At 51.8% G+C, this 114,079-nt stretch carries 120 protein-coding genes, 1 pseudogene and 1 riboswitch (2 of these 122 running past the window's edge); of the genes and pseudogenes, 78 read left to right on the top strand and 43 right to left on the bottom strand.

Annotated elements, in window-relative coordinates:
• From BLP47_RS01230 to BLP47_RS01195, 8 genes are all read left to right on the top strand, one after another.
• Window positions 1-660, top strand: the end of a protein-coding gene (locus tag BLP47_RS01230; RefSeq protein WP_091849614.1) for a CCA tRNA nucleotidyltransferase. 759 nt of this gene lie to the left of the window's left edge; 660 of the gene's 1,419 nt are visible here — the last part of the coding sequence; its start codon lies beyond the left edge, outside the window; the stop codon is at window positions 658-660.
• A 93-nt stretch (window positions 661-753) separates the two neighbouring features.
• Window positions 754-1,149, top strand: a complete 396-nt coding sequence (gene rpsF, locus BLP47_RS01225; protein WP_091849612.1) for a 30S ribosomal protein S6 — start codon at window positions 754-756, stop codon at window positions 1,147-1,149.
• Window positions 1,149-1,643 carry a single-stranded DNA-binding protein gene (ssb, locus tag BLP47_RS01220; RefSeq protein ID WP_091849610.1) on the top strand — a complete coding sequence of 165 codons (495 nt, stop codon included), beginning with the start codon at window positions 1,149-1,151 and terminating at the stop codon, window positions 1,641-1,643. The genes rpsF and ssb overlap by 1 nt, the downstream gene beginning before the upstream one ends.
• Window positions 1,644-1,665: 22 nt before the next feature.
• Window positions 1,666-1,923: a 30S ribosomal protein S18 gene (gene rpsR, locus BLP47_RS01215; protein WP_091849608.1), complete on the top strand. Its 258-nt coding sequence runs from the start codon at window positions 1,666-1,668 to the stop codon at window positions 1,921-1,923.
• A gap of 12 nt (window positions 1,924-1,935) precedes the next feature.
• On the top strand, window positions 1,936-2,388 hold the full coding sequence (gene rplI, locus BLP47_RS01210; RefSeq protein WP_091849606.1) for a 50S ribosomal protein L9: 453 nt from the start codon (window positions 1,936-1,938) through the stop codon (window positions 2,386-2,388).
• Between the two features lie 315 nt (window positions 2,389-2,703).
• The gene (dnaB, locus tag BLP47_RS01205) at window positions 2,704-4,041 is read left to right on the top strand and encodes a replicative DNA helicase (RefSeq protein ID WP_249883407.1); all 1,338 of its coding nucleotides are present in this window, start codon (window positions 2,704-2,706) and stop codon (window positions 4,039-4,041) included.
• 5 nt (window positions 4,042-4,046) lie between these two features.
• Window positions 4,047-4,562 carry a hypothetical protein gene (locus BLP47_RS01200; protein ID WP_091849602.1) on the top strand — a complete coding sequence of 172 codons (516 nt, stop codon included), beginning with the start codon at window positions 4,047-4,049 and terminating at the stop codon, window positions 4,560-4,562.
• A gap of 9 nt (window positions 4,563-4,571) precedes the next feature.
• The gene (locus BLP47_RS01195) at window positions 4,572-4,784 is read left to right on the top strand and encodes a hypothetical protein (RefSeq protein ID WP_157671319.1); all 213 of its coding nucleotides are present in this window, start codon (window positions 4,572-4,574) and stop codon (window positions 4,782-4,784) included.
• On the opposite strand, the gene purB is transcribed toward BLP47_RS01195, so the two are convergent.
• A complete protein-coding gene (gene purB, locus BLP47_RS01190; protein ID WP_091849598.1) occupies window positions 4,781-6,172 on the bottom strand; it encodes an adenylosuccinate lyase in 1,392 nt (463 codons plus the stop codon). The two genes, BLP47_RS01195 and purB, sit on opposite strands and share 4 nt — an antisense overlap.
• Before the next feature lie 250 nt (window positions 6,173-6,422).
• Between purB and BLP47_RS01180 the strand changes: the two genes are divergently transcribed.
• Entirely contained in the window at window positions 6,423-7,661 is a 1,239-nt protein-coding gene (locus tag BLP47_RS01180) for a hypothetical protein (RefSeq protein ID WP_091849594.1), read from the top strand.
• On the opposite strand, the gene BLP47_RS01175 is transcribed toward BLP47_RS01180, so the two are convergent.
• The gene (locus BLP47_RS01175; protein ID WP_091849592.1) at window positions 7,658-8,083 is read right to left on the bottom strand and encodes a phage holin family protein; all 426 of its coding nucleotides are present in this window, start codon (window positions 8,081-8,083) and stop codon (window positions 7,658-7,660) included. The genes BLP47_RS01180 and BLP47_RS01175 overlap by 4 nt on opposite strands.
• A gap of 61 nt (window positions 8,084-8,144) precedes the next feature.
• Here BLP47_RS01175 and BLP47_RS01170 point away from each other — a divergent pair, with 61 nt between their 5' ends.
• From BLP47_RS01170 to BLP47_RS01095, 16 genes are all read left to right on the top strand, one after another.
• Window positions 8,145-9,239 (top strand): thiamine pyrophosphate-dependent dehydrogenase E1 component subunit alpha, encoded by a 1,095-nt coding sequence (locus BLP47_RS01170; RefSeq protein WP_091849590.1) that lies wholly within the window; start codon window positions 8,145-8,147, stop codon window positions 9,237-9,239.
• Window positions 9,232-10,215 carry an alpha-ketoacid dehydrogenase subunit beta gene (locus BLP47_RS01165; RefSeq protein WP_091849588.1) on the top strand — a complete coding sequence of 328 codons (984 nt, stop codon included), beginning with the start codon at window positions 9,232-9,234 and terminating at the stop codon, window positions 10,213-10,215. The genes BLP47_RS01170 and BLP47_RS01165 overlap by 8 nt, the downstream gene beginning before the upstream one ends.
• Before the next feature lie 9 nt (window positions 10,216-10,224).
• Window positions 10,225-11,571, top strand: coding sequence for a dihydrolipoamide acetyltransferase family protein (locus BLP47_RS01160; protein ID WP_091849586.1), 1,347 nt, complete (start codon window positions 10,225-10,227; stop codon window positions 11,569-11,571).
• A 40-nt stretch (window positions 11,572-11,611) separates the two neighbouring features.
• Window positions 11,612-12,547 carry a metal ABC transporter solute-binding protein, Zn/Mn family gene (locus tag BLP47_RS01155; RefSeq protein WP_091849584.1) on the top strand — a complete coding sequence of 312 codons (936 nt, stop codon included), beginning with the start codon at window positions 11,612-11,614 and terminating at the stop codon, window positions 12,545-12,547.
• A gap of 96 nt (window positions 12,548-12,643) precedes the next feature.
• Window positions 12,644-13,588, top strand: coding sequence for a metal ABC transporter solute-binding protein, Zn/Mn family (locus BLP47_RS01150; RefSeq protein ID WP_091849582.1), 945 nt, complete (start codon window positions 12,644-12,646; stop codon window positions 13,586-13,588).
• Window positions 13,589-14,383 (top strand): metal ABC transporter ATP-binding protein, encoded by a 795-nt coding sequence (locus tag BLP47_RS01145; RefSeq protein ID WP_091849580.1) that lies wholly within the window; start codon window positions 13,589-13,591, stop codon window positions 14,381-14,383.
• Window positions 14,384-15,229, top strand: a complete 846-nt coding sequence (locus BLP47_RS01140) for a metal ABC transporter permease (protein WP_091849578.1) — start codon at window positions 14,384-14,386, stop codon at window positions 15,227-15,229.
• Window positions 15,226-15,618: a Fur family transcriptional regulator gene (locus tag BLP47_RS01135; RefSeq protein WP_091849576.1), complete on the top strand. Its 393-nt coding sequence runs from the start codon at window positions 15,226-15,228 to the stop codon at window positions 15,616-15,618. The genes BLP47_RS01140 and BLP47_RS01135 overlap by 4 nt, the downstream gene beginning before the upstream one ends.
• 120 nt (window positions 15,619-15,738) lie before the next feature.
• Window positions 15,739-15,975 (top strand): 50S ribosomal protein L28, encoded by a 237-nt coding sequence (gene rpmB / locus BLP47_RS01130; protein WP_091849574.1) that lies wholly within the window; start codon window positions 15,739-15,741, stop codon window positions 15,973-15,975.
• A gap of 10 nt (window positions 15,976-15,985) precedes the next feature.
• On the top strand, window positions 15,986-16,153 hold the full coding sequence (gene rpmG / locus BLP47_RS01125) for a 50S ribosomal protein L33 (protein ID WP_091849572.1): 168 nt from the start codon (window positions 15,986-15,988) through the stop codon (window positions 16,151-16,153).
• Between the two features lie 2 nt (window positions 16,154-16,155).
• Window positions 16,156-16,461, top strand: coding sequence for a 30S ribosomal protein S14 (gene rpsN / locus BLP47_RS01120; RefSeq protein ID WP_091849570.1), 306 nt, complete (start codon window positions 16,156-16,158; stop codon window positions 16,459-16,461).
• Between the two features lie 267 nt (window positions 16,462-16,728).
• Window positions 16,729-17,001: an HU family DNA-binding protein gene (locus BLP47_RS01115; RefSeq protein WP_091849568.1), complete on the top strand. Its 273-nt coding sequence runs from the start codon at window positions 16,729-16,731 to the stop codon at window positions 16,999-17,001.
• A 74-nt stretch (window positions 17,002-17,075) separates the two neighbouring features.
• Window positions 17,076-17,540, top strand: coding sequence for an isoprenylcysteine carboxylmethyltransferase family protein (locus tag BLP47_RS01110; RefSeq protein WP_091849567.1), 465 nt, complete (start codon window positions 17,076-17,078; stop codon window positions 17,538-17,540).
• Entirely contained in the window at window positions 17,537-19,498 is a 1,962-nt protein-coding gene (locus BLP47_RS01105; protein ID WP_091849565.1) for a cytochrome c oxidase assembly protein, read from the top strand. The genes BLP47_RS01110 and BLP47_RS01105 overlap by 4 nt, the downstream gene beginning before the upstream one ends.
• A complete protein-coding gene (locus BLP47_RS01100) occupies window positions 19,495-20,874 on the top strand; it encodes an ATP-dependent RecD-like DNA helicase (protein WP_091849563.1) in 1,380 nt (459 codons plus the stop codon). The genes BLP47_RS01105 and BLP47_RS01100 overlap by 4 nt, the downstream gene beginning before the upstream one ends.
• 158 nt (window positions 20,875-21,032) lie before the next feature.
• Entirely contained in the window at window positions 21,033-21,722 is a 690-nt protein-coding gene (locus tag BLP47_RS01095) for a glucosamine-6-phosphate deaminase (RefSeq protein WP_091849561.1), read from the top strand.
• Here BLP47_RS01095 and BLP47_RS08400 read toward each other — a convergent pair.
• A complete protein-coding gene (locus tag BLP47_RS08400) occupies window positions 21,715-22,821 on the bottom strand; it encodes a DUF2834 domain-containing protein (RefSeq protein WP_157671317.1) in 1,107 nt (368 codons plus the stop codon). The two genes, BLP47_RS01095 and BLP47_RS08400, sit on opposite strands and share 8 nt — an antisense overlap.
• 61 nt (window positions 22,822-22,882) lie before the next feature.
• On the opposite strand from BLP47_RS08400, the gene dcd reads away from it, so the two are divergent.
• Window positions 22,883-23,476 carry a dCTP deaminase gene (dcd, locus tag BLP47_RS01085; RefSeq protein ID WP_091849559.1) on the top strand — a complete coding sequence of 198 codons (594 nt, stop codon included), beginning with the start codon at window positions 22,883-22,885 and terminating at the stop codon, window positions 23,474-23,476.
• On the opposite strand, the gene BLP47_RS01080 is transcribed toward dcd, so the two are convergent.
• The 4 genes from BLP47_RS01080 to BLP47_RS01065 all read right to left on the bottom strand — a co-directional run bounded on the left by BLP47_RS01080 (window position 23,469) and on the right by BLP47_RS01065 (window position 26,918).
• Window positions 23,469-24,179: a M48 family metalloprotease gene (locus tag BLP47_RS01080; protein WP_091849557.1), complete on the bottom strand. Its 711-nt coding sequence runs from the start codon at window positions 24,177-24,179 to the stop codon at window positions 23,469-23,471. The two genes, dcd and BLP47_RS01080, sit on opposite strands and share 8 nt — an antisense overlap.
• 15 nt (window positions 24,180-24,194) lie before the next feature.
• Entirely contained in the window at window positions 24,195-24,548 is a 354-nt protein-coding gene (locus BLP47_RS01075) for a BlaI/MecI/CopY family transcriptional regulator (protein ID WP_091849555.1), read from the bottom strand.
• Between the two features lie 79 nt (window positions 24,549-24,627).
• Window positions 24,628-25,953 carry an MFS transporter gene (locus BLP47_RS01070; RefSeq protein ID WP_091849554.1) on the bottom strand — a complete coding sequence of 442 codons (1,326 nt, stop codon included), beginning with the start codon at window positions 25,951-25,953 and terminating at the stop codon, window positions 24,628-24,630.
• A gap of 26 nt (window positions 25,954-25,979) precedes the next feature.
• Window positions 25,980-26,918, bottom strand: a complete 939-nt coding sequence (locus tag BLP47_RS01065) for an asparaginase (RefSeq protein WP_091849552.1) — start codon at window positions 26,916-26,918, stop codon at window positions 25,980-25,982.
• A gap of 148 nt (window positions 26,919-27,066) precedes the next feature.
• Between BLP47_RS01065 and dnaK the strand changes: the two genes are divergently transcribed.
• The 5 genes from dnaK to BLP47_RS01040 are packed head-to-tail and all read left to right on the top strand — an operon-like array spanning window position 27,067 to window position 32,993.
• Window positions 27,067-28,923 carry a molecular chaperone DnaK gene (gene dnaK, locus BLP47_RS01060; RefSeq protein WP_091849550.1) on the top strand — a complete coding sequence of 619 codons (1,857 nt, stop codon included), beginning with the start codon at window positions 27,067-27,069 and terminating at the stop codon, window positions 28,921-28,923.
• On the top strand, window positions 28,923-29,462 hold the full coding sequence (locus BLP47_RS01055; protein ID WP_091849548.1) for a nucleotide exchange factor GrpE: 540 nt from the start codon (window positions 28,923-28,925) through the stop codon (window positions 29,460-29,462). The genes dnaK and BLP47_RS01055 overlap by 1 nt, the downstream gene beginning before the upstream one ends.
• Before the next feature lie 21 nt (window positions 29,463-29,483).
• Window positions 29,484-30,407, top strand: coding sequence for a DnaJ C-terminal domain-containing protein (locus BLP47_RS01050; protein ID WP_091849546.1), 924 nt, complete (start codon window positions 29,484-29,486; stop codon window positions 30,405-30,407).
• 40 nt (window positions 30,408-30,447) lie between these two features.
• Entirely contained in the window at window positions 30,448-30,858 is a 411-nt protein-coding gene (locus BLP47_RS01045; protein ID WP_091849544.1) for a heat shock protein transcriptional repressor HspR, read from the top strand.
• Window positions 30,858-32,993 (top strand): ATP-dependent Clp protease ATP-binding subunit, encoded by a 2,136-nt coding sequence (locus BLP47_RS01040; protein WP_091849542.1) that lies wholly within the window; start codon window positions 30,858-30,860, stop codon window positions 32,991-32,993. The genes BLP47_RS01045 and BLP47_RS01040 overlap by 1 nt, the downstream gene beginning before the upstream one ends.
• A 10-nt stretch (window positions 32,994-33,003) precedes the next feature.
• On the opposite strand, the gene BLP47_RS01035 is transcribed toward BLP47_RS01040, so the two are convergent.
• Entirely contained in the window at window positions 33,004-33,783 is a 780-nt protein-coding gene (locus tag BLP47_RS01035) for an exodeoxyribonuclease III (protein WP_091849541.1), read from the bottom strand.
• Window positions 33,784-33,798: 15 nt separating this feature from the next.
• On the opposite strand from BLP47_RS01035, the gene pyrE reads away from it, so the two are divergent.
• From pyrE to BLP47_RS01015, 4 genes are all read left to right on the top strand, one after another.
• Complete coding sequence (gene pyrE / locus BLP47_RS01030) at window positions 33,799-34,359, top strand: orotate phosphoribosyltransferase (RefSeq protein ID WP_091849539.1); 561 nt, start codon at window positions 33,799-33,801, stop codon at window positions 34,357-34,359.
• Between the two features lie 11 nt (window positions 34,360-34,370).
• A complete protein-coding gene (locus BLP47_RS01025; protein ID WP_091849537.1) occupies window positions 34,371-35,594 on the top strand; it encodes an MFS transporter in 1,224 nt (407 codons plus the stop codon).
• Window positions 35,595-35,678: 84 nt separating this feature from the next.
• Window positions 35,679-35,975, top strand: a complete 297-nt coding sequence (locus BLP47_RS01020; RefSeq protein WP_157671314.1) for a type II toxin-antitoxin system Phd/YefM family antitoxin — start codon at window positions 35,679-35,681, stop codon at window positions 35,973-35,975.
• On the top strand, window positions 35,963-36,364 hold the full coding sequence (locus BLP47_RS01015; protein WP_091849533.1) for a type II toxin-antitoxin system VapC family toxin: 402 nt from the start codon (window positions 35,963-35,965) through the stop codon (window positions 36,362-36,364). The genes BLP47_RS01020 and BLP47_RS01015 overlap by 13 nt, the downstream gene beginning before the upstream one ends.
• Here BLP47_RS01015 and BLP47_RS01010 read toward each other — a convergent pair.
• Window positions 36,361-37,131, bottom strand: a complete 771-nt coding sequence (locus BLP47_RS01010) for an HAD-IIA family hydrolase (protein ID WP_091849531.1) — start codon at window positions 37,129-37,131, stop codon at window positions 36,361-36,363. The genes BLP47_RS01015 and BLP47_RS01010 overlap by 4 nt on opposite strands.
• 29 nt (window positions 37,132-37,160) lie before the next feature.
• Between BLP47_RS01010 and BLP47_RS01005 the strand changes: the two genes are divergently transcribed.
• Window positions 37,161-37,826, top strand: coding sequence for a TrmH family RNA methyltransferase (locus BLP47_RS01005; RefSeq protein WP_091849529.1), 666 nt, complete (start codon window positions 37,161-37,163; stop codon window positions 37,824-37,826).
• Between the two features lie 55 nt (window positions 37,827-37,881).
• Entirely contained in the window at window positions 37,882-39,168 is a 1,287-nt protein-coding gene (locus tag BLP47_RS01000) for an adenylosuccinate synthase (protein ID WP_091849527.1), read from the top strand.
• Window positions 39,169-39,189: 21 nt separating this feature from the next.
• Here the strand turns inward: BLP47_RS01000 and BLP47_RS00995 are convergent, their stop codons facing one another.
• Complete coding sequence (locus BLP47_RS00995; RefSeq protein ID WP_091849525.1) at window positions 39,190-39,636, bottom strand: hypothetical protein; 447 nt, start codon at window positions 39,634-39,636, stop codon at window positions 39,190-39,192.
• A gap of 45 nt (window positions 39,637-39,681) precedes the next feature.
• Window positions 39,682-40,185 (bottom strand): HIRAN domain-containing protein, encoded by a 504-nt coding sequence (locus tag BLP47_RS00990; protein ID WP_091849523.1) that lies wholly within the window; start codon window positions 40,183-40,185, stop codon window positions 39,682-39,684.
• A gap of 52 nt (window positions 40,186-40,237) precedes the next feature.
• Here BLP47_RS00990 and BLP47_RS00985 point away from each other — a divergent pair, with 52 nt between their 5' ends.
• Window positions 40,238-40,816, top strand: a complete 579-nt coding sequence (locus BLP47_RS00985) for a hypothetical protein (protein ID WP_157671311.1) — start codon at window positions 40,238-40,240, stop codon at window positions 40,814-40,816.
• On the opposite strand, the gene BLP47_RS00980 is transcribed toward BLP47_RS00985, so the two are convergent.
• The 8 genes from BLP47_RS00980 to BLP47_RS00945 all read right to left on the bottom strand — a co-directional run bounded on the left by BLP47_RS00980 (window position 40,813) and on the right by BLP47_RS00945 (window position 48,849).
• Complete coding sequence (locus BLP47_RS00980; protein WP_091849519.1) at window positions 40,813-42,471, bottom strand: ABC transporter ATP-binding protein; 1,659 nt, start codon at window positions 42,469-42,471, stop codon at window positions 40,813-40,815. The two genes, BLP47_RS00985 and BLP47_RS00980, sit on opposite strands and share 4 nt — an antisense overlap.
• Window positions 42,461-43,387: an ABC transporter permease gene (locus BLP47_RS00975; RefSeq protein ID WP_249883357.1), complete on the bottom strand. Its 927-nt coding sequence runs from the start codon at window positions 43,385-43,387 to the stop codon at window positions 42,461-42,463. Before BLP47_RS00975 ends, BLP47_RS00980 begins: the two co-directional genes overlap by 11 nt.
• Window positions 43,387-44,427, bottom strand: a complete 1,041-nt coding sequence (locus BLP47_RS00970) for an ABC transporter permease (RefSeq protein ID WP_091849517.1) — start codon at window positions 44,425-44,427, stop codon at window positions 43,387-43,389. Before BLP47_RS00970 ends, BLP47_RS00975 begins: the two co-directional genes overlap by 1 nt.
• Window positions 44,428-44,508: 81 nt before the next feature.
• Complete coding sequence (locus tag BLP47_RS00965; RefSeq protein WP_091852771.1) at window positions 44,509-46,137, bottom strand: ABC transporter substrate-binding protein; 1,629 nt, start codon at window positions 46,135-46,137, stop codon at window positions 44,509-44,511.
• A gap of 129 nt (window positions 46,138-46,266) precedes the next feature.
• A complete protein-coding gene (locus BLP47_RS00960; protein ID WP_249883355.1) occupies window positions 46,267-46,650 on the bottom strand; it encodes a (deoxy)nucleoside triphosphate pyrophosphohydrolase in 384 nt (127 codons plus the stop codon).
• 9 nt (window positions 46,651-46,659) lie between these two features.
• Window positions 46,660-47,139: a glutathione peroxidase gene (locus BLP47_RS00955; RefSeq protein WP_091849514.1), complete on the bottom strand. Its 480-nt coding sequence runs from the start codon at window positions 47,137-47,139 to the stop codon at window positions 46,660-46,662.
• Window positions 47,140-47,226: 87 nt separating this feature from the next.
• Window positions 47,227-47,868, bottom strand: a complete 642-nt coding sequence (locus BLP47_RS00950) for a Pr6Pr family membrane protein (RefSeq protein ID WP_091849511.1) — start codon at window positions 47,866-47,868, stop codon at window positions 47,227-47,229.
• Between the two features lie 9 nt (window positions 47,869-47,877).
• Window positions 47,878-48,849 carry an alpha/beta fold hydrolase gene (locus BLP47_RS00945; protein WP_091849509.1) on the bottom strand — a complete coding sequence of 324 codons (972 nt, stop codon included), beginning with the start codon at window positions 48,847-48,849 and terminating at the stop codon, window positions 47,878-47,880.
• A 156-nt stretch (window positions 48,850-49,005) separates the two neighbouring features.
• On the opposite strand from BLP47_RS00945, the gene BLP47_RS00940 reads away from it, so the two are divergent.
• From BLP47_RS00940 to BLP47_RS00930, 3 genes and pseudogenes are all read left to right on the top strand, one after another.
• Window positions 49,006-50,049, top strand: coding sequence for an NAD(P)-dependent alcohol dehydrogenase (locus BLP47_RS00940; RefSeq protein ID WP_091849507.1), 1,044 nt, complete (start codon window positions 49,006-49,008; stop codon window positions 50,047-50,049).
• A 396-nt stretch (window positions 50,050-50,445) separates the two neighbouring features.
• A complete protein-coding gene (locus BLP47_RS00935) occupies window positions 50,446-51,162 on the top strand; it encodes a hypothetical protein (RefSeq protein WP_091849505.1) in 717 nt (238 codons plus the stop codon).
• 92 nt (window positions 51,163-51,254) lie between these two features.
• Window positions 51,255-51,679: pseudogene (locus tag BLP47_RS00930) on the top strand (TIM barrel protein); the annotation flags it as partial.
• A gap of 5 nt (window positions 51,680-51,684) precedes the next feature.
• On the opposite strand, the gene BLP47_RS08620 reads toward BLP47_RS00930, so the two are convergent.
• From BLP47_RS08620 to melA, 5 genes are all read right to left on the bottom strand, one after another.
• Complete coding sequence (locus BLP47_RS08620; RefSeq protein ID WP_157671308.1) at window positions 51,685-51,876, bottom strand: D-arabinono-1,4-lactone oxidase; 192 nt, start codon at window positions 51,874-51,876, stop codon at window positions 51,685-51,687.
• A gap of 962 nt (window positions 51,877-52,838) precedes the next feature.
• A complete protein-coding gene (locus tag BLP47_RS00915) occupies window positions 52,839-53,675 on the bottom strand; it encodes a carbohydrate ABC transporter permease (protein WP_091849499.1) in 837 nt (278 codons plus the stop codon).
• Complete coding sequence (locus tag BLP47_RS00910; protein WP_249883354.1) at window positions 53,672-54,595, bottom strand: carbohydrate ABC transporter permease; 924 nt, start codon at window positions 54,593-54,595, stop codon at window positions 53,672-53,674. The genes BLP47_RS00915 and BLP47_RS00910 overlap by 4 nt, the downstream gene beginning before the upstream one ends.
• Before the next feature lie 73 nt (window positions 54,596-54,668).
• Window positions 54,669-55,991: an ABC transporter substrate-binding protein gene (locus tag BLP47_RS00905; RefSeq protein WP_091849495.1), complete on the bottom strand. Its 1,323-nt coding sequence runs from the start codon at window positions 55,989-55,991 to the stop codon at window positions 54,669-54,671.
• Window positions 55,992-56,169: 178 nt separating this feature from the next.
• Window positions 56,170-57,552, bottom strand: coding sequence for an alpha-galactosidase (gene melA, locus BLP47_RS00900; protein ID WP_091849493.1), 1,383 nt, complete (start codon window positions 57,550-57,552; stop codon window positions 56,170-56,172).
• Window positions 57,553-57,643: 91 nt separating this feature from the next.
• Here melA and BLP47_RS00895 point away from each other — a divergent pair, with 91 nt between their 5' ends.
• The 14 genes from BLP47_RS00895 to BLP47_RS00830 all read left to right on the top strand — a co-directional run bounded on the left by BLP47_RS00895 (window position 57,644) and on the right by BLP47_RS00830 (window position 70,779).
• On the top strand, window positions 57,644-58,513 hold the full coding sequence (locus BLP47_RS00895) for a helix-turn-helix domain-containing protein (protein WP_091849491.1): 870 nt from the start codon (window positions 57,644-57,646) through the stop codon (window positions 58,511-58,513).
• Window positions 58,514-58,558: 45 nt separating this feature from the next.
• Complete coding sequence (locus BLP47_RS00890) at window positions 58,559-58,798, top strand: alpha-L-arabinofuranosidase C-terminal domain-containing protein (protein ID WP_371325797.1); 240 nt, start codon at window positions 58,559-58,561, stop codon at window positions 58,796-58,798.
• Window positions 58,799-58,940: 142 nt separating this feature from the next.
• Entirely contained in the window at window positions 58,941-59,891 is a 951-nt protein-coding gene (locus BLP47_RS00885) for an aldo/keto reductase (protein ID WP_091849487.1), read from the top strand.
• A gap of 102 nt (window positions 59,892-59,993) precedes the next feature.
• Window positions 59,994-61,511 (top strand): L-arabinose isomerase, encoded by a 1,518-nt coding sequence (araA, locus tag BLP47_RS00880; RefSeq protein WP_197672381.1) that lies wholly within the window; start codon window positions 59,994-59,996, stop codon window positions 61,509-61,511.
• Between the two features lie 27 nt (window positions 61,512-61,538).
• Window positions 61,539-61,904, top strand: a complete 366-nt coding sequence (locus BLP47_RS00875) for a hypothetical protein (protein WP_091849485.1) — start codon at window positions 61,539-61,541, stop codon at window positions 61,902-61,904.
• On the top strand, window positions 61,901-62,329 hold the full coding sequence (locus BLP47_RS00870) for a hypothetical protein (protein WP_091849483.1): 429 nt from the start codon (window positions 61,901-61,903) through the stop codon (window positions 62,327-62,329). The genes BLP47_RS00875 and BLP47_RS00870 overlap by 4 nt, the downstream gene beginning before the upstream one ends.
• A complete protein-coding gene (locus BLP47_RS00865; protein ID WP_172807161.1) occupies window positions 62,322-63,332 on the top strand; it encodes a LacI family DNA-binding transcriptional regulator in 1,011 nt (336 codons plus the stop codon). The genes BLP47_RS00870 and BLP47_RS00865 overlap by 8 nt, the downstream gene beginning before the upstream one ends.
• A gap of 30 nt (window positions 63,333-63,362) precedes the next feature.
• Window positions 63,363-64,064, top strand: coding sequence for an L-ribulose-5-phosphate 4-epimerase (locus BLP47_RS00860; protein WP_091849479.1), 702 nt, complete (start codon window positions 63,363-63,365; stop codon window positions 64,062-64,064).
• Complete coding sequence (locus BLP47_RS00855) at window positions 64,061-65,653, top strand: xylulokinase (RefSeq protein ID WP_091849477.1); 1,593 nt, start codon at window positions 64,061-64,063, stop codon at window positions 65,651-65,653. The genes BLP47_RS00860 and BLP47_RS00855 overlap by 4 nt, the downstream gene beginning before the upstream one ends.
• A gap of 282 nt (window positions 65,654-65,935) precedes the next feature.
• Window positions 65,936-67,066 (top strand): multiple monosaccharide ABC transporter substrate-binding protein, encoded by a 1,131-nt coding sequence (gene chvE / locus BLP47_RS00850; RefSeq protein ID WP_249883351.1) that lies wholly within the window; start codon window positions 65,936-65,938, stop codon window positions 67,064-67,066.
• Between the two features lie 100 nt (window positions 67,067-67,166).
• Window positions 67,167-68,702 carry a multiple monosaccharide ABC transporter ATP-binding protein gene (gene mmsA / locus BLP47_RS00845; RefSeq protein WP_091849475.1) on the top strand — a complete coding sequence of 512 codons (1,536 nt, stop codon included), beginning with the start codon at window positions 67,167-67,169 and terminating at the stop codon, window positions 68,700-68,702.
• On the top strand, window positions 68,702-69,952 hold the full coding sequence (gene mmsB, locus BLP47_RS00840; RefSeq protein WP_091849473.1) for a multiple monosaccharide ABC transporter permease: 1,251 nt from the start codon (window positions 68,702-68,704) through the stop codon (window positions 69,950-69,952). Before mmsA ends, mmsB begins: the two co-directional genes overlap by 1 nt.
• A 153-nt stretch (window positions 69,953-70,105) precedes the next feature.
• The gene (locus BLP47_RS00835) at window positions 70,106-70,378 is read left to right on the top strand and encodes a type II toxin-antitoxin system Phd/YefM family antitoxin (RefSeq protein ID WP_197672380.1); all 273 of its coding nucleotides are present in this window, start codon (window positions 70,106-70,108) and stop codon (window positions 70,376-70,378) included.
• A complete protein-coding gene (locus BLP47_RS00830) occupies window positions 70,375-70,779 on the top strand; it encodes a type II toxin-antitoxin system VapC family toxin (RefSeq protein WP_091849469.1) in 405 nt (134 codons plus the stop codon). Before BLP47_RS00835 ends, BLP47_RS00830 begins: the two co-directional genes overlap by 4 nt.
• 21 nt (window positions 70,780-70,800) lie before the next feature.
• On the opposite strand, the gene BLP47_RS00825 is transcribed toward BLP47_RS00830, so the two are convergent.
• The 5 genes from BLP47_RS00825 to BLP47_RS00805 form a co-directional block, all read right to left on the bottom strand.
• Complete coding sequence (locus BLP47_RS00825; RefSeq protein ID WP_091849467.1) at window positions 70,801-71,814, bottom strand: alpha/beta hydrolase; 1,014 nt, start codon at window positions 71,812-71,814, stop codon at window positions 70,801-70,803.
• Window positions 71,815-71,965: 151 nt separating this feature from the next.
• Window positions 71,966-72,787, bottom strand: coding sequence for a class II fructose-bisphosphate aldolase (locus BLP47_RS00820; RefSeq protein WP_091849465.1), 822 nt, complete (start codon window positions 72,785-72,787; stop codon window positions 71,966-71,968).
• Window positions 72,784-73,686: a 1-phosphofructokinase family hexose kinase gene (locus tag BLP47_RS00815; RefSeq protein WP_157671305.1), complete on the bottom strand. Its 903-nt coding sequence runs from the start codon at window positions 73,684-73,686 to the stop codon at window positions 72,784-72,786. Before BLP47_RS00815 ends, BLP47_RS00820 begins: the two co-directional genes overlap by 4 nt.
• Entirely contained in the window at window positions 73,683-74,576 is an 894-nt protein-coding gene (locus BLP47_RS00810) for an ROK family protein (RefSeq protein ID WP_157671302.1), read from the bottom strand. Before BLP47_RS00810 ends, BLP47_RS00815 begins: the two co-directional genes overlap by 4 nt.
• Before the next feature lie 20 nt (window positions 74,577-74,596).
• Window positions 74,597-75,475: an SIS domain-containing protein gene (locus BLP47_RS00805; protein ID WP_091849461.1), complete on the bottom strand. Its 879-nt coding sequence runs from the start codon at window positions 75,473-75,475 to the stop codon at window positions 74,597-74,599.
• Between the two features lie 328 nt (window positions 75,476-75,803).
• On the opposite strand from BLP47_RS00805, the gene BLP47_RS00800 reads away from it, so the two are divergent.
• From BLP47_RS00800 to BLP47_RS00750, 11 genes are all read left to right on the top strand, one after another.
• Window positions 75,804-77,078: an extracellular solute-binding protein gene (locus tag BLP47_RS00800; RefSeq protein WP_091849459.1), complete on the top strand. Its 1,275-nt coding sequence runs from the start codon at window positions 75,804-75,806 to the stop codon at window positions 77,076-77,078.
• 97 nt (window positions 77,079-77,175) lie between these two features.
• A complete protein-coding gene (locus BLP47_RS00795; protein WP_091849457.1) occupies window positions 77,176-78,060 on the top strand; it encodes a carbohydrate ABC transporter permease in 885 nt (294 codons plus the stop codon).
• 4 nt (window positions 78,061-78,064) lie between these two features.
• A complete protein-coding gene (locus BLP47_RS00790; protein WP_091849454.1) occupies window positions 78,065-78,886 on the top strand; it encodes a carbohydrate ABC transporter permease in 822 nt (273 codons plus the stop codon).
• A 13-nt stretch (window positions 78,887-78,899) separates the two neighbouring features.
• Window positions 78,900-79,688: a DeoR/GlpR family DNA-binding transcription regulator gene (locus BLP47_RS00785; RefSeq protein ID WP_091849452.1), complete on the top strand. Its 789-nt coding sequence runs from the start codon at window positions 78,900-78,902 to the stop codon at window positions 79,686-79,688.
• Window positions 79,681-80,742 (top strand): N-acetylglucosamine-6-phosphate deacetylase, encoded by a 1,062-nt coding sequence (locus BLP47_RS00780; protein WP_091849450.1) that lies wholly within the window; start codon window positions 79,681-79,683, stop codon window positions 80,740-80,742. Before BLP47_RS00785 ends, BLP47_RS00780 begins: the two co-directional genes overlap by 8 nt.
• Window positions 80,743-80,835: 93 nt before the next feature.
• A complete protein-coding gene (locus BLP47_RS08390; RefSeq protein WP_157671299.1) occupies window positions 80,836-81,288 on the top strand; it encodes a hypothetical protein in 453 nt (150 codons plus the stop codon).
• Between the two features lie 10 nt (window positions 81,289-81,298).
• Entirely contained in the window at window positions 81,299-81,661 is a 363-nt protein-coding gene (locus BLP47_RS00770) for a helix-turn-helix domain-containing protein (RefSeq protein WP_157671296.1), read from the top strand.
• Between the two features lie 221 nt (window positions 81,662-81,882).
• Window positions 81,883-82,470, top strand: a complete 588-nt coding sequence (locus BLP47_RS00765; RefSeq protein ID WP_091849444.1) for a DUF3800 domain-containing protein — start codon at window positions 81,883-81,885, stop codon at window positions 82,468-82,470.
• 184 nt (window positions 82,471-82,654) lie between these two features.
• On the top strand, window positions 82,655-83,065 hold the full coding sequence (locus BLP47_RS00760) for an NfeD family protein (RefSeq protein ID WP_091849442.1): 411 nt from the start codon (window positions 82,655-82,657) through the stop codon (window positions 83,063-83,065).
• A 2-nt stretch (window positions 83,066-83,067) separates the two neighbouring features.
• Window positions 83,068-83,991 (top strand): SPFH domain-containing protein, encoded by a 924-nt coding sequence (locus tag BLP47_RS00755; RefSeq protein ID WP_091849440.1) that lies wholly within the window; start codon window positions 83,068-83,070, stop codon window positions 83,989-83,991.
• A gap of 327 nt (window positions 83,992-84,318) precedes the next feature.
• A complete protein-coding gene (locus BLP47_RS00750; RefSeq protein WP_091849438.1) occupies window positions 84,319-84,705 on the top strand; it encodes a helix-turn-helix transcriptional regulator in 387 nt (128 codons plus the stop codon).
• Window positions 84,706-85,161: 456 nt separating this feature from the next.
• Here the strand turns inward: BLP47_RS00750 and BLP47_RS00740 are convergent, their stop codons facing one another.
• Both BLP47_RS00740 and BLP47_RS00735 read right to left on the bottom strand, forming a co-directional pair.
• Window positions 85,162-85,647: a GNAT family N-acetyltransferase gene (locus BLP47_RS00740; RefSeq protein WP_091849435.1), complete on the bottom strand. Its 486-nt coding sequence runs from the start codon at window positions 85,645-85,647 to the stop codon at window positions 85,162-85,164.
• The gene (locus BLP47_RS00735; protein ID WP_157671293.1) at window positions 85,635-85,913 is read right to left on the bottom strand and encodes a DUF1778 domain-containing protein; all 279 of its coding nucleotides are present in this window, start codon (window positions 85,911-85,913) and stop codon (window positions 85,635-85,637) included. The genes BLP47_RS00740 and BLP47_RS00735 overlap by 13 nt, the downstream gene beginning before the upstream one ends.
• Before the next feature lie 177 nt (window positions 85,914-86,090).
• Here BLP47_RS00735 and BLP47_RS00730 point away from each other — a divergent pair, with 177 nt between their 5' ends.
• The 4 genes from BLP47_RS00730 (at window position 86,091) to BLP47_RS00720 (ending at window position 88,282) form a co-directional block, all read left to right on the top strand.
• On the top strand, window positions 86,091-86,300 hold the full coding sequence (locus tag BLP47_RS00730; RefSeq protein ID WP_091849431.1) for a hypothetical protein: 210 nt from the start codon (window positions 86,091-86,093) through the stop codon (window positions 86,298-86,300).
• A 67-nt stretch (window positions 86,301-86,367) separates the two neighbouring features.
• On the top strand, window positions 86,368-86,568 hold the full coding sequence (locus BLP47_RS08385; protein ID WP_157671290.1) for a hypothetical protein: 201 nt from the start codon (window positions 86,368-86,370) through the stop codon (window positions 86,566-86,568).
• A gap of 69 nt (window positions 86,569-86,637) precedes the next feature.
• The gene (locus BLP47_RS00725) at window positions 86,638-87,531 is read left to right on the top strand and encodes an HNH endonuclease family protein (RefSeq protein ID WP_091849429.1); all 894 of its coding nucleotides are present in this window, start codon (window positions 86,638-86,640) and stop codon (window positions 87,529-87,531) included.
• Window positions 87,532-87,535: 4 nt separating this feature from the next.
• The gene (locus BLP47_RS00720; RefSeq protein ID WP_091849425.1) at window positions 87,536-88,282 is read left to right on the top strand and encodes a trypsin-like peptidase domain-containing protein; all 747 of its coding nucleotides are present in this window, start codon (window positions 87,536-87,538) and stop codon (window positions 88,280-88,282) included.
• Window positions 88,283-88,386: 104 nt separating this feature from the next.
• Here the strand turns inward: BLP47_RS00720 and BLP47_RS00715 are convergent, their stop codons facing one another.
• Window positions 88,387-89,607: a type II toxin-antitoxin system HipA family toxin gene (locus BLP47_RS00715; protein ID WP_091849423.1), complete on the bottom strand. Its 1,221-nt coding sequence runs from the start codon at window positions 89,605-89,607 to the stop codon at window positions 88,387-88,389.
• Complete coding sequence (locus BLP47_RS00710) at window positions 89,588-89,830, bottom strand: helix-turn-helix transcriptional regulator (protein ID WP_091849421.1); 243 nt, start codon at window positions 89,828-89,830, stop codon at window positions 89,588-89,590. Before BLP47_RS00710 ends, BLP47_RS00715 begins: the two co-directional genes overlap by 20 nt.
• 262 nt (window positions 89,831-90,092) lie before the next feature.
• A riboswitch (SAM riboswitch) is annotated at window positions 90,093-90,207 on the top strand.
• 26 nt (window positions 90,208-90,233) lie between these two features.
• Here BLP47_RS00710 and BLP47_RS08380 point away from each other — a divergent pair.
• From BLP47_RS08380 to BLP47_RS00690, 5 genes are read left to right on the top strand one after another with little or no spacing between them, the layout of a single operon-like run.
• Window positions 90,234-90,656 (top strand): hypothetical protein, encoded by a 423-nt coding sequence (locus BLP47_RS08380; RefSeq protein WP_157671287.1) that lies wholly within the window; start codon window positions 90,234-90,236, stop codon window positions 90,654-90,656.
• 49 nt (window positions 90,657-90,705) lie between these two features.
• On the top strand, window positions 90,706-93,594 hold the full coding sequence (locus BLP47_RS00705) for an SNF2-related protein (protein WP_091849419.1): 2,889 nt from the start codon (window positions 90,706-90,708) through the stop codon (window positions 93,592-93,594).
• A 30-nt stretch (window positions 93,595-93,624) separates the two neighbouring features.
• On the top strand, window positions 93,625-95,544 hold the full coding sequence (locus BLP47_RS00700) for a site-specific DNA-methyltransferase (RefSeq protein ID WP_091849407.1): 1,920 nt from the start codon (window positions 93,625-93,627) through the stop codon (window positions 95,542-95,544).
• Complete coding sequence (locus BLP47_RS00695; protein ID WP_197672379.1) at window positions 95,544-98,525, top strand: DEAD/DEAH box helicase family protein; 2,982 nt, start codon at window positions 95,544-95,546, stop codon at window positions 98,523-98,525. The genes BLP47_RS00700 and BLP47_RS00695 overlap by 1 nt, the downstream gene beginning before the upstream one ends.
• Window positions 98,525-100,156 (top strand): hypothetical protein, encoded by a 1,632-nt coding sequence (locus tag BLP47_RS00690; protein ID WP_157671284.1) that lies wholly within the window; start codon window positions 98,525-98,527, stop codon window positions 100,154-100,156. The genes BLP47_RS00695 and BLP47_RS00690 overlap by 1 nt, the downstream gene beginning before the upstream one ends.
• Before the next feature lie 1,089 nt (window positions 100,157-101,245).
• Here the strand turns inward: BLP47_RS00690 and BLP47_RS00685 are convergent.
• The 9 genes from BLP47_RS00685 to BLP47_RS00645 form a co-directional block, all read right to left on the bottom strand.
• Window positions 101,246-102,025, bottom strand: coding sequence for a sulfite exporter TauE/SafE family protein (locus tag BLP47_RS00685; protein ID WP_091849398.1), 780 nt, complete (start codon window positions 102,023-102,025; stop codon window positions 101,246-101,248).
• Window positions 102,025-103,578 (bottom strand): gamma-glutamyltransferase family protein, encoded by a 1,554-nt coding sequence (locus tag BLP47_RS00680; RefSeq protein ID WP_157671277.1) that lies wholly within the window; start codon window positions 103,576-103,578, stop codon window positions 102,025-102,027. The genes BLP47_RS00685 and BLP47_RS00680 overlap by 1 nt, the downstream gene beginning before the upstream one ends.
• A gap of 3 nt (window positions 103,579-103,581) precedes the next feature.
• Complete coding sequence (locus BLP47_RS00675; RefSeq protein WP_305781681.1) at window positions 103,582-104,349, bottom strand: amino acid ABC transporter ATP-binding protein; 768 nt, start codon at window positions 104,347-104,349, stop codon at window positions 103,582-103,584.
• Window positions 104,342-105,139, bottom strand: coding sequence for an amino acid ABC transporter permease (locus tag BLP47_RS00670; RefSeq protein ID WP_091849394.1), 798 nt, complete (start codon window positions 105,137-105,139; stop codon window positions 104,342-104,344). Before BLP47_RS00670 ends, BLP47_RS00675 begins: the two co-directional genes overlap by 8 nt.
• Window positions 105,140-105,252: 113 nt before the next feature.
• Window positions 105,253-106,071: an amino acid ABC transporter permease gene (locus tag BLP47_RS00665; RefSeq protein ID WP_091849388.1), complete on the bottom strand. Its 819-nt coding sequence runs from the start codon at window positions 106,069-106,071 to the stop codon at window positions 105,253-105,255.
• The gene (locus BLP47_RS00660; RefSeq protein WP_172807160.1) at window positions 106,072-106,953 is read right to left on the bottom strand and encodes a transporter substrate-binding domain-containing protein; all 882 of its coding nucleotides are present in this window, start codon (window positions 106,951-106,953) and stop codon (window positions 106,072-106,074) included. It abuts the gene before it with no gap.
• A 63-nt stretch (window positions 106,954-107,016) separates the two neighbouring features.
• Window positions 107,017-107,781 carry an SDR family NAD(P)-dependent oxidoreductase gene (locus BLP47_RS00655; RefSeq protein WP_091849384.1) on the bottom strand — a complete coding sequence of 255 codons (765 nt, stop codon included), beginning with the start codon at window positions 107,779-107,781 and terminating at the stop codon, window positions 107,017-107,019.
• Window positions 107,778-109,262, bottom strand: a complete 1,485-nt coding sequence (locus tag BLP47_RS00650) for an FGGY-family carbohydrate kinase (protein WP_091849383.1) — start codon at window positions 109,260-109,262, stop codon at window positions 107,778-107,780. Before BLP47_RS00650 ends, BLP47_RS00655 begins: the two co-directional genes overlap by 4 nt.
• The gene (locus tag BLP47_RS00645) at window positions 109,259-110,047 is read right to left on the bottom strand and encodes a DeoR/GlpR family DNA-binding transcription regulator (RefSeq protein WP_091849380.1); all 789 of its coding nucleotides are present in this window, start codon (window positions 110,045-110,047) and stop codon (window positions 109,259-109,261) included. The genes BLP47_RS00650 and BLP47_RS00645 overlap by 4 nt, the downstream gene beginning before the upstream one ends.
• A 142-nt stretch (window positions 110,048-110,189) precedes the next feature.
• Between BLP47_RS00645 and BLP47_RS00640 the strand changes: the two genes are divergently transcribed.
• Window positions 110,190-111,011, top strand: coding sequence for a BtpA/SgcQ family protein (locus BLP47_RS00640; protein WP_091852756.1), 822 nt, complete (start codon window positions 110,190-110,192; stop codon window positions 111,009-111,011).
• Between the two features lie 880 nt (window positions 111,012-111,891).
• On the opposite strand, the gene BLP47_RS00630 is transcribed toward BLP47_RS00640, so the two are convergent.
• Window positions 111,892-112,812: an HNH endonuclease gene (locus BLP47_RS00630; RefSeq protein WP_091849377.1), complete on the bottom strand. Its 921-nt coding sequence runs from the start codon at window positions 112,810-112,812 to the stop codon at window positions 111,892-111,894.
• Between the two features lie 429 nt (window positions 112,813-113,241).
• On the opposite strand from BLP47_RS00630, the gene BLP47_RS00625 reads away from it, so the two are divergent.
• Window positions 113,242-113,742, top strand: coding sequence for a hypothetical protein (locus BLP47_RS00625; protein ID WP_091849376.1), 501 nt, complete (start codon window positions 113,242-113,244; stop codon window positions 113,740-113,742).
• Window positions 113,743-113,979: 237 nt separating this feature from the next.
• Window positions 113,980-114,079 carry the 5' end (the start) of an N-formylglutamate amidohydrolase gene (locus tag BLP47_RS00620; RefSeq protein ID WP_091849375.1) on the top strand. 188 nt of this gene lie beyond the right edge of the window, so 100 of the gene's 288 nt are visible here — the first part of the coding sequence; the start codon lies at window positions 113,980-113,982; the stop codon falls past the right edge of the window.

Below are 114,079 nucleotides of genomic sequence, written 5' to 3'. Positions count from 1 at the left end.
CACCACCACCATAAGGACGTTTACCAGCACACCCTGACCGTGTTATCGCAGGCCATTGATTATGAAAAGGACTATGGGCTGGAGAAGAACCTGGTGCTGCGTTTGGCCGCCCTGTTTCACGATATCGGAAAGCCGGCCACCAGAAGGCTTGAGCTAGGCGGTGCTGTGACCTTCTACCATCACGATGTGGTGGGGGCCAAGCTTGCCAAAAAGCGTTTGACTGATTTGCGCTTCGATAACGACACCATCAAGGCAGTCGCGAGACTGGTCGAACTGCACCTAAGGTTCTTTGGCTATAGCGACCAGCAGTGGAGCGACTCGGCGGTTAGAAGATACGTCAGGGATGCCGGCCAGGAGCTTTTACAGCTGCACGCACTGACCCGCGCAGATGTCACCACCCGCAATCAAAAAAAGTCAGATCGCCTAGCGCACGCCTATGACGATTTAGAGGAGCGCATCAAGGTTTTGGCTCAGCAGGAGCAACTCGATGCGATGCGGCCAGATCTCGACGGTGCTCAGATCATGCAGATTCTTAACATCGGGCCTGGCCCCGATGTCGGCAAGGCCTACAACTTTTTAATGGAGCTTCGGCTGGATGAAGGCTCTCTGGGCTTTGATGAAGCTAAAAAACGCTTGCTGGTCTGGCAACAAAGCCAGTAAGGTAGTGAGGTTGCCCTAGGCAATGCTCTATGCAATTACCCTCCTGTTATGGAAATACCATGACCGTTTTAGACCGAAGGAGGTGGGTTAACTATGCATAATTACGAGCTGATGGTCATTCTGGACCCTCAACTAGATGAGCGAACAGTTGCCCCAAGCATCGACAAGTTCCTCAATGTCATTACAACAAGTAAAGGCACTGTGGACAAGGTTGATATCTGGGGACGCCGTCGCATGACATATCCAATTCAGAAGCACGCCGAAGGCATCTACGTTGTTATCAACGTGACCGCTGACTCAGCTGCTGTGAAGGAGCTCGAGCGTCAGCTAAGGCTGAACGAAGCAGTGCTTCGCACCAAGGTGCTCAGGATCGAAGATGCAGTATTCAGCATCAACCCAATTGAGTTTGTGCCAGAAGAGAAGGAAAAGCGTCCACCTCGTGGCGGTCCTCGCTCCGGCGGCAAGCGTCCCTCAGGCCCTAGAAGCTAATGGCAGGCGAGGTTAGCGTAACCATCGTCGGTAACCTAGCCGACGACCCGGAGCTTCGCTACACCCAGGGGGGAATAGCCGTTGTTTCAGTTCGCGTCGGTTCGACCCCGCGCACATTCAATAAAGCCACCAACGAATGGGTGGACGGCGAAACCGTATGGGTTCGCTGCACCGCTTGGCGCGAGGTTGCAGAAAACGTCGCTCAGAGCTTGGCTAAGGGAACCCGCGTGGTTGTCACTGGTCGGCTCAAGCCACCATCTGCCTATCAGACCGCTCAGGGTGAAGCTAGGGCATCGCTCGAACTCGAGATTGAAGAGATCGGCGCTTCGCTTCGCTACGCAACCGCAGCTGTAACCCGTCGTGCCCGCGAGGGCAGCGCTGCCGTGGACTCCCCTTGGGGTGGCCAGTCGGCTCCAGCAGTAACGAAATCTTCCAATGGCGCAGACGCCTGGGCAAACCCAGTCGACGCTGCAGCTGACGAAGCCCCGTTCTAAAGATTAAAGGAAAGAGAAAAAAATGGCAGGAAAGTCAGCAGACGCTCGCAAGCCGCGGATTAACTCAAAATTCGCCAAGCTAGCCCCGGCTAAGACCATCAAAATTGAGGTCATCGATTACAAAGACGTGGCTACGCTGCGTAAGTTCGTTTCCGACCGCGGCAAGATCCGCGCCCGTCGAATCACCGGTGCTACGGTGCAAGACCAGCGCAAGATTGCCTTGGCTATTAAAAATGCACGTGAGATGGCGCTTTTGCCATACTCCGGCTCTGGGCGCTAAGGAGAAACCCCCATGTCAAAGCTAATTCTGACCAATGAGGTCTCCGGACTTGGTTCCGCAGGCGATGTTGTAGAAGTTAAAAATGGCTACGCTCGCAACTTTTTGATTCCAAACGGCCTCGCGGTTTCTTGGAGCAAGGGTGGCGAGAAGCAGATCACATCGATTCGTTCGGCACGCGATGCACGCGCAATCGCATCCGAAGACGAAGCGAAGGAGCTCAAGGCAAAGCTTGAGGAAAATCCAATTCGCATCCTTGCAAACGCTGGAACGGGCGGTCGCCTGTTCGGCACCGTGAAGACCACCGATTTGGTTGACGCGGTTGCCCTTGCCGGCATCGGTGCAATCGATAAGCGCAAGGTTGAATTCACCAGTGCAATCCGCAACTTGGGTGACTACGAGGCGTCGGTTCGCTTGACCGCCGAAATAGTTGCTCGAGTCAAGCTTTTGGTTGTTGCTGCAAAGTAAGTTGATTCATTAAAGTAACGGCTCGCCTAGAGGCGGGCCGTTACTTTTTTGGCAAAAAACCTTCGGTTATCCACAACCCTAAGGTTTAGGTTTAGAGTTTTCTACATTTTTTTATCCACAGGCAAAACACCCGTCAATGCGGCACTTTAGGAAAAGTTATCCACAGGGACTAACAGGTTATCCACATCTTTTTCCACTTTACATCGGCGTGTTTCCACAGGGTTATCCACAGGCTCGAAAAGTGCGAGTTGATACATCAATGTAAGTACCCCAAGCTATACAAGTCTTGTCGAATCGAAGGAGTCCAAAGTGGCGATGCTTTCACCGGTCCCAGCCTCTGATCCAAGAGTCGCACCGCACAACTTAGAAGCGGAGCAGTCCACTTTGGGCGGCATGCTTTTGAGCCAAGAAGCGGTAGCCGAAGTCTTCGAGGTAGTCTCGGGGGCGGACTTCTACGCTCCAAAGCATGAATTAATCTACAACGCAGTTCTGAGCCTGTTTGGCAAAGGTGAACCAACCGATGTGATTGCGGTAACTGACGAACTCAATAAGTCCGGTGGGCTGGTGAAAGCCGGCGGAGCCGACTACCTTCACTCACTCACAAGCTATGTTCCGACCGCGGCAAACGCCAGCTACTACGCCAAGATCGTTTCCGATAAGGCAATTCTTCGCCGGCTAATCGATGCTGGAACCAGAATCGCGCAGTCCGGCTACGAGAGCCAGGGCGAGGTTGAAGATCTTGTGAACCAAGCCCAGGCCGAGGTCTATAAAGTTTCAAGCCTTTCCTCTCGCGAGGACTACGTGGGTCTGAGTGATTCCATCGAAGCTGCCATTCGGGAAATTGAGACTGCCCAAAAACGCGGTGGCGAAATGACCGGTGTTCCAACCGGCTTTACTGATCTGGATGCCTATACCCACGGCCTGCACCCGGGGCAGCTTGTGATTGTTGCTGCCAGGCCAGCGGTCGGTAAATCTACTTTTGCTCTGGATGTGGCCCGTAACGCGGCCATTAAGCACAATCAGGCCACGATCTTCTTTTCTTTGGAGATGGGCCGCGCCGAAATTGCGATGCGCATGCTCAGCGCCGAGTCTTCGATTTATCTGCAATACATGCGCAAGGGAACGGTCTCCGAAGGAGACTGGACCAAACTTGCCGCAGTCCGCGGCAGAATAAACGATGCGCCGCTTTACATCGATGACAGTCCAAACATGTCATTGGTTGAGATCCGCGCTAAGTGCCGAAGGCTGGCCCAGCAGGTGGATCTGAAGATGGTGGTCATCGATTACATTCAGCTAATGTCCTCGGGCAAAAAAGTCGAATCAAGGCAGCAAGAGGTTTCTGAGTTCTCAAGAGCCCTCAAGCTTTTGGCTAAGGAGCTCGGATTGCCGGTTGTTGCGCTCTCACAGCTCAATCGCCAGGCAGAGCAGGCCAAAGATAAGCGCCCAGAACTATCTCACCTTAGGGAATCCGGTTCTTTGGAGCAGGACGCCGATGTCGTGATTCTTTTGCACCGAGAGGGAATCTATGAAAAAGATCACCCGCGAGCTGGCGAAGCGGACCTTATACTTGCCAAACAGCGAAATGGCCCGACTGGAACTGTAACGGTTGCTTTCCACGGTCAGTACTCTCGCTTCGTAAATATGCCAAGCTAGGAATCGTGCGCAATCAACAACTCTTTAGGTCATTCCTGAGCTTCGCCTTAGGAATTTTTATTACGTTTAGCCAATCCCACTCCGCTCAGATTGGCCTAGCAGCACTTGCAGGCTATGGCTTAGCGCTGGGTATCGTTGGCGCAGTGATCGCAATGTTCAAAAGAAGCGGCCTCAACCCGCTGCAAGAGTTACCGATGGCCGTGTTGGCAACTCTGATTGGGTTATTCGCACTGCTCGCGAGCCTCAATGAGGAGGCCGCCTACCCGGCTTTTATTTCGCTGGTCACAGCTTGGGGTCTCATCTCTGGCGCTTTCGAGCTTTATCAAACAAGAAGGCTCGGATTCAAGACCCCAAAAGGTAACGAGGCTTTCATCAGTGCGATTTTTGCGTTGCTGCTCGGTGCACTGTTTCTATCGGTGGAACTCGATGTGGTCAGCGCCGTGGGTTTCTTTGGCGCGTATCTAACTCTCAGCGGAGTTCACCTTGGCATCTCGGCTTTTGCTCCCGATAAAGCGAAGTAGGCTTTGAAGGTGAAGCGTTTTGCAAATCTAAAGGCCTACATGGCTCTATCGGCAATAGCCGGGGTATTCGTGGGCCTAATTGTTCTTTTTGGAACTCGGTTTGTAGAGACCGCAATAATCTGGGGCCTAGCGACTTTTATTTTCAGCCTGATCCTAGTAGCCACTTTAGATCTTACTTTTAAGCCCGATGACAGTGACCCAAATAAGCCGAAGCTTAGTTAGCTTCGAATTCTTTTCGTGAGCTCTTCGGCCAAGCCGACATAGCGCTCTGGCCGCAAAACCAACAATCTTTCCTTGGTCTCTTGGGAGACGGCTAACGAGTTCACAAATACCAACAACTCTTCTTCACCGACTTTTTTGCCTCTGGTGAGCTCTTTTAGAAGCGCGTAAGGGTCGGAGATATCACTCTCACCACGAGCCACATCCGCCCTGATTGCGGTCTGGATTGCTTCACCGAGAACTTCCCAGTTCTCTAAAAGATCACCAAGAAGGACCGCCTCATTCAGGGCCAATTCATCCAAACCGCGGTCCAGGTTGTCCAAGGCCAACAGTGAATGCCCGAATCCAACACCGATGTTTCGCTGAGCGCTGGAATCTGTCAGGTCGCGCTGCAACCGCGAGGTGACTAGCGTTGCCGATAGCGAATCCAGAATCGCGTTGGAAATCTCCAGGTTGGCCTCGGCGTTCTCAAAGCGAATCGGATTGACCTTATGCGGCATGGTGGAGGACCCAGTGGCACCGGCCACCGGAATCTGCTTGAAATAGTTCAGCGAAATGTAGGTCCAAAAGTCAGTTGCCAGATTGTGCAGGATGCGGTTGAAATGGGCCATTGTTCCGTAAAGCTCAGCCTGCCAGTCGTGAGATTCGATTTGGGTGGTGAGCGGGTTCCAGCTCAGGCCAAGACTCTCGACAAAACCCTGAGATTCTTCCAACCACTCAACATCTGGAGCAGCAGCGATGTGAGCGGCAAAGGTCCCGGTGGCTCCGGAAAATTTGCCCAGGTATTCCTGTTGAGAAATACGCTTTAGCTGCCGATTCAGCCTTGAAACAAAAACGGCAATCTCTTTGCCCATGGTGGTGGGGGTTGCGGGTTGCCCATGAGTTCTTGAGAGCATCGGGACACCTGCATGGCTTAGGGCGAGTTTGGTGAGTTTTTCTACCAGAACGTTCGCCTTGGGTAGCCAAACCTCATTAATCGCTGATTTGACGGTAATTGCATAGGCCAGATTGTTAATGTCTTCCGAGGTGCAAGCAAAGTGAACGAGCTCACTCAGGTCCTGGCGTTGCATGTCTTTGAGTTGCTCGCGAATGAAGTACTCCACCGCTTTCACGTCGTGCCGGGTTACCGCTTCAAGCTCTGCCAGTTTGGCAATTGAGGTATCGCCAAATTCAGCACCGGCAATGGCCCTTAGAGCGAAGGCCTCTTTAGTTGAAATTTCGCTGCCTGAACCGAGAAGGTTGCGGCTTGCGAGCCAAAGCAGCCACTCAATCTCGACTTCAAGTCGGGCACGGTTTAGTCCGGCTTCGCTTAGGTGATTCCCGAGATCCTTGACCTGGCTTTGGTAGCGGCCGTCAAGCGGGCTGATTGGTTGGGCTGAAAGATTGCTCACCACCCCATTTTGCCCTATCCACAGCCTTTTTTGATCATAGGATCTCCACAACTATTAGTTTTGGCTCTAATCCCGCCCCTGCTCTCTGGTTTGGTAGCGGAATGCAATTGCTCTTTCATCTTGAAAATTCGCTGCAACTTTTGAACACCGCCCAGCCAGACCCGAAGTTTTTTTCGGGAGACGCAGCCAGGCAGTTGGAACTTCGACTAAGCGTTTTGCGTGGTGAAGTCCTGAATCTGAAGTCCGACCTATGGCTTTAGAAATATATGGCGGGGACCCGAGGGTCGTGGCGACCCGAGAGGAATTATTTCGAATTGCAATGGCCCTTAGAAATAGCGCCAGCGAGCTCAACGCTGCGATTTTCTCTCCGCCAGACATGCTCCTAGGTTTTCTGCCAAACCCGGTGCCAAACATCCAACTGGCTATCAGTGCCCCGAGGATTTGTTCGGAGCTTGAATCGCTTGCCAGTAACTGCGACATCGTTGCGGAGAACTACTTTTCTACCGAGGCCAGGGTCAGCCACATCTTTCAGGATCTAATAGACCCGCTGCGCCTACTGACACCTGTTCTCTCGATTCAAAGCCCAATAACGAACATGTTCACCGACCAGGTTGCGCCATTAGTTGGGGCGATGGCCGTGGTTGGGCTTTTGGCCGGCCCCTCAATCGGTTCCAGTAGTTTGCTCGGCGGGGCCATTCAGTTAGCACCGTTAATGGCTGCGCGCCCGACGGTGCAGTCTTTTTTGGCGGGCGGCCAGCTAGGCGTCAAGAGTCTTGGAATTCCGGTGGATGCGACTGGTAGTGCAACCTTGCTTCGCACTGCAGTTGCTTTGCCGCCCCGCAATCTGGCCGATTTGGCGACCAGATTGCACAACTCATATTCCAGCCCGAGCTCGGCAATCAGGATTGAGAGTTACCCGCTTTCTAGTGGCAAGCAATTCGTGGTTTATGTCCCAGGTACCCAATCTCTTTTGTTGGGCGGCACTAATCCACTAAACATTCGATCCAACTTCACCGCGATGGGCGGGGTTTTTGAGGCTCCGAGCGAACAGGCTGTCAAAGACGCCATTGCCAAGGCTGGAGCTGGCAGCGGGGACAGGGTTTTACTGGTCGGTCACTCTCAGGGCGCGCTAATCGCTGGAAATATCGCGAGCAGCCCCCAGGAGTTCGAGGTCTCAGGCCTGGTGTCTTTCGCCGGGCCGATCGGGCACCTAAAGCTCGATGTGCCGGTGATCGCCATTCAGCACTCTGCCGATCCGGTTCCGCTATTGAGTGGAAGGGCGAATCCGCTGACTCAAAACTGGGTGACTGCTAGCTCGAGCGCTGAATTCGAGGATTTAATTGCTGCCCACCGACTTGATGGCTACATAGCAACCGCAACCGAATTAGATCAGAGCCAAGACATTGGCTTGAATCGCGTGAAGAACGCCCTTTGGCCCGATTCAAAGGGTTCTGGAACAGAGTACGTCTATGGAGTCAAGAGAGATTAGCGAATGTTTACCAACTTGAGTAGCGCCCGAGCGATAAAGCTCGCAATTGACATCACGATGGCTGCCAAGATGGCCCAGCCGAGTGATGCAATCTCTAAACCCTCAGATGTGAAACCTTCGATAGTGAAGATTTCTTGGGCAAATAATGTGCTCAGCCAAGCTACGAATAAAAGCAAGGCCCCATTTATTACAAAGGCGATTAGCCCAAAGGTAATGATGTACAAAGGGAATGCCAGAACCTTGATTACCGGGGCGATGATTGCGTTGACTAAACCAAAAATCGCGCCGATTGCTAAGAAAGATGCAATCGTGTTCCACAAACCATCCCCGCCATAGGGGGTGAGTGTGATGGCCGGGACCAGTTGTGTGGCGGCCCAAAGACCCAAGGCATTGACAATCGTGCTAACCAGAAAACGCAACATAGTCAAAATTCTCTCAGTATCGGGCTAAATTAGGTGGGTGACTCATGAGAACTCTCAACCAATGCTCCAGCTTTTAGCACCGGATGGCACTTATGGCGTGCCACAGGAATACGCCGAATATGGCGAAATTATCGCAAACCTCTCCGAATTTGAGCTAACTCGCCTTTACCGCGATATGGCAAGGATGCGGAGGTTCGACACCGAGGCAACGGCTCTGCAGCGCCAGGGGCAGCTCGGGCTCTGGGTGCCGGCGATTGGCCAAGAGGCGGCTCAAATTGGTTCCGGATATGCCTTAGCTAAAAACGACCACATTTTTCCAAGCTATCGCGAGCACGGGGTGGCAATAACTCACGGGGTTGAGTTGATGTCGATTCTGAAGCTCATGCGAGGAGTGAATCATGGTGGTTGGGATCCTGAAGAGACTCGTTTCCACCAATACGCAATTGTGCTGGGCTCGCAGGTATTGCATGCCGTGGGGTATGCCATGGGCATAAAGCTTGACGGCAAGGTGGGCAGTGATGATCCCGAGAATGACCTAGCGGTCATTTCATATTTTGGTGATGGCGCAACCGCTGAGGGCGATGTCTCGGAATCTTTGCTATTTGCAGCAATCAACGATGCTCCAATAATTTTCTTCATTCAAAATAACCAGTGGGCCATTTCTTCAAATGTTGCCGACCAAACCAGAGTGCCGCTTTATAAGCGTGGCGTGGGTTTTGGAGTTGAGGGGATGCAGGTGGACGGCAACGATGTGTTGGCCTGTTATGCCGCGACCAAGATTCACATGGATAACGCCAGAGGCGGCAAGGGCCCCTTTTTGATTGAAGCAATGACTTATCGAATTGGTGCCCACACCACAAGCGATGATCCCACCAAGTATCGCGATGAACTAGAGGTGGAGAGCTGGCGAGCTAAAGACCCGCTTGCTCGTTTTGAGATATTCCTTCGCCGCCAGGGGATTGGCGATGATTTTTTTGAAGAGGTAGTTAGGGCCGGTGACGAGCTAGCGGCAGACATCAGGTCTCAGACCTTCGCTCTTAAAACCCCCGGTCTTGAGAATATCTTTGACCACGTTTACACAGAACCACACCCCGAGATTGATCGCCAAAAAGCCTGGCTTTTGGCCTACGAGAAGCAGATGGGTGCCCATGAGTAGCTATCAGGACATGCCAATTGCCAAGGCTTTAAATGCGGGCATTCACGCCGCCATGGCGAAGGATGAAAAAGTATTGATGTTTGGCCAAGACGTCGCCCAGTTGGGCGGGGTTTTTAGGGTTACCGAGGGGCTGCTCAAAGACTTTGGCTCTTCGAGAATATTCAACTCTCCGATTGCCGAATCCGGCATCGTTGGAACCGCCATTGGTCTTGCAATGCGAGGTTATCGGCCGGTCACTGAGATTCAGTTTGATGGCTTTGTGTTCCCGGCCTTTAATCAGATCACCAGCCAGCTGGCGAAGCTCACCTCTAGATCGGAGGGCTTTCTAAAGATGCCGGTGGTCATTCGAATTCCTTACGGTGGGGGCATTGGCGCAGTAGAACACCACTCGGAGAGCCCGGAGGCTTATTTTGCTCACACCGCAGGCCTCAGGGTAATCACCCCTTCGAATTCAAACGATGCCTACTGGATGATTCAACAGGCAATCGAATCTAACGACCCGGTGATTGTTTTTGAACCCAAACGCAGGTATTGGCAAAAGGGTCCCGTCAACTTAGACACGCCTCCAATGTCTATGCACAGCGCCCGAATTTTGCGTGAGGGCAACCAGGTGACGCTTTTGAGTTACGGCCCGATGGTTCCAACCGCGATTCAAGCCGCTGAGTTGGCAGCCCAGGAGGGTATTAGCCTCGAGGTTATTGATCTGAGGTCGCTGAGTCCGATTGACTACCCAACCATTTTGGCCTCGGTGCAAAAGACCGGCAGAGCAATCATTGCCGCCGAGGCGCCGACCAACATCAGCGTTTCTGCTGAGGTTGCAGCGCGCATCCAGGAGAATGCTTTCTACCACCTCGAGGCTCCAGTAATTCGAGTTGGTAGTTTCGACACCCCCTACCCACCAGCCAAACTAGAAGAGGCCTACCTGCCAGATGCAGACCGGATTCTAGAAGCTGTTGATAGGGTTCTGGCTTACTAGGGAGATCGAATGAGCATTGCAAAATTCCCACTTCCCGATGTCGGTGAGGGTCTAACCGAGGCCGAACTGGTGTCCTGGAAGGTTCAGGTCGGTGACATAGTCACCGTGAACCAAACGATTTGCGAGATTGAGACTGCCAAGTCGATTGTCGAATTACCCTGCCCTTTTGCGGGCGAAGTCACTGAGCTATTAGTTCAGGAGGGCGAGACCGTTGAGGTTGGGAACCCAATTATTGCGGTGCGAGTGGCTGCAGGTTCTGTCATCCCTGGTGTCGACGAGCCAGAAGGCAATAACCCAGTAGTGAATAGCCCAGTAGTGAATAGCCAAGTGTTGGATACTCCAACTGCAAATACCGGCGCGGAGTATCAGCTCCCAAACCTGGTGGGCTATGGCGACCCGGGCGAGGTTAGTTCGAGGCGTTCTAGAGCGGTTAGGGGATTACCCCCGATTGCTACGGCAACCCCGGTGGCGATGGTGAGTCAAATCGCGACCAGCGATTCGGTTATGGCTAAGCCTCCAATTAGAAAGCTTGCTAAAGAACTCGGGGTGGATATCTCCTTGGTTACCGGAACCGGTTTGCGCGGTGAGGTGACTCGTGAAGATATCGTGGGATCTGCTAGCCAGGCAGGTGTCTTTAAGAATCTAACCACCCCGAATCAGCCAAGCCAGCGCGAGGAGCGGATCCCGGTCAAGGGTGTTCGTAAGGCAATTGCCACCGCCATGGTGCGTTCGGCTTTCACCGCCCCGCACGTGAGCATCTTCGTTGATGTTGATGCCACCAGGACAATGGAATATGTTCGCCGGCTGAAAAACTCGGTCGACTTTGCGGGCATCAAGGTGACCCCACTTTTGATTATGGCCAAGGCGATCATCTGGGCCGTGAGGCGCAACCAGATGGTGAACTCTACTTGGACCGATGAGGAAATCATCGTGCACTATTTTGTGAACCTGGGGATCGCTGCGGCGACGCCCAGGGGTCTGATTGTTCCGAACATTAAAGACGCCGATGCCATGAGCATGATTCAGCTTGCCCAGGCAATCGAACAGCTCGCCACAACTGCACGCGAGGGCAAGACCACCCCGGAAGACATGCGTGAGGGAACAATCACAATCACTAACATCGGTGTCTTTGGTGTTGACACCGGCACCCCGATTCTGAATCCCGGTGAAGTCGGAATTATCGCCCTGGGTTCTATTCGAAAGAAGCCCTGGGTCGTGGACGATGAGATTGTCGTTCGACAGATCACCACTATTGGAGCAACCTTTGATCACCGCGTGGTCGATGGAGACGTGGCATCGAGGTTTGTTCAAGACATCGCGAGCGTAATAGAGGAACCAGCCCTATTGCTTGACTAATGCAATTGACAATCATTTTCATTAGTGCTAACTTTTCGTTATGAATAAAAATACTTTTAGGTTCCTGGGCGCATTTATTGCCGCCAGCACCGCACTCGCTCTTTCCGGTTGTGCTCCCCAGAGTGAGGAGGTTGTTGATGCTAAGCCGAGCATTGTTGCCACCACTAACATTTGGGCTGATATCACAAGTCAGATAGCCGGCGACTTCTTCGATGTGACCGCATTAATATCAGACCCGGCTATTGATCCGCACTCTTATGAGGCCAGTGCCAGAGATCAGCTAGCAATCAAAGAGGCAGAGCTCTTTGTCATTAATGGCGGAGGCTATGACGAGTTTGCAGAGGTCTTGGCCAGTAGTGCCGGCACCGAGGTATTCAATGCCTATGAGATTCACGAGGCCCAAGAGGGTTCCGATTCGGGTGAAACTCATGCCGAAGGCGAAACTCATGCAGCCCATGGCGATCACGATGGCTCAGACCACACCTGGTATGACCTGCATCTTGTTGAATACGTCTCAGGGATGATCGCAATCAAGCTCGGCGAATTGCAACCCGAAAATGCTGCGATTTTTAGTGCAAACGCAGAGGCCTTTGGAGCTGAAATTGAGCTTCTTGAGGTCAAGAGAGACGCTTTGACTAGCTCCGAGGTTCACTATTTTGAAGCTCACCCGCTTGCGGCTTTGTTATTCAAAGATCTCGGATTTAAGAATTTGACCCCGGAGGGCTTCGCCGAGACTGAAGAAGCCGGTCTCGAGCCATCGGCAAGGGTTCTTGCGGATTCCAGGGAGCTAATTGCTTCGGGGGATATTCAGTTTTTGGCCGTGAACGAGCAAGCCACATCGCCAACTCTTGATGCCTTGAAACAGCTGGCTGCAGAATCCGGCGTGCCAGTGTTGGAATTCGATGAACTCCTGCCTGAAGGTTCCACCTACCAGCAGTGGATGGGAAGCATCTTGGACTCAATCGCTGGGATCTAATAACCCAAGAGGGTTTTTTGGTCGGCCACCGCCAAAAGCGGATGGCCGACTGCTTCTTTTAGATAATCATTTTCAATAAGGAGTAATGTCTAGTCAATGAAGCGTTGGCAAGTATTAACGGCCGTTGGAATTTTTGTTGCACTAATTGCAGGACTGACCCTTGGCCCGGTTATTTTTAGCAGAGACTCCCCTTCGGCGACCACCAACCCGTCACCGAGCCCGACTTTGACTAGGGACGGCGACACCGGCGTTATCAAGGTTGTCGCCTCGACCAACGTTTGGGCCAACATCATCGAGCTTGTTGGGGGCGAATGGGTTGAGGTCACCACGATTATTGATTCGGTAGCAAAAGACCCCCACTCCTACGAGGCTTCTGCAAGAGATCAGCTGGCTATCAACGATGCGGAGCTTGTGGTCTATAACGGAGGCGGTTACGACGATTTCATGTTGACTTTGATTTCTGCCGCCCCGGAAACCAAGACGGTTCTGCCTCTGATTGATCCGGCTGATTCGAATGAATCGGACAACGAACACATTTGGTACGACCTTGGGAGAGTGGAGAAAGCGGCTGAAGATTTGGCTGCCGTGATAACCGAACTTCGACCAGAGGCATTTGCCCAAATAAATACGAACTATGACTTTTTTGTCAGGGAGCTGTCAAACCTGGAGATCAGGGTTGAAGCCCTGCGGGATAGGGCCCTAGGGCTTGGTGTAATCGCCCCCGAGGGCGTGGCAAACCGAATGCTGCAAAATGCTGGGTTCATAAACATGACTCCTGTGGCGTTGGCAAGGGCCGTTGAGGAAGAGCGCGAGGTTCCATTAACCGCGCTTAGCGAAAGTAAGGAACTCCTCGAGGGCAAAGTGGCCATACTTTTGGTCACCAACTCCCAAGTATCGGACCAGATTTCTAAAGAGCTGAGCCAGGTGGCACAGGCATCGGGCGCCTCGGTTGTTGATTTTAGTGAGTTGCTGCCTGTGGATTTGGATTATTTGGACTGGATGGCTCAGGTCATCGACCAACTTCAAGAGGCAATCTACTAAATGGCCAATATTCTAGAAATCAAAGATGCTGGTTTGAAATTTGGCGAAAGATCGATTTGGAATCACTTGAGTTTGGATGTAAAGCAGGGTGAATTCATAGCGGTGATCGGTGCTAACGGCTCCGGTAAGTCGATGCTCTTGAAGGCCATCCTGGGCCAGCAGCAACTCACCAGTGGCAGCGTAAAGTTTTTGGGCAAGCCCTCAGGCCATGGCAATACTCAGATCGGCTACATCCCGCAGCACAGGGTGGTGGACTCCGGTCTGCCTCTCAAGGTGGTGGATGCGGTTCGATTTGGTTTAGATGGTCACGTCTTCGGGTTACCGCTGCCCTCAAAGCAAAAAAGAGAACTCGCACTCAAAGCCCTAAGAGCTGTTGAGGCCAGCCACTTGGCCGAAAGTCCGGTTGGCCTTCTTTCAGGGGGCGAAATGCAGCGAGTCAGGGTCGCCCAGGCAATCATCTCTGGGCCAAAACTCATTCTGGCCGATGAGCCGCTGAGTGCGCTGGATTTAAATCACCAGGAGATTGTTAGTGCGCTAATTGATAAAAAGCGCAAGGAGCACGGGGCTGCCGTTTTATTTGTCACTCACGACGTGAATCCGATTATCGATTATGTAGATCGGGTTTTGTATCTAGCGCAAGGCCGCTATTCAATTGGAACTCCGGATGAGGTTTTGCAATCAGATGTCCTATCAGAGCTCTATGGCACCGAGATCGATGTGGTTAGAAACCAGGGCCGAGTCGTGGTGCTTGGAGCCCATGACCATAACCACCACGAGGATGAGGAGTGGACCTAAATGGATTTTCCAATCCTCTTTGACTTCAATGACTACGACCGGTTATTGCCGCTAGTCACAAACTCTCTAATTGCCGGAGCGCTTTTGGCTCTGATTGGCGGTTTAGTTGGGGTTTTTGTAATGACCCGGGAGCTTTCCTTCGCGGTTCACGGAATATCCGAGTTGTCCTTTGCCGGGGCGGCAATCTTTTTGCTAATTGGGCTCGATGTGGTGACCGGCTCAATAGTTGGCTCTTTGGCGGCAGCGGCAATCCTCGCCTTTTTAGGCGATAAGGCTAAAGACCGCAACTCGATAGTTGCGGTGCTGATGCCATTTGGGCTCGGGATTGGTATTTTGGCCTTATCGCTTTACCCTGGCCGATCCGCAAATAAGTTTGGATTGCTAACTGGCCAAATCGTCGCAGTCGATGACCCAAAGCTTTTTTGGATGGCTGGAATTGCAACCGCGGTGGTTGTGACGCTACTTGTGATTTGGCGCCCACTGACCTTTGCGTCTTTGGATGTTGAGGTGGCCGCGGCGAGGGGGATTAACGTCAAACTGCTGGGCATTGGATTTGTTATGTTGCTGGGCCTTGCGGTCGCGGCTGCGGTTCAGATTGTTGGAGCTCTATTGGTACTGGCAATTTTGGTCACACCAGCAGCGGCTGCGTTGAGGTTGAGTTCGAGCCAGATCTGGGTTCCAGTTTTGAGCGTTGGTTTCGCAGCAATCTCAATGCTCGGGGGTATCTTCTTAGCGCTGGGCGCTGGATTGCCAATCAGCCCTTATGTCACCACGATATCGTTCACGATCTACCTGATATCTAGGGGATTGGGAGTTATTAAGTCAAAAAGGCGGGTGTCAGCTTGACTCTAAAGCGAGCCACTTGGCAAAAAACCGCGGTGAAAGAGCAGTTGGATTTATTCGGAGGCTTTGTCTCCGCCCAAGAGTTGCACCAAGAGATTCTGAACAATGGCAAGAAGTTGGGCCTAACAACGGTCTACCGCGCCTTGACCGAGCTGGTTTTAGGTGGAGAGGCGGATGCGCTCAATGCCGAGGATGGCGAAACCAAATATCGCAATTGCACGCCCAAGCACCACCACCATCTGATTTGTCGAAAATGCGGGCACACCGAAGAGTTTGAATTACCTGATTTTGAACTCGCAACCGAGCGAATCGCTGGGTCTCACGGCTTCAAAGACGTGAGCCACAGCATTGAACTATTTGGGATTTGTGGCAACTGTGGCGTGGCTGGTTGATTTTTCTCAATCAAGACTTGCTATTGAACCTACAAACCTCCTAAAATAGTGGAGTTGTTAGGGGCTTTGCCCCATCAATCCCCAACTTATGCTTCGGGCAAACGCGCCCTAGGAGGAAAAATGGCTGCTTACTGCCAGGTCACACAGACCACGCCGCAGTTCGGTCACAAGGTTTCGCACGCTCAGAACAAAACTAAGCGTCGATTTGACCCGAACATTCAAAAAAAGACCTACTTCGTCCCATCGCTGGGCCGCAAGGTTACTTTGCAACTATCAGCCCGTGGCATCAAGATAATTGATGTTCGTGGAATTGATTCCGTTATCTCCGAGCTTCTAGCTCGCGGCGAAAAGATCTAGGAAGACCAAGATGGCCAAGGATAAGGACATTCGTCCAATCATTAAGTTGAAGTCAACTGCCGGGACCGGTTACACATATGTAACCAAAAAGAACCGCCGCAACGACCCAGATCGCATCACTTTGAAAAAATACGACCCAGTTGTGCGCAAGCACGTTGAATTCCGTGAGGAGCGCTAGAGATGGCTAAGAAATCCAAGATTGCTCGTAACGAGCAGCGCAAGGTAATCGTCGAGCGCTACGCCGTTCAGCGCCTCGAGCTAAAGAAGGCTTTAGTCGATCCAACTTCCACCGTTGAGCAAAGAGAAGCAGCCCGTTTGGGATTGCAGAAGCTGCCTCGCGACGCCTCTCCAGTTAGAGTTCGCAGCCGCGACATGATTGACGGCCGACCACGTGGAGTGCTTTCTAAGTTTGGCATCAGCCGTGTGCGCTTTCGCAAGATGGCTCACGAAGGTGAATTGCCGGGCATCACTAAATCCAGCTGGTAAATAAGTTTTATCTAACCCCCGCGCAGCAAAGGCCCTGAGGCCTTGATGGGCGGGGGTTAGTTTTTAACTAGACCTTTTTGAAGCTTGGGTAGAATTTTGGGCCCTACGAGCAATTCGAAAAGCCTAAAAGTCCCCAACAGCCCTATGAATAAAGGGATAGGTACCTAAAAAATCACTTTCAACACGCCGAGCCGTTACTCATCCATCGCACCTGAGGGCTATAAGTTAATTATGACAACACTGTCTTTAGACGTCCAGGAGGACATTATGAACAAGAGCGAGCTCGTAGCAGCCGTTGCAAAGCACACTGGCGAGTCACAGGCCGCCGTCGGTCGCGTTATCGACGCGATGTTTGACACCATCGGTGCAGCCATCAAAGCTGATGACAAGGTCACCATTCCTGGTTACCTAACCGTGTCAAAGGGCCACCGTGCAGCGCGCACCGGCCGCAACCCACAGACCGGCGCCACCATCCAGATTGCAGCAGCTGCAACCGTCAAGGTATCTGCAGGCAGCAAGCTAAAGGCTGTAGTTAAGTAACTCAAACAAAACTCGAAGACGGCGACTGGGCAACCAGCGCCGTTTTTGGTTTAATCAGAAGCTAAAGTTAAGGGATGACCGATCGCTATAGAGCAAACTTTTATGTTTTGCTGCAGTTTGTCCTGATCGCCCTATTGTTTCTTGCTCCTCGCATGGATCAGCCCTACGGGGCCCTCAGTCCGGTTCTGTCTGTCATCGGGTTAATCTTTTTTGTCATCGGTGCGGCTTTGTTGTTGATTAGTTTTTTGCGGCTGGGTCGCTCGCTGACCGCTTCTCCAATTCCTAAAAACGATGGTGAGTTGGTAACCACGGGTTTATACGCCCGAGTCAGACACCCGATATATTTCGCGCTGCTGGTCTTGAGCATGGGTGTGGTGCTTGATGCTGGATGGTGGCCTCAGTTAATAGTCGTTGTGATGCTCTACACGCTCTTGCGAATCAAGACTGAGTTTGAGGAAACTCTTTTGAGCAGAAAATACCGAGGCTATAAGGCTTACGCCCAAAAGACCCCGAGATTCTTCCCGAGGCTAACCAGGTGACAGCAAAAACCACCAAGCGCATCCTCAGGTCGGTAACAACCCTTGCCATTGGCGCAATCTTTGCATTAGTCATTGGCTTGATTATTGGCGGCGGGGCGAGCCCGCTGATTTTCTCTGACCCTGGCCCAGTGGTTCGATTCGGGGCACCGGTTGCGAAGTTGATTATGAACCTTTCGATGGCTACTGCGGTTGGTTCACTGGTTCTTTCGGCCTTTGCCGGCAACGCGCTCGAAAGAGCTCGATTGGCGGAACTCGCAGCCTGGTCGGCAGCTATCTGGTTGGGCTCCGGGGCAGTGAACTTTGTCTTCACCTTTCTATCGGCTTCCGGCAGCGAACTTTCTTTTGGGTCGGAATTCTCCGACAGCCTCTGGCTTTTTGCTACCCAGATTGAGCTTGGCACTTTATTGGCGCTCAATCTGGGGTTTGCGCTGTTGCTAAGCCTCTCCGCCTTGGCCTTTAAATCCCAGCTTGGCGGTGCAATAAATGCGGCCATAGCTCTTGCGGGTCTTTATCCTCTGGCAGAGTCGGGGCACGCTTCTGCTGATGCAGGGCACGCTCTGGCTGTGAACTCGATGTTGATGCACCTGGTTGGTATATCGGTCTGGGTGGGCGGTTTGGTGGCGTTATTTGCCGTGTTTGGGGACGATGCCAAGCGAGCGAAGGTTTTGACAAGTCGCTACTCGACTTTGGCACTATTCGCCTTCATAGTGGTCTCTATTTCGGGCCTCACATCGGGGTTTATCAGGCTTTACAGCTTTGCAGACTTGTTTTCAAACTATGGCCTTTTGCTCATGGGCAAAGCTGGCTTGTTGATTGTCCTTGGAGTCATGGGCGCTTTGCATCGCAAGTCTCTGATTGACAAGATGTCTAATGGTTCTGGCTTTATAAGACTCGCAAGCTTTGAAATCTTTATTATGGGCCTTGCAATTGGGTTAGGGACGGCACTCGCCAAGACCGCCCCTCCGGTGAGCGGGGTCGAATTTGTGCCACCGACTCCCGCCGAATTGCTAAGTGGTGACCCGCTGCCAACCGAACTGACTCAAATGAGTTGGTTCACGGTTTGGGATATCGACGTCTTATGGGCAACCATTAGCGTGCTTGGAATCTTGGTCTACCTCAATGGGGTCAGAATTCTTAGAGCTCGAGGCGACTCCTGGTCGATTGGGCGCACAGGTTCGTGGATAGGCGGGATGTTGGTGCTGTTCTATGTCACCAACGGCGCCCCAAATGCATATCAGGAATACCTATTCAGCGTTCACATGGTTGGCCACATGGTTCTATCAATGCTGGTGCCGGTTTTGTTGGTGCCCGGGGCGCCTGTGACGCTATTAGCAAGAGCTCAAAAACCTAGGACCGATGACACCAGGGGTTTGCGTGAATGGGTGCTTTGGGCGGTTCATACTCCTTTTGCCTGGTTTGTATCTAATCCGATATTTGCGGCGCTAAATTTTGCACTGTCTCTGGTTATTTTCTATTACACGCCCTTATTTCGGTGGTCAACCGAGGAGCACATCGGTCACCAGTGGATGCTGGTGCACTTTTTGATCACCGGTTACTTGTTCGTGCAGGCCATAATCGGGGTTGACCCGCAGCCGCACAAGACCAATTTTCCAGTGAAGCTGATGGTGTTGATTGGCACAATGGCTTTCCATGCCTTTTTTGGACTCGGGCTTATGAATGAGCAGAGTCTGCTACTTGCCGATTGGTTTGGGGCAATGGGCAGACCATGGGGACCGGACCCGCTTGCTGATCAAGCAATTGGTGGGGCTTTCGCTTGGGGGGTGGGAGAGATTCCAACCATCATCATTACCCTGATTGCCGTAACTCAATGGTCCAAATCGGATGCCAGAGAGCGTAAGCGGCTGGATCGCGCATCAGACCGCACCGGCAACCAGGATGTCACCGACTACAACGACATGTTTGAGAAGTTGAACAAAATTGAGGATCGTAGAAAATGATCATCGAACTAAGCGATGAGCAGCGCGCGCTTTTTGAATACATCGAGGACTCCCGGAGCCAGGTATTTGTCACCGGTAAGGCTGGCACTGGGAAATCTACCCTCTTATCGCACCTAACCTCAAACACGAAAAAGTCCTTCGCCGTCTGCGCTCCGACCGGAGTCGCTGCCCTAAATGTTGGCGGAGTGACCATTCACTCGCTCTTCACTTTTCCTTTTGGATTATTGGGTGAGGTAGATCTTGGGCGACACATGTCAAAGCGCACAAGAGAGGTCCTAAAGGCCTTGGACATGCTCGTGATTGATGAGATTTCAATGGTCTCCGCGGACATGATGGATGCGATTGACCGGTCTCTGAGAATTGCCAGAGGCAAGCGCAAAGAGGCCTTTGGCGGTGCTCAGGTGGTGATGTTTGGTGACCCCTATCAGCTAGCACCAGTGCCGCCAAACGACCCGGTTGAGCGCGGCTACATGGCAGAGAACTACCAATCCGGTTGGTTTTTTGATGCCCACGTTTGGCGCGAATCAGATCTTGAGCGCTTCGAGTTGGGTGAAATCTTTAGGCAATCGGACGACTCGTTCAAGGAGATTCTGAACGCAATTCGAGACGGATCAGTGACCCACGAGATGCTCTCGAGGCTCAACGAGGCCGGTAATCGCTTCCCAAATCACCCGGATGTGATCAGGCTTGCGACAATCAACGCCACGGTCGACTCCGTGAACCGACAACGCATGAGTCTGATTGGTTCCGAGCCCAAGAAATTCAAGGCCACCTTCACCGCAGATGCCGCAAAGATATTTGGCCGCGCACTCCCAGCCGAAACCGAGCTCGAGCTCAAGGTTGGAGCCCAGGTGATGTTCATCAAAAACGATGATTCTTCTGGAATGAAGACCCCAACCGGTGGCTCGGTTAGGCGCTGGGTGAATGGCACAATCGGCAAGGTGGTCGCGCTGACCAAAATCGGCACGGTTTTAGTCGAGGTTGATGGCGAGAACCTAGAGGTTGGTCCCGCTACCTGGGAAAAGGTTCGCTACGAAATTGAGGAGAAGTTCGACGAGGCCTCGGGCAAGGTCAAGGAAACCCTCGTGCCAATCACCCTGGCAGAGTTCAAGCAGATACCACTACGGCTTGCCTGGGCTGTAACCATCCACAAGTCCCAGGGCCAAACCTACGATGAGGTCCAGATCGATATGGGCCGTGGCGCATTTTCTCCGGGCCAGACCTATGTTGCCCTGTCGCGGGTTCGCTCGCTAGAAGGGCTATATCTCAATCGAGCCATTGAGATCAGAGACGTGCTGGTTGATCAGGATGTTATTCGGTTTATGTCCGGTTCGATGCCAGATGCTTTTAGCTCAGAGTTACTGCCGCCGTTCTAACTAATCGCCCACTAATCAGGTAGACCACTTGGGTGAGCCAGGAAGCCAGTTTGCTAGGCTACCTATGTCACTGGACCTAATTATTGAATCAGGGTTGGTGGTTTAGGTTCGTGAAATGCCAAATGGCTTTCCAGGGCACCGAATGGAGCATTTAGGGCATGAAACTCGAGACTTTAGACACGGCCCAAGAGGCCTGTTCGGCAGCAGCTGACTACATATCTGAGAATTTTCCACAAAATGGAGTCCTGGGTGTTGCCACTGGTGGCACCCAGGTGCCGCTCTACCAAGAACTTGCCAAAAGGCCCCCATTGAGTGTCAAAAAGGCCTTTGCTCTGGATGAGTATGTTGGCCTATCCCAGGATGACCCGAGGTCTTTTTATAGCTACTTGGTGAAACTGGTCCAAGAGCCACTTGCTTTTGCAGCTGGCACCATTCGGGTTCCGCTTGGCATAGCGGTGGATCTTGAAAAAGAAGCTACTGCATTCGAATCAGAGATCCTAAAAGAGCAGGTTGATTTGCAGATTCTGGGTGTTGGAACAAACGGTCACATTGCCTTTAATGAGCCGGGCTCAGACCCCTTATCAAAGACCAGGGTGGTAAAGCTGAGTCAAGAAACCCGAGTAGCCAATAAGGCAGACTTTGGAGACCTGGCTCCGGAGGCTGCAATCAGTCAGGGAATAGCCACCATTTTTAGAGCCAAGAAGCTGGTTTTGATCGCCACCGGAGCATCCAAGGCTCACGCGCTTTCGATGCTGCTGGCTGGAGTTGAAAACTCCGAATACCCGGTGACCTACCTCGCAAACCACCCCGACCTAGTTGTCTTTGCCGATAAGGCTGCAGCTAGCTAGCTAGCCACCAGTTCAAAGCATCGCCAACCCTTTTAGACCAGTACTTTTCGTGGTGTCCCGTGTTCGGGTAGGTGGCGGAAACTAGGCTACCTGGCGCCTCAAAACCCTTGGCCTCGAGTGCTTTGGTTGCGGATTCGTGAAAAGGTCCGTAATTGGCGTCTAGATCCAAGGTACCGCGATCGGTCCAAACGCGGTGGTTGGTGCCCTCGGGCAGCATTCCAATTAGTTCCTTGACGGCAGTTTGGCCGCCAAATAGCCAGTGGGTTGAAAAGCAGATTGCGGTGCCGTAGAGATTTGGCCGGTGTGCCATGGCGTAGAGGGAAATTAGTCCGCCCATTGAAGCTCCCATGATGGCGGTTCGCTTGGGGTTGTGGCTGATTCCGTATTTATCCAGCGCAAAAGGCAATATCGCGTCTGAAACCAGCGAGACGTAGGCGTCTCCAAAGCTTTGGGTTCCGGTGGTCTTGTATTCATCGGGGTAGGTATCCCAAATATCCTGGTGATTATCAGAGATTGATTGTGGGGAGAGCTCTCTGATTCGAGTCTCATCACTCAGGCCCCAGACCGAGATAACAAGCGGTTGTGGGCCCTCTAGTTCGTCTTTGATTGCGCTCAAAACCTCCCAGGTTTTGCCGTTATAAGAGTCTTTTTCATCAAAAACATTTCGGCCATCGTGCATTATTAATACCGGAGTCTCGGGGTTTAGGTCCCTTGGAACCCAGATATCTACCCTGTGTTCATCAAACTCGAATCGCTCCAACTTGCCCTTGGCAAGCCTCAGTTCCAGAAGCCTTTTTTCTCTGAATGCCATAAATAAAGGGAATGTGAAGGCCATGGCTGTCACTCCCGATAAAACCAGATAAATCCAAACCCTTTTCATGCCGAGTCTTTTGGCCTCGACCAGCATGAATGTCACCACTGCTACGCCAACCAAAAGTAAGTCGATTGACAATACCCAATCCACCGCGGAACCAAACCAAGCGGTGATGTAGTTCTGGCCGCCCACCGAGGCGATGCCATTGAGAACCCAGGCTGTGATGAGCCCCAGGATGGCGGTGACCAGGTAGATGCGAAAGCGGATTGTATATTTTTTTAGCATCTAGGAATCATCCCATGAGCCAGAGCTCAAAAGCCAACCCTGAGCGACTAACCTTTTAGCCATGCTGCTATCCGATAGAGACATCAAAGCCCAAATCGAGCAAGGTCGAATCGGCCTTGAGCCACTGGACATGGACCTAATTCAGCCAAGCAGCATGGACGTGCGCTTAGATCGATTCTTTAGGTTGTTCGATAACCATAAATACCCTTTTATCGACCCTCGCGAAGAACAAGATGACCTAACCCGGTTGGTCCAGGTGGAAAAAGACGAGTGCTTTATTTTGCACCCAGGCGAATTTGTACTGGGATCTACCTTTGAGTTTGTGACTTTGCCGGATGACATTGCAGCTCGACTGGAGGGCAAGAGTTCGCTCGGAAGACTTGGGCTCCTAACCCACTCAACCGCTGGTTTTGTGGACCCCGGTTTCACCGGACACGTGACTCTCGAGCTTTCTAACACGGCAACCTTGCCGATCAAGCTTTGGCCGGGAATGAAGATCGGGCAGTTGTGCTTTTTCCAGCTTTCTAGTCCGACCGAAAACCCCTACGGTTCATCGAAATATGGCTCTCGGTATCAGGGGCAGCGCGGGCCAACGGCTTCGCGCAGCCATCTGAATTTCCATATCACCGATGTGGGCACTGAGCCGCTCAATTAGTAAATAACCCTCGGGCCTCGTAAAGGTCCCTTGAGTAAACCTTTTTAAGCGCGTACTTATCGGCGCTTAGCTCACACAAACGCTCCACCTCAAACTTCAAGGCCCTGGAGGCTGCGAACCAGGGCAAAAGGCTGTAGATCAAATAGGCGAACCGCTTTACCGACTCGTGGTTGAGTTTGATGTGGCCCATCTCGTGGCGCAATATCGCATCCAGCTGTCTTTGTGGCAGCCTAAATGCTGCCTTGGAAAGGTAAATCTTTTTATTTCTTGAGACTGCAAAATACCCCGGTATGTCTAGCTCCATAACCTGAATTCCGCGATGCGTCATCACTTCGCGTGATACCAGGTTTGCAAGAACGTCAATGTCCTTGGCCGCCCGAAACATCGGTGAAAGTCTCTGATTCACAAGCGCTAGAAGAACACCCGCTAAGGCTAATAAAAGCCATGGCGCGAAGCTTGCGATGATAGTAAAGCCGAGGTCCGCCGATTCACTCAGGCGAAGCCAGGTCTCAAAAATCGACCAAGTTGCTAACCCAAACGCACCAACAGTTGCCAAAATCGCTGCCATCAGAGAAAAGAACCACAACGCCATACCAATATCTGGGTGAGAATCGAACCTGCCTGCGAAAAATAGGGGTGCGGAGACCGTGACGAGCATGACTAACTCAATAAGAAGAATCAGAATTAGAAAATTGGACTCCATTTAGGAAGATTAGCCTTAGTTGAGAGCCTTTTTGAGTGAGGCAATTTGGGCTGGGGATAAGCCAGAGGCAAAGTGGGAAAAAACAAGGGCCGGGTTAGCACTTTGATCAAATGCGCCGAGCAGCATTGCTGCGGTGTGCTCTTCGCGCGACTTCACGCTTTTAAAGACAAATGTCCTGCCGGTGAGCTTTTCTCTAAAGACCATGCCCTTATCGCCCAAGCGTGACAAGACCGTCAACACTGTTGTGATTGCCAGTTGATCATCGCCCATAAGCGCCAAGATTTGTTGAGAGCTGAGACCATCGGGCCTATCCCACAGGCACCCCATGATCTGGCTCTCCAGCTCACCCTGTTTGCGCTTATCGGACATGTCTCAAATTCTACAGTTTGTAGAGCCAGATTCTGTAACATAGGCGTTTTCGTGACCCAAAGCCCTCGTCGCTTTTTAGCTAGTCACTGATGATTTGTGGGGTGGGGCTCACTCTGGACATCAAGATTGTGCCAACCACTAAAACCAACATCAGGCCCAGGATTCCATAGACGGTGGCTTGAGCGTTAGCGATCCCCAACGCTAAGGCTGCTGATATCGAGGTGGTCCAGAGCAGCGGACTCAAGAAGCTCACCGCACGACCTGTGGTCATGTAGAGGCCAAAGACCTCACCCTCTCGACCCTCTGGCGTAAATCGGGCCACGAAAGACCTTGAGGCGGCTTGTGCGGGCCCAACAAACAGCGTGAGCGCTAAGCCGCCAACCCAATAGGTGATGGGGCCAAGGTCGGCGAACACGAATACCCCAAAGCCGAAGGTGATCAAGCCGATGAGCGAGATCATGATTGTTCGTTTAGCACCAATCTTGTCATCCATGATCCCGCCAATCATGGCGCCGATTCCGGCCATTATGTTCGCTCCGATGCCGAAGATAATCACTTCGGCAAGCTCAAATCCGAATGCCAAAGCCCCAAGTGCTCCACCAAAAGCAAATACTCCGGCTAAACCGTCTCGATAGATGGCGCTGGAAATAAGGAACTTAAAGGTCTCGGGGGCTTGGCGCCTCAGGGATTTCAGCTGACTCCAGAGCTTGAAGTAGCTATCGATAATGCTTTCTTTGGTTCGGTTTTCCTTTGCCTTGACTTCTTTCACACTCACAAACAGCGGAATGGAGAACACCAGCAGCCAAATAGCGCTGAACAGGAATACGGCACGAATGTTTGTCGAGTCTGTCAACGGAATTCCAAACCAGGGATTCTCGGTTTGAATAAAACCAACCAACGAAATTACCAACAGCACGATGCCGCCGAGATAGCCCAGTCCCCAAGCAAAACCCGAGACCCGGCCAATGTTCTTTTCGGTGGAGACCTGTCTGAGCATTGCGTAGTAGTTGATGAAGGCGATTTCTTGAATAAAGCCGCCAAAGGCGAAGATTGCCAAGCCAATCCAAAGCATTGAGGGTGTTGGGGTAATAAAGAACAACAAGGCCATGACGCCAGCAAGAATGAAGGTGTTCATCATGAGCCAAAACTTGCGCCTGCCAGCTTCATCGGATCTTCTGCCAAATACCGGTGCAGCGAGTGCAACCATAACCCCGGCTATGGTGGTGGCCAGCCCTAAAGCCCGAGAGGTATCTTCGGGGGAACCAAACGCGGTTGAGGTGATGTAGATCGGAAAGATGAAGGTGGAGAAAATTGTCGGGAAGGGCTGCTCCGCCCAGTCCCATAAGGCCCAGGCAAAGGTGCCCTTGCGTTTTGACTTAGGAACAGCAACATCGGCGTTGATCATGCAAATAGTTTAGGGAGCAAGCGGTGCTAAAGGTCAAGAACCAGGCCGCCGGTTTTTGAATCCCCACCCATTACCTTGGGCGCTGTTTTTTCGAAGATATCCTGAAACACGGATGCGGAGATCAGCTTTCGGTTTACCAAGAGCTTGGCGGCGACAGCGGGGGCCGCCCTGTGTGAACCATCGGCTATCTTCACCGCGACACTGTGGCCCGAATCGGTGATAGCTATGAACACGCCCTCAGCGCCGATCTTGGCCATAATGCCGTGCTCTAAAAAGACGGCGTCCGGAGACTCATAATCGCCAATTACCCAGGGGTTTGACTTTGCAGCATTCATCAGCACCAGGTCGGCTTGGGCAAAGTTGGCCATTGCTTTGGCCAAGCCATGGGTGGAGATTGCGAATAACGGCGCCCCACAACCGTCTTGAGTAGAAACCGAAACCTTTTCTCCGGCCCAAAGTTCCAGCTTGTGAAGAATCTGCTGCTGAAGCGGGTGATCAAGCTCGAGATAGTCATGGGTGCTCCAGCCGCTTAGCTGTGCCGTTGCTAAAAAACCTGCGTGCTTGCCCGAGCAGTTCATTTGTGACCTGGTCTTTTTGACAACTCGGGATCTTGCCTCCGGGTTTCCTGGAAATGCCACCGGGCATAAAAGGCTGGATTCATCCATGCCGGCTCGAACTAAAACACTATTCACCAGATCAACATGGGCCTCGGTTCCAGCATGCGAGGCCATCGTGATTACTAGTTCCTCGCCCGTTAGCCTCAGGCCAAGCTCTTGCATCACAAAGGCCTGAATTGGTTTGATTGCGGATCTTGGGTAGATGGGTTTTGAAACATCCCCCAAAGAATCAATTAGCTTGCCTGTTTTATCAACCAGTGCGGCCACCCCCAGGTGGAAGGATTCGTTCAGTCCGGCCCGGGCTAGTCGGGCTAGCGGTGCAAGGTCTTCGAATTCGAGTTGGGCCATGGCTAGAACCCTAGCGCCTAAAAAACTTGAGCCTAGGTGACTCAAGTTTGGGAATGAAAACTTGACAACTTGGTTTTACTACATAAGACTTGAGCGCAGGTGACTCAACTTAGGTCGCAATTCATTTATAAATTAGAAGGAGATCCAAATGGGCAGAGCAGTGGGCATTGACCTAGGGACCACCAACAGCGCGGTTACAGTGCTTGAGGCCGGCGAACCAAAGGTTATTTCAAACGCAGAGGGCTTCAGAACCACACCATCGGTTGTGGCATTCACTAAAGACGGCAACATCTTGGTCGGCGAGACCGCCAAGCGCCAGGCCGTGACCAACGTTGACCGCACCGTTTCTTCAGTCAAGCGCCACATGGGCACCGACTGGAAGTTCAAGGTCGAAGACAAGAATTACACCCCGCAGGAAATCTCAGCGCGGATTTTGATGAAGCTAAAGCGCGATGCCGAGACATATCTTGGGGAGAGCGTGACCGACGCGGTTATTACCGTTCCGGCCTACTTCAATGACGCTGAGCGCCAAGCAACCAAAGAGGCCGGCGAGATCGCCGGCCTGAATGTTCTTCGCATCATCAACGAGCCAACCGCAGCTGCTCTTTCCTATGGGCTCGATAAGGGCAAAGAAGACGAGCTGATTTTGGTGTTTGACCTAGGTGGTGGAACATTCGATGTTTCGCTTCTCGAAGTTGGTAAAGACGATGACTTCTCAACCATTCAGGTCCGTTCAACCTCCGGAGACAACCGCCTCGGTGGCGATGACTGGGACCAGAGACTGGTTGACCACCTGGTCAAAAAGTTCAAGGAGACCACCGGTGTCGATGTCTCTAAAGACAAGATTGCTCTGCAGCGCCTCAAAGAGGCATCCGAGCAGGCGAAGAAGGAACTGAGTCAGTCAACCTCAGCTTCGATTCAGCTGCCATATCTTTCGCTAACCGAGTCGGGCCCAGCGAACCTAGACGAAAACATCACTCGCGCGCAGTTTGAGGCATTGACCGCCGATCTATTGGAGCGCACCCGCAAGCCATTCTTGGATGTAATCAAGGAGGCCGGCGTCAAAGTCGCCGACATCGCCCACGTGGTAATGGTCGGTGGCTCTACCCGCATGCCAGCTGTCACCGCATTGGTGACCAGCTTGCTTGGCGGCAAGAGCCCGAACCAGGGTGTGAACCCCGACGAGGTGGTTTCGGTGGGTGCAGCACTGCAGGCCGGAGTAATTCGTGGTGAGCGCAAGGACGTACTGCTGATCGATGTGACCCCACTAGCACTTGGCATTGAAACCAAGGGTGGCATCATGACCAAGTTGATCGACAGAAACACTGCGATTCCAACCAAGCGGTCAGAGACCTTCACAACCGCAGACGATAATCAGGCCAGTGTTTCGATTCAGGTATTCCAGGGCGAGCGCGAGTTCACTCGGGATAACAAGTCACTAGGAAACTTCGAACTAACCGGCATTGCTCCAGCACCGAGGGGTGTCCCGCAGGTTGAGGTCACTTTCGACATCGATGCCAACGGAATTGTGCACGTGTCCGCGAAGGATAAGGGCACCGGCAAAGAGCAGTCAATGACCATCACCGGCGGCTCTTCGCTATCCAAAGAAGAGATTGAGCGCATGGTGAAGGATGCTGAAGAAAACGCAGCCGAAGACAAGGTGCGTCGTGAAGAGGCAGAGACCCGCAACCAAGCCGAACAACTGGTTTACTCAACCGAGAAGCTAATCAAGGACAACCAGGACAAGCTGCCAGAAGAGGTCAAGACCGAGGTTCAGGCCGATGTCGATGAGCTTAAGACAGCGCTCGCCGGCGATGACTTCGCTTCAGTGAAGGCCGCTCACGACAAACTGGTTATCTCTCAGCAAAAGCTAGGTGAGGCAATCTATGCCGCACAGCCGGCCGAAGGCGAACCAGAATCCGAGGCAGCCCAAGAGGAAGATGTCGTTGACGCCGAAGTGGTCGACGAAGATGAGTCTGAAGACGACACCAAGGACAAGAAATAATGTCCCAGGAAAACATCAACGATCCTCAGCACAACCAGGGCGATCCAAACGAAGAAATGAAGGAAGAGGGCTCGCCAGTCGAGCCCTCGACCGAATTATTCGACACTCAAAAAGACGCCGTTGACCGAGAGCTAGAAATATTCCAGGATATGCAACGCCTACAGGCCGACTTTGTGAACTATCGCACACGCGTGGAGCGTGACCGTGGAGTTGAGCGTCAGGCGGCAGTGGCCGAAGCAATCAGGGCCTTCTTGCCCGCCTTCGATGATTTGACTCGAGCCGAAACTCACGGCGATTTAGTTGAAGGCAGCCCAATGGCAGCCATTTTCCAAAAGCTAAAAACAGCTGGCGATAAGTTTGGCTTAAAGCGTTTTGGAGAGAAGGGCGAGAAGTTTGACCCGGAACGCCACGATGCATTGATCCAAACCCCCAACTCCGAAGTTTCAGAACCAACAATTGCAGACGTGATTGAACACGGCTACCTGTTGGGCGAGCGCATGATTCGCCCAGCTAAGGTCGCAGTGTTCGTAAGCGAATAATTTCCTAAGAGGGTGAGCTAAGTGGCGTCACAAGACTGGATTGAAAAAAATTTCTACAAGATTCTCGGAGTGTCTAAGGACGTCTCGGCTACTGATCTGAAAAAGGCCTATCGCAAGTTAGCCAAAGAAAACCACCCCGACTTGCACCCGGGGGATGCGAAGGCAGAAGCTCGGTTTAAAGACATCTCCGAGGCGTTTGATGTTCTTTCAGACGCTTCGGAGCGCAAGGAATACGATGCGGTCCGAGCCATGGGTGGCGGCGCTCGCTTCCAAGCCGGCGGCCGCGGCGGCCAAGGCGGCGGCTTTGAGGATGTCTTTGGCAATCTATTTGGCGGTGGCGGCGGTTTTTCCCAAGGCGGCTTTCCAGGTGGTTTTGGTGGCTTTGGCGGACCCCAGCGCGGAGCAGACCTAACCACAACCCAAACCATCGATTTCATCGATTCGATTCACGGCTCCACCGTGAAGCTCAGAATCGGGAGCGATCCGATTACCCTGAAAGTTCCTGCTGGAATTTTGGATAATCAAAAACTAAAGCTCAAGGGCAAGGGTCAGCAGTCACCAAATGGTGGTGCTGCCGGAGATTTGGTTGTAACGATTCGCGTGAAAGCTCATCCGGTATTCATCAGAGACGGCGATAACCTGAGGGTCACAGTCCCGGTTACATTTTCCGAGGCAGTTCTAGGGGCAACTATTCAGGTGCCAACCCTGGGGGGCGAGCCGGTAAAACTTAAGGTTACCCCCGGCACTCCAAATGGCCGAACCTTGAGGGTCAAAGGCAAGGGTGTTCAACTAGCGAATCACCAGGGGGATTTATTGGCCACGGTGGATATAGCTGTGCCCGCGCATATTTCAGAAAAAGCAAAAGGTTTTCTAGAGCAGTTCGAAGCCGAACTGCCTCAAGAAAACCCAAGGACGGATTTAATCACCAGGGCAGGCCTGCTCTAAACAGAAAGCCAATTGAGCGCTCTAAACGAAAGGAACCATCATGGAGCTCAGTGAAACCACTCCGCTTTTTGTGATTTCGGTTGCCGCGGAGCTGGCCCAGATGCATCCCCAGACCCTCAGGCAATATGACCGGCTTGGTTTGGTTTGTCCCACCCGAACCGAGGGTAAATCGCGTCGCTACACGATGCGTGACGTTGCAAGGCTCCGTGAGATTGCCCGGCTATCCCAAGAGGGGGTGTCTCTTGAGGGAATCCGCAGGGTTCTGGAGTTAGTCAATGAAAATTCCGAACTCAATCAGAGAGTTCGAGACCTAGAGCGTGAGCTCGCCGATCAAATTATGAGCCAGCCAGGCAAGAGGGTGTTTGCCGCTGGCGATCAAGGGGTAATAAGGCTCAACCCCGGCCAGCGCCCAGAGCGCTCCGGGTCGATCGTGCTTTGGAGGAGAAAATAATGCCTGAACAACAAGAACAAAAAACCGCCCTCGAAAGCTTTGGAGTAGACCTGACTGCAATAGCAAGATCGGGCAAGCTCGACCCGGTGATTGGCCGCGACGCTGAGATTCGCCGCGTGAGCCAAGTGCTTTCTCGCAGAACCAAGAACAACCCGGTTTTGATTGGTGAGCCCGGAGTGGGTAAGACCGCTGTGGTGGAGGGTCTGGCGCAGCGAATTGTGGCGGGAGATGTTCCAGAGAGCCTCAAGGGCAAGACTCTAATTAGCTTGGATTTAGGTGCCATGGTCGCCGGCTCTAAGTTTCGCGGCGAGTTTGAAGAGCGACTAAAGGCCGTTTTGAAAGAGATTCAAGACGCCCAAGGCCAAATAATTACCTTTATCGACGAGTTGCATAATCTGGTTGGTGCAGGCGCTGCAGATGGTGCAATGGACGCCTCAAACATGCTCAAGCCGATGCTCGCAAGGGGTGAGCTTCGGCTGATTGGAGCAACGACTCTGGATGAGTATCGAACCAGAATTGAAAAAGACAGCGCCCTGGAACGTCGCTTCCAGCAGGTGTTCGTTGGGGAACCAACGGTTGATGACACGGTGGCGATTCTTCGTGGCCTAAAAGAGCGCTATGAAGCCCACCACAAAGTAACCATTGCCGACAGTGCACTGATTGCAGCAGCCCAGCTTTCCAACCGCTACATCACCGGCAGGCAATTGCCCGATAAGGCAATCGACCTGATGGATGAAGCAGCCTCCAGGCTTCGAATGGAGATTGACTCTGCGCCGGTTGAAATAGACGAGCTCAGGCGCCAGGTCGACCGGCTCAAGCTAGAAGAATTGGCCTTGAAAAAAGAGAAAGACGAAGCTTCCAAGCAAAGACTCGAGAAACTTCAAGAGGACCTCGCCGAAAAACAAGAAAGACTCAACGACCTAAACGCTCGCTGGGAAAAAGAACGTGCCGAACTCAACAAAATCGGCGATCTAAAAACGAAGCTCGATGCTTTACGAATCGCAGCTGAGAAGGCTCAGCGCGAGGGAAACCTAGAGCAGGCTTCAAAGCTGCTCTATGGCGAGATTCCAGGTTTAGAGAAGCAGCTCTTTGAGGCGGAGCGTGCCGAAAATGAAACCAAGTCGGAAGACCGAATGGTCGGTGATCAGGTTTCCGAGGATGAGATAGCGGCCGTAGTTTCTGCATGGACCGGTATTCCAACCGGCAGGTTACTGGCTGGCGAGAGTCAAAAGCTTCTGCACTTAGAGCGTGAGTTGGGCAAACGACTAATTGGCCAGGAGGCGGCTGTGAAAACCGTAAGTGATGCGGTGCGCCGAACCAAGGCCGGCATCTCGGACCCCGATAGACCAACCGGGTCTTTCCTATTTTTGGGCCCCACCGGTGTCGGCAAGACCGAGTTGGCAAAGAGCTTGGCGCATTTTTTATTTGACGATGAAAAATCGATGGTTCGCATTGACATGAGCGAATACGGCGAAAAACACAGCGTCAGCCGACTAATTGGTGCCCCTCCGGGCTATGTCGGTTATGGCGAAGGCGGTCAGCTCACCGAAGCTGTTAGGCGCAGGCCCTATTCGGTTGTGCTATTCGACGAGGTCGAAAAGGCTCACCCGGAGGTCTTTGATGTTCTATTGCAGGTGCTGGATGATGGCCGACTCACAGATGGCCAAGGAAGGACTGTTGACTTTAGAAACGTAATTCTGATCATGACCTCGAACCTAGGGTCGCAGTTCTTGATTGATCAAGAACTAAGCCAAGTTCAAAAACGCCAGGCGGTAATGAGCACGGTGAGAAGCGCCTTCAAGCCGGAGTTTTTGAATCGCCTCGATGACATTGTCATCTTTGACTCACTGACTATCGAGCAGCTCGGGTTCATCGTTGATCTGAGTGTTGACAAGCTCGTGGAGCGGCTAGAGCCAAAGCGACTATCACTGGGTGTTACCCCGGCCGCAAGGCGCTGGTTAGCTGAGCACGGTTATGACCCAATCTATGGAGCAAGGCCATTACGCCGACTCATGCAACGCGAGATTGATGACAGGTTGGCAAACCTTTTGCTATCGGGCTCAGCAATCGATGGGAGCGTCGTGAAGGTAGATGTCGATTCTTCGGGCGAGCACCTTGCAGTAAGCGCGCAATGATTGGGCTGTCTTAGTCGGAAAGCTCGATAACCACTGGAACATGGTCGCTTGGACCTTCTCCTTTTCGCTCTTCGCGCTCAATTGAGGCACTTTGAATTCGATTTGTGAGAGTTTCTGAGGTGAGCACAAAGTCGATCCTCATGCCGTTGTTTTTGGGGAAGCAGAGCTCTTTATAGTCCCAGTAGGTATAGGAGCCGGGGAGTAATTCGCGGACCTTATCGGTGAGGCCAATCTGCTCAAAGGCCTCGAATGCTTGGCGCTCCGGCTCAGAAATGTGGGTTTCAAACATCGAAAGGTCGTAGACATCGCTGTCCAAGGGTGCCACGTTGAAATCCCCTAGTAACGTGATTTCTAAATCGGGATCCATTTCGAGCTGTTCAGCCGTGGTGGCAGCTAGTCGGTCCAGAAACTCCAACTTATATTGCATGTGGGGGTCATCCAGTGCTCTGCCGTTTGGCACATAGACCGACCATATTCTCACGCCGTTAAAGGTTGCACCAATGGCCCTAGCTTCAACCACGTCCTTGAAGCTCGGCTGTTGAGCGAATTCCATTTCGATGTCTTGTGGGTCAAGGTGAGCCTTATACGCAAATGCCACCCCGTTCCACTGGTTTAGACCGTGAGCAATGACTTTATAGCCAATCGCCTCGAACTCGGCGTAGGGGAATTGCTCCGGCTTGCACTTGATTTCCTGCATGCCCAAGACATCAACGCCGGTGCGCTCCAAAAAGGCAACTACTCGGTTGACTCTTGCTCTTATCGAGTTCACGTTCCAGGTGGCAATCAGCATCCCTAAACTCTAACCATGACTTTTGCATCCGAATCTAAACCGCGTCTTTTAGAGCTAATAAAGGACCTTGCCGTAGTGCACGGCAAGGTGACCTTATCTTCTGGTCTTGAAGCCGACTATTACGTTGATTTGCGCAGGGCCACCCTGCACCACGAAGCGGCTCCTCTGATTGGCAATGTGATGCTTGATTTACTTGAGCAAAACGGCTTGAGTAATGTGGAATGCGTTGGAGGCCTGACCATGGGCGCAGACCCGGTGGCAACCGCGATGCTGCACCAGGGCGCCGCCCGAGGTCTAGCACTTGATGCATTTGTGGTTCGCAAGCAAGCCAAGGCCCACGGTATGGGTCGCCAGGTTGAAGGTCCAAGTGTTTCGGGCAAAAAGGTAGTGGTTTTGGAGGACACCTCAACCACCGGGGGATCACCGCTAACCGCAGCCGAAGCGCTGGTTCAAGCTGGTGCAACCGTGGTCGCAATTGCAACGGTGGTTGATCGTGACACCGGGGCAAGGCAGGCAATTGAAAATGCTGGTTATCCTTATCTCACAGCGATCACTTTGGGTGACCTGGGGTTATAGAAGAGGTAAAAGTGCAGCGCAGGTTAGCGCCCTTTATATTCACCCAGTTAGCTTCAGTATCGAGCGTTATCTCTGGAGCAATGGTGTTCATTGCAATCCCTTGGATTGCTCTTGAAATCACCGGCTCAGCTGGTTTGGCGGGGCTGGTGGTGGCGGTTAGCGCTATACCCGGCTTGCTATTTGCACCAGTGCTCGGCTCAATTATCGATAAGTTCGGCAGAAAAAGAATGGCCATTTGGGCCGAACTGCTGACGTTTCTAACATCAATCATGATTCCCATTGCCGCTGGTTTCTGGGAGCTATCGCTGCCGATCTTGATAGTGGTTGGCATTTTGCGCGCGATGGTTCACCCTGGCGCCTCAACCGCTCGGAAGTCGATAGTTCCAGATGTGGCGGCTGCGGGCAAGATGACTCTGGATCGAGCAAACTCAATCCACGAGGCCGTCTTTGCATCTGGGTTTGCAATCGGGCCGGCGCTCGCCTCTTTCTGCATCGCCTTTATTGGTTCGGCAAATACCTTTTGGGTGGTGGCGGGCTTCGGCTTTCTATCAGCCATCTTTGCCTCGTTTATTAGGGTGGTAGAGCAGCACGAGCCAAACGATTCGGGTGAAGACGAGCCGTTCCATATTTACGCGATGCAGGGCATCAAGATTCTTTTTGCAACCCCGGCAGTCCTTCTTCTAATGAGTGCGATTCTCACTCTGGCTTTGATTTACCTGCCAACCGAGATGGTGCTATTGCCAGCGGCCTACACAAAACTTGAAGACCCCACAGCGCTCGGCATAATAATTTCGGCAATGGCCGGGGCTGCGGTATTCGGAGCACTGTTCTTCGAGCAAATCCATAAGCGCGTCAGCTACGGCAACATATTGCGAATCGGAATTCTCGGCGTAGCAATCGCGATGATCCCAATGAGTCAACTGCCTAGTTTGCCTTGGATGATTGGCTTTGGAATCTTGCTTGGAGGGGCATGGGGGCCGCTATTACCTCTTCTCAATACCGTTATTCAAAAACAGATCCCGGCTAATAAGCGCGGTCGAGTGTTCGCCCTAGAGATGGCGATTTGGTCCGGTGGGCCGATGATTTCGATGGCGATTGTCGGGGTGGCAGCCGACGCTTTTGGCGTGAAGGCGGTCTATTTCGTCTTGGGCGTCTGCGTGCTGATTTCCGCGGCACTAGTTTCAAGTAATAAATACATCAAGCAGCTGGATTCCGAGGTTATCCACAGCTCTTGATTTCAACTCCCGAAAGGGTTCAAATTCGTTCATCATTTGGTCATGTTATTGATTGAACAGAATAAATCAGATAATCTGATACATATGAAAAAGGAAATGTCTGCCACCGAGGTGGCAAGGAATTTCAGTGCCGTGCTCGATTCGGTTGAGGCTGGTGCTGAAATTGAAATTACTCGGGGTAAAAAGGTGATCGCCAGAATCACTCCGGAGAAAAAGGTTCCAAACGGAGCAGCCCTGCTGGCCTTTATGAATAAATGGCAGGCTGAGCACGAGCCGATGGATGACGAAACCTATGCGCTTTACCAAGAGATATTGGCCGAAAGACGTGCGCCTCATAACCTAATTGGTGACCCGGAGCACAAAGACCCATGGGCAGAGTAGTTCCGGATAGCTCTGTTTGGATAAGCCTGAATCGCCAGGGCCTAGTAAGTCTCATCGACATCAATGAAGCAGATGATTATTATTTGCCAGCCGTGGTCTATGCGGAGATAATAACGCCGGCCCTGGATAGCTCCAGAAGCCTAGAGCAAAGACAATTCACGCGAGATTTTTCGACAGCCGTATTGGGACTGGCTGAGTTTGTGCCAATCAACCAAAAAATAGGCGAGATTTACGCAGAGTTGGCTCTTTTTTGCCGACGCTCTGGAAAACCGCGAGGTGCTAATGATTTGTGGATAGCTGCAACCAGCATTTTTCTTGATGCAGAGCTTTTGACATTGGATCAAAAAGCCGGCTTTGAGTCACTCCCGGGCCTTAAGGTGCGCTTTTAGATTAGGTTCGCCACCGAATCCATAATCTCCGTGGGTCTAAAGGGGTACTTGGCGATTTCCGCATCATCTGAGATACCGGTTCTAACCAGAATCGTGTAAAGGCCCGCTTCGATCCCCGCCACCACGTCAGTATCCATGCGGTCACCTATCATTCCGGTGGACTTGGAGTGGGCATCGATCTTGCGCATCGCAGAGCGGAACATCATCGGGTTTGGTTTGCCAACAATATATGGAGCTTTGCCGGTGGCTGCAGTTATCAACGCTGCCACCGAACCGGTGGCTGGAATTGGTCCATCAGCGGAAGGCCCGGTCACATCGGGGTTGGTGGCGATGAATCTCGCACCTTTATTGATCAGTCGGACTGCCTTGGTGAGAGAGTCAAAGCTGAGGTTTCTGGTTTCACCCAAAACCATGTAGTCGGGGTTCACTTCGGTCATCACATAACCGATTTCATGCATCGCAGTAGTTAGACCAGACTCGCCAATCACAAAAGCACTGCCATTGGGTTTTTGGCTCTTAATGAAATCCGCGGTTGCTAGTGCTGAAGTGTAGATGCGCTCCTCAGGAACATCGAGGCCACCGGCTTGCAGCCTTGCGGCTAGGTCCCTTGGGGTGTAGATCGAGTTATTGGTTAGTACCAGAAAAGGAGTGCCCTCTTGAGTCCACTTTTGAATCAATTCTGGGGCGCCAGGAATCGCTCTACCTTCGTGCCAAAGCACCCCGTCCATGTCGGTGAGCCAGCTGAGAATATGAGATCGGTCAGTCATACCCAAAGCCTAGCTCTAGGCTTTGGAGAGTGAGTGAAGAGAATCCAACCGGTACCCATGAGCAATCAACCTGGGGGGTCGGCCCGTGGCAGGGTGAACTGCCTGATTCCTCCCACCCCGATTTTGAGAAGTTCGACCCCGAACTTTTGGCGAACGGGGACACCAGAAACGTGATTGACCATTATCGCTATTGGTCCATGGCTGCAATCGTCGCCGAGCTTGATACTCACCGCCACCCTTATCACGTGGCAATTGAGAACTGGCAACACGATTTGAACATCGGTTCGATAGTGCGAACTGCCAATGCCTTTTTGTCCAAGGAGGTCCACATCGTCGGCAACAGGCGCTGGAATCGACGCGGTGCAATGGTCACCGATCGCTATCAGCACGTGAGGCACATCCCCACAATTGAGGATTTTGTGCAGTGGGCAAAGACCGGAGCAGCCGATGGTGGCAAACTTCCAATAATCGCAATCGACAACGTGCCGGGCTGCAAGCAAATTGAAAACGTGGAACTACCCAAAGAATGCGTTTTCCTATTTGGTCAAGAAGGCCCCGGACTTTCTCAAGAGGCTCTAGATGCTGCGGATATGGTTTTGGAGATTACGCAGTTTGGTTCTACAAGATCAATTAATGCCTCGGCAGCCGCTGCAATAACCATGCACACCTGGGTTATGCAGCACGTTTTTGGGTAGACTCTAAAAGGGCCGTTAGCCCAAAGATCCCCGCAGTTTTAGGAAAGGGATAAGCATGCCCGCAGTAGTTCTAGTTGGTGCCCAGTGGGGCGATGAAGGCAAAGGCAAGGCCACAGACCTTCTTGGCGACAGAGTCGATTACGTAGTTCGCTACCAGGGTGGCAATAACGCTGGCCACACCGTAGTAATTGGTGATAAAAAGTTCGCACTTCACCTTTTGCCCTCCGGCATCTTGACCCCAAAAGTTGTGCCAGTTATTGGCAATGGCGTCGTGATTGACCTCGAGGTTCTCTTCCGCGAGATTGACGGCCTGAACGACAAGGGCGTAGACACCTCGAAGCTGATTATTTCTTCTAATGCCCACATCATCACCCCCTATCACGTCACAATCGACAAGGTCTCGGAGCGCTTTTTAGGTAAGCGGGCGATTGGTACCACTGGCCGCGGCATTGGCCCCACCTACGGCGACAAAATGGGCAGACTCGGTATCCGAGTCCAGGACCTATTCGACCCGAGCATTTTGTTGCAAAAGGTTGAAGCGGCGCTGGTTCAGAAAAATGACATCTTGGTCAAGCTCTATAACCGCGCAGCGGTTAAGCCTGAAGAGGTTGTCGAACACCTGCTTTCTTTCGCTGAGCGCCTTAGGCCAATGGTCAAGGACACCTCATTGGTCTTGAATAATGCTTTGACTGATGGCAAAACTGTACTGCTGGAGGGCGGCCAAGGAACCCTCTTGGATGTCGACCACGGAACCTACCCATTTGTGACTTCTTCTAACCCAACCGCCGGTGGTGCAACCACCGGTTCGGGAATCGGGCCAACCAAGATCACCGGTGTCATTGGAATTCTCAAGGCCTACACCACCAGGGTTGGCTCAGGCCCTTTCCCAACCGAGCTGTTTGATGACATGGGCGAATTCCTAAGGACCGTTGGGCACGAGGTTGGTGTTACCACCGGGCGCAACCGCCGTTGCGGTTGGTTCGATGCTCCCATTGCCAAATATGCCACCCGGATCAATGGCCTAACCGACATCTTTTTGACCAAGTTGGATGTCCTAACCGGTCTAAAAGAAATTCCGGTTTGTGTTGCCTATGATGTTGACGGTGTTCGCACCGAGGAAATCCCGGTGTCTCAAACCGATTTCCACCATGCCAAGCCAATCTATGAAATGTTCCCCGGCTGGACCGAGGACATTACCGGTGTCACAACGTTTGAGGGCCTCCCAAGGACAGCCCAAGAATATGTTTTGGCGCTAGAAAAGATGAGCGGAACCAGAATCAGCGCTATTGGCGTCGGACCTGATCGCAATGCGACCATCGTCCGTCATGACATGTTGGGCTAGTCTCAGGGTCTAGGTTTTTTGTCAGGACTTCAGTAGTGGGTTGAACCCATCATTTGTAAGGTCGTAAAGTCCAGCCTTTTCACTGATTTCGATTAGTTGCTTGAACGCCACTTCCCTCTTGTCTCTCAATTGGTCCTCAAGTACCAATAAATCAGAGAAGCGAATTCGCCTGTGGCTCCCGGTCGACTTAATGGGCGTTTGGAATTCCTCAAGCAGTTTTATTAATGTTGGGCGGGATACTCCAATAAATTCGGCTGCCTGTTGCGAAGTTAGAAGGGCGGTCTCTGAAGTGACAGTGATTTCATTTCCAGCAATGACCTCCTGGGCAATTTTCAAAAGCGCTGAATTGAAAGCTTCCCCAAGATCTAGGACTTCGCCGTCAAGAGTGATGCCTAAATTGGAAGAGCTGCTTATTCGAAGTGCGGGGGTTAGTTTGAGGTTGGGGTTTGAACTAAGTTTTAGGCGCATGTGCACATAATAATCGCAAGAAACGAAATTCGCAAGAATCGCAAATCAGAGAACCAATTTATCTCTCGTGAGCGGCCTAATCACATCAAGTGTTAGTGAGCTTTTGCTACCAAACTCATCCCAGTAAAACCTTGCGCTGCACCTAGCGCGACCATTGAATTGCTCGAGCTCTTTGCCAAAGCCATGAGCCTCTTCGCGCGGTATGTAGCCCACTGTGGCCTGACCGGTTTCGATGCGCACCGCATTTGGGTCGTGGATGTTGTTGGGTTCGGTTTCAAGAATCACCCATATCTCATCCTTACCAGGATGTTTGTCTCTGAGCCAGCCACCAAAGTTATCGAGCATCTCTTTATAGGCAAACTCACCTCTGACCTCTTGAGAGTAACTTCCATCACCCCTAAGAGTGGGAAGACTATTCACGTATTTGTCGTAGCGAGCTTGTTCTTGAGCAATCGACCTGGATGCTTTTTGGCCAGCCTTTTTCAGCTTCTTTTTCTGGCTTCTGGAGATAAAGAACCACAGCAGAAGTCCAAAGATAATGAATTCCACAATTCCCCCTCTTTTCACAACAAAAGCTACCTCGAGTGACAGACAATTAGACGTGACCGATTCAATTCCCACCCCAGAAGAGCTGGAGAAGATCCCCTACCCGGATGAGGCTTTTAATACCTGGGGAGCGGCTTCGGTGGGGATTGACCCCTTGGCCGCGAGCTTCACATCCTTGCCCTATCAGCCGGTAAGACCCCACGTTCCCTTCTACCGCTTCGTGGCGTTCCCAGATATTTTAGATTTGCGCAAAGCCGGCTATGAGATGGAGCGCTTCGTTCCGCTCTTTGATCGACTGGAGGATGTGAGGTATCGAGAGGCGCTGCAGCTCAGCGAGATGCTGCACTACCCATCCCCAGCTCTTATTTGGAATCCAAAGCGAGCCCGGCACCTAGAGCTTGAGGTTAGAGCTCAACTTCATGAGCATGGCCTGGGGGACATCCCACCGCTACTAAGAAGGTTTCTAGCTAAGGCGTTTCCAGGAGACACCATTAGTTATTTGAGCGTGGATTTAATAACCGTTTTCTTTTGGGCATCTCTTGCCGAGTTGGCTGATGATTTGGCTTGGAGAAACCCAAACCTAGAGGCCAAAGCTGAGTACCTCAGGTTCCCGCTTCGAACCATCTGGAACTAGTTGTTCCGCAAGGACCTCAGTAGTTCGCGGTGTTCGCGCTGGAGATCAGGGTCAGGAACCGGGTGAGAGGCCAAAAGTCGCTTCGTGTAATCGGCAGTTGGGTTGGTTAGCACCCTTACCGCAGATCCTGATTCAACTAGGTTGCCCTGATGCATCACAAGGACTCGCTCAGCAACCTGGCTTACCACCGCTAGGTCATGGGTAATGAATAGCGCTGCAAACCCTAGCTCCTGTTGCAACTGGGCAAAGAGCTCCAACACTTTTGCCTGCACCGAGACATCCAGCGCGCTGGTCGGTTCATCGGCAATCACAAGCTTGGGTTCAAGAGCCAGCGCCCTGGCTAAAGAAGCCCGCTGGCGCTGACCGCCGGAGAGTTCGTGCGGGAAGCGATCGGCAAACTCTTTAGGCAATTGAACAGCATCCAGTAGCTCTGCAACTCGCTCTTGGAGTTGTTTTTCAGACAGCGATTTGCGGTGGATGGCTAGCGGTTCTCTGATGCACTCACCGACTTTCAGTAGGGGGTTAAAGCTCGAGGCTGGATCCTGAAAAACGAAGCCGATTTGTTCGCGTAGTGGACGAAACTTATGTTCTTTGAAGCCGACCATTTGGTGGCCTAAAACCTCGAGTGAGCCGCTTGTGGCCCTGGTTAGCCCCGCAATTGCTCGACCCAAAGTGGTCTTACCGCTACCGGATTCTCCGACCAAGCCGACTACTTCGCCAGCCGCAATCTCAAAGTTAACGGCTTTGACCGCCTTGAAGGCGGGAGTGTTTAGTCGACCCGGGTACTCGATGACTAGGTCTTTGGCACTAACCATGAGCTCGGTTGATAACTCAGGCATCTCTCGTTCTGTGGTTCTGATGCGCGGCACGGCTGCTAGGAGCTTTTTTGTGTAATCGGCTACCGGGTTATTAAACACCTGTCTAATCTCGCCCTGTTCGACAATCTCGCCGTCTAGCATCACCGCCACGCGATCCGCTAAATCCGCCACGACACCCATGTTGTGGGTGATTAAAAGAATCGATGCGCCAAGCTCATCACGGCAAATTCTCAGCAGGTCCAAGATCTCGGCTTGGACGGTGACATCAAGTGCCGTTGTTGGCTCGTCGGCAATAATCAACTTGGGCTCTAGGGCCAAAGCTGACGCAATAACGATGCGCTGTTTTTGACCACCAGAGAACTGGTGGGGAAAATAATCAATTCGCTTTTTGGCGTCGGGGATACCGACCTTCTCGAGCATCTCGATGGCTTTTGCTCGAGCCTGTTTCTTGCTCATTCTTTTGCCATCGACCTTGTGGGCCCTGAGCCCCTCGGCAATCTGCCAGCCCACAGGAAACACTGGGTTCAGCGCAGTTGAGGGCTCCTGGAAAACCATCGCGGCAGAGGTGCCGCGGGCCATGCGGAGCTCTTTAGGGCTCAAGGCGATCATATTCTGCCCATTCAGCATTACCGCACCGGTAGCAAAGGCGGTTTCTGGGAGCATGCGAAGAATCGATTTTGAGGTGACCGACTTACCAGAGCCAGATTCGCCAACGATCGCCAGAATCTCTCCCGGCGAGACGCTAAGGCTGATGCCCTTGAGAGCCGTGACCATGCCTTGGTCGGTGGCAAAGCTCACCTTCAGATCTTCAATTTTCAGAAGCTCATCATTCGGCATGAGTGTCACCAACCTTTCTTGCACGCAGTCGAGGGTCAGCCAAGTCGTTCAGGCTCTCGCCGACCAGCGTGTTACCCATCACCACTAAGACGATCGCCACACCTGGGAATATCGCTGTCCACCAGATGCCAGCAGAAACATCGCTCACCGCTCGGTTTAGGTCATAGCCCCACTCGGCGCCCATTGTTGGGTCGATGCCAAAACCCAAGAACCCCAAACCAGCCAGGGTCAAAATTGCCTCGGATGCATTCAGGGTGAAAATAAGAGGCAGGGTTCTGGTGGTGTTTCTAAATATATGTTTTGCCAAAATGCGCGCATTGGAAGCGCCCAATACCCTGGCCGATTCAACAAAGGCCTCTTGTTTCACCCGAAGGGTCTCGGCCCGCACCGCACGGAAGTACTGCGGGATGAATAAAACCGTGATCGAAGCGGCGGCCGCCAGGATTCCGGTAAATAGACCCGAGCGCCCTCCTGAGATCACGATCGAAAGCGCAATTGCCAAAAGTAGGGACGGGAAGGCGTAAACCGCATCGGCCACCAAAACCATTACCCGGTCAATCCAACCACCAAAGTAGCCAGAGATTAGGCCCAAAATTACCCCGATAAATATCGAAAGCACGACCGCCAGCACGATCACCAGGACCGCGGTTTGGGTTCCCCAAATAACCCTAGAGAACACATCGTAACCGCCAACGGTGGTCCCAAATAGGTGCAAGCTATTAGGCGCCTGCTGGGCGCCGAAGTAGTCGCCGTTCTCGAATTGCAGCTGCGCGAAACCGTAGGGGGCTAGTAAGGGAGCAAGGGCAGCAATTATTAGGAATGTGGTCACAATCGCAAGGCCGATAATCAGCATTAGCCGCTGCACGCCAAAGCTCATTCTGAGCTGCTTGAAAGGGGTGATATCCCAGATCTTCATCAGAACTTCACCCGGGGATCCACTAGGGCGACTATAACGTCGACCAAAAAGTTAGTCAGCGCGACAATTATTGCCAACAAGGCGACGATGCCCTGCACCGCGACATAGTCGCGAGCATTTAGATATTGGGCGAGCTGGAACCCCAAACCCTTCCACTCGAAGGTGGTTTCCGTGAGCACTGCCCCTGAGAGCAACACCGCAATCTGCATTCCAATCACAGTGATGATTGGAATCAGAGCGGGCCTTAGCGCATGGGTGGTGGTGAGTCTTGTTTCAGATACTCCGCGAGAGCGAGCAGCATCAACATATTCGGTGTTCAGCGTTCCAATCATGTTGGTGCGGACAAGTCTCAAGAAGATGCCGGCAGTCAAAAGCCCCAGAGCCAGGCCCGGCAATACCGCGTGCCGAAGCACGTCTGCTATGTACTCGGGTTCACCGAGGCGAATTGCGTCGACTAGATACAACCCGGTCGGGTTGTCCATCAAAGTGAAGGCCAATTCGGTGTTTATACTCGAGCGGCCATTGACCGGCAAGATCGGCCACGCCACAGCAAAGACCAGCTTTAGTAAAAGGCCAACAAAGAATACGGGGGTGGCATAGGCCAAAATTGCAAAGAATCTGAGGCCGGCATCGGTTGCGGTATCGCGCCTTTTAGCGGCGATCATGCCAAGTGGCACGCCGACCACAATTGCCACAAAGATCGCATAGATGGCCAGTTCCAAAGTTGCCATGCCGTAGGTGCCCAATAAAGCAGTAATAGGTTGGTTCGTGGTCAGAGTCGAACCAAAGTCACCACGCAAAATCTGGCCGATGTATTCAAAATACTGAACCAGAATCGGGCGGTCATAACCGGCCGCGGTGATTCTTATTGCGAGTTCTTCGGAGGTTAATTTGCCACCAAGGGCGGCGGTGATCGGGTCACCAATTGCACGCATCACAACAAACACCATTGTGACCAAAATTAAAATAGTTGGGAAAATCAGGGTGAATCGAACCGCTAGATACTTCAGCAGGCTGCTACTGCCGGTTTTCTTGCTCATCGCACCCCTAGATAGGTTTTGATTCTAATGAATAGGGGCCGGGCACGCTGTGCCCAGCCCCTATTCTGATTTATTAGCTAATTACTTGGTGACTGTGCCAAAGCGCATCTTGAATGAAGCATCCAAGATAACGCCGTTGACGTCTTTACCAGCAACTGCAACCTGAGCACCGTAAAGCAGTGGCAAGGTCGATAGGTCATCAGCAACTAGGTTCTGAATTTCTTCGATCTTTGCAGCACGCTCAGCTTTGTCCAAAGTGACAATCTGGTCACGAAGAAGAGTGTTTACAGCTTCGTTGTTGTAGTTGTTGTTTAGGAAACCGCCCTCCAAAAAGAAGGGGTTTAGGTAGTTCTCTGGGTCTGAGTAGTCAGGGAACCAGCCGAGCTGGTGAGCTGGGTAGACATCGGCACTTCGCTCTTGAGCATAGGTAACCCACTCGGTTGACTGCAGGGTCACCTTGAATAAGCCGGTTGCTTCGAGCTGGCTCTTGATTAGTGCGTACTCGTCTCCCGAAGATGGACCGTAGTGATCCGGGCTCCACTGGATGTTTAGCGCAACTGGAGTCGCAACCCCGGCGTCAGCCAAGATCTTTGCGGCGGCGTCAGCATCTGGAGTCGCACCGTAAAGGTCCTTTAGGGACTCGTTGGCACCAGGAAGCCCTGGTGGCACGTAGGACCAAAGTGGCAGGTAAGTGCCCTTATAGACCTGGGTGGAGATTGCTTCGCGGTCAACTAGGTGAGCTGCAGCCTTGCGAACTGCAGTTGCCTTTGCGACATCAGCTTCTGCGGTGGTTGCACCATATGGCTGAATGTTGAAGTTGAAAACGATGTAGCGGATTTCGCCACCTGGACCGGTGATTACATTGACGTTTTCGTTGGTTGAGAGGTCTTCAACATCGGTTGCCGATAGCGAGCGGGTAGCCAAGTCGATGTTGCCTTCTTGGATATCCAGTTTCATGTTCGAAGAATCAGCGTAGAACTTTAGGTTTACTGTCTGGTTCTCAGCAGCGCCCAAGACACCCTGGTAACCCTCATACTTGGTGAACTGAATTAGCTCGTTGAACTTATAGGCGGTGATTACGTACTGGCCGGCAAAGGCGTTACCAGCCACGATTTCATCGTCAGTGGTCAATGCAGTTGCGGAGAAAACTTCTTCGTCAACAATCGGAGCAGCAGGTGAGGAAAGAACTGCGGGGAAAACCTGGTCGTTCTCGCTAATTAGGTTGAAGACAACGGTTGTTGCGTCCGGCGCGTCAACGCTCTCTAGGTTGGCCAAAAGGTAGGAAGGGCCGTTTTCATCGGCAATCGCAACCTGACGGTCAAAGGTGAACTTAACATCAGAAGAGGTTAGATCGTTGCCGTTAGCAAACTTCAAACCAGGCTTTAAGGTCACGGTGTACTGCTTAGGTGAAGTGAACTCAGCGCTTAGAGCAATGTCTGGCACCATGTCCGCGTTACCAGGGGTTGAGTTCAATAGGAACGGGAAGACCTGGTTCATGACCAAGAATGAGCCGTTGTCGTAGGAGCCAGCTGGGTCAAGTGCAGTGACCTTATCGGTGGTTCCAACGGTGATTGAGATCGGGCTTGCAGCCCCATCGGTTGTGTTGCTAGCGGATGGTTCGGTTTCTGAGGCTGCACAACCGGATAAAACCAGAAGTGCGGTGCTCAGAGTGGCTACCGAAACCAGAAGCTTGTGAGACTTGTTGCTCATATAGATCTCCTTGATTAGGAAAAAGGGAAGTACCCCAATTTTGCACGGATTGCCACCCAATATTAGACCGAATTTCTAAACCGGGTACCAATAGTTAGCTAACGGAGACCTCCGGGTCAATAATGCCGGCTAGCAAAAAGGCATAAGCAGTTTTCTGAGAGCCGGCAAATCGGCTTCTGCCCAATCAAGTTTGGAGAGTTCTTTTTCACTAACCCAGGCAAGCTCTGAGTGGTCTGTTGAAAAAAGTGGCTTGTCTCCCAAAAGTTCCGCCGCAAAACAAATCAATTTGATGTCGCCGGTGACACTGGAATCAAAGAGTCGCAGAATTTTGATGTCCACGTTTAGTTCTTCTTTAATTTCGCGAATTAGTGCCAGCTCTAACGACTCCCCCTCTTCGGCTTTGCCGCCGGGGAACTCCCACTTATCGGGGGTGTATTTCCAACTGCCGCGCTTGGCACAAAAAAAGTTGCCGTCCTCATCTTGAATGATGGCGGCAACTACATTTATAGGCATAGCCAAAGATTACTCGGGTAGGTTCGCCTCAATCAGGGCAACGATCGCCTCGTCGTCCGGCTTGGTGGTTGGCCTGAAGCGGTGGATTTCGCCATTTGGCAAGATTATGAACTTCTCGAAATTCCACATCACTGGCCCTGCGAGCCCGTGAGAATCCTTGGTTTTCACCAAAGACTTATAAAGTTCGTGGCGCTTGCGGCCATTAACCTCGGCCTTTTGGGTCATTGGGAAGCTAACCCCCCAGGTGGTGGAGCAATATTCTGCAATTGCGTCATCATCCTTGAGTTCCTGTTTAAAAGAACCTGAAGGGACCCCCAGCACGGTGAAACCACGTGCTTGGTACTTTTGCTGGAGCTCTTCGAGAGTCTCATACTGCGGGCTAAGGCCGCAGCGTGATGCCACGTTTACCACCATGACAACCTTGCCGGCGTAGTCCTGGAAGCTCTTTTCAGAGCCATCTAGCATTGTGAGTTTCGTAGTTAGTTCCATATGTCTAAACAACCGCCTCAATTGGGAAATAATTTCGCGAATGAAGACAAATCCTAAGCCTGGGCTGAGGGTGAATGTTTGTCAGATTTAGTGACCGGTTATTTTTTGGATGAGGCGCCGAAGTGCCAGCAGGGTGTAGCCAAGGCCCAGTCCAAAGATTGCAAAGCCAATTATGTAAATTGCAACCCCGCCAACCCCTACTTCACCGGGGTTCAGGAACCAATAGGGCCACACGTCATCGATGGAACCGCGGATCATTGAGTAGGTGACCCAGATCAGTGGAAAAATCAAAAGCCATGGCGCCTTTGAGAGGCTTGTCTTTGGCCCCTTGACGGATAAAAGATAGTCAAGGGTGACCAGAATTGGTCCATAGGTGTGAATTATGAGGTTCGGTAATACCGGCCAGTCGTAACCAACATCTAGCGGACTTCCCGAAGCATCACCTAAAAATAGGTGATACCCGGCACTAATTACGATCATCGCCACGGTTGCTCCGAGGCGAATCACGTTCACCCGAGTAGTTTCTCTTTTGTGGCTCAATAGCAGTGCTCCAGAAATCAAAAGCACAACCCCGGCATAGATTGTTGAGTCGATGCTCAAGTAGGTGAAGTATTCGAGGGGGCGAAATAAATTATTTGCTATTCGATCCGCAATCTGCCAAACCACTGAGCCTAAAAGGGCAATTCCCAAAAGCAATCTAAACGATCCAAAAAAGGATTTATAAGTCATTCACAAACCCTATTTGGATTGCTCAAGAAAACCGATTAGGGCGTTCAGGAATTCTTTGGGTTTTTCTTCATTTGGTAGGTGACCGGCATTTGGAATAATTGTGAGATCAGCGCTTGGCATTTCTCCAGAGAGACGAATCGAGTTATCGGTGGCGACAATCTGATCGTTGTCGCCTGTAATCACAAGAGTCCGAACCTTGAATTCAGAAAGGCGCTCGGTGAGACTCAGGGCCTTGTCGGCTTTATTAAACTCCCAGAATCCTCGTTCCCAGCCCTTTACCCTAAGTGGTGCCGTGTAGTTATCCCTGGTCTCTTGAGTTATTTGGGTCTTGTCGTTATAGCTCTGGTCTAAAACTGAGAGCCCGCTCTCGGCAATCGAAGAAACCAATAGCGGCCCAACGTGGTTCAGCTGCGGAATCTTGAAAAGAATATTGAGCCAATCTGGCGCTCCGCCGGTTTCATAAACCGCAGGTGCCTCAAGAACCAAAGCTGTGACGGTGTTTGGGTGGTCTAATGCATAGCCCAAGGCCAGTGCTCCGCCGGCACTGTGGCCAATAATCACGACCTTCTTACCCTGGCCGAATTTATCGATTAGTGAATCAATCACAGCGAGCTGCCCAGCTGAGGAATAGGGATTGACGCCTTCCCAGCTGGTAGGGCGATCGGTGAAACCAAAGGCTGCACGGTCGTAGGCAATCACGTGACCGAATTCGCCGAGCGGTTCAAGGATCGGCTTCCAGGTCAAGGAGCTAGCTCCGAAACCGTGCAGCAAAAGAATCAGCCGGTCAGAATCCGGGCTACCCGACTCCACGTAATGGACCTCGTGGCTCAGGACCTCAACAAACTTTGATTCCGCTCCCCAGGACAGCTCGGCCGCGGCCTTATTGTCCAGAGTTCCCGAGGTTCCAACCGGGAGCAGAAACGGCCCCACCAGCACAATTGCCAGGAGGGAGCCGAGAATTATTTTGCTACGTTTTTTCATTCTTTAGAAACTTTAGACAGGTATTTGCCAATACCGCTAGCGATAAATCAGATATCTTTGCCCCAAACCAGGTCGACCATCCCGCTTTGGTCACAGCTCTTGGCTTCGGCTAGCTGAAACTGAGCTAGCCTTTAGGGACACCTCAAGGAGCAATCAATGCCAAATACCCGTTCGCTTATTTCTAAGACCCCTTCAGCAAAATTTGAAAAGGGCGATATGCCACTGAGGGCAATGGCTCCCGATCGCGTGGCGATCAGCATCAAGTTTTCCGGTATTTGCCACTCCGATATCCACCAGGTGCGCGATGAATGGTCAGAGGGCATCTTCCCAATGGTGCCGGGTCACGAGATTGTTGGTGAGGTGACCGAGGTTGGCTCGGCAGTAACCAAGTTCAAGGTGGGCGACCGAGTTGGCGTTGGAACCTTTGTGGATTCTTGCGGCACCTGTTACCCGTGTATCGCGGGCAGGGAGAACTATTGCCGGACCGGCAATACCCAGACATATAACGGCAAGCACTACGACGGTGAAGTCGCCTACGGTGGATATGCCAAGGACATCGTTGTGAAAGAACACTTTGTTCTAAAAGTGCCAACCAACATCGATTTTGCAGCCTCAGCACCACTTTTATGCGCCGGTGTCACCGTTTACGAGCCCTTGAAGCACTGGAAAGCCGGACCGGGCATGAAGGTCGCAATCTTGGGCCTCGGTGGTCTGGGTCATATGGCAGTGAAGTTTGCCGTTGCAATGGGGGCCGAGACCTACGTCCTTGGCCACTCACCAAATAAGGCGCAGGATGCCAAGGACATGGGCGCTCTTGAGTATCTGATCACCGTGGACGCCATGGAAACCCACAAAGACTTCTTCGACATCATCCTGAATACCACCAGTGCCGACCTAGATGTCGATGCCCTTTTGGCAATGCTGATGGTTGGCGGTTCTTTGGTGAACGTTGGTTTGCCGGGCACAGACCAGAGCTATAACCCATTCAGTCTTGTGACTGGCTTGAAGTCAATCGCAGGTGCAAACACCGGCAGTATTCACGGCACCCAAGAGATGCTTGATTTTTGTGGCGAGCACAACATCGTTTCAATCATCGAGATGGTCGATGCCACAGACCCTGCTGCCATCGACGCGGCCTATGAGCGCGTTGTTGGCAGTGATGTTAAGTATCGCTTTGTGATTGATGCGGCCACTATCTAGCAGTTTCCAAGCAATGGCTTAAAAGCTAATCACGCCTCTAGGCGTTTTCCAGCTGGCTAGACGAAAGCCTTTGAGAATTTTTCGAGCGTTGTGATTATTGAGTACGAATGATTTTCTAATCAGGAGGGGCCTAATTACCCGATCTCTTTCTAGGTGATTGCTCAGGTGGGACCAATTTACGCCAAGGAAAAATTGAATCATATGCTCCAATGGGTATCCAAAGTCTGATTTATTAGTCTTCATTGAGGATGTGCTGAGATGGAAAGCTTCAAGATATCTGCCGGTAGCTCCAGTGCGACCATAAACATTGCTGGTTCTGCACTTCGGTCGCTAGTTTTAGTGAGCCATTCTGTAATTCCAGAACCCGCGGCATAACCACACCCCTACCACGGGGTAATGCTAGCCCCGTGGCCTAATCGAATCGCGGGCGGGGCTTACACATTTGAAGGTGTCGAATATCAGGCAAAGATCAATGAGCCCCTTGGCAATGCCCTTCACGGATTGTTGTTTGATTTACCAGCCAATGTTCTATCTCAGGAAACTGACCGGCTGACCCTCGTCAGCGCTGTGGAGCCTAGACCTAGTTTTCCTTGGAATCTAGAGGTGCAGATCACCTTTTCTATTTCTGAAGCTGGTCTTGAGGTGGAAACAGTAGCGACCAACACTGGACAAGGCTCGGCGCCTATTGGACTAGGTACTCACCCGTTCTTTGTTTTTGATTCAACATCGACACTTGAGGTCCGTGCCAAAGCCGGAGCAATTCACGGCCCGGACATGATTCCATTGAAAGAAGTGCCCGCAACCGAGCTTGGTTTTGGTGAGGGAATCCGCACCCCAATAGAGTCTCTTCCGCTAGATCTGCAGTTTTCTGGTATCGCTGAGGGAGCGGCTGTTTTGAGGACTCAAGACTTCAGCATTGAGGTTTGGCAAAAGCGAGCTGATTGGCTCATGGTTTATACGACCGAATCATTTAATTGGGCTGATGGTCGGGTGCGTGCGGTTGCCATAGAGCCTCAAACCTGCGCAGCTGACGCCTTCAACACTGGAGCCGGACTAAAGGTGCTTTCGCCAGGTGAAAGTTTCAGCTACGTCTGGGGAGTAAGAAACATCTAAAAGCCTGCTGACGCGGATTGATTGGACCCAAAAATTGAAACTACGATTCAGGAAAGAAAAACAAACTCAATTCTTTTTCCAAAGGAGTGATCATGGGCAATTACGAGGCGACAGCTAAGGACAAATTCACATTTGGTCTCTGGACTGTTGGATGGACCGGGGCTGATCCGTTTGGATCACCGACCAGGGGCGAACTAGATGTGGTCGAGGCGGTGCCTACGGCCAGACTTTTCATGATGACGATCTTTTCCCACTCGACGCGGATGATAAATCCCGCGACCTTCAAATAGCGAGACTCACCGGCTCTTGCGAAGAGACCGGCATGAAAGTGCCGACGATAACCACAAATTTGTTCTCCCACCGGGTATTCAAAGACGGCGGTTTCACCAGCAATGACCGTGATGTCAGACTCTTTGCGCTGCGCAAAGTGCTTCGCAACATCGACCTGGCCGCTCAAATGAAAGCAGAAACCTTTGTGATGTGGGGGGGCGCTAGGCGCTGCAAAACAGGCAGCGAACTTAGTTATCTCCTGAACTCTAAGCTTCGGAGGTATTCACTGCTGAATTTGCCGGCTGGGTCCAGCGAATCGAAGACGGCTCGAGCCTGAACGTGCTTTGGGTGACTGATTGCAGGCTGCTCTTGATCAAAGTGGTGAACCCTACCCCAGTGTGGAATTGGTTCAAACAGGGCAAGGGCCCCCTCGAATAAATTCACTGCTTTCGAAACAGATTCTAAATCTCACTCCCAGCACTTGGCGTGGCTTCAAGTCTGAAGCGGGGGAGTCGATCAAGCCAGGATCCGGCAACGCCACCTTGCCCAGTCAGGTTTCCTCCAACTCCCGGGGCCAACTCCTCAAGGGAATTGTTTTGGGCAGTTATTTCATAAGGGTTGGTTTTGGCGAATAAATCACAGATTTAGTTCTTTACCCATGTCTGGTTAATTTTGGCTCAATTTATTAGAAGAGCTTCTGAGATACCCCCTGGGATCTCTTGGGCCACGACATTTGCGGGACCATCTTCAATGTTTCCGCCCAAATTTCTCATTGCTCACTACTTTCTGCCCCTTGGCAAAAAGCTGGAAATTCAGCAATTCCAATCTCAAAATAAGAACCCAGGACAGTGCTCAGAACTTGACATCATGACACGAATCTGTGTTTTTGCAATGTGTGGTCAATCAGTTGTTAGGAAATTAGTCAAAAATCCCCACGGCTCCTTAAGGATTTCTACGGTGTCGCCGAAGCGGTCATTTTTGGCTCGTTGCTCCAACACCCAGCCCGAGGCACTAGTGAGTCCCTGGCACAACTCGTAAGCGTCGTTATCCTAATTATTACCAGACCAGCTGGAGCTTCTTTGCTGCAGGCCATCCTCCCCCTACTCTAAATCTCATCGCGCTTGTCAACGACTAAAGGGCTCCCAAGCGGAGACTCTTTTTTATCAATTGGTCTTCCTGACCTGGAGGGCTTCAGTCTAATTAGTGCAGAGAACCTATTCGATTCGGACACTCAAGGAGCAACCACCCTTTCCGACCCTGAACGGGTTGGGATGAAGCAAAATGCCTCTGTAATTCGAGTTGAAAGTGATCTGCAGATCAATTTACCTCCGGTGTCTTGGACTGCAGTAGCTCTTGGTAGTGCACTCTGACCCCGCGATTGTTTGCGACGGCCAATTGAATCCGTCCTACTTGACGGCGCCACCAGTGATTCCAGAGATAACTCGCCTCTGGGCGAAGATGAAGACAATCAACAATGGAAGACTCGAAATCACCACATAAGCGAAAATCAAATTCCAGTTGTTTTGATACAGATTACTGCTTGCTACTTGAAAGAGGTTCAGCTGGAGCGTCGTCGTATCTCCGCCGCTAATTACAAAGAATGAATAGAAGACGTCGTTCCAAATGTAGAGACACACGAGAATCGTCGCGGTCGCGATAACAGGCTTCAATAAAGGGAAGATCACTTGGAAGAAGGTGCGGAACGGACCTGCGCCATCTATGCGTGCTGCCTCCTCCAATTCCACGGGGATTGTTCGCACAAAGCCCGTCATGAAAAAGATCACGATCGACATGTACATGCCCATGTAAACCATGATCATGCCGCCAGGCGTGCCAGCGAGACCCAGTTGACGAAGCAAGAGCACAACTGTCACGATCGCCGGCGGCAGGATGACCCCGCTGATCGCAACTGAGTACGCGATTGCCACCCAGCGGCTGGTTCGTCGGGCAAGAATCCACGATGCAAGCGATCCAAACAGAATCACGCCAATAACGGAAGGCACCATAACGAGCAAGCTACCAAACAGACCCTCCCAGACCTCTCCTTGGCTGAAGGCCTGAGCATAGTTCTCGAGTAAATACCACTCGGTTGGTAGAGAAAGATTCGGAATGTTGGCATCGCTTTGCGACTTTGCTGAAGTGACAAGAGCGAGCCATACCGGCAGGCCGACCGCGACTAAGCACAACAACAAAACTGCGGTCGGATGCCCGTAACGCGTCCAGGCGTGAGTGCGATTTTTCAAATTACGCGCTCCCTTCTTCGCAGCCAGGTCACAATCGGGAACGCGAGGATGAGCACGATGAAAAACAAGACGAGGCTCATCGTCGTCGCTTGGGCGAACAAGCCCTGGCCAAAGACCCTGAAAATGTAGAGATTCACGACTTCGGTGGTTTGCGCTGGCCCGCCTTCAGTTGTCGCTAGAACGGTGTCGAATGCGTTGAGCGATCCGAGCAGCGCCGTCGCAAAGTTAAAGGTCACGGCTGGCGCGAGCAACGGGAATTTAATCGAGAAGAACGTCTTCCATGGCCCTGCACCATCCATGCGTGCCGCTTCAAGAACGTCTTCGGAGATCGTCTTGAGGCCAGCGAGATAGATGATCATAGCGAGGCCAGCCCATTTCCAGGAGTTGACAAACGCCACAACGACAATGCTCCACGTGGTGTCGCCAAGCCAAGGGATATCAATCTCATGGCCGCTGAAGAAACTCAAGATGCCGTTCAATGCACCGTTGGGTTTGAGCAACGCCTGGAAGATGTATCCAACGGCGAGTGCGGACATGAGCACTGGTATGAAGAAAATCACCCGACCGAACCGGTTGACTCGTGTGTCTCGCTCAAACATAAGGGCGAGACCGAGACCGAACAGATTCTGCATGATTCCGACAAGGGCCGCGTAAATCAGGGTAACGCGCACAGCCGAGGACAACGTGCCGTCCGCGATGAGCGACTCAAAATTCTTAGTACCGACGAAGGCGACGTCGCTTTTGAACGCCGACCAGTCGGTGAAGGCATACACGAAGTTGAAGATGGTCGGCAGGAAGAAGAACAGCACGAGCACAACAAACGCAGGAAGCAGGAAGGCTATCGGGTGGGACCTCTCGGCACGCTTGCCCGAGCTCTTCCCAGTCCGCCGGGTGTTGGGAACGGCGATGAGTTTCGCCACGATGGTCCTTTCCATGGTGCCAGGACGGAGCGAGCCATCAAAGACTCACTCCGTCCTGGTCGATTGTCTGGTGCTAGAAGCCGTCGATGCCGAGGGCCGCAGCGACTTGCGCGAACTGCGACTGGGTCGATTTCCCCACCTCGAGAGGCGTCATCTCTCCTTGGGCCATGTTGGCTAGGAAGACATAGAGGTCGGGGTTGGCTACAGCTTCCTGCTGCATGGAGCCGGCGGAGTTGGTGAGAGCGTCGGCGGCGAGCTGGGCGATTGCCGGCACACCGGTCGGCGATTCAACGTTGGGCTGAATCGAAATGGCGCCGGCATCTTCGATGTAAGCCGCGTAGCCCGTCTCGAGCCAAAAGCGGATGAACTGACGGGCAGCCGCTTCTTTCTTCGCGTCGCCGGTCTTCGGAGCAACGACCGCGTTCTCTACGCCGGGAATGGATATCCCGACGTTCCCGTCGCGCGAGATCGGGAACCAGCCGATGTTCTTATCGATGGTGGCAGTGTCGGCACTCGCCTGCAGCAGGGAGATAAAAGGGTTCACCTGCAATACCATGGCGGCTTCGCCTGAGAGCAATGCTGGGCCGGATTCGCTAAAAGTGGAGGTCAGATTGTCATCGTTAAAGTAACCGTCGTCAAGCATGTCCTTGTACTGCTGGATGGCTGCCTGGATCGTCTCATCGTCGAAGCCTTCTTCATTGGCATTCACCCGGTCCCACAGTCCGTCCTGCACCTCTTCGGCGAGCAGCACCTGCGGCCACCACTGGGTCGGCCACTGGTCTCCGACTGCTCCGAAGAACGGCGCAATACCTAAAGCCTTAATTGCATCCGCGTCCTTCATTAGCTCTTCAAAGCTGTCAGGCAACTCATCAATTCCAGCTTCCGCGAACACTTTCTTGTTGTAATACATGCCGATGACGGATGGCGAGCTCACAAAGGCGGCGTACCGAGTGCCATCAACCTTGCCCAGCTCCTGCACGGCGGGAGTCAACGAGTCGATCCACGGCGCCTCGTCAAAGTTCTGGAGTCCGCTCTCCGGTTTTAGCAACGCAAGCATGCTTGCGGTCGGCTGCCACATCGCCAGATCTGGAATGGCGCCTGTGGCGATGCGCGTGGGGGCGTTGGTTTCATAGATATCCGGGACAATAATCACGTTGATTTTCGCGCCAGTTGCTTTCTCGAAGGCGTCTATAACCTGGTCGGCCAAGGACGCGGCTGTCGTCGCTGTCCAAAAATCGAGCGTGACCCCTTCAAGGCTCGCCGTTGGTTCGTTCCAGACCACCTCAGCGTCATCACTGCCCGTATTGGGATTTGCCGCAGAGCAACCCGCGAGCAAGATCGCGCTCGTCATAGTCACTGCGGCAACGGTTGCAATTCGTCTCATTTTCATTTTCATTTTATCTCCTCGTCATTGATCAGATATTCGCCCAGTGAGGTAAGAGATTAATTCTTATTCCCTAGGCTCTCATGTAGCGCGCTCATTTTTCCAAAGTGACTCCTTTGTCATCCGTTGTTCGATTTTGCGCCGTTCCGTCGGAGGGTGGCTAGTGCCACGATCCGCGGCTTCTCTCGCGTTATCGTGCGGTCAGTGCCGGCGGCAGCAATGCCTTGTGAGCCTCGAAGAGCTCCTCGGTCATCAATTGGATGTCGTCCAGCGTGAGAATCGCACTCGTGAGGGGGTCCATGGCGACCGCGTGAAAAACCTGCTCCCTATTCCCAGTCAGTGCAGCTTCGACGGCCAGAGTCTGCAGGCTGATGTTAGATAGATTGAGTGCCGCGAGCTGGGGTGGGAGCGCCCCGATGGCGACCGGTTGCACCCCATTTCGGTCGATGAGGCACGGAACTTCCACACAGGCCTCCGGTGGAAGGTTTGAAATGAGACCGTCGTTGGGAACGTTTCCGTAGACGACGCTCGGCACGCCAGTAACGACGGAGTTGATAATGCTTGCCCCGTACTCGACCGACGGCTCAAGGTTGGCCTTGAGCTTTTCAAGCTGTTGCTCCAAGTCGCCCGTCACATCGTGTGCGACGCAGATTTCGTAGTAGTCCCAGCGCTCGGGTATGTACTCCAGCACCGTCTCCGGGTCCTTGCGGAAGTAGGGCATATATTCGGAGGCGTGATGGCTGGATTCCGTCTGAAAGTAGCCGAACGAGTTCATGATGGTCGTCCGGACCTGCTCGTTCCCACCCTCGTAGTTGCTCGATGCATCAGCCGCTTCACTGTGGTCGCCGTCATCATCATTTAGGTCAGTCGCCGCGCGTCCACGCTGGTGAAGTTCAGACATAACCTCGCGCAGTCGTGGGTAGAGGTCCTCTTTTCCGCTCTCGAATCTGAGGATCCACGCCTGGTGGTTGATTCCGGCGCACACGTAGTTGAGCTCGCTGTATGGGACGTCGAGAGTTCTCGCGAGCATCCGTGTGGTGCCTTGCACGCTGTGGCAAAGGCCGATAGTTGAGAGCCCCTTGGCGTTGAGGAACCCAGTGGCCATCGCCATCGGGTTGGCGTAGTTGATGAACTGCGCATTCGGGCAGAGTTCAAGCGCATCTTCGGCAATGGCCTCATACGCCGGGACGGAGCGTAGGAACCGGAATACCCCGCCCGGGCCGACCGTGTCCCCGACGGTCTGGTCAACACCGTACTTGCGGGGGATCTCGACGTCGTGGCGATAGGAGTCGATTCCCCCGACCTGGAATGTGATGATGACGAAGTCGGCATCCCGGAGGGCCTCACGGCGGTCGGTCGTTTCGATGATAGTGGTGTCGAGCCCGTGATGTCCGATAAGCTCCCGCGCCGCCTTGGCTGTGCGAGCGGCGCGCTCTGGATCCAGATCCATCAAGCACAAGGTGCTCGACTGGAGCGCCGGAAAGCTAACGAGATCGCCGATGAGGCGGAAGGGGAAGACAAAGCCTCCAGCGCCGATGATGGTGATTTTTGGAGGTCGAGTTTTAGAATACATATTCAGAACATACTGATGGGCGATGGTTCGGAACCTCCGTCTTGAGCTGTATTTACTCCAGGATACTCAGGTCGCCTGCTAGGGTGGAGGAATGACTATTACTGCGAGTGGTCCGTCTGAGGGGCCTTCTTTCGTAGATACCCTCGTTCCAGCCATCTGGACTCGTCGCGGACAGGCGCCTAGGATGGCGCGCTCGCATCGACACGATGATCTTGAGTTCAACTTCGTACTTCGCGGCTGTCTCGATTACCTCTTCGGGGGCGAACGCATCCAAGTTCCGGCCGGGCACCTCGCGATGTTCTGGGGTGCGACCCCTCATCGCCTAATTGAGTCCTCTCTCGAGGAGGATAGTGACAGCTGCTGGCTCCACGTTCCATTGAGTACCGTACTCCGCTGGGGGCTCTCAACCCAAGATCTCAACGACCTGCTTCAAGGCAGCCCAGTGATCGTGCCCGCCGGAGCGGCCGGTCGGGATGTCGAATCGATGTTCATGAGCTGGATGCAGGAGCTGGAGGACGAGAACTACGAGACAATCGCACTCATCGAGGTACACGCTCTCGTGCGACGATTACTCGGGTATCGCCGAAGATCTACCGAGCAGGTTTCAGCTCTAACCCTAGCGGGATCCGGAGCTTCAGATTCGATGCAGCGAGTGACCGCGATGGCTCAATTTATAGTCGCGCACTTTCGTGAGCCGATCACCACTGCCGATGTGGCCGACTCTGTTCATCTCAACAGCCATTACGCCATGTCGTTATTTCGACGTGCAGTCGGGACAACAATCGGCCGATTCATTACTGGCTGCCGGGTCTCGGAGGCGCAACGCCTCTTGGTAACCACAACGCTCAGCACTAGCGAAATCTCACCCACGGCGGGCTTTGGGTCGCAGAGTAGCTTTTACGCGCACTTCATGAGGATCTGCGATTCCTCGCCAGGCGAGTACCGAGCCCTCCATCGCTGAGCAGATGCAGCGGCAAGTTTTGATGAGCAAGCTGGGACCGGTTCAATCTTCCTGGTGAATCGCTCCCAAACGGAGACGCTCTCTGTATCAATTGGTCTTCGTGACCTGGAGGGCTTAGCTCGTCTAAGCGCAGAGAGTCTTTTTGATTCAGACGTGAATGCAGCAAACACGCTGGCGGACCCTGAAAGAGTGGGAATGCAGCAGAACTCCTCGGCAAAAATTGTGGCCGGTGTCCTTCACATCGAACTACAGCCAGTTTCCTGGACTGCTATCGCTTTTGGGTAGCTGATTTAGACACCACAACCCCATGAGCGTGAGCTTCCAAAGAGTTGTGGTGTCTCCCCCCAAAGAACCAATAGGCAAAGATAGCCCTAGAGTGCAATCAAATGATTTACCCTGAGGGAAGACAAACCAAGTAGGAGATCTGATGAAACAAAACAAACTCGGCCCGTGGCACGTCTCCGCAGTTGGAATCGGATGCATGAATCCATCTTGGACTGGCGGAACCGCTCTTGACGAAACTCTTCGACAAGAATCTGCGATTCCAGCGCTGCATGCAGGCATGGATGCCGGCATAACACTCTTTGACACTGCCGATATGTATGCCCCAACCTGGGACACTTTTGGTCATAACGAGCGCTTTGTCGCCGAGGCGCTTCGAACCTGGTCCGGCACCCAGGAGCAAAAAGACAAGATTGTCATCGCCACCAAAGCTGGCATCGCTCGCCAACCAGGAGAAAAATTTGGCAGAAACGCCAGTTTGGATTACTTATTGCGGGCTGCCGAAGCATCTGCTGGCCGGCTTGGAGTGGAGAAGATTCAGCTTTGGCAGCACCATCGGCTAGATCCGACCATTTCTTTTGAGCAGCAGTTTGAGAACGTTTTGGCTCTGAAGCAATCTGGCATCGTTGATCAAATTGGTGTTTCCAACTACGACGCCAAGCAACTCGAGATTGCGGTCAAGATGGGCGGCACCCCGAGTGAAGGTGGTGTTGTTTCTATTCAAAACGAGTTCAGCCCGCGCTATCGGCATGATCTTGACGTGTTGGCAGTTTGCGAGAAGTACGGCATCGCCTTTTTGCCTTGGTCACCACTTGGCGGCACCAGAGCCAAGAGTGAGATTTCTGGGGCCAGTTCCTTTGAGCAGATGGCCGAAAAGTACTCCGCTAGCCCATTTGCCATCGCACTGGCTTGGTTGATGCACTATTCGCCAACAATCATTCCAATACCGGGAGCAACTCGGATGGAAAGTGTTCTGGACTGCGCGAAGAGCACCGAGATCGAATTGAGCCAGCAAGATTTTGAATACCTCAGTAGTAATTTGCCAACCGAGATACCGGTCTCAGAAGAGCTAACCCCGAAGCCGGAATACCGCTAGCAGGGTTTGCAACAGAGTGGTTGTTCACCATTGGTATTTGAGTATTCTCACGAAAAATGTCACTTCTAATATAAAGAAATATCTGCTTTAGGAGCATCACGGATGAAGGAATCAAACATGGCCGCAGCACCCAAGGAAATCTGGTTCCTAACCGGAAGCCAGAACCTCTACGGCGAAGAAACACTTCGCCAGGTTGCTGAGCAGTCTCAGGTGGTGGTGGATCAGTTATCCACCGGCGTGAACGCACCTCTCAAAATTGTCTGGAAGCCGGTGGTAAAAACCACCGAAGAGATTAAGGCTGCGCTTCAAGGGGCCACCTTGGCCCCCGAGTGTGTCGGCGTCATAACTTGGATGCACACCTTTTCTCCGGCCAAGATGTGGATTAATGGGCTGGATTCCCTCAAAAAACCGCTGTTGCATTTGCACACCCAGGCTGGACAGTCCCTCCCTTGGGCAACAATCGACATGGACTTTATGAATCTCAACCAGGCTGCTCATGGTGATCGAGAGTATGCCCACATCCTGAGCCGCATGGACATCGCTCGCAAGGTTGTGGTTGGTTTTCCAACCGATGCAAGAGTTCAGCAGGAAGTTGATTCCTGGGCTTGGGCCTCTCTCGGTTGGGATAAATCTCAGCATTTGAAGGTGGCTCGCTTTGGCGACAACATGAGATACGTGGCAGTGACCGACGGTGACAAGGTTGCCGCGCAAATTACCTTTGGTATGTCAATCGAGCAATTGAGCGTGAATGCACTGGCCGATGCCGTGCTCGGAGTTAGTGATGCCGATGCCAACAAACTTTGTGAGGTGTATCAGGCCGAGTACGAGGTCGCAGCCGAGCTTTGTCTCGGTGGGGCTAGGCATGAGTCTTTGCAATACAGCGCCAAGATCGAGATAGCCCTGCGGGCGATTCTTGAACAGGGTGGCTATTCCGCCTTCACTTCAAACTTCGAGGATCTTGGCACTTTGCGCCAATTGCCAGGGCTTGCAGTTCAGCGCCTGATGGCTGATGGCTATGGCTTTGCTGGCGAGGGCGACTGGAAAACCGCCGCCCTATTAGCAATCACCAAGTCGATGACACCGCAAGGTGGCGGCACCTCATTCATGGAGGACTACACCTACCACTTTGGTCCAGGGACCCCCAAGGTCCTTGGCGCTCACATGCTCGAGGTTTGCCCGAGCATCTCGGGACAAAAGCCCAAGATCGAGATCCACCCGCTTGGCATTGGCGGCAAAGAGGATCCGGTGCGCATGGTCTTCACCGCCAAGCCCTCAGCCGGCAGGGTGCTTTGCCTAACCGACATGGGTGCTCGTTTCCGCCTAATCACAAACGAGATTAAGATCGTGGAGCCGACTCAGGATCTACCAAAGCTTCCGGTTGCCAGGGCGGTCTGGGAGCCAGAGCCATCCTTGGCAGTTTCTGCCGAAGCTTGGATGCTCGCTGGTGGTTCACACCACACCGTCTTGACCAACTCGGTCAGCCAAGAGACCCTGGAAGACTTTGCCAGGATTGCCGGTGTTGAATTGGTGGAGATCGATTCGAGCACTACCTCCAAGGGTTTGCGCAAAGAGCTGCAGTGGTCCAGCGCCTACCACCGCTTGGTTAATAGAAACGTTTAGTCGCGGGCTTCTAGGTAGGGTTTAGCTGTGGAAAAAGCGAATTGGACTCTCTTTGGTAAAAGACCAAAGGACCCGGCCCCGAGTTGGGTCGCGGTTGTTCTTGCGTTTTTTTTAGCGAGCCAAACCTTTATCCAAGTTGGCGATAGTTACCCGCTCTACATGACCCTTTTTGCCCTGGGTGGTTCGGCCTGGATGGTCTTTTTGGCCATACAGTCTAGGGCCTGGTTCGGGTTTTTCTTTATTCCAGTTGCGCTGTTGTGGCTGAACCCGCTTCTTGGGGGCGACCCATTCACCAGCTTCACGGTTCTGATGTTTATGGCCCACGCGGCAATTGCCATTTTGTTTGGGGTGGCGGCCTACACCTTCGCAGCTAGAGAACGCACAAAGAAATGACCGACAACTTTGTCGGCTTCGCCCAGTCACCAAAGCCAGATCCAAAAAAGACAGTGACTGAGCGCGAATTAGAACTTTCCTCCAATCTTGAGCTTGCAGGCCTTTTGGCACCCTTTATTACTAAGTTTGGTTTGGATGGCTGGCTGGGAGAGTTTTATAAGTTTGATTTTCAAACCGGGGCCAAGCTCAAGTACAAATCCAAGGACTTGGAATATGGCGCAAGCTATTCGATGATCACCCTGCCCAAAAGAGTCGTCCTAGTGACCGAGTCGCTCGGCGAAATAGATATCAAAATCGCTGCGGGCAAAAAGGAATCTAAGGTGAGAATGAAGTTTCGGTTGGCGCTATTGCCAAACCAGGTGAAGTCTTTCAATGCCGAAATTGACGAAATTACTGTTCGGCTAAGGAGCACCCTTGGTGGATAGCCTGTCTAAGCAGCCCAACATTTACGACGTTGCACGGGTCGCAAAAGTGTCTCACCAAACCGTCTCGAGGGTGCTAAACAACAATCCTTCGATCCGAGAAGAAACCAAGTCGCGGGTTTTGGAGGCCATGGAAAATCTGGGCTATCGGCCAAACCTTGCCGCCAGGGCACTGGCCTCTTCTAAAACGCACATGCTCGGCATTTTGGCCTCTGATACTGACTTCACCGGGCCAGCGTCGATGGTGCATTTTATGGAGGTTGCCGCTCGGGCGCAGGGCTTCTACGTGGTGACCTGCCGCATCGACCCGAACCTTGAGGCTTCGGTCAATGAGGGTATAGAGCATCTCATGAAGCTTGGCATCGAGGGCATGGCGGTCATCACTCCGCAGGCGGAGGCGGTGGAAGCAGTGCGCAAAATGGTGGCTGGCATCCCGGTTGTCACGCTGGATTCGATGTATCGAATGGATGAGTTAGCGGTTTCGGTGGATAACTTTTCCGGAGGAGTCTCTGCCACCGAGCACCTAATCGAGCTCGGTCACCAAAACATTCTGCATATTTCCGGCCCAAAGAACTGGTTTGAGTCAACCACCAGGTCCGCCGGCTACACCTCTTCAATGCTCAACGCTGGACTAAGTCCAATGATCATCGAGGGGGACTGGGAGCTTTCGACCGGGTATCGCATTGGTCATGCGCTAGATCTGGAGGCCAGGGGAATCACGGGCCTTTTTATCGCCAATGACCGCATGGCGATTGGTTTTTTGCATGCCATGCGAGAGCGCGGGGTTGAGGTTCCGAAAAGGGTGAGCATCGTGGGCTTTGATGACCTAGAAGAAACCCAATACACCTGGCCACCGCTTACCACTCTCAGACAAGACTTCAAAGAGCTGGGGCTAAGGGCGATGGAATTGCTACTTGACGAGATTTCCGGAAAGTCTGTTAGAAAGCTCGACAGACTGGTACCGAATTTAGTGATCAGGGACTCAACCGGGCCGGCCCCAAGGTAGCGGCATTGGAAAATCAAAAGGAGACGCAGCATGCATGAGTTTGATTTAGTTGCGGAAGTGCAAGCAATGCGCCAGCAGGTTTCGGACTTGCACTCAGAACTCACCCGCTACGGTTTGGTGATTTGGACCGGGGGAAATATCTCGGGTCGCGTCCCGGGCCATGACCTTTTTGTGATTAAGCCGTCTGGTGTTTCCTACGATGACCTAACCCCAGAAAACATGGTTCTGTGCACCTTGGATGGTTCGGTTCTGCAAGGAACCCTGGGTAGCGAAAGGTCTCCATCCAGCGACACCGCCGCCCACGCCTATGTCTATCGCAACATGCCAGAAGTTGGTGGCGTGGTCCACACCCACTCAACATATGCAACCGCTTGGGCGGCTCGTGGGGAAGAGATTCCGTGTGTGATAACCGGCATGGCCGATGAGTTTGGCGGCCCCATTCCGATTGGCCCATTTGCGATCGTTGGCGATGACTCAATCGGCCGGGGAATAGTTGCGACCCTAAAAACCCACCGCTCCAGAGCGGTGCTAATGAAAAACCACGGCCCCTTCACTATCGGTATAAACCCCAAGGATGCAGTCAAGGCTGCGGTGATGTGTGAGGACGCAGCTCGAACGGTTGAAATTGCAAGACAGGGTGGCGCGCTTGTGCCTCTTGAGCAAGCGGCAATCGATTCGCTTTACCTTCGCTACCAAAATGTTTATGGACAATCGGAGGATGCTAGGCGATGACTGAATCAATCAAAAAACTAATCGATGCCGGCAAAGCTACCCTAGGCATTGAGCTTGGGTCAACCAGAATCAAGGCAACCCTGATCGGCGAAGACCTGAACCAGATATTGGCCACTGGAACCCATGATTGGGAGAACCAGCTCGGGGATGGCTATTGGACCTACTCAGTAGATTCCATCTGGCAGGGGTTAGCCGCCACCATAAAAGACTTGCAGCACAATGTCGAAGAGCAATACGGCATCAAACTTCAAAGCCTGAACGCCATTGGCGTTTCGGCAATGATGCACGGCTATTTGGCTTTTGATGAAAAAGACCAGCTACTGGTTCCTTTTAGAACCTGGCGAAACACCACTACCTCGCAAGCCGCAAAAGAGCTCACCGACCTTTTCGGTGTGAACATTCCGCTGCGCTGGTCTGTTGCTCACCTGCAGCAGGCCGTATTGGACAAATCCGAGCACGTTCCACACATCAGCTTCATAACCACGCTGGCCGGCTACGTGCACTGGATGCTCACCGGTAATAAAGTGCTGGGCATTGGCGATGCTTCGGGGATGTTCCCAATCGACTCAGCCAATAAGTCCTACGACGCAAAGTTGCTAGCAGTCTTTGATGCACTGGAGACCTCCAGGGTTCTGCGAGGCAATCTATTGAGTCTTTTACCCGAAGTCTCAGTGGCTGGCGAGAGTGCCGGTTCGCTGACGCAGGCTGGGGCGAAGCTGCTTGATCCAAGCGGATCGCTAAAAGCCGGGGTTTTGTTTTGCCCTCCCGAGGGAGATGCCGGTTCGGGCATGGTTGCCACCAATGCAGTGGCTCCAACCACTGGAAACGTGAGCGCCGGCACCAGTATCTTTGCAATGGTGGTGATGGATCGGGAACTAACCAAGGTCCACCACGAACTCGACATTGTCGCCACTCCGGTTGGCGACCCGGTTGCAATGGTGCACTGCAATAACGGAGCCAGTGAGCTTGCGGCCTGGGTGAGAATGTTTAGCCGCTTCGCTAAAGTTTCGGGAAACCCCTTGAGCTCTGATGAGGTTTACGAGCTCTTATTCGAAGAGGCCCTGAGCGGTCAAAAAGACGCTGGCGGCCTTTTGGCTTACAACTATCTCGCCGGTGAGCCGATCGCTGGTCTTTCAGAGGGCAGGCCGCTGTTTATTCGCAAACCCGACAGCGAATTCAGCCTGGCAAACGCAATTTTGGCCCAGCTCTACGGGGTATTTGGCACCTTAAGTTTGGGCATGGCGGTCTTGGCCAAGGAGAACGTTCAGATCTCGAAGATGTCCGCCCACGGCGGCATCTTCAGAACCAAGGGCGTTGCTCAAAGAATTCTGTCGGCTGCAATCTCGGCGCCGGTTTCGGTTTCTGAAAGTGCTTCCGAGGGTGGCCCTTGGGGCATGGCGTTGTTGGCAGCGTTTTCTCGATCATCAGCGACCAGCCTGAGCGAGTTCTTGAACACCAGGGTCTTTGGTGAGCAAGAGGTTGTCACGATTTTGGCAGACCCCGAAGAGGTTGCTGGGTTTGAGCGTTACCTCACCGACTACCGAATGGGACTGCCGGTGATGGCCCAAGCTATTAAATCCATCCAGTAACATTGGGCTCGGGTGGCAGGGGCGTTATTTTGTGATGGATTTGTAATCAAAAACACCACTCAGAATTCAAAAAATCAACCCGAGAGACCGAAATGTGGTGTAGAAATGCGTTGGTAGAAGATGTTAGCGGTAACAAAATGGTTACAGCTAATGGTTTCTTTCAATAGAACTGCTCGCATAGCCAGTTGTTTAGGCAATGTTGGCATGAAGCAATCTGTGCGAGCTGGACGCGATACAGATCCAAATTCTTCGGGGGTCCAACCGAAAATGAAAGGAACAGATTTGTTCAAGAAACTACTAGGCATTACAGCCACGGTTGCTGTAGCTGCTTTAGTCCTAAGCGGTTGCGCAAGCACGACTGGGACTGACACAACTGCAACGACCGGAACAGAAGCAGTTGTTGAGTCGGGACTAATTGGTGTTTCGATGCCAACTCAGTCTTCAACTCGCTGGATCTCAGACGGTGAAAACGTAAAGTCCGCCTTGGAAGCCGCTGGCTTCGAGGTTGACCTTCAGTTTGCAGAAGACGACATCCCAACCCAGGTAGCACAGCTCGAGGCCATGCTAACCAAGGGTGCAAAGGCACTAATCATTGCAGCTATCGACGGTACTCAGCTAACTGACGTACTTCAGGCAGCAGCCGATGCAGGCGTTCCAGTTATCGCTTACGACCGACTAATTGTTGGCAGTGCGAACGTTGACTACTACGCAACCTTCGACAACTTCAAGGTCGGCGTTCAGCAGGCAACCTCATTGCTAGTTGGAATGGGTGTTTACGCATCTGAAGACTCCACCTCAGCTGACGGTCCAAACGCTGCAGGCCCCCTAAACATTGAGCTATTTGCTGGTTCACTGGACGACAACAACGCATTCTTCTTCTTCAACGGTGCGATCAGCGTTCTACAGCCACTAATTGACTCGGGAGTTCTAGTAGTCAAGTCAGGCCAGACCACCATTGAGCAGGCCGCAACCCTTCGTTGGGACGGCGCTGTAGCTCAGAAGCGTATGGAAGACCTTTTGGTTGGTAACTACGCTGATGCAAAAGTTGACGGCGTTTTGTCACCTTACGACGGTATTAGCCGCGGCATCATCGCAGCTCTAACCGACGCGGGTTACGCGACCATGCCAACCATCTCCGGTCAGGATGCAGAAGTACTTTCCGTCAAGTCAATCTTGGCTGGCGAGCAGTACTCGACCATCTTCAAGGACACCCGTGAGCTAGCCGGAGTTGCTGCAGGTATGGCGATTGCGTTGCTAAATGGCGAAATGCCAGAGACCAACGACACCACCACCTACGACAACGGCGTGAAGGTTGTTCCTTCATTCCTACTAACCCCTTACATTGTCACCATTGACAACTACAAAGAGGTTCTAGTTGACTCTGGCTACATTGCAGAAGCAGACCTAGGCTAAATAGCAGCAAGGTAGTAAACGGTTACCTGCCCTCAAGAGCAATCTTGAGGGCAGGTTTCCCAGCTAATCTGATACGCAACAAGGCATTAAAGGAGCGCACATGTCTAACTCAATTCTTGAGATGCGCAACATCACCAAAACTTTCCCAGGAGTTAAAGCCCTGGATGATGTCACTCTCATAGTTGAGAGAGGCGAGATTCACGCCATTTGTGGCGAAAACGGTGCCGGCAAATCCACCCTCATGAAAGTACTCTCGGGCGTCTACCCCTTCGGTTCCTATACCGGTGAAATCGTTTTCGAAAACGAAGTCAAAAAGTTCTCCACCATTCGCGATTCAGAATCGCAAGGGATCGTAATTATTCACCAAGAACTAGCGCTCTCCCCACACCTTTCGATTGCCGAGAACATCTTTTTAGGCAATGAGATTAAGTCCTTTGGCTTGATCGATTGGAATAAGACCAATCAAGAAGCGGCATCGCTAATGGCCCGGGTTGGCCTCTCCGAAGACCCAAACACCGCAATTAAAGACATCGGTGTTGGCAAACAGCAGCTAGTGGAAATTGCTAAGGCACTTTCAAAGCGCGTGAAGTTGCTGATTCTCGATGAGCCAACCGCTGCCCTAAACGATGAAGACTCAGCCCACCTATTGGACCTTTTGCGCCACCTCAAGGGCCAGGGAATCACCTCGATCATCATTAGCCATAAACTCAATGAGATCGAGGCCATTGCCGACACCACCACCATCATTCGGGACGGCGAGACCATTGAGTCCCTGCACATGAAACAGGACTCAGTTTCCCAAGAGCGCATCATCAAGGGCATGGTTGGCCGAGACATGGAAAACCGTTACCCAGCCCGTAATGCCGACATTGGTGAAGAGATCTTGCGGGTTGAGAACTGGAATGCATATCACCCAATCGACTCCAGCCGCAAGGTGGTCGACGACATCTCAATGAACGTCAAGCGCGGCGAGATTGTCGGGCTTGCCGGCATTATGGGCGCTGGGCGAACCGAGTTCGCCCGCAGCCTTTTTGGTCAGTCTTATGGAACCAACATCTCGGGTCGAGTTTTCAAAAGTGGCCAAGAGATAAAGATGAAAACGATTGCTTCGGCGATCAACCAGGGCATTGCCTATGCAACCGAGGACCGCAAGCGCTTTGGGCTGAATCTTATTGAAGACATCAAGCGCAACATCTCTCTAGCTTCACTCAAGTCATTTGTCCGATTTGGCTTGGTGGATGGCAATGAGGAGTTCAAAAAGGCCAGTGAGTATCGCGAGTCGATGAACATTAAAGCCCCGAGCGTTTTATCGGTGGTGGGCCAGCTCTCCGGTGGAAACCAGCAGAAGGTTGTGCTTTCCAAGTGGATTAACGTGAACCCGGACGTCTTGATTTTGGATGAGCCAACCAGGGGCATCGATGTTGGCGCGAAATACGAGATTTATTTGATTATTCAAAGACTTGCAGCCGAAGGCAAGGGGATCATTGTGATTTCCTCTGAGCTTCCAGAGTTGATCGGTATTTGCGATCGCATTTATGCGATTGCCGAGGGTCGAATTACCGGGGAGGTTGAGCGTAAAGATGCCAACCCGGAACTGCTTATGAGATACATGACTACTGAGAAGGGTAAGAACTAATGTCATCAACTACGACATCGCCAAAGGGGGCACTAGCCTCTTTTAGAGACCGCTTCCAAGGTGTGAACCTGAGGCAAAACGGAATCTTCTTAGCCCTGGTCGGCCTCGTGGTGTTTTTCGCACTCACAACACCGAATGCCGCTTCGATAACCCCGACTAACTTCTCCAACCTGGTGGTCCAAAACGGTTATATCTTGGTTTTGGCAATTGGCATGGTCATGGTCATTATCGCCGGCCACATCGACCTTTCGGTAGGTTCGGTCGCCGCATTTATCGGCGGCGTTGCCGGAATTCTGGTGGTTAGACCGCTTGAGCAAGATGGTTGGGATTGGCTTCCCGCGTTACCTTGGTGGGCTGGAATCATTGGAGCCATTATGGTCGGTGGCCTGGTGGGGGTCTGGCAAGGCTTCTGGGTGGCATATGTCGGAGTGCCGGCATTCATTGTGACCTTGGCCGGCATGCTGTTGTTCCGCGGCATGGCGCTACTAACCCTGCAGAACACCAATATCGGTCCGTTCCCAGACGAGTTCCGAGCGATTGGAAATGGATTTTTAGATAAAGAACAGAACCTCAATGCTCTGGTGGGGATGTCCGAAACGTATAACTTCACGGCCCTTATTGTTACCGGGGCCGCACTTTTAGCACTTTGGTTTGCTTCACTTCGCACCAGAAGTGGCAAGATCAAATACGGCCAAGTTGTTGAACCAACAGTTTGGTTCTACGTGAAGAACGTGGTTTTGAGCCTGATGCTTGCCTATGTCGGCCTCCAGCTATCCCAGGCCAACGGTATTCCAATAACCCTGATCGTCCTTGTCTTTTTAGTCGTCATCTACACGATAGTGATGCAGCGCACCCCGTTTGGACGCTATATCTACGCAATCGGTGGAAACCTAAACGCGGCAGTCCTATCGGGCATTAACGTTCGAAAAGTGAACTTCTTCCTGTTCGTAAACATGGGAGCACTTGCCGCGCTGTCGGGCGTGCTAATCGCCGCCCGAATGAACTCGGCAGTGCCAAAGGCCGGCGATGGCTTCGAGCTCGATGCGATTTCTTCGGTGTTTATCGGTGGAGCCGCTGTGCAAGGTGGTGTTGGAACAGTAACCGGTTCGATGATTGGTGGTTTGATCCAGGGAGTCTTGGCGAACGGCATGAACCTAAACTCGGTTGGTATTGATATTCAGATGACAATCAAGGGCTTGGTCTTGCTATTGGCTGTGGCCTTCGATGTCTGGAGCAAGCGCAGAAAGTAGCATTTAGCGTCACTCGAAAACACCGGGCTAGTGGCCCGGTGTTTTTACTTTAACTAGTTATCCACAGGCCTAAAACGGTGTTTTTGAAAGTTTGCGATACTTTTTGGCAGTAGAAACGCCTCAGGTGCTACATTGTAGAACATGGAGAACAAAGTGGGAATTAGAGAGTTGAAGCAGAACCCTTCGGCAGTGATTGCGCGGGTGAAGGCCGGTGAGGAGATAACCGTCACAGAGCGCGGTGAGCCGGTGGCAAAAATTACTTCTCAACAAAAAAGCATTTTGGATCAGCTATCGGATGCCGGTGACCTCAGTATTGCCAGGGGCAACCTAGCGGACTTCCTAAAGAACTCAAGCGCAACTAGGGTCGCCCAGGGAACCCCTTCCTCAGAGCAGATGCTGACTCAAACTAGAGGTGAAAGGTTGTGAAAGCTGCTTATTATCTTGACACCTCCGCGGCCCTGAAGTTGGTGAAGCTGGAGGCAGAGACACCCTTTTTGGAAGCCTGGCTGGAGGCACAACACTTTCCAAGGTTAATTTCCAGCGACCTCCTGCGTACCGAGCTAATTGGCAATATTTTAAGGTTTGTGCCCGAGGGGCTGCAGCGAGCTCATGATTTGATTGAGCAAATTAGTTTTTTAAAAATAAAAACAGAGATTTGCACGCAAGCCGTGATGCATGTCGGCCTTGGTCTGGGAACTCTGGATGCGATTCACTTAGCGAGCGCGTTGGCTTGTTCCTCTGAAATCCAAGGACTCGTCACCTATGACAAAAAACTGATTGAAGCCTCTCTCAGAGCTGGGATTAGGCCGATTACTCCGATTGTGTGAGTGTCTTGGGTCTCAAGCTGGTTAGCCCAGGTTTCGATCAAAAAAGACGGTTAGCAATTCGGCATAGCGATCCGTCTCAGTGAGCATGCCCTCGGTGTGGTTGGCATCGACAAACCTCTCCAGTTCGATGTTTGCTCCGACTGATTTTGCGTAGTTGTAAAAATCAACTGAGCTTTGATAGTCCAGACGCTCATCCTGATCACCGTGGAGAATCAACATAGGCCTATTACCAGCCTTTTCAATGCCGGTCTTGGTGCTAGTTTCACCCAGGTCCACTCCGTGAAAGAGGTTTGCCGAGACCTCGGCGAACTGCCATAAAAACCCTGGAAAACCCTGGAATTCAACTTCTGCGGTGGCCGCCTTTGAAAAATCGAAGATGGTGCCCTCCATTGCAAAGGCAGAGACATCCTCTGTTTTAGCAGGTAGCAGGGAGGTCATAATTGCCCCGCCTGATACCCCAAACATTCCGATGCTTCTTGCGGGGACACCCTTCTGATTCTTCAGCCAGAGTGCTACCTCGGCAAAGTCCGAGGATTCTTCTTGACCTGCGGAGTGACGACCGTCGGTGCAGGTCGAGCCGCCAGTATCTCGCATGTCAACCAAAAGGACGTTGAAACCCGATTTCACCAGCATCGCGGCTGGCAAGAGGGCATTGAAGTCTCTTCTCGAAGTGCCGATTCCGTGGGTGACAATGACCGTCTTGTTGTTTGTCTCAAGTGGGGTGATCCACCACGCCTCAAGAGTGACATCTTGGGCTACGGGAATCTCTACGGTGTCGTATGGCACTCCGGTAAGCCACCACTCAGATAGGTCATAGCCCACCCACTGATTCCAGCTTGAAGAAGGGTAGGGCCCAGAATTATAGGTTGAGGTATAAAAAGCCTCGGGGGAGTTATCAAGATCATCGGTATTTATGCCACAGGGCACCGCGGTGCCAGAGGTGTAAACATAGTCACCGATTGCTAGGCCCCCGGCAGTAAGTGCAACCACCAGTGCTCCGGCAGAGATCGCTGCGATCTTGATCGATTTACGCATAGGCCAAACTAACACACTCACAGCTGTGCATATTGCCTAGTGTTTCGGGTCTCTCGAGGACCCCGAAATGTGCATAAATTGGATTCAAGCCGTTGATGACTCTCGGCCATCAACTAAAAAGCCGACAGTGTTCTGAAAAACTTATTGGGGGCTAGTTACTCAAAGCTGAGAGGTAGTCAACCATTGCCTGAGCCATTGCCTTTCTGGCAGGGACTAGGTATTTGCGAGGGTCGGAGAGCGAACCACCGTTAGCGAAGTGCTCGGCAACTGCCCTATTAAAAATCAAGTTAAACTCCGTTGCGACATTTACCTTGGCAATCCCGGCAGCTAGTGCTTTTTTTAGCTCGGGGATTGCAACACCGGAAGAGCCGTGCAACACAAGTGGAACTGGGACGGCGCTCGCGAGCTGGCTAATCAATTGAAGATCTAGACTTGCGGATTTCTCGGTCATGGCGTGGGAGCTGCCAACCGCAACCGCCAAACCATCTATTCCGGTGGCAGCCACAAACTCGATCGCCTCAGAAGGCTTGGTTCTGACCCCTGGGGCATGAACGCCGTCTTTGCCGCCAACCTCGCCAAGCTCAGCCTCGAACCAAACCCCCTTGGCCGCTGCGGCCAAAGCCAAATCCCTAGTGGTGGCCAGGTTTTCTTGATAGGAGAGCTTTGAACCATCGAACATCACCGAACTGAAACCTAAGTCAATGGCCTCCAAGACCAGCTCTGGCCTGGTGGCATGGTCCAGGTGCACTGATATATCGGCACTACTTTGGCGAGCAAGCGCCAATAGTGCCAAACCCATTGGCTCAAGTGAACCGTGGTAGCCAACCGTATTTTCAGAAAGCTGCAACACCAGCCCGGTGTTGCTTTGTTCGGCAGCCTGAACTAGGGCTTCACCCTGTTCCAGCAAAATGGCATTGGCAGCGACCACAAAGCTCTGTTGGCTAAGAATGGCTCCGGTTGTTTTGAGGGTCATTCGACTTCTTCCACTTCTAAGGTGTTGGCTAAATCAGCCAACTTCTCCCAATTGATCTGCCCGGCCACAGGCTCAAGCACTGCCAAGCTCCCGGCCGCAGCTGCATTTTTTAGCAGCTGTGAGTCAGTGAGGCCCTTATCTAAAGACCAGCTAGCAGTAGCGACCATCGCATCGCCGGCGCCGGTTGGATTGCCCTGAACCTTAGTAACCTGAACAGAGAGTAACTTTTTGCTGGTAAAAAGCTTGGCCCCTAATTCCCCGAGCGAAACTAAAACCCGCTTTGCTCCAAGAGACATTAGAAACCCAGCCGCTATTTCAACCGATTCAGAGCCAGTGGCAGCCAATAGCTCTTCTCGGTTTGGCTTTAGAAGATCAAAGCCAAGTTTGGCAGCCTCAATTAGTGCAGTGCCTGAGGTGTCAATCACTGCTATTGGAAAACTGTCTCTGATTACACTCAGTAGCCGAGTGATTTGCTGGCTTGTGAGGTCGGCCGGTAGCGAGCCGCTGAGGACTCCGACCGAAGTATCTCGGGCGCCTTGGATGATTGCCAAAAAGGCTTCAAATTCGGATTCCAAAACACTCGGTGCTGGTTCGTTAAAGACCGTCGCCCCGATGTCAACAACACTCACGCAGGTTCGAGTCTCAGCAATCGTCTCGATTGCTTGATAGCTAACTCCAAGCTTCTCGAGCTCTGAGCGGAGCCATGATCCTGCCTGGCCTCCAGTCGGCAGAATCAACGCGGTGTGGTGGCCGCCTGATTTGAGCACCCGAGCGACATTAAGTGCCTTACCGCCTGCGAACTTATAGGTTTTTTGAACCCTGTGCGACTCTCCCAACACCAGCTTCTGCACCTGGTAGGTGACGTCAATCGCTGGAGAGAGGGTGACAACGCCGATCAAGAGTTCTTTAGCCGATCCATTGCACTCAGCCCGGCCCCGATACACCCGGAGGTGCCCTCAAGCTTTGAGATGAGGATCTTTGGCCTGAGCTGAATGCCCAAAACCTTATCAAGCTCTTTTTCCAGGCTCGATGCAAAATCCGAATCGGCATCTGCGATGCCGCCTGCGATTACAACAGCCTGGGGCCCCAGAGTGCTCGCTACAAAATGAATGCCGAACGCGAGTGCCTCGTAGAACTCACTTCTGAGCTCTACGGCAATTTGGTCCAGTTCTTTATTGGCATCAAGAATCAGATCGGGTGTGGCGTCTTTGCCACTGAGCGCCTTATAGTTTCGAACCAAGGCGCCTCCGGAGACCGTCATCTCCATGCAGCCAGTCTTGCCGCAGACACAAGGCCTATCGTTTCTGGTCGGTGCATGGCCAATCTCGCCGACTGCGCTGTGCGGTCTGTAGATCGCTCCATTAATCACAAAGCACGCAGCAAGTGCTGTTCCAATTGCCATGATCATTGCCGAGTCGTAACCCTTGGCCTCGCCAATTCTAAATTCGGCATAACCGCTAGCGGTCACATCATGCTCCAAATAAACCGGAATCCCAACCAGTTCCTGAAGTTTTTGGGCAATTGGAAAATGGCGCCAACCTAGAGTTCCCGAGAACACTGCAATGCCATTTTGGGCGTCGACAATCCCCGGCACGCAAAGTCCTACTACTTTAATCTCGTGGTTGTTTAGGTAATTTTTTACTATTTCGGCCAGGACCTCGACCGCTTGTTCGCCGGATGGGTCGTTGTTTGGAGTCTTGGTTCTGCGCAGCTCGGTTACCTCACCCGAGGGCGAAATTAGGCCGGATTTTATGCTGGTGCCACCAAGATCAATCCCGAGTATTTTCACTATAGAAACCTAGCAACCCTTTAGCTCAGAACGATTGATCTCGAAAGGTGTCTTGGGGTATCGGCGTTCAGGCCCTTCGACTCGGTGATTGCCAGCGCTATGCGCTGCGCCATCACTAAGCTCGCCATCGGGTCCAGCTCCAAGTGCACGAACTTTGCTCCAGTCTTGGCAACGTCTTTCTCCAAACCAGCAGGTACATCACCAAACACCCAAACACTGCGCCCCGGCTCTGCAATTGAGATTGGGCCGTGGCGATAATCCATGGCAGGGTATGCCTCAGCCCAGTACTGGGAGGATTCTCTGGTCTTGAGCGCAGCTTCGTGTGCCAATCCCACAGTCCAACCAGTTCCCAAAAATGTAATCTGGGTGCTCGCAACCAGTTCCGCATCAAGCTCTTGGGCCAATACCTGGCGGCAGTCAGCAATCGCGCCGGTGAGGTCTTCGCCGAAGTGAGTGCGTAAAAGAGCCAACACCGAAGTGGCGTAGCGAGTCTGCAACACCGACTGCTCGTCGGCAAAATCTAAAACGATTGCTTCCTTGGCTAGCTCGGCGCAAGGGGAGTCCGCCACCGCTGTGATCACGACTGTGTTCTGACCCGCAAGTTTTTCTAGCAGCTCGATGACCTCGCTGGTTGTGCCGGAGCGGGTGATTGCAACTATTCGGTCGTATTTACGATTCAGTGGAAATTCGTTGGCGGTAAAGGCGTCCGACTCTCCAAGGCCCTTGCTCTCCCTAAGAACTGCCGCGGACATAGACACAAACCAGCTGGTGCCGCACCCCACAAAAGCAACCCTCTCGCCCTTGGCCGGCAATTGGTGAGCAACCGATGAGTGCAAGTCAACTACCTGTTCCCATATTTCTGGCTGGCTGAGTACTTCTACGCTGGCGAATGTTGCCACTGGGTGCTCCTAATCAAAAAGAAGAAAAAGTTGAATGTTCTCTTATTATTGAGGAAAACATCAAAATAGTGCAAATAAATTGCAGATTTTACTCAAGTTTCATCGGTATTAAATGATTCAAACTCTACAAATTGCCTTAAATACGTTATTTCTGTTGGTCTTTATTGAATTATAAATCTTGACGAATTTCAATTGTAATCAGACTGTAATAATCAAAACTATGCATAATAATTAAATAATTATTAGCATTACGTCAGGTTCTGGGTCCAAATGGCCTCAGCATCCCCAAGCAGTCGAGCACGATTGATTGATAAATTGAGAGGAATATATGAGCAAGAGGGGACTAAAGCGCGGCATTGCAGTCGCAGCGGCAGGTCTAATTGCAGCTTCGACACTAGTCGGCTGTGCAGCAGAATCAACGGTTACTCCAACCGATGGTGCAGTATCTACTGAGCCAGTAACCATTCGCATGGTTGCTGCCCAGTACACCGATGCAATGCAGCCTTATTACGATGACCTAGTTACCCGCTTTGAGGCGGAGAATCAGAACATCACCGTAGAGGTAGAGGTAGTTAGCTGGAACGATATCGACCAGAAGCTAAAGACCATGGTTCAGACCGGAGATCTTCCTGACATCGGTAACTTGAACTACTTCTCTTCATTTGCAGCAGATGACTTGCTTTACACCGCAGAGGAACTAGTTCCAGCAGACGTATTGGCAGACATGGTTCCAACCTTCATTGAGAACTCAAAGTACAACGGGGTTGCTTATGCACTTCCCGACCTTGCCTCAGCCCGCTTGTTCTTCTACAACAAGGACATTCTTGCTGCAGCCGGAGTTGCAGTTGAGGATCTCAAGACCTGGGATGGCCTAGAGGCAGCAATGCAGAAGATCAAGGCTTACGACTCTGCAATCGTTCCCCTAGTTCTCCCACTGGGCCCAGAAGAGGCGCAGGCCGAGTTCATGATTTGGGCTAACTCCAACGACGGTGGAGTGTTCACTGACGGCAAGTGGTCCATCACCTCCGACAAGAACGTAGAGACCATGGAGTACCTAGCCTCGCTAGTAGACCAGGGCCTAACTAACCCAACACCTGCAACTTGCAACCGCACCGACTGTGCATTCGCACTGTTCGCTGAGGGCAAGGCTGCAATGTTGAACGGTGCCCAGTTCTTGCCAAACGTTTTGGCTGAGCAGGCAAGCCCAATCAACTACGGCTTCACCACCTTCCCAAGCAACCGTGCAGATGGTTCCTCAATCACCCTTGGTGTGCAGGACTACTTCTTCGGTTTCAAAAAAGAGGGCAACCTAGATGCAGTGCAGAAGTTCTTGGCTTTCTTGTACCAGCCTGAAAACTACGCTGGCTTCTTAGAGGCCGCTGGTGGATTCTTGCCAGCAACCGTTTCAGCTGGTGCAGCACTAGCCAACGACCCAGCACTAGCTCCATACATCGAGATCCTTCCACAGGCAGTGTTCTACCCAGGAACCGAGGCCTCGTGGCCAGCAGTTCAGGGTGAAATGCAGCAGACCATTGGTAAGGCTGTAGAAAAGGGTGCCAACATAATGGCAGTCCTAGAAAACATTGCATCAAAAGCTGAATAAGTAATTAGTCAGTGCTAGATAGTTAGAACTGGCGGGGACCACATCTGGCCCCCGCCAGTTTTTTCTCAGGTAATACAGTTAATCTGTTAGGGAGCTGATGAAAAAGATTCTCGCTGGGCCAATTCCTTGGCTCACACCGATGTTGGTTCTGATCTTTGGTGTGGTGCTTTGGCCCGTATACGAAATGATCCGCACCTCAACCCTCGAGATATCGGGTTCCGGAAAAGAAAAGGGCTTCGTCGGTTTAGATAACTACCGCGAGCTATTAGAAAACCCCAACTTGGTCGGCGCCTTTGTGCGAACCATTTTCTGGGTGGTCGTGGTGGTAACCCTCACGATTCTCATCTCGCTGGCGCTAGCGCAGCTTTTGAATCAAGACTTCCCCGGCAGAAGGTATGTGCGCTGGGCCTTGATCGTGCCTTGGGCCTCTTCGGTCATCATGACAGCAACCAGCTTCCGTTGGATGCTCGATGGTTATTACGGGATTCTAAACAGAATTCTCACCGACCTTGGTTTCATTGACGAATCCGAAGTGGTGGAGTGGTTGGGCTCTTCGAGCACCTCGTTCCCCTGGCTGATTGTGGTGGCGGTTTTTGTTTCACTCCCCTTCACAACCTTTGTGATTCTCGCGGGACTGCAAACCATTCCAAACGAAATCTACGAGGCTGCCAGAGTTGATGGCGCATCCCCTCGCAAAACCTATTCTTCGATCACCTTCCCGCTGTTATTCACCTCACTATCGGTAGCGGCGGTTATCAATCTGATTAACGTGTTCAACCAGTTCCCAATCATTTGGGTGATGACCCAGGGTGGTCCGGGCTACGACACTGACACCACAACAACGCTGATGTATAAATTGGCCTTTAGAAGCCAAGAGGTCGGCCAGTCGGCCGCCCTGTCGGTTTTGAACTTCGCAGTGATCTTGGTCTTCGTGTTGATTTACCTCAAGGCCACCGGGTTTACAAAGAAAGAGCAGGACTAGGGCCATGAAGCTTCTCAAGAAATCCTCGCTCTCACTGATGGGCGCCTTGGTTGCCGCAGTCTTCTTGATTCCTTATATCAGAATGATTTTCACCGCCCTGACACCTTCCAGCGAGCTCTACCAAATTCCCGCAGAGTATGCGCCCTCCACCTTTGAATTCTCAAACTTCATCACGGTTTGGGAGTCGGCTCCGATCGCGCAGTATCTCCTCAACACCCTGATCATCGCCGGCAGCGCCACTTTGGTGGTCCTGGTGGTGGCGATTCCGGCCGCTTATTACCTTGCCCGCTTTAGATTCCGCGGCCGCGGTTTGATTTTGCTATTGGTTTTAGCCACCCAGATGTTTGCCCCAACCTCGATGGTTATCGGCATCTACCGCCAGTTCGTATCGCTGGGTCTGGTTAATAGCTACGTCGCATTGATTTTGGTGAATGCGGCCTTCAACCTGGCTTTCTCGGTTTGGATTCTCAGCGGCTTTTTCTCCGGCATCCCCGCCGAGGTTGAAGAAGCAGCCATGCTCGATGGTTGCTCGAGATTCACAGTCTTGCGCCGCATTACATTGCCACTGGCACTGCCGGGTCTTTTGACGGCGGTGATCTTCACCTTCATTGCGGCTTGGAATGAGTTTGTGGTGGCGCTGACATTAACCTCATCGGCTGATGTTCGGCCACTTACGGTTGGCATCACAGGGTTTATTGGGCTTTATGAAGTGCAGTGGCACTACGTGTTTGCAGTTTCACTTATTGCAATCATCCCGGTTGTTATCTTGTTTATCTCAATTGAGAAGTGGCTAGTGAGTGGCCTAACCGCCGGCAGTATCAAGTAATCTTTTGGGCAACATGTCTAGAAACGAAAGAGTTAATCGAATCCTCGAGTTGGTCGCCAAGCGCGGCAGCCTTGATGTGGACTCGGCAGCCAAGACACTTGGTGTCTCTGTTGCCACGGTTCGTCGTGATTTTGATGAACTCGCTGCAAGGCAATTGGTCACTCGCACCCATGGCGGCATTGACGCCGTGGGCAAGGCTTATGACCTGCCGATTCGCTATCGGACAGCCAAGGACTCGCGCGGCAAGCTAAGAATTGCCAAGACCGCCGCCGCAATGGTTCAGCGCGGCAACCGTATTGGCCTCAATGGCGGCACCACAACCACCGAGCTCGGTAGAGAGCTTGCCCAAGCCCATCGACTAATTGCCGAGGATGGCGACATCGGCCTAACGGTTGTCACCAACGCGGTTAACATTGCCACTGAGATGGTCATCCGCCAACACATCAAGATTGTCGTGACTGGTGGCATTGCCAGACCGCAAAGCTATGAGCTCATCGGAGACTACGCGGCCCCGGTGTTAGAGGGTCTAGTTTTAGACATCGCGTTCATCGGAGTCAATGGCATCGATGCCGAAGTCGGCGCCACCGCCAATCACGAGGGTGAAGCCCGGATTGACCAGCTCATTGCAGCAGCTGCCAAAAAAGTAGTCGTAGTTGCCACCGCTGATAAAATCGGTAACCAGGCCTTCGCAAGAATCTGCAAGCCCAATCAGGTCGACGTTCTGATAACCGATGAGGAAATAGACCCAGAGCTTCGCAGGGCTCTTGAGGCTCAGGGTATTGAGGTGATTATTAGTGAATAGCAAAATTATTCACTCGGTGAGCGTCTTTCAAGAAGGCAAGCTCATTGAGAACGCTTGGGCTCACCTAGCCGAGTACACCACCATCGGTCACGGTGACAGCTGGCAAAGGCTCAACGCCGATGAGGTCATTGATGGCTCAGGTCAAGTTCTTCACGCCGGCTTCTTTGACACACACTGTCATGGTGGCAATGGCTTTGCAGCCAATAACTCGGCCCAAGACATTCTTGGAATCTTAGATTTCAACCAGCAAAACCAGGTGACAAGAAACATCGTCTCGCTGGTTTCCGCGCCAGTTGCAGAAATGGTGAGAATCACCAAGGAGTGCGAAAGCTTATTGTTGGACCCAAGGTTTTTGGGGCTGCACTTTGAAGGGCCATTTTTATCCCACGAACACCGCGGTGCTCAGGACCCCGATGCCTTGAAAATTGCTACCGATCAAGAGGTCCAGGCAATTGTAGAGTGTAAAACGATTCGCTCAATTACGGTTGCCCCGGAGTGCCTGAGCGATTCTCAGACAGCCGTTCTTGAAGCCTCGGGCATCAAGCTTTGTTTTGGGCACTCTTCGGCGGGCTATGAAGAAACCTTAGATTTTCTAACCAAGCACCCGGAGTCAGTTATGACCCACACCTTTAATGGCATGCGCGGCATTCACCACCGTGCCCCAGGCCCAGTGCCGGCTGCCATCGAAACCGATACCTATCTGGAACTGATTGCCGATGGCATCCACGTTGAGCCGGCTGCAGCTCGTTTGATTCCAGCTGAGCGCTTGATCTTGGTTACAGACGCAATCCAGGCAACCGGTCAGCCAGACGGCAAGTACTTATTGGGTGAGGTAAAGATTGAGGTTAGGGACGGGGTCGCAAGAACCGAATCCGGCTCGCTGGCGGGCTCAACCCTCAAGATCACCCAGGCGGTTAAAAACTATGCTCGGTGGACTAATAACCTTGAGCTTGCCCTCAGGGCTGCCATCACGAACCCCGAAAAGGCCTATAAAGTGCCGGCTCAGCCCATCACCTCAGAAAACCACTTTTTATTCAGAGTGAACTCCAACTAGCAAATAATCTTCAACAGCCGCAACCAGAGCGGATTTATCCACAGATCTCATATTTGCCAATTCGGAAAGTTTCGAGTTGGGGAATATGGGAAAGTGCTGCAAGAGCCGACTCCAATTCGCCCACTGGGGAAGCCCTTTGAGTGGGTCGCCAGCGCTGGTTCGGAGACGTTGGAAAATGCCCTAAGAATAATTTTCCTTTCAGAGCTTTTGGCGGAGATCGAATTCGCAGTTTTAGAGGTGCAAGTTGCCGAACTCCTGACTCGGCTTGCGGCGGGTGGGGCAAGAAGGGGCTTTGATTTCAAGCGCATCAAAAGTGAACCCCATTTGTTGATGTGGGAGTTACGTTGGGATTTGTCCATTAGAGGCGACCAACATAAATTGAGGCTCTACTTGGTGGAACAGTCCGACAGCTACCTGGGCCTGACCCTGCAGCTAAAGAAACATGGCGAAAGTTCGGATATGGCTCGCGCTAGTCAGAATGCCGCTATTCAAAAAGCCGCGAAGATTTACTCAGACTTTAATGACAGATCCGCACGTGAGGAATAGAATAAAACTTATGCCCAATCAGACTTTGCAACAAATCATCGACGCCATGACCCCACTGCAACGACTTGCCTTGCATAACGAACATCAGTGGATGGAAATGCTCGACTCCCTGATTCACATGCGCGAAGCAGCCGGAGTCAGCCAAGAAGATTTGGGTCGAGTATGCGGTGTGAGCCAGGCGTCCATTTCGCAGCTGGAGAGCTCAAACTCAAATCCAACTATCAGGCGGCTGCTTTCTCACGCACTTTCAGTTGGGGCAAAAATCACAATTACTGTCGAGCACGGCGGGGTCCCAATGAACTACGAAACGGTCACCATTCCGGTTCGTAGCTCTAAGCCGGGGCCGAAGCCCAAGCCGGCCCGCATGCAGTAACAGCCTTCTAAATACCCTTCAACACTCAGAATTTTGATTTTCTGAGCGAGCCTGAATTTTCAGGACTCCAGAGCGGCTCGGCCCGCGGTAGCGCCCTGACTCCTAATTTCCAAAGCTGGCAGGCACTTTGACTCAAGTAAAAATAGTTATGCACAGTTTTTTTGAGCTCGATGGTCGAACTTGGCAGCCTTGGTTACCCTTATGGGACCTAGGAGGCCAGGTTGAAATTCTTTGTTGACGAATCCCTTCAACTGCCGGGTAGTTTTCAAAGAGCACCCTTTTACTTGATGGCTTATGTGGGCGTCAGATCAGAAGCGTTGCTAGATGTCAAAGCTAATCTAGAGGCTATTTCTGGCGGCTACCCGCTGCATGCCACTGAGTTGTTGAGAAGCTCAGCTGGGAGACAGTTGCTACTCGAGGTGGGAGTGAAGTTAGCACCACTAACGACCTGTGTGGTGTTTGAAACATCTTTGGACACTCGTGACAAAGCGGGTGAGCAGGGTCGCAGTGCTCTGATCATGAGCAGCCTGGGTTTCATATTTGAGAGATTTTCCAAACTAGAGCAAGTGGTGTTCGAGTCCAGAGCCCCCGGATATCAGCAGCAGAGCGACCTGAGAAATCTCCAAGCATTCCGATCCAGGGAAATATGGAATCAGCGACAAGTAGACATTCGCCCGGTCCCAAAGAACCGGGAACCTTTGCTCGAACTGGCAGATTTACTCGCCAGTGCTTATCGGCAGAAAATCACCCGAAGCGAAAATAGATATTGGGAAACCTGGTCTGGCAGCACCACGCATGTCCACATATAATGCAAACCCTGGCCGCCTTAGCGATACCAGGGTTCCGACTTCACCGTGCTAAAGCAGAATGGGTCGTTTGCTTTCACAATTATGGAGGCTCAATCAGCGTCCTGTCAAGCTTCTGTGTTTCTAGCAACGCAAGCTCAAATCATTTTCTAAACGCTTAGGCTTAGAAGAGATTTGGAGGTTACACATGACCGTAATGTGGTTGATCATCATCGGTGTGTTGGTAGTTATCGAGCTACTCACCTACGGCCTCTATTTTGCTGCTTTGGCAGTCGCGGCAATCGTGCCGCTACTGCTCTCGCTTTTAGGCTTTGATCTTTGGGTGCAATCTCTCGGTTTCCTGGGAGCGGTAATTGCGTCCTTGGTTTATGTTCGGCCGCTAATCAAAAAACTCCAAGGCGATAAGCCTGAGCAAATGACCAATGTTTCAGCACTTATTGGGAAACCAGCTGAAGTCATTGAAGAGATTTCACAGTTTGCCGGCTCCGCCAAAATCCAGGGCGAGACCTGGAGAGCCAGATCAATCACCGGCACAAAAGCTGCCGGTGCAAAAGTAGTCGTTGACTCAATTGACGGCACAACCCTGATTGTGAGATAAGCATGTTTGACATCTTGAACTCTTTGGACTTCGGCAGCATCTTGACTGCCTCAGTGCTGATTATTATCGCGCTGCTCCTAATTCGCTCAATTCGAATCATCCCGCAGGCAACCGCGGCTGTTGTGGAGCGACTTGGTCGATACCACAAGACCATGAATGCCGGTGTGAACCTGGTGTTCCCCTTTATCGATGTCATCAGAAGCAACGTTGACCTCAGAGAGCAAGTGGTTGACTTTCCACCTCAGTCGGTTATTACCGAGGACAACCTGGTGGTCTCAATCGACACCGTTATCTACTACCAGGTAACCGACCCAAAGTCGGCAACCTATGAAATTGCCAACTTTGTAAAGGGTATTGAACAGCTCACCGTGACCACCTTGCGTAATGCGGTTGGTTCCCTAGACCTTGAAGAAGCCCTAACCTCACGTGAAGCAATCAACGGGGCCTTGAGAACTGTGCTTGACGAGGCCACTGGCAAGTGGGGGGTCCGCGTTAACCGGGTGGAGATTCGCGACATCGTTCCCCCAGAGTCGGTTCGCGACTCCATGGAAAAGCAGATGAAGGCAGAGCGTGAAAAGCGAGCCAGCATCTTGATCGCCGAGGGAACCAAGCAGGCAGACATCCTCACCGCCGAAGGTGCCAAGCAGTCCGAGATTCTCAGGGCGGAAGGTGCCGCTAAGGCAACGGTTCTAAACGCCGAAGCCGATGCCAAGGCTCAGGCCCTAGTGGCCGATGGTGAATCCCAGGCAATTCAAAAAGTCTTCGATGCCCTAGCAAACGCCAAGGTCACCGATCAGGCTCTGGCCTATAAATACATCGACCAGCTAAAGGAGCTCTCCAATGGAGATGCCAATAAGGTCTGGTTCATTCCAACCGAGCTAACCGCTGCCGCCGCAGCACTGGGTCGAGCGTTCGGCCCTAAGTAAAACTCATAAATGTCAGACCCTCAAGCTAACTTCCTGCTTGTGGCCAGGGGGTAGTTTAACTAGCCACCAAAGCGCTTGTCGCTTTGCAATCCTTCGGGGTTGGAACACCCGAGACCTGGGGGGTCTCGGGTGTTTCTTTTATGCTGGAGGGCCTTTTTTAGCTCGCCCTGCGACCCAAAACTGAGAAATCTAAACCGATGCCTGAACGCACCCAACGCTTGCAAACTAGTGAGGGCGCTAGAAAAAGATCCAACCGCACTGAAACATTTTGCTTGTCTCGCTATGACTGTTTGTGTATCATTTACTATGCGTTGATTGGAGAATGACATGACAAGCTATCAAGACTTGCTAGACAAGGTGACAAGCGATCCTGAAATGGCTAAATCAGTAGCTGCCGAAACGGCCATCCTTTTGTCGATCAGTGATCTGATTAACCATTTGGATGACCTAAGGGCAGAAGCCGGGTGGTCAAAAAAGGAGCTCGCATTGCGGGCAGGCATCGAACCGGCCAATCTGCGAAGACTTTTAGACGGTTCCGCAAAGAATCCGACTCTCATGACAATCTCAAAAGTCCTTTGGGCCCTGGGGAGAAAAATTGCAACTGAACGGGGCCTAGCTATTGCAATGGGAGATTCTCGAGCCGGCAAGCCTTTGCAAAAACAGTCTTCACATCTTCATAAAAGCTCTCTGGTAGCCCAGTTTGCCTCGGTTTAGCAGCACCTGCTACAACAATTAGCAGTTGTTCTCCCCTTTGAATTGGATGACAAATGAATCGATAGTTTGTTTTGCCCTTGCTTATTCGAATTTCAAAAAAACCTTGCATCTCACCATGCATGGCCTGCCACAGCCCACCACCTTTGAATTTAGGCCAGGCCTGGCAAACCGCGTTTGCTATGGCGGCAAACCTGGCGGCCAGGGCATCGTCAACCTCCAGAAGATTCATTGGGTCCAGCTTCGGATACCCAAGTGACCGAGTGTCCAAAAGTGCAACTGAAATTGGGAACATGGGTGAACTATAGAATTCCCATTTCACCGTGACGCTACCCGATTTGGGGCCTGTGCAAAACTGGCAAGTTGTGAAGTATGGAGAAAGTCCGAACGGTTGGCGAATTTCAACCAACAAGCAAAAGAAAACTCCCGACCGGAAACCTCAGCCCGGACTCCGGTCGGCTAGTAACGCCTGAGGGGCAGGGCCATTAGGTCTTTATCCCCGGGGGATTGCACAAACCCGTATTTTAGGTAAAAGCTCTTGGCACTTTGATCTATCGGATGAGTAGCCAATGCCACGACCCCATCTTCTTGCTCTACTCCAAGAGCTGTGACCAATGCGTGTTTGAGCAATCCAACTGCAAGACCTAGCCCTTGGTACCGAGTATCGACCGCGAGCCTGGCCAGAAGAATGATTGGCACCGGGTGCCTCGAAAGACCGTTTCTGAATTCACTCGGAAGATCGGTAATTACTATGGACCCGGTAGCAAGGGCGCTATATGCAATCACCTGGTTCTGATCTCTGATAACCACAACCCGTGCCGAGTTGGTTTGGTTAGCCCGATGCGCACTATCCATTAACCACTGATCAAGGTTGGCATTTCCAGAATTAAAGTCTCGAAGATCGTGGGAGATGCTCAGGGTCTGAGGATCGCTTAGCTCTCCCATGGCGCTTTGCGCTCCATAATCTTTTGAATCTTGGCTTGGTTCTCAGCCACGTCCTCACCTTGAGCCACAAAAGCGTCGTATTCATCTGGGGTGAAGTAGAAAATTCTTTGATCCAAGATCGCATCCTGGGCATCTCGCAGTGCACGCTCAAGCATGAACTCAGAAATCGAGACCCCGGTGGCAGCTGCTGCTTGAGCCAACAGCTGCTTTTGCCGAGTGCTTGCCCTAACGTTGATTCGTTCCTCTTTAGCCATCGTGATTGTCATATTACCTTTTGTACTCCCATTGTGTCTACAGAATGTTTTCATCCAAAAGCATGACATCAAACCTCAAATTATGACAAAGGTTATCCACAGCCACGCTGGATCCTCGATTTCGAGAACCAGAGACGTAAAAAAGTCAGACCCCTTAGCTAAGTTGAGCTATAAGACAAAGGGGGACAAATGTTTGATTTTCTACGCAGGCTCTTCGCTAGCCCGACACCACCGGTTCAACCCATGCCAAAAAGACCTTCACTTGCAACCGATGGCACCATGAACGAGGGTGACTTTCACTCGGGTCCCGAGGGCTACTCACCAAACACCGCATACCCAGAAACTCAATATGGTTCGATGTTTGATGAGGAAGCAGACTGGAACGAAGAGGAGCGCTAGGTAACAGACGCCTAGCCGCAATGCCAATAAGGCTGCTTGATCTGGAACTAAAACTTGAGGGGGATAAGTGAGTAGCTACGAATTTTGGAGTTTGTTTTGGGGGTGGCTGGCCCTCGCCGCATTTCTTGTGCCAGTGCTTGGCGCAATCTTTATCCAGGTGGTGGTGGCGTTTGTCGGGATGATTTCTTTTATGTTTGGCGGCGGCCAGACCAGAACCGGCTCAAGCTCACTCTCTACGAACGATTACGACGAAGATGAATACCACTAAGAGCTAAACAAACTAAATAATGCAATCCGCTCTAGTCTCTTAGTCGGCAAACACAGTTGGGGTGTTCTAGTGCCAAGGCGTAAAACATCTAAATCCAGCACAATCACCATTGTGATTGTGGCCTTTGTAGCGCTGTCTTTTATCTCCTCTATGATCAACCCGTCTGAACCCAACCCAACCGCCACCAGCTCGGCAACTGGTGAGCAAACTCAGTCGGCCCCGTCACCGCAAGCAACTGATTCAACAGCAGCTGAGTCGCTAGAACCGAGCCCCGAGGGTTCCGAGACCCCAAAGGCCGAAATTACTCCTGGTGATTCAGGTGGCTCGGCATCCACTTCCAACCCAACCGCCACTCTGAGCCCAACACCAACCCGAACAACCGCGGCCCCTGCCACCGAGCCAGATGCTGGCAATCAAGAAGCGGCTATTAGGTATGAACAGTTGCTACTTAGTCTCACCATCAAGGCCGAGGTGACAAGTGGTTATGACCGCGATCTCTTTCGGCATTGGGTAGATGCCGATAGTGACGGCTGTGATGCAAGAAAAGAAGTTTTGATTCAAGAGTCCCTCACTCAAGTTGGGTTGGGAGACAGGTGCAAGGTTGAAGTGGGCAGTTGGCTCTCGGTCTATGACAACCAACTAATAACTGATTCTTCAAAGCTAGATATTGACCACATGATTCCCCTCAAAGAAGCCTGGGATTCAGGAGCAGACCAGTGGACTGCCGCAAAGCGGCAGGCCTTTGCTAATGACCTTGAACTACCTCAAGCCCTAATTGCCGTGAGTGCAGGATCCAATAGATCAAAGTCAGCCCGCGACCCCTCTGATTGGTTACCAACCAATCAGAGCTACATCTGCCAATACATCCAAGAGTGGATGATCGTGAAGGTGAAATGGGAGCTAAGTGTCGATCAAAGAGAGTTCAACACCCTGAGCAATGTCGCTACTAGGTGCGTGAACTAAGAACATGAAGTCACTTAGCAAACTACTTGCTACCTGTGCAGTGTTTTTACTGGTGGGCTGCAGTCAAGTCGCCCCAGATCAAACTGACTCGCTACCTCAAGAGGTATTCGTGCAGAGCCTGTTTGATGCACCAAAAGACCTAGAAACTTTGGTCAATCGAGTTTCTGCTGCTATCTATGAAATTGGGTGTGGGGAATACGTTGGCTCCGGTTGGGGAGTGACGCTTTATGTGAAAGGCGAACCCGAAGACTTTATAGTGACCAACCACCACGTTGTTGAAGATTGCTTAGGTGAGGGTGGGGTAGATGTCTGGGACAGCAATGGCAGCTTCTTCACCGCAAAGATTTTGGTGGCAATACACCAGGACGATGACCTTGATAAAGACTTACCCTCAATTGACCTAGCCCTACTGAAGGCGGACAGAAAGAGGTTGGCCACTCTAAGTGAAATAAGCGGCAACCCTGGCTTAGGCAATTGGGTTATGACCATGTCTTACCCAGACAACTACATGAGTTCGGGGGTGCTGACCATGACCACGGGGGTTGTTTCAGCCGATGCTGGCTTGCAGGGTTGGACCACCGACGCCGGTATCAACCCAGGAAGTTCTGGTGGAGTGGCCTTGAACTTAAGGGGCCAAGTCATCGGCACTATCTATGCCGGCTTCAATCAGAACGACATCAACGATGTCGCGTTCATGCAGCCGATAGCCAACCTTTGGTTATTACTGGCTGAGCTAGATAAATCAGACTAAATGTCAGACCTCGGTCAGCTAACCCGCCGCTTCTAGGCCATAGTAATGACTGACAAGCCTGATCACCTCGCTAATGGAGATCGGCAAATTTGACGCTAAAAAAGCTAAAGCCCAGCAAGTAATCGAAGTGTAAAACCCGCTATGTCTTCCCGCAGTCTCGGGTGGGCGAGTTTGTGGGGCACCTCGGAGGCGATAATCGACAAAACCCGCTCCAGTGTGTCTCTTATTTCCTGGCTCACATTGCGCATGCCCCAAGACTCAGCCTCGGCAACGAGGTCATCCGCACTGATTTGAGAGTGAATGTACTGATTGTTGATTGCAAGAGCCATTCTGCCATCTGAGCCCAGGTGGGTCTGAGGAACCATGTCATACGCCGGTGTAGGAGCAATCTGCCCGTCCTCAAAATGGAAAATACTAATGTTCTTGGCGTGCATATCTAGGTTGCCAATCGCAAGTGAGATCGTTACTTGCCGCAAGAGCCGCGTGAGCGAGTCTGCTTCCAAGCTTCGGGAAATAACCTGAGAGACACGTTTGAGAGAAACCTTGCCTCCGTACTCTTGGTATTTTTCATTCCTAGATGCACCCAGGGCCTGGTTCATGTCTTCTTGGTGAATCCTTTTGGGCTGTTTATCCAAGGTGCGGTCGAATCTTTGTATCACCAGGCAGTCAAGCCCATCGAATGCTTCGATCTCAACTTCGAAATTTGCAATGCCAAGCAAACGGCAGATTCTTTGGCCGTATTCCTCGTCAAAGATCATCGTTGGATAGTCAGTACTGGAGGGCTTAAGAATATGGGTAGAGGGGTAGCCGTCTAGAACCCGATTCCAGCTGTTGTTGGCCCTAGCCAAAACTATTTTCCCCTGAACTCCAGCCAGCGAGGTTCGCCCACGTCTAGGGGCATTCGCAAAAGGCTCACCCTTAACATTTCGCAGCAAGGCGGCAACCATAATTTCGGTAACAGGTGCAAGTGCTGGTGTCTTTGGTTCACCTGGCAACTCAGGGTCAAAAATCTCAACAGCACCGGCAACATCGCGGCCAAACTGTGCCAGGAGCCGAAGGACATCATCGGTTGGCACCCTTAGGTTGCCAGCCAAACGCTCCAAGCTCTCACCCTCTGGCAATAGTTCAGCGAAATAGTTGCGGCGGCGATCGGCCTTGCCTCCAGTGCTGCTCCTCAACAGGGGAACCGCGACCGAAAGTACCTGACTACCCAAACCATATTTCTCTAAAGCAGCCGGGTCGGCGACAAAATCAAAGTTTCGCTTGCTCTGCCCAATCAGGCGACCAACGAGTTCACCATGAAGCTCAACGTTGAGGCTGGCCATCAGGAACCTCAAGACTCATAGTCACACCAGTGGCCCTCATGACGGCAAAGATTCGCTCTAGAACTTTCACGTCTTTGCCACTCTCAAGTGACCAGATATAGGACTGGCTGACATTCAGTTGGTCAGCCAGTTGTCGCTGGGTTAGCCCTGCTGCAAGGCGCCCCTGCTGCAACAGCAACCCAAGCCCCTCAGCATCTCTTGCGGTTCCGCGTAGCGTTCCCATAACCCTCCCAATTCAGTGTCAGGAATAGAGTATCTGACTAAGGTTTCATAGTCAAAAGCATTTACTAGGTTTTTATAGTCAAGCCGTACGACTAGATTTTTAGAGTGAGCAGACACGCGGGATGAGTGCGGTGAGAAGCCCTGAACCTCAATAAATCCCCACAAACAAACCCTGACTTATGCCGCCAAGTCTCGTTGCAGAACTTCAAAAAAAGGCGAAGGTGGAACGCTAAATGTCAGCCCCCTGTCCTAACCTAATAAGGCATCAAGAATGGCAGCGCTAAGTAACTGGCTAGCTGCCTAGCAACCCGGATCTCACGACCAGGGTGCTCCAGTAGAAGATGTGGCCCCAGCAATAGCTGGGGCAAATCGTGGGGCTAAAGCCCCCAACACCAGGAGGCATCATGATTAGCGAGAACACCAGATATGACCCAAAGAATTGCGGACTATATAAACCTGGCCACAAGACCCACTATGTTCAGTGCAATGTGATGAGAGATAAAAAGCGTTATCAGGCAAAGGTTGATCTGATTTCCCCATACTCCTTGCGGGTAACCACAAGGGCACAAGCTGAGGTTCTCTACTACCACGATGCAGTAGCCCTGCAACTGGAGTGCCTAATGGCAATAGACGGAGACATTCAGTACTGCCCGGAGTCAAACCTGCTCTATGTCAAGACCAATGGGCCAACTGGCAACGCCAGGGGATCTTGGCTTCCTGCTTACCTGAGCGGGGAAGATCTAACTATGTGTGAGAGCTCGGATAGTGACAGTGGCTATTTCATGAATGGGAGCGAAGACACTGATGGTCAAATACCGCGCGGTTAGACTGTAGGAACAGTTTTTCGTCTTTCAAACAGGGGCTAGGGGGGGGTCAGTGTCGCACTTGACTGACTATCAGGCGAAGTATTTTGCCCATGAGCTCAGGCGAAGCTACGCCAATGATCATGTGGGAAAACTAGCAGGCTTACTTTTTGACGCACAGGTTGAGCCGAAACCCCACCAGATCGATGCAGCGCTCTTTGCTCTGCAAACACCATTTTTACGCGGCGTAATCATGGCGGACGAGGTTGGCCTCGGCAAAACAATCGAGGCTGGCATTGTTATCACCCAGTACTGGTCAGAGCGCAAGCGTTCGATTCTTATAGTCACCCCGTCTAGCTTGCGCCAGCAGTGGAAACAGGAACTATTTGAAAAGTTCATGATTCCATCCAATGTCCTGGACACCAAGAACAAAGAGGCCCTCTTGGCGACTGGGTCGGTAGGACAGGCAGAGGTCCTGATCTGTTCCTACGAGTTCGCCCAGCGATACGAATCAACCTTGCTTCGGAGTTGGGATTTGATCATTGCCGACGAGGCTCACCGCCTGAGAAACCACTGGACAGGCAAAGGAAAAACCGCTGAGGCCATGAGTCACATATTCGCTGGAGCTCACAAGTGCGTGCTTTTGACTGCAACCCCCCTGCAGAACAAACTTGAGGAACTCTACGGCCTGGTTTCAGTCTTCGACCCTAGCTACTTCTACTCACTTGATGCTTTCCGCGAGCGATACATCAAGGGTGGAAGCTTAGGAAATGGAGACGACTTAGCTGATCGTGTCGCCACCATCGCAAAGCGAACCTTGCGAAAAGATGCTGCAAAGTATATTCACTTCACTAAGCGAAACCCTCTCACCGTTGAATTCACCCCCAGTGAAGAGGAGCGCAGGCTCTATCACCTAGTGAATGAGTACCTTCAGAGAGACGAGTTATTTGCGTTTAGTGGGAGTCAACGCCACCTAGCTGCCCTAATCATTCGCAAGCGGCTTGGATCTTCGACGTATGCCGTATCCAGCACTTTGGAGAGAATTTCGAATCGCTTGGAAGCAGAAGCTCTAGAGGGGGTAACTAGATCAAATTCGGGCAGAATAATCACTGCAGACTTCGAGCCTGAAGACCTGACCGACGAAGAGCTTGAAGAAGCAGAAGTAATTGAGCTTGGTCTTGGTAGTCAGGAATCGGCATCCTCAAATTCTGAGCGCACGCGCATGATGCTCGCTGAGGTGGCAGAACTTCGAGAGTACGCAGCACTAGCAAAATCGATCACGGTAAACCAGAAAGCAGTGAAGCTTTCCGAGGCGCTGGATAAGGGTTTTGATCGTTTGAGTGAGTTAGGTGCACCCGAGAAAGCGATTATTTTTACCGACTCCACCAAGACTCAGGAGTACATTGCTCGTTCACTTCGGGCGGATGGCAAGGGCGACGGAATCGTTCTTTTCAATGGTTCGAACGATGCGCCCGAGCAAAGAGCTATCTACAAAGCATGGCTTGAGAAGAACAAGGGCAGCGACCTAGTCACTGGCATTGGTTCGGCAGACAGACGCAAGGCTCTCGTTGATTACTTCCGCGATGAGGGCAAGATCATGATCGCTACCGAAGCGGCTGCCGAAGGGATCAACCTGCAATTCTGTTCGATGCTCGTGAACTATGACCTGCCCTGGAACCCACAGAGGGTGGAGCAGAGAATCGGGCGTATTCACCGATACGGTCAAAAGTTTGACGTAGTTGTTGCTAACTTCTCAAATAAGGGAAACATTGCAGAGCAGCGAATTCTTGAGCTACTGTCAGATAAATTCAAATTGTTCTCAAGTGTTTTTGGGGCATCGGACGAAGTTCTGGGTGCCATCGAAGACGGCTTTGACTTTGAAAAGAAAATCAGTGAAATTCTGAACTCAAGCCGAACCGATGCCGAAATTGATTCGGCTTTCCATCAACTTGAAACCCTTTTTGCAACAGACATATCGAAAGAAATGGCTAGCGCCAAGGCGAAGGTATTCGACAGCCTCGATCCACATGTTCAAGACCGTCTAAAGGCTTATGACTCCCAATCTGGAGATGTGCTGAACAAGTTTGAGCGTCTTCTATTAGACGTGACTAAACACGAACTAGAACATGTCGCAACGTTTGAGGGTGATGGACGTCATTTCGTACTAAACGAGTCTCCTGTGAAAGATGCGGAACCAGGTCGCTATTTCTTTAAGAGTCAGCCACTCGACAACGCTCACCAATACAGGTACTCAAGCCCACTCGCTCAGCATGTGCTCGACACTGCCATCGCCTCGGAAACACTCACTGCCGAGCTGACCTTCTCTATTTCAAAGTCGGCTCGCGCTAGCACAGCAGTCAAGGCGCTCGCAGGCGCAACGGGGACGCTCAGCGTGGATCTGGTTACCTATTCAATGAAGGCCCGTGATGAGCAAATCACAGAGTCTTATTTCCTCGCTGGAGCTATGACTTCAACTGGAGAGTGGTTAGATTCTGAGTATGTCTCCGACATTCTTGAGCTAACCTGCGTCGAACAATCAGATTTGAATGAGTCGCCAAACCTAAGCCCACTCGAAAGCCACCTAGCAGCTAACAGACAGCACTTAGAACGTGAAGTTCAAGCTAGAAATTCTCGATATTACGACCAGCAGGAAGAGCTGCTGTATCGCAATCAACAGGATCGAAAAGCCGAGCACGAGGGCAAGATCAGAGAGTTCAAGGCCAAGGAGAAGGAAGCCCGCAAGACAGCGAACAACTCCGACGACCCTATGGCGCAGCTAGGGCTAAAAAAAGATGCTCGCCGCTGGGAGCAAAAAGCCGAAGACGCAGATGATGAATTTAGAGAGCTCAAGAAGCAACTTCGTGAAGAAGCGGATAAATACCTAGAACTGATAGAGCAGGCGCTCAAGGGCGTCCAGCAAACCGAGCACATTTTTACAATTAACTGGAAGATCGTCGCCTAACGGCAAGCGACTGATGAGGAGACAATCCAAGTGAACGAAGACATTTTTGAGACCCCTTCATCGACGCCTAATTTCCAGACCGAACTTGCCTCTCAACTTGCAGAACTAGTGCCAGAGGCCATAGCTGACGGCAAAATCGACCTAGCGCGATTGAAAGAGCTTCTATCACGAGACGCCGCTGATGGATCTGAGAGATTCGGCCTCTTTTGGCCAGGGAAACAGCGTGCATTGCATTTGGCTCAACTACCGACCACTGCAACGCTCATGCCAGAGCCTGCCCAGTCTGTTGAATGGCAGAACACTAAGAACGTATTTATTGAAGGTGACAATCTAGAAGTTGTAAAAATTCTGCAAAAGCATTACCACGGCAGAATCAAGTTGATATACATCGATCCCCCGTACAACACGGGCAAAGATTTTGTTTACCCAGATAACTTCAGTGAGGGACTGGATAACTACCTTGACTGGACCAAGCAGGTTGATGAAGAAGGTAAGAAGACTTCTAGTAACACAGAAACCGAAGGTAGATACCACTCAAATTGGCTCACAATGATGTATCCCCGTCTGAAATTGGCTAGGAATCTACTTGCGCCTGACGGAGTCATGTGCGTTTCGATAGATGACCATGAAGTGGAAAATCTTAAGCGCATGATGCTCGAAATCTTTGGTGAAGATAATTTCCTGGCCCAACTCATCTGGGACAAGCAACACTCTCAACAGCAAGGAATATTCAAGAGATACCACGAATATGTTCTAGTTTTTGCGCGTTCAGCACAGGACTTGGAAGGCATTGCTGGAGGCGAGGGGTTTATTGAAGCAGGTGCTCTCAAGAAAGTATCAAAGGCGAACCCTGCGAGTGACTTTCAATTTCCCGCAGGTGTCCGATTCGATGCTCCAGATGGTTTTTCTTTGTCTGGAACTTTTGGCGATTCTGAAAAAGTAACTGTCGTGGAGGGAGCACTTCGTGCTCTAGGTGGTAAAACCACCGAAGCGGTTACTCTGAGTGCTGGGTGGACGCAAAAGAATCAAATGAAAAGCTGGTTTTCTGGTCAAGAAACGTTTGATAGTAAGGGCCAGAAAGTCGTTGAATTCTATTTCAACAGCGCTGGAAAACTGAAATGTAAAAAGGAACGAGGTGTAGTTACACCTCCGACAATTCTCCCCCGATATGGAATGGTAAGTGAGCAAACAACCAAACTAGACAAACTGATGGGTGGACATTATTTTGACACCCCAAAGCCGATCGCGATGATCTCTGATCTAATTAATTGGTTCACTGTTCCTGGAGATCTTGTCCTTGACTTTTTTGCGGGTTCTGGCACAAGCGGTCACGCTGTGTTCGATGTCAGCCGACAAAACGGCTCTTCACGAAACTTCATCCTTGTTCAGCTACCTGAGCCACTAGATGAATCAAGCGAAACAGGCCGACAGGGATTGGCGGCTGGCTTTACAAACATTGCCCAGTTGACAAGGAAGCGACTTGAGCGCGCTGGTGCGCAGCTGGGTTCTGAATTGGCATCCGCTGGCAGTGATTTTGGATTCAGGTCGTATCGACTAGTTGGGTCAAACTTCTCCAAGTGGCAAGCGAGCACTGAGTTTGACCGCACAACGTTAGAACAGCACCTGTTCAGCCTTCGGGGTAGCGCAGAGGACAATGCCAATTACGACGCTTTACTGATTGAGGTACTGCTCAAGCAGGGGTATTCGCTTTCAGAGGTGTTCGAGACGGTGTCCATTAGTGGGCTCGAACTTAGGTCGATTGGCAATGGCATCGTTCTCGCCTATTTAAATGAACACGTGAGGCCCTCGCTAATTGAATTGCGCGAAGTTCTGCGAACCGAACCGTTGAAATTCATAATTTTAGAAGATGCTTTCCAAGGAGACGATGAGCTTAAAACCAATCTCACACAACTTTGTAAGAGCAGCAGCATTGAACTTTGGACAGTCTAGTGAGCAGTTCGAATTTTCGTTTTGATGCTTCGCAAGAGTTTCAGTTAGCGGCGATATCGTCCGTTGTGAAGCTTTTTGAGGGGCAGCCGAAATCTGCAGAAAGGCTGATAACAGCACTTTCTGGAGTTATTCCAGGTGCCGATGCCGCCGCACTTCTAGATTTCGCTAGAACCTTTGAGGTGGGTGCAATCGGTAACAATTTGCTTCTAGATCGAGACCTAATCATTGAAAACCTCCAAAACATTCAGGACATAAACGGACTTGAGGTGGAGAGTAAATTAGTGGGCGATTCACTCGATTTTGACGTCGAAATGGAGACTGGCACGGGAAAGACCTATGTCTACCTGAGAACAATTTTTGAACTTGCGAAAAATTACAACTTCTCGAAATTTGTGATTCTTGTTCCAAGCGTTGCCATTCGTGAAGGTGTTGCAACAAGTATTCGGCTAATGAAGGAACACTTCAGGTCAATCTACCCAGCCACACCTTTTGAGTGGCAGGTCTATAGCGGCAAGAACCCCGAAGAAGTTCAAGGTTTTGCTACTTCAACAAGTATTCAGATCCTGATCATGACAATTGATTCGATACGTGGTGATGCAAATAATCGCGTGATGCATCAGACTCGTGACAAGCTCAATGGTTTGAGGCCCGTTGATTACTTGAAGGCGACGCGCCCTATCGTGATAATGGATGAGCCGCAGAACATGGAGTCTTTGCTCAGTCAGACTTCGATCGGCGAGCTTAATCCAGCTTTCACGCTTCGCTATTCAGCAACGCATAAAGTCACTCGCAATCTTGTCTACCGTCTAGACCCTGTGGACGCACACGAGCTCGGCCTTGTGAAGCAGATTGTCGTTTCTGATGTTCAGCAACAAGGTGCAGATGCAGCCCCATACGTAAAGCTCGTTTCGGTAAAGCGGGAACCAACATGGAGTGCCCGTCTTGAACTTTCTTGCCGAGATTCGAGCGGAAACCATCTGCGTAAAAAGGTGAATGTTCGGCAGAATCAGGAGTTATCGGACCGCCGATTAACCGACAACTCAGCCTATGAAGGTATTTGGGTTTCGGGAATGAATATTGGCTCAGCCACTGACCCAGCATTTATCGAGCTTAACCTCCATGGCATGCTCTCAGAAGGTGAATCCATTGGTGGCGCTAACATCGCGATCTATAGAGAAATGATCCGTGAAACGATTCGCGAGCATTTGCGCAAGGAGCAACAGCTTCGAGCAAAAGGCATCAAAGTCTTGAGTCTTTTCTTCGTGGACAAAGTTGCCAACTACATGGGCGATGGTGCCACAAATCTGGATGCTAATGGTGATTTTGCTGAATGGTTTGATGAGCTGTTCCTAGAAGAAACAGCAAAGAATACGAAGTGGAGTGAATTATTCACCGCTCATCCAAGCCAAATGCGTAAGGCGTACTTTTCGCAGGTCAAAAGGGGTAAAACCAACGTAGCCCAGGACACCACTGGTTCAACCAAGGCCGATGACGACGCGTACGAGTTGATCATGAAAGACAAGCAACGTTTGCTTGATCAGAATGAGCCAGTGCGTTTTATTTTCAGCCACTCCGCTTTGCGCGAGGGTTGGGATAACCCAAACGTTTTTCAAATCTGCACATTGAGAGAAATGGGCGCTGAAGTTGAAAGGCGCCAAACTATTGGTCGTGGACTAAGACTCCCAGTTATGCAAACGGAACAGGGCTACGAACGTGTATCGGACAGGGGCATTGCGTCTCTTACAGTTATTGCAAACGAGTCTTACCAAGCTTTTGCAAAGTCGCTCCAAAATGAGTACAAGGCGAACGGTATTCAAATTGGAAAGGTGCGGGTTAATGAGTTTGCGAAGATTCCCACGATTACCGATGACGGAATCTACACAGAAGTGAATCTTGGTTTTGCTAAGTCTCAAATAATTTTTGACCACCTCACTTCTGCTGGTTTTCTGGCGGATGGGCAGGTCACCTCAAAGTTCATTCCAACCTCAATAGGTTTCAGCCTCGAACTGCCTGGAGAGCTAGATCGCTACGACGCGCAAGTTGTTGAACTCATGCGAAATTCGTCCCTTGAAAAGTTTGTAAAACCCAAAAGTCAGCGACACAACAGAGTATTGAATAAGGCAGTCTACTTGAGCCCAGAGTTCGAGACTTTTTGGGAGTCAATTAGCCGTAGATCCACTTATCGCGTTTCAATCAATCGAGAGAACCTCATTGATTCAATAGTCAAGTCGATCCAAGCTGCGCCTCAGATACCGCCGCTGCGAGTAGAAGTCACTAAGGCAGGCATCAAAGTCGTTCGAGGCGGCGCCAAGGGTGAGGAGCTAAGCTCACGCTCAGCTGTTATCCATGGATCCTACGAACTACCCGACATCGTTTCTGAACTTCAAAACACCACATCCCTAACACGCTGGTCAATCGTAGAAATACTAGTGCGCAGCGAGAGGCTTTCCGAGTTCACAGGTAATCCAAACGACTTCATTTCAATGGCAAAGAGAGTAATTCAAGCGGAACTGGCAAAGCTGGTTGTAGACGGCATCCAATACGAAAGAATCACTGGTTCGTTATACGAGCTTAGAGAGTTGCAAAAAGATGGTGAAGAGGAGAAAGACCGTTTCCTAGACCAAATGTACAAGGTGAAGAATTCAGAGAAGTCTGACTTCGACTATGTAGTCTTCGATTCAGAGGTTGAGCGTCAGTTTGCAGAGAAGCTGGATAGCCGTCAGGATGTCAAGTTCTTCATGAAGTTGCCAGCGAAGTTCAAGATCCCGACCCCTGTAGGTGATTACAACCCTGACTGGGCAATTATCAAGCAGGTTGACGGCGAGGATCGTCTCTACATGATTCGCGAGACTAAATCGACCCTGGATGAGCTTAAGCTGCGTCCAACAGAGGCAGCGAAGATTGCTTCGGCCAGACAACATTTCAAGGCGATTGGAATTGACAACTATGAGGTGTCCGCGCCCGAGGCATGGAACTTGTGATGAATAACACAAGTGTCGCGCGCCTTGATCAGGCGACTCAAATCGCAACCTTTCGTGCTAATGGCACGGGCGTTTGGACTCTGGTTTCGTCAAGTTGGAATGACGGTGATGGCAACTCAGGAGGATACTACGCTGCATTTTCAAACCCAAAAGTGCGCAATCAAGTGCTCTCGCAAACTGGTTGGGACGTGACTAAGACTGATGGTATGCCTGGGTTTTCTCAGAGTTTCAATAATGGAAAAATCCAGACTGTCTTTGAAGCCGACCCACTTGGGGCCAGCTTTGAGCCAATACTTATTTTTCAGGATTTCAATGACCTCGCACCAGGAAAATACCTAGTGAATCAGACATTCATTCTTGTCATGGAGCTTTGGGAGGACCCACAGAACCAAAATTTCTTCGAGATCAAACCAGATGGAACCCGAGAACTGGCGGTTGAGTACAGCGGTGATCAAATCAAGATTCGGACGTCAATTCTCAGGAGGTATCAGGCCGCAAGACAACTTGATCTCTTGTTGTTCGCAGACACGATATGCAAAGTGACTAACCAAACCGACGTTACGACGTTAAGGAAATTGGGGTACGACGAGGTCTCGGATGTCGAAGCAGTTCACTTAGCTGTCGGCAAACTAGGAACGTCTGAGAATACAGCTTTCTCTAGACTCCTTATGAAACGCGTCATCCCACCGCTTCTGCGCGAAGTTAGCGGGCTTTGGCCATGGGAATCGGGCGAAACATTTCAAGAGTTTATTGTTGGTGAGGACGAAGTTGGAAACCCGCTTTCTTCAACTTGCAATCCTTCTGTCCTAGCCGATTACTTCGGTTCGAACGAAGGTGCACCAAATTACATGACGTCAGTGTTTTTTAAGGCTGATGTCTTAATGAAGTATTTTGAATCGCCGTCTACATTCAGCGTCAGCAGTAGTTATTTGAAATGCGCTGGATTATGGGGATTGCGAATTGATTATCATCGCCCTGATCAGGTAGTTGTGGCACTTGGAGACTTAGGGCGAGACCTTCCTGAATCTGAAAGACACCATTGGCGCGCTTGCAACATCGTGCCTTCCGAGAGAAGTATGAGCCTTGAGCACTTCCAATCTTCCGTTTTAGGGGAGTGGGTCGAAACATCAAGTCCAACCGAGAGGTTCAAGGCCGCGTACCTTCGCACGAATGCAGCCTGGGAGAAACGCTGGGGCTGGCCATTATTCAGGACGCCTACGGGTGACGACCAGTTTCTTTTGAAGAGGCTTAGAGTTCCTCTAAACGAGACCCAAGTAGAGTTCGAAAATCAAGTGCTTATCCTTGCGAAACTCCTGGTCGATCACTTGAATGAAAGACAGCTCGGGGCTGGCTTGGACAAGATTGACGACGAAAAAGGAATTGCAAAGTTTGAGCGATTCGCGACAACGCTTGGACACCTAGCGTCCGATCAGGCGGCGCAGTTACTAAGAAAAATATATAAGTTGAGAAGCAAACACACCGCTCACGCTGGAGGCGACTCAGGCAAGCGATTTAAGGAGAGCCTCCTGGAAGAACGGACAACTGTTGCTTTTTTCTCGGATCTCTTAGAGGAATCAGTAGAACTTCTCGAACAACTCACTCTTGAGGTCACAAACCAGCTGGGCGGGTAATTCTTCCCCGTCGCTTCCGTTTAGATTCCGTTTAGATTCCGTTCAACGGACGGAAACGGACGGAAACGGACGGAATTGGGTATGTCTTCAAAGGGCGGCTTGGCTAATAAAATACTGGTGTAAATTGCTTTTACCCCCGCATATATGGGTATTGCAACATAACTACGGATCAGAAGGTTGGGGGCGAGTCCCTTCAGGCGCACTAATGTCATGAGTCGGGACATCGTTCCCGACTGAACCCACGAAATCACAAATTGCGTGGGATCAGTCGGTTTTGCCAGTAACCTCCGTTTGGCTCGATCAGGTTCTCGCTCAGATTGTTCTCCGGTTGCAGGATTCATAACGCGTGCATGAGTCCTAGTCGTTAGAACTATGACAGTGATTCCGCTGTGAGCTCGAGGCGGAGTCTTAGGATTCGATCCTCAAGTGATTGTGGGGTTTTTATTTGGAGTGGTCAAAGGGCGCTTGCTCAAAAGACTGATCGCCGCCAACCCGCCGGATCGGAATTCGACTAGCAATTTATTGACCCAGCGCTTAGAGACGCTGAATTTCCGGGCCATCTCATCAGAACTAAGACGCTGTTGAACAACAGATAACGAAGGCATTTGATTTCCAGGTGCCCAATCTTGCGGGGAACTATGTTGTGAACATCAAGGATTTGTCGAGCCTACGCTGTTGAGGGTTACTTGGATTGGCGTGGGAACTATCTCCCGCATCATGCGGGAGAGATGTCTTGAATAGGATGGAAACCATGTCCAGGCGTAAGAAACCTTCAGTCGCATTGACACCCATGAAGACCTCTCGACTTCTTGGATTTCTTTATCTAAACTTCAAACTTATTGACAGTCATTCAGGGCATTGGCTCACTTTTAGGGTCTTGCGAAAGGCCACCACTACTTTCAGGACATCGGGGCATGTGTCATCCAGATTGCTGCGAAGCCCCACCTCCACCATTTGTTTTTAGCCCCCATCGATCCTTAGGTCCGTCCGACTGTTGAGTTACGCTAGAAGAAACGGGAAACCCTTGCGCTGGGGTTCAGTTCAGAGAAGTGCGGGTGTTCATAATTCGAGATCCAACTTGCAAGTTTACTAAAAAAGAAGCGTCAGCCCTGAGACAGTGGCGAAAACGACCACCGAGGTCCGAAGGGCGGCTGGGGGAAGCTTCCGTGCAATCGAGCCGCCCAACGTTCCTCCAATAAGTGCTGCTGGCGCGAGGATGGCAACGATGGCCCAGTCGACGCTAGCGGTTGAGATGAATACCATTACGCCGATGAAATTGATGAATAGCGACAGTAGAGTCTTTAGCCCATTTAGTTTCTGCAAATCATCACTAATCGTTAGCGCCAGCACGGCAAGCAGCATCACGCCGAGGCCTCCTCCAAAATAGGAGCCATAGACCGCGGCTACCATCACGCCAATTTGGGCCCACAGAGACACTCCAGCGTTGGACTTGGGCCGCGCCACAGGGACAACCAACTTTCTTTGGCGCTGTGCAAGCTTTTTACTCAATAGCGGCTGGAACCCGAGGAGAGCTGCTGCCCCGAGAACGAGGAATGGCACAAGTCCATCAAACATTGTCTCTGAAGTAGTGAGTAAAAGCACTGCACCCAAGACACCGCCGGCGATACTCACTGCGGTGAATGTGCCGATGCGCCGTTTCTGTGCGCTTAGTTCCCGTCGATAGGCAAGGCCACCCCCAAGGTAACCGGTAAGGAGGCCAACAGAAGAGCAAATGTTGGCCGTTATGGGCGGGATACCAAGCCACACAAGGACCGGGAACGTGATCAGTGTGCCACCCCCGGCTGCTGCGTTTAGTGCGCCTGCGAAGAGGCCCGCCAACGCTATGACGACGATGATTTCAATGCTCATTAATCTACTCTCTGCCCATCAGCGCGCGGGTCTGTGCCCAGAGCAAAGCCGTCGGGCCCGAACTGAACGATTTGGGCGTGGCCGCAACGGTCGTCGAAGCCCTCCGACTCGATGACAAGAAATCCTCGTCTTCGAGCGTCTAAACACTCCTCGTCCCCAAGTTTTTTTTCAGTCACCACTGAGTCTTCGAGGCGGGGGCCGAAAGCGCCAACAACAAAACGGTGCTGGGCAACAACATCTCCGGGGGATTGGTTCTTTGTTAGTCGATTAATGAGTTGTGCTTGCACCTGAGCTTGCGAGCGCCCACCCATTGTTGCTACAGCAGACAGGCGTCCATCCGGATGGTCGACCAACACCGGGAGGAGTGTACTGGGGGGTCGACTTCCGGGCCGGAGGAAAGCGGGGTGCTCAGATTTGAGTGAGAAAGATGAGGAGCGATTTTGAAGGATGATCCCCGTGCCAGGGTCCATTACACGTGCCCCAAACGCGTAAAATATGCTGTGCAGACTTGACACAGCGAGGCCCGTTGAGTCGATCGCGGCAATGCCAATAGTGTCACCAGATGCCAGAGGTTGAGGCTGTATTTTCTCCAAGTGGCCGTCGCGGGAGCGCCGAAGTAAGTCCGCTGCATAATCATCCGAAAGTAAGTAGTCCAGTGCAATCTGAGTAAAGCGGGGATCCGCTAGGTGGTTATCCCGCTCGGAATTTCCAAGTGAAAATAATGTTGCCACTTCGCCAAAGGAGACTGGGTCATCTATATCCAAGCCACTCCTTTCCAAAACATTGAGCATCTGGACGAGAGTAAATCCTTGAGAGTTCGGTGGAGCGGTTGAGATTCGGTGTCCGCGATAATCGACGCTGAGGGCTGAAAGCGTCTCAGATTCTTGAAGGGCAAAATCTTCATCGGTGACTGCGGACCCAAGAGCCCTCATCCCTTTGATGAGACTGGTTGCAAGGCTGCCTGAATAAAAAGCGTTGGGACCTTCCGTGGCTATGGAGATCAGCGACGACGCCAGAGCTCCCTGAATAAGTGCATCACCAGCCTGCTTGGGCCCGGAATGAGTTGACGAGAATGTGTCGCTAATCCCCCGGTCCCGACTGATTTCTGGCCACAGCTGATTCAGGTCTCGAGCGAGGGCCGGAGAAACTTGAACTCCATTTTCGGCGAGTGAAATCGCGTCCTCCATTAGAACTGACCATTCCAATTTTCCTGCCAGATCGTGCATTGCGGACCACGCTTTTACTGCGCCGGGTACAGGCGAGGAAGGAGCTCCGAATAGCGGCATTGCCTCGCCGTTGTGCGAAAGAATTTCGGCAATGTCGATACCGCGTGGGTGCATGCCTGTTCCATTCACAGCCAGAGTTTCCCCGCTGGCAGTGCGCAGCATTGACCATGAGTCACCCCCGAGGCCTGTCATGTGCGGGTACACAACTGCTAAAACCGCTGCTGCTGCGATTGTCGCATCGACAGCCGACCCGCCGGCGTCCAGGACTTTCTGCCCGGCGGCGGAAGCTAGGTAATGTGGGGTTGCGATTGCGCCTGTTTTGGTCAAAATTTACTCCATGCTCGCAAGAAAGGCGTCGAGCCGCGCGTTTCGGGATCGATCAAAAAACTCCGATGTTGGCGCCTCATATTTCACCAAACCGTCTTCCATCATGACTGCACGATCGCCAACTCTCTTTGCAAACCCCATCTCATGAGTAACGACAATCATGGTCATACCTGATTTAGCTAGCTCGGTCATCACTTCGAGTACCTCACCGGTCGTCTCAGGATCGATTGCACTCGTTGGCTCATCAAAAAGCATTACCTCGGGACTCATCGCTAAGGCTCGTGCGATAGCAGCACGTTGTTGCTGACCTCCGGAAAGTTTCCCAGGGAACACGTTCTCCTTGCCCGAGAGTCCCACGCGTGCCAATAGCGATGTTGCAGTTTGGCGGGCTTTTTCCTCGGGTTCACCCAGAACGAGCATCGGAGCCTCAATCATGTTCTCCATCACAGTCTTATGCCAAAAAAGGTTGAACCCCTGGAAGACCATCCCCAACTTTCGCCGTTGACGGGTCTTGTCCGATTCCTTGAGGGCGACCCTTTTCCCGGAAACATCCCGAAAGCCAATCAGTTCGCCGCCCACGAATAACGAGCCTTCCTGATATTCCTCCAGCTGATTAATGCAACGCAGGAAGGTTGATTTACCTGAACCGCTCGGGCCAATGATGCAAAGGACCTCGCCCTCACTAACTTCTAGGTTGACCCCTTTCAAGACATGGAGGTCGCCGTACCATTTCTGGATATTTTGGGCTTGGATTATGGGTTTGCTAGGCACGAGTTGTCACCACTTTCCGGTCGGGGATGCCAGGTTTTTTGAAAAAGTGCGAGATTGCTTGCCTCCAGGTGTATGCGGGTATCGGAGCTTCGAAGGCGCGGATTTTGATCTCAACGACGCCTTGAACTACTGACCAAAAGCCTGTGAGGACCAGGTAGGAAATGGATACAATAATCATCATTTCGAATACTCGGAAGGTGTTTGAGGCGACACTCTGAGAAATTAGGAATATCTCCTGCACTCCAATAACACTTACCAGTGATGTCAGCTTGATGAGAACGTTGAACTCATTTCCTGCTGGTGGAATAATTACCCTTGTCGCCTGGGGTACCACTATCCGACGGGCAATTTCACTTGGGCTCATCCCTAATGCCTTAGCGGCCTCAATCTGTCCGGGAAGGACAGATTGAATCCCGTTTCTGATGATCTCTGCCATGTATGCCCCGGTATGGATAGCCAGACCGATTACGGCAGCTTGATAGTTACCAGCGACGTCCAGTGAGCCTAGCGAAAATTCCTCGAAGCGGGGGAGGCCTGCTGCTGCTGCGCCCACAAATATCAGCACCAGGATAACCAGAGGCGGTATCCCCCGGATGATCCAGACGTATAGGCCAGCCAGGGACCTGATGATCGCAATTTTGGAGAGTCTACCGAAGCCCACGATGAAACCTATAGCAGTGCCAAGAAGCATGGCGAAGATTGCGATTGTCATCGTTCGAAAAAGCCCCCAAAGGTATTCCTCTTCTGGGAAGAACAGTTTGTCAAAAAAGAAAGTCCAATCGAAAGACATTTACCTTCCCGCCCCCTCTTTGTGCGAGCTGAAGTTAGTCATTTGGGCCGAGTCGACGGGGATGTCGCTTAGCCCCTTAAGGGCCTCATAGCGGAGAATGAATGGCGCAGGCTTCATCGTCGACCCAACTCGGTGGACTGACGGCCCTCTTGAGTGAGCAGGCGATCATTTGTTGTGTGGTGAAGGTACTGTTTGATGGAGGCTCGCCATGTGAAAGCTGGAGTATCCGACTGAAAGGCGCGGATCTTTATCTCGAGCACACCTTGAATCACCGTCCAGAGCCCCGTCAGCACGATGTAAGAGATGGAGACGACAATCATCATTTCGAACACTTTGAAGGTTGTGGACGCCACGCTCTGACTAATGAGGAAAATCTCTTGCACACCAATCACGCTGACCAAAGATGTGGTCTTGATGAGGCCATTGAACTCATTTCCCGTCGGTGGAACGATTACGCGTGTGGCTTGAGCAATCACAACCCGTCGAGCAATTTGACCCGGGGTGAAACCTAAAGCCTTAGCCGCTTCGATTTGCCCCGGCAGGACAGACTGGATTCCGTTTCTGATTATCTCTGCCATGTAGGCCCCGGAATGGATTCCGAGGCCTACTACGGCAGCCTGATAATTGGCTGGAATGTTTAGGAAACCAAATTCGATATCTTGGAATCTTGTGAATCCAGCTGCGGCCAATCCAGAAAAAAGAAGAACGAGTAACACTAAAACGGGAATTCCACGCATGAACCAAACGTAAAAACCGCTAAGTGCCCGGACTACTGAAAATCGAGACAGTCGTCCGTAACCCACCACCAGCCCGATCGCAATGCCCATCAATTGAGCAAGCACTGCGATCGTGAGGGTTCTAAACAGACCCCAAAGATAAAATTCGTTGGGGAAAAATAGCTTCTCAATAAAGAATGACCAATCGAAGGACATTTACAGCTCTGACCCTTCCAAGTTGAACTCGGCAATCAGCCTGTCGTAGGTTCCGTTTTCAACAAGAATGTTGAAGGCCTCTTCGATAGCTGCAGTTAGCTCAGGGTTATCCTTATTGATGCCAAAACCAGTCTGTATCAGACCGAATGCAGCTCCAAGGAACTCGAATTTGTCGGGGTTAAGTCCGACGTAGTAAGCAGCAGCCGTGGTGGTAGTTGCCACAACGTCGACTGTCCCGGCATCGAGAGCTGCGAACGTATCGGTTGTCGTGGGTAGTACCTGCACATTAATCAGCTCACTTCCCTCGGCTGCGAGTGCCGCATTAGCTTCTTCGATCAGGCCCGCGATGCTTGTTCCATTAGGAACGGCAATAGTGACCCCACCGAGACCTGCGAGTGTGTCTCCCGGAACTGCAGTACCTGGGACCATAACGAGTCGCTGTCCGGTGTTCGAGAAGGGAATCATGTCGATTATCTCAAGCCGCGCCTCACGGATGAAGAGCTCCTGAACAATAACATCACACTGGTTTGCCTGTAAGGCGGCAATGATGCCGTCAAACTTCAGCTGCACCCATTCGACCCGGAGGCCCATCAGTGCGGCCATCTCTTTACCGAGCTCCACTTCGAATCCAACCGGTCGTGAGCCCTCGTCAAGGGATCCGCGAGGTGGGTTGTCAAGCGTTGCGCAGTACTTAATCTCACCCGCTGAGGCAAGGTATGCCGGAACTGAAACCTCAGAGACAGCCTCTTCTGTCTGTTCGGTTTCCGGAGTTCCTCCAGTAGTTGCTTGCTCAGAAGGTGTCGCACAGGCGGCCAGTGTGAATGTTGCGGCCCCCAGTAAAACCAGGAACCTTATCTTCCTTGATAAAGTCATTCCAGACATCATCTCTCCATATTCTCGTTGCGATTCCCACTCCACTTTTGCGGGCGGGTTCCCTCTCGGGGATCAATCCATGTATGCGCCTCCATTTGCGGAAATGGATTCACCGGTGAGGAAATCTGACTTGTTGCTAATGAGGAAACCAACCACATTGGCGACATCGCCTGGTTCTTGCAATCGACCAAGGGGGGTGTCGGCTATCCATGAGGCGCGTACCTCCTCCACGGTGCTGCCTTTGAGTTCCGCTTCCCATGCCAGTTCTCGGTCTTGCATGGGAGTAGCAACAAACCCTGGGCAGACTGAATTGACGTTAATTCGGTGTTCCGATAGTTCAAACGCCATTGCCTGAGTAAGCCCAATCACACCGAACTTGGAGGCTACGTAGTCGGTGAGAAAAGGGACCCCACCCTGTTTGCCGGCCATCGATGCGGTGTTCACGATTTTCCCACCACGGCCTTGCTGGATCATGGCCTTGGCAGCGGCTTGGCCGCAGACGAAGACCCCTTTGAGGTTGACGGATAGCGTGATGTCGTACTCAGATTCAGTGATGTCCACAAAACGACGCATTCGAGACACCCCGGCATTATTCACCCAGGCGTCTAGCCCATGGCGCGATGATATGTCAGTGGCCAGCAGGTGTGCGGCAGTGTGATCTGTCACGTCAAAACCATGGGCTTCATGCCCATCCCCGGCTAGCAGCAGCTTGGTTTCATCAGCCGCGTCGAGTCGGATGTCGGTGACAATAACTCGCCAATCAAGAGCCGCGAGTTCTTGGCAAATTGCGCGCCCGATACCGGACCCTCCTCCGGTTACTACTACTGTCTTTGTCATCGCCTCGTCCTTTCTGATAACTGATGTGCAACGGGTGTGGTGACAGTGGCAAGCTCTCGCCACTGCGCATAGGCCACGTTGTAGATGGCGGTTTTGTTCAAGTTCGGATGGATAGCGTCTCCGAGGCGTACGTAATTTCTAATGGATGCGAGTGAGTCAAGCACTCCTACTCCCACACCAGCAATCACTGCTGCCCCAAGGGATGCCCCGGGGTGATCGATGACTGGATGCATTTCAACGCCTAAAATGTCGGCGTGGATCTGCTTCCAGAGCGTTGACTTACTTCCACCGTTGGTGACCATCGCTCGGTCAAATCGAATGCCACGTTCCTTGAGCACCTCGACGTGGTGGCGGAAGCCAAAAGCAATCGCCTCTAGCACCGATCGATACATCTCCGCTCGAGTCGTGCCCAGGTGCATTCCAAAGAACACACCTCGCAAATCCGGGTCATGTAGGGGACTCTTTTCCCCCAAAAAGTACGGCAAACATAAAACCTCCGCGGGCAGGCAGGCCTCAGCTTCATCGTCCATCCGAGCTAAATCCTCAATCTGGGTAAGTTCTTGAAACCAGCGGAGCAAGCTACCGCTGGTCGCCATGCACCCGTTGGGGAGCCACGTGCCCTCAATAGGGTGGGCATCGAGGTAAAGGCGCTTGTCGACCAGAGGCTTATTAGTGGCGACGAGAATGTCTCCCGCCCCACCCAACTTCACGAGCCAGTCACCCTCTTGAGATACCCCCGCGCTATAGGCCGATAGGACGTGATCTGCTCCACCCACGATGAGCGGGGTTCCCGGCAAAAGTCCCATCGCCTCAGCACTTTCCTCGCTCAAAGCTCCTACCACTTCTCCGGCGGACACCACCGGTGGCAACAACGAAGGCTGGATCCGTGCGGCGGCGAGTATGTCCTCGTGAATACGGCCATCTATGTGGAAGAGCCCGGATTCGAGCGCCCAGTTTCTTTCCACGTGGACCTCTGCACCGAGTGCCATCAGGACCCAGTCGTAACTGCCGAGGACTTTTTTGGTCCGGGACCAAATGTCTGGCTCGTGCTGCTGAAACCAACGAAGTGTCGGAGCAAGCGACTGCTGGCTAAGCGGTGATCCGGTTTCCTCCACAACATCCAGGCTCTGCAACTCTGCTGCCACGGCTGCTATTTCAACAATTGCTCGGGCATCGTTTTGGAGCACTGCACGAGAAAGCGGGGAACCGGTCTCATCTATAAGCACGACCGCAGGAACCATCCCAGTGGTGGATATGCCAAGAACCTGCCGAGGGTCGCATCCGGTTGTCTCCAGTAGTTCGCGGACGCTGGAGTAGACGTTGCTAAGCCATTGAGCAGTATCGGCCTCAGCCCACCCAGCCTGTGGTGAGTGCAACGTGGTGTCGGCATTTGCCGTGGCCACGACCCCCTTGCCCGCCTCAAAAAGTATGGACTTGGTTCCTGTGGTTCCAATGTCGATTCCGATTGTGAACTGTGTCATGGCGATACTTCTTCTTTCGGCTGCACTGCGGTGACCGAGACTCCGCGTGCCTGAGCCTCTACAAGAGTGGGGTGCAGGAGGCTTCCATCGGTCACGATCACCGAGATCTCCTCGAGTCCCGCGATTTTGATCAACGACGAGCGGCCAAGTTTCGAGTGATCAGCTGCGACAATCGTCCTTCGAGCAGCACGTATCGCGGCTTTTTTCACATACGCTTCGTCACGGTGATAGTCCGAGATGCCCCCTGCAAGATCTACACCAGCAACCCCAAGCACCGCAGTGTCGCAATTGAATTGATTTAGTTGCTCGACGGTGTCGGGACCAATGAGGCTTAGTTCGCCTGGTCGAAGCAAGCCGCCGAGAAGGTGGACATCGATCGCATCACAATCGGACAGCTCAAGTGCGACAAGGACGCTGGGTGTAATGACGGTCAAGGTGATTGCTCGACGACGAATTTCCCGCGCTACGCTCAGCACAGTGCTCCCACTATCTAAGATGACCGTCTCCCCGGAAGAAAGCAAGTCCACGACGGCACGGGCGATATGTTCTTTTTCTTTCGCCGCAATAGAAGCACGGGATTGGAACGGGGGCTCTTGCGCTGTTCCGCCGACGGCAATGGCTCCTCCCACCACTCGCCGAAGGGCTCCTGCTTGTTCCAACGTCTCAATATCTCGGCGAATGGTCATTTCCGAGACGTCACAAATTTCAGCAAGTTGGGCAAACTCCACTTCACCAAGAGTTGCGACTTGCTCGGCGATAAATTTTCTGCGCTCTTTAACATCCATGTGAACAAACTAGCCGAATTATTTGAAAAAATCACACAAAATGCATTACATTTGTGTAAAGATTACGTAAATCGGCATTATCTATGAGACTATTTAACGTATCGTGTGAAACATGCGGTCCAAAACCCCGAAGGAGCAGCCCATGAACACCTGGCTAGACGACATGTTCAGTGTCAAAAAACCTGTTATTGCGATGCTTCATCTTTCGGCGCTTCCTGGAGATCCAGGATTTGATCAAACAGCCGGCATGGCTGCAGTGATTTCACGAGCGGCCCGAGAGCTTGAGGCCCTTCAGTCTGGCGGGGTCGATGGCGTGATGTTTTCAAACGAGTTCAGCCTTCCGTATTTGACCAAGACGGAACCCATCACTGCCATAGCAATGGCGAATGTGATTGGGCAGCTATCGAGGGAGATCCAAGTTCCCTTTGGAGTGAACGTTCTGTGGGACGGGGTGGCATCAATTGACCTCGCTGCAGCTTCAGGAGCAAAATTTGTTCGAGAAATCTTCACGGGAGTTTATGCCAGCGATTTTGGTCTGTGGAACACCAATGTTGGGCAAGCAGCCCGTCACCGATCACGGATTGGAGCAGGAGATGTCAAGCTGTTATTCAATATTGTTCCAGAATCTGCTACCTATCTGGCGCACAGAGACATCGAACAAGTGACGAAGACTACTGTATTTGCAACTCTGCCCGACGCTTTGTGTGTTTCCGGTCTGACAGCCGGCTCATCAACCGACAGTCAAGTGCTCATAAAAGTTAAGAACGCGGCGGCGAATGTGCCAGTAATCGTGAATACCGGGATGCGGGCGGATAACGCCGCTGAGCAGTTGAGTGTCGCTGATGCTGCTGTGGTAGGTACATTTTTCAAAAAAGATGGGGCGTTCAAGAACGAGGTGGACCGGGCGAGGGTTGCTGAATTAATGTCGGCCGTAAAGGCACTCCGGCTAAGACTTCAAGGGTAGCAAAGGGTCCGAGAGTTTAGAGGTGAATCTCCCTGGCTAGATCCCCGTGAGTGAACCTTTATCACTGTTGACTATTGCTCATCCCTATCGCTTTCTTCAAATTTAGACGGTGCCGCTAAAATCTTTGGAGAAATATCTTCCAAGATAGCCGCCAATGGAGCTGTATTTCTAAAAGCCGGGACGAGAGAAAAATTCGTAACAGCCCAAAGGGATTCCTCAAAGATGAAACTTGATTCCGTTCAATGCTAAGACTGGACAGCACGTGGTTGAACTGCAAGGCAAGGGCTCTCTAATTGAAATACTGCGCTGGAAATGCAAAACCAAGGGAAGCATATCGACTGACAGATAACTAAGGAACAGAATGTTATGAGATCAGTCGGACTCCGCCAGCGGCGTCTATAAGCCCCCATCTCTCAAGATACTCATCCAGCCAGTTCTCTGGTTTTCCTAGAGAGTCGTTCCTCAGTCTTCGGAAATTTGGTCTCGTTGTGGGCCTGGCCGCTTTTCCCTGGAGTTGCACGCCATGTTGAATGGTCCAGCCTTATTGCTTCAGCGGCAATCGAGGCGGGCATAACAAAAGCTCTCGGCTGATCTGGTTCAAAATCTACAAAACAAAAAACAAATCTGATTCCGTCTGCTTTCGTGTTTTTCTTGCATATGCCAACCGAGAACTCCCCCGGCCTGCTCTTGATTTGACCTGCAGAAAGCATGGTCCGCGATCGTCAAGAAAGATAACGAATATGTTCGGCCCTTCGAGCGCCTCTGGGTGCTTGTGCAGCTAAAGCACCGCGAGAGAGCAGTCTGGAAAGGACCAGGTGCTCTCCGGCAGCACCGGTTAGCTAAGTGTCATTCTTGTGAGGCATGGTAATTCCCTTCGTTTTCAGCTCTGCTGAAACACTGATTCCCTGTGATGCTCCAGGAAGTAAGCCTGGTCCTGACCGAACTTCTTTACCTTCTTAGTTGGGTCAATCTTCCAGCGGGTTAGTACATCGACATCTAAAGTGTCAGAGAAGAGCATTTCCCCGCTGTCTTCAAAGGACATCAGTCCTGAGTCAAAAAGTTTGTCTATGTGAGGGGAGAGGAATAGGCCGTTGTGCCCATTAAGCCTTTCTTCGTTTGAAGAGGTTGCCCAGGGTTTAATATGGCTGGCGATTAGAAGTTTTGATGAAGTGACCCCAGTCACTCGGCAGCTTCCTTCGAAGAACTCAACTCGCTTTCTGAACTTTCCTTGACCTCGTCTTGCAAGAACTAAAGAGGCCTTCATTGTTTGATCCAGCATGCTGTCTTGGATTATGAGTTGCTCTTGCTCGTCGAATGCCAAATCTTCAAGGTTTGTAACTTCAGAATTCAGTTCTGGGGAACCCAGTAGGCCAAGCAAGAGCGAACCAAGTTCAGCTGAGATTGAAGTCAGGTAGACCTGATTGCCGTTTCCATTGGCCCGAATCGGCGAGTACTTCTCGGGAAGTAGTGGGGCAATTAGATTCATGTGGAGCTTCGGAGTGATTGGGCTTTCTGCTCTTTGAAAATCAACATCCACCGCCCAGCCATCCTGGGACCAGGTTGCTCCAGCATTACCAAAGTCTGTTGGCTTATTGGCTGTGTAGGCAATCGATGTTGCAACACCGATTGCGATTATGTCGGCATTGGCAAATGAAAAAACAATGTCACCTGGCTGAATTTGGGTCATAAAGTCGTAATAGGGGTTCTTGCCACCATCTGCATTCTTCTTTGGTGACCACATAAAGCCACCGGCAATCTCTTGCCGGTGAGTCTGTTTTTGGTTTACCCACCAATAAGACATGTTGCCCCCAAACTGTCGGATAACGGCTGAACTCAGGCGCTGTCGCTAATGTCTGATCAGCTGTCTTCTCTCATCATAGGACAGACTTTGAGGCTATTGAGAAGGGGAATTTCCTTGCTCGTCCGATTCTTTCTGGGGTAATCAAATACAGATCTTCAAATCGAATCGCTGTGACAAAAGTCAACAGGGCCAATTTCGAGATTCAACCATGGCTCGATCATGTAAGCGCGTTGGCCGATCTGACTCCATGGATTATTGCCGCACTGGAAGCGACGAAGCTTTACCAGGGAGCCAAGTCTCATTGCATTGCAAACGGCCCCGTTCTCCGCAGCTAGCGGCGGCCTAGTGCCTGGATCCACAGGCATATAATTAAAAGTCTGAGACTGGCGATAGTCTTCTCGGGGGAAATACGGGACATGGGGGATAAAGATGGCCACAATTGTTTTTTACACGTCGAGATTAACTGGGTTGGTCGAATTCATCACAATGTCCGAAAAGGCACTGTGGACAGAAGCTGCCCCGGGTCAAGTGCTGCGGGCTGTGCGTGGTTCTCACAATCCACCGAACGAGGGGGAGTACTGGGATCATTGCTCCCCTGACGAATTGCTCCCTTACCTGGAAGGTCCATACGAGCTCTGGAGCTTTGACACGGATATCAATTCGGCTGGTGAAGGTGGAAACACTGATTGGGATTCCGATGACGGATTTGCATGGGAGTATCCCCTTGTTCAAAAGTGGCTCCAAGATCAAGATATTTCTGTATCTGAGATTGAGAATGACAACGATTGGGAGCTTCAGGGTTGGAGCGGTTTCCATTTTTTCAGTGTCGCATCTGAGTTCACGTGGGGCCGGGATGAGGAAATGGAATCCGAAATCACTGAATCTTTGGGTAAATCAGATGATCGTCCCGAAGGCCCAACAACGGATTGAGTCTGACCTGCTTATGGAGCGTTGTAACCCCAACGGGGTCACGCTTTGAGAGTTGGCAGACTCTAGCCAACTCGAACCCCTAGGGGTTCAAGAAAATGGCTGAACAAAAAGGCTTCCCGCCTTCAGCGTGCAACCTGCCGACCATCGGCGAAGGTGCAAAGGAAAATGAGTAGGTCAAGAAATTGACAAAAGTAGATGGGCCAGAAGGCCCACTGGTAATGAAAGAGGCAAGACCCAATGAACTGGAGCATAGTCACTGGAGACTCTTTGTCTCCAGTGATCATTCACGTTCCTCACGCAAGCACCAATATCCCCGATCACATAGCCCAGCAGTTGC

The sequence above is a fragment of the Candidatus Aquiluna sp. UB-MaderosW2red genome (assembly GCF_900100865.1).
In the GTDB taxonomy this organism is placed as follows: Bacteria; Actinomycetota; Actinomycetes; order Actinomycetales; family Microbacteriaceae; genus Aquiluna.
The sequence above is the reverse complement of the archived record's forward strand: the minus strand, read 5'-3'. Positions and strand labels throughout refer to the sequence as shown.

Coding starts and splice junctions, on each gene's coding strand:
- BLP47_RS01015 (WP_091849533.1), top strand. CDS start 35,963: ATGGGCAGAGTAGTTCCGGATAGCTCTGTTTGGATAAGCCTGAATCGC.
- BLP47_RS00995 (WP_091849525.1), bottom strand. CDS start 39,636: ATGCGCCTAAAACTTAGTTCAAACCCCAACCTCAAACTAACCCCCGCA.
- BLP47_RS00660 (WP_172807160.1), bottom strand. CDS start 106,953: ATGTCTGGAATGACTTTATCAAGGAAGATAAGGTTCCTGGTTTTACTG.
- BLP47_RS00785 (WP_091849452.1), top strand. CDS start 78,900: ATGTCTAGAAACGAAAGAGTTAATCGAATCCTCGAGTTGGTCGCCAAG.
- BLP47_RS00895 (WP_091849491.1), top strand. CDS start 57,644: ATGACTATTACTGCGAGTGGTCCGTCTGAGGGGCCTTCTTTCGTAGAT.
- dcd (WP_091849559.1), top strand. CDS start 22,883: ATGCTGCTATCCGATAGAGACATCAAAGCCCAAATCGAGCAAGGTCGA.
- BLP47_RS00770 (WP_157671296.1), top strand. CDS start 81,299: ATGCCCAATCAGACTTTGCAACAAATCATCGACGCCATGACCCCACTG.
- BLP47_RS00625 (WP_091849376.1), top strand. CDS start 113,242: ATGGCCACAATTGTTTTTTACACGTCGAGATTAACTGGGTTGGTCGAA.
- BLP47_RS01040 (WP_091849542.1), top strand. CDS start 30,858: ATGCCTGAACAACAAGAACAAAAAACCGCCCTCGAAAGCTTTGGAGTA.
- BLP47_RS01035 (WP_091849541.1), bottom strand. CDS start 33,783: ATGCTGATTGCCACCTGGAACGTGAACTCGATAAGAGCAAGAGTCAAC.
- dnaK (WP_091849550.1), top strand. CDS start 27,067: ATGGGCAGAGCAGTGGGCATTGACCTAGGGACCACCAACAGCGCGGTT.
- BLP47_RS00650 (WP_091849383.1), bottom strand. CDS start 109,262: ATGACACAGTTCACAATCGGAATCGACATTGGAACCACAGGAACCAAG.
- pyrE (WP_091849539.1), top strand. CDS start 33,799: ATGACTTTTGCATCCGAATCTAAACCGCGTCTTTTAGAGCTAATAAAG.
- rpsN (WP_091849570.1), top strand. CDS start 16,156: ATGGCTAAGAAATCCAAGATTGCTCGTAACGAGCAGCGCAAGGTAATC.
- BLP47_RS00935 (WP_091849505.1), top strand. CDS start 50,446: ATGCTAGCCCCGTGGCCTAATCGAATCGCGGGCGGGGCTTACACATTT.
- BLP47_RS00760 (WP_091849442.1), top strand. CDS start 82,655: ATGACCGTAATGTGGTTGATCATCATCGGTGTGTTGGTAGTTATCGAG.
- BLP47_RS01075 (WP_091849555.1), bottom strand. CDS start 24,548: ATGTCCGATAAGCGCAAACAGGGTGAGCTGGAGAGCCAGATCATGGGG.
- BLP47_RS00905 (WP_091849495.1), bottom strand. CDS start 55,991: ATGAAAATGAAAATGAGACGAATTGCAACCGTTGCCGCAGTGACTATG.
- BLP47_RS00690 (WP_157671284.1), top strand. CDS start 98,525: ATGAATAACACAAGTGTCGCGCGCCTTGATCAGGCGACTCAAATCGCA.
- BLP47_RS00715 (WP_091849423.1), bottom strand. CDS start 89,607: ATGGCCAGCCTCAACGTTGAGCTTCATGGTGAACTCGTTGGTCGCCTG.
- BLP47_RS01180 (WP_091849594.1), top strand. CDS start 6,423: ATGGCTTTAGAAATATATGGCGGGGACCCGAGGGTCGTGGCGACCCGA.
- BLP47_RS00730 (WP_091849431.1), top strand. CDS start 86,091: ATGTTTGATTTTCTACGCAGGCTCTTCGCTAGCCCGACACCACCGGTT.
- BLP47_RS00885 (WP_091849487.1), top strand. CDS start 58,941: ATGAAACAAAACAAACTCGGCCCGTGGCACGTCTCCGCAGTTGGAATC.
- BLP47_RS01045 (WP_091849544.1), top strand. CDS start 30,448: ATGGAGCTCAGTGAAACCACTCCGCTTTTTGTGATTTCGGTTGCCGCG.
- BLP47_RS00800 (WP_091849459.1), top strand. CDS start 75,804: ATGAGCAAGAGGGGACTAAAGCGCGGCATTGCAGTCGCAGCGGCAGGT.
- BLP47_RS01020 (WP_157671314.1), top strand. CDS start 35,679: ATGAAAAAGGAAATGTCTGCCACCGAGGTGGCAAGGAATTTCAGTGCC.
- BLP47_RS00755 (WP_091849440.1), top strand. CDS start 83,068: ATGTTTGACATCTTGAACTCTTTGGACTTCGGCAGCATCTTGACTGCC.
- BLP47_RS00980 (WP_091849519.1), bottom strand. CDS start 42,471: ATGCCGAATGATGAGCTTCTGAAAATTGAAGATCTGAAGGTGAGCTTT.
- dnaB (WP_249883407.1), top strand. CDS start 2,704: ATGCTTTCACCGGTCCCAGCCTCTGATCCAAGAGTCGCACCGCACAAC.
- BLP47_RS01170 (WP_091849590.1), top strand. CDS start 8,145: ATGCTCCAGCTTTTAGCACCGGATGGCACTTATGGCGTGCCACAGGAA.
- BLP47_RS00645 (WP_091849380.1), bottom strand. CDS start 110,047: ATGGATGTTAAAGAGCGCAGAAAATTTATCGCCGAGCAAGTCGCAACT.
- rpsR (WP_091849608.1), top strand. CDS start 1,666: ATGGCAGGAAAGTCAGCAGACGCTCGCAAGCCGCGGATTAACTCAAAA.
- BLP47_RS00940 (WP_091849507.1), top strand. CDS start 49,006: ATGCCAAATACCCGTTCGCTTATTTCTAAGACCCCTTCAGCAAAATTT.
- BLP47_RS01100 (WP_091849563.1), top strand. CDS start 19,495: ATGATCATCGAACTAAGCGATGAGCAGCGCGCGCTTTTTGAATACATC.
- BLP47_RS00970 (WP_091849517.1), bottom strand. CDS start 44,427: ATGAGCAAGAAAACCGGCAGTAGCAGCCTGCTGAAGTATCTAGCGGTT.
- rpmB (WP_091849574.1), top strand. CDS start 15,739: ATGGCTGCTTACTGCCAGGTCACACAGACCACGCCGCAGTTCGGTCAC.
- BLP47_RS00860 (WP_091849479.1), top strand. CDS start 63,363: ATGCATGAGTTTGATTTAGTTGCGGAAGTGCAAGCAATGCGCCAGCAG.
- BLP47_RS08400 (WP_157671317.1), bottom strand. CDS start 22,821: ATGCTAAAAAAATATACAATCCGCTTTCGCATCTACCTGGTCACCGCC.
- BLP47_RS01175 (WP_091849592.1), bottom strand. CDS start 8,083: ATGTTGCGTTTTCTGGTTAGCACGATTGTCAATGCCTTGGGTCTTTGG.
- BLP47_RS00720 (WP_091849425.1), top strand. CDS start 87,536: ATGAAGTCACTTAGCAAACTACTTGCTACCTGTGCAGTGTTTTTACTG.
- BLP47_RS01115 (WP_091849568.1), top strand. CDS start 16,729: ATGAACAAGAGCGAGCTCGTAGCAGCCGTTGCAAAGCACACTGGCGAG.
- BLP47_RS00710 (WP_091849421.1), bottom strand. CDS start 89,830: ATGGGAACGCTACGCGGAACCGCAAGAGATGCTGAGGGGCTTGGGTTG.
- BLP47_RS00870 (WP_091849483.1), top strand. CDS start 61,901: ATGACCGACAACTTTGTCGGCTTCGCCCAGTCACCAAAGCCAGATCCA.
- BLP47_RS00950 (WP_091849511.1), bottom strand. CDS start 47,868: ATGACTTATAAATCCTTTTTTGGATCGTTTAGATTGCTTTTGGGAATT.
- BLP47_RS01110 (WP_091849567.1), top strand. CDS start 17,076: ATGACCGATCGCTATAGAGCAAACTTTTATGTTTTGCTGCAGTTTGTC.
- BLP47_RS01095 (WP_091849561.1), top strand. CDS start 21,033: ATGAAACTCGAGACTTTAGACACGGCCCAAGAGGCCTGTTCGGCAGCA.
- rplI (WP_091849606.1), top strand. CDS start 1,936: ATGTCAAAGCTAATTCTGACCAATGAGGTCTCCGGACTTGGTTCCGCA.
- BLP47_RS01155 (WP_091849584.1), top strand. CDS start 11,612: ATGAATAAAAATACTTTTAGGTTCCTGGGCGCATTTATTGCCGCCAGC.
- ssb (WP_091849610.1), top strand. CDS start 1,149: ATGGCAGGCGAGGTTAGCGTAACCATCGTCGGTAACCTAGCCGACGAC.
- BLP47_RS00855 (WP_091849477.1), top strand. CDS start 64,061: ATGACTGAATCAATCAAAAAACTAATCGATGCCGGCAAAGCTACCCTA.
- BLP47_RS01065 (WP_091849552.1), bottom strand. CDS start 26,918: ATGGCCCAACTCGAATTCGAAGACCTTGCACCGCTAGCCCGACTAGCC.
- BLP47_RS00640 (WP_091852756.1), top strand. CDS start 110,190: ATGAACACCTGGCTAGACGACATGTTCAGTGTCAAAAAACCTGTTATT.
- BLP47_RS01070 (WP_091849554.1), bottom strand. CDS start 25,953: ATGATCAACGCCGATGTTGCTGTTCCTAAGTCAAAACGCAAGGGCACC.
- BLP47_RS01000 (WP_091849527.1), top strand. CDS start 37,882: ATGCCCGCAGTAGTTCTAGTTGGTGCCCAGTGGGGCGATGAAGGCAAA.
- BLP47_RS01160 (WP_091849586.1), top strand. CDS start 10,225: ATGAGCATTGCAAAATTCCCACTTCCCGATGTCGGTGAGGGTCTAACC.
- BLP47_RS00965 (WP_091852771.1), bottom strand. CDS start 46,137: ATGAGCAACAAGTCTCACAAGCTTCTGGTTTCGGTAGCCACTCTGAGC.
- BLP47_RS00750 (WP_091849438.1), top strand. CDS start 84,319: ATGACAAGCTATCAAGACTTGCTAGACAAGGTGACAAGCGATCCTGAA.
- BLP47_RS00820 (WP_091849465.1), bottom strand. CDS start 72,787: ATGACCCTCAAAACAACCGGAGCCATTCTTAGCCAACAGAGCTTTGTG.
- BLP47_RS00790 (WP_091849454.1), top strand. CDS start 78,065: ATGAAGCTTCTCAAGAAATCCTCGCTCTCACTGATGGGCGCCTTGGTT.
- mmsA (WP_091849475.1), top strand. CDS start 67,167: ATGTCTAACTCAATTCTTGAGATGCGCAACATCACCAAAACTTTCCCA.
- BLP47_RS01150 (WP_091849582.1), top strand. CDS start 12,644: ATGAAGCGTTGGCAAGTATTAACGGCCGTTGGAATTTTTGTTGCACTA.
- BLP47_RS00945 (WP_091849509.1), bottom strand. CDS start 48,849: ATGAAAAAACGTAGCAAAATAATTCTCGGCTCCCTCCTGGCAATTGTG.
- BLP47_RS00685 (WP_091849398.1), bottom strand. CDS start 102,025: ATGAGCATTGAAATCATCGTCGTCATAGCGTTGGCGGGCCTCTTCGCA.
- BLP47_RS01165 (WP_091849588.1), top strand. CDS start 9,232: ATGAGTAGCTATCAGGACATGCCAATTGCCAAGGCTTTAAATGCGGGC.
- BLP47_RS00670 (WP_091849394.1), bottom strand. CDS start 105,139: ATGTCTTTCGATTGGACTTTCTTTTTTGACAAACTGTTCTTCCCAGAA.
- BLP47_RS00735 (WP_157671293.1), bottom strand. CDS start 85,913: ATGACAATCACGATGGCTAAAGAGGAACGAATCAACGTTAGGGCAAGC.
- rpsF (WP_091849612.1), top strand. CDS start 754: ATGCATAATTACGAGCTGATGGTCATTCTGGACCCTCAACTAGATGAG.
- BLP47_RS01145 (WP_091849580.1), top strand. CDS start 13,589: ATGGCCAATATTCTAGAAATCAAAGATGCTGGTTTGAAATTTGGCGAA.
- BLP47_RS01140 (WP_091849578.1), top strand. CDS start 14,384: ATGGATTTTCCAATCCTCTTTGACTTCAATGACTACGACCGGTTATTG.
- BLP47_RS00975 (WP_249883357.1), bottom strand. CDS start 43,387: ATGAAGATCTGGGATATCACCCCTTTCAAGCAGCTCAGAATGAGCTTT.
- araA (WP_197672381.1), top strand. CDS start 59,994: ATGAAGGAATCAAACATGGCCGCAGCACCCAAGGAAATCTGGTTCCTA.
- BLP47_RS00825 (WP_091849467.1), bottom strand. CDS start 71,814: ATGCGTAAATCGATCAAGATCGCAGCGATCTCTGCCGGAGCACTGGTG.
- BLP47_RS00665 (WP_091849388.1), bottom strand. CDS start 106,071: ATGTCCTTCGATTGGTCATTCTTTATTGAGAAGCTATTTTTCCCCAAC.
- BLP47_RS01055 (WP_091849548.1), top strand. CDS start 28,923: ATGTCCCAGGAAAACATCAACGATCCTCAGCACAACCAGGGCGATCCA.
- BLP47_RS00955 (WP_091849514.1), bottom strand. CDS start 47,139: ATGGAACTAACTACGAAACTCACAATGCTAGATGGCTCTGAAAAGAGC.
- melA (WP_091849493.1), bottom strand. CDS start 57,552: ATGTATTCTAAAACTCGACCTCCAAAAATCACCATCATCGGCGCTGGA.
- BLP47_RS08380 (WP_157671287.1), top strand. CDS start 90,234: ATGATTAGCGAGAACACCAGATATGACCCAAAGAATTGCGGACTATAT.
- BLP47_RS00740 (WP_091849435.1), bottom strand. CDS start 85,647: ATGGGAGAGCTAAGCGATCCTCAGACCCTGAGCATCTCCCACGATCTT.
- mmsB (WP_091849473.1), top strand. CDS start 68,702: ATGTCATCAACTACGACATCGCCAAAGGGGGCACTAGCCTCTTTTAGA.
- BLP47_RS01010 (WP_091849531.1), bottom strand. CDS start 37,131: ATGACTGACCGATCTCATATTCTCAGCTGGCTCACCGACATGGACGGG.
- BLP47_RS00655 (WP_091849384.1), bottom strand. CDS start 107,781: ATGACAAAGACAGTAGTAGTAACCGGAGGAGGGTCCGGTATCGGGCGC.
- BLP47_RS00795 (WP_091849457.1), top strand. CDS start 77,176: ATGAAAAAGATTCTCGCTGGGCCAATTCCTTGGCTCACACCGATGTTG.
- BLP47_RS00960 (WP_249883355.1), bottom strand. CDS start 46,650: ATGCCTATAAATGTAGTTGCCGCCATCATTCAAGATGAGGACGGCAAC.
- BLP47_RS00630 (WP_091849377.1), bottom strand. CDS start 112,812: ATGTCTTATTGGTGGGTAAACCAAAAACAGACTCACCGGCAAGAGATT.
- BLP47_RS01080 (WP_091849557.1), bottom strand. CDS start 24,179: ATGGAGTCCAATTTTCTAATTCTGATTCTTCTTATTGAGTTAGTCATG.
- rpmG (WP_091849572.1), top strand. CDS start 15,986: ATGGCCAAGGATAAGGACATTCGTCCAATCATTAAGTTGAAGTCAACT.